Annotated in this window: 85 protein-coding genes, 1 tRNA gene and 3 pseudogenes; 54 read left to right on the top strand and 35 right to left on the bottom strand. The window is 37.6% G+C overall.

Annotated features, from left to right (window positions below; genetic code table 11):
- The first annotated feature begins 116 nt into the window (after positions 1-116).
- The 3 genes from ureG (at position 117) to BGM26_RS17210 (ending at position 2,385) form a co-directional block, all read left to right on the top strand.
- Positions 117-728, top strand: a complete 612-nt coding sequence (gene ureG / locus BGM26_RS17220; protein WP_217041384.1) for an urease accessory protein UreG — start codon at positions 117-119, stop codon at positions 726-728.
- Position 729: 1 nt separating this feature from the next.
- Positions 730-1,554 (top strand): urease accessory protein UreD, encoded by an 825-nt coding sequence (locus tag BGM26_RS17215; RefSeq protein WP_217041382.1) that lies wholly within the window; start codon positions 730-732, stop codon positions 1,552-1,554.
- A 156-nt stretch (positions 1,555-1,710) separates the two neighbouring features.
- Positions 1,711-2,385, top strand: a complete 675-nt coding sequence (locus BGM26_RS17210) for an urease accessory protein UreH domain-containing protein (RefSeq protein ID WP_217041381.1) — start codon at positions 1,711-1,713, stop codon at positions 2,383-2,385.
- Positions 2,386-2,774: 389 nt separating this feature from the next.
- Here the strand turns inward: BGM26_RS17210 and BGM26_RS17205 are convergent, their stop codons facing one another.
- The 3 genes and pseudogenes from BGM26_RS17205 to uvsE (BGM26_RS17195) form a co-directional block, all read right to left on the bottom strand.
- Positions 2,775-2,945, bottom strand: coding sequence for a hypothetical protein (locus BGM26_RS17205; RefSeq protein WP_217041379.1), 171 nt, complete (start codon positions 2,943-2,945; stop codon positions 2,775-2,777).
- 174 nt (positions 2,946-3,119) lie between these two features.
- Positions 3,120-4,085 carry a UV DNA damage repair endonuclease UvsE gene (uvsE, locus tag BGM26_RS17200; RefSeq protein ID WP_217041378.1) on the bottom strand — a complete coding sequence of 322 codons (966 nt, stop codon included), beginning with the start codon at positions 4,083-4,085 and terminating at the stop codon, positions 3,120-3,122.
- A 36-nt stretch (positions 4,086-4,121) separates the two neighbouring features.
- Positions 4,122-5,077, bottom strand: a pseudogene (uvsE, locus tag BGM26_RS17195) (UV DNA damage repair endonuclease UvsE).
- A gap of 550 nt (positions 5,078-5,627) precedes the next feature.
- Between uvsE (BGM26_RS17195) and BGM26_RS17190 the strand changes: the two are divergent.
- The 10 genes and pseudogenes from BGM26_RS17190 (at position 5,628) to BGM26_RS17150 (ending at position 14,800) form a co-directional block, all read left to right on the top strand.
- The gene (locus tag BGM26_RS17190) at positions 5,628-6,596 is read left to right on the top strand and encodes an ABC transporter permease (RefSeq protein WP_217041375.1); all 969 of its coding nucleotides are present in this window, start codon (positions 5,628-5,630) and stop codon (positions 6,594-6,596) included.
- Positions 6,593-7,426, top strand: coding sequence for an ABC transporter permease (locus BGM26_RS17185; RefSeq protein ID WP_217041373.1), 834 nt, complete (start codon positions 6,593-6,595; stop codon positions 7,424-7,426). Before BGM26_RS17190 ends, BGM26_RS17185 begins: the two co-directional genes overlap by 4 nt.
- Positions 7,420-8,136 (top strand): annotated as a pseudogene (locus BGM26_RS21995) (ATP-binding cassette domain-containing protein); the annotation flags it as partial. The gene BGM26_RS17185 and the pseudogene BGM26_RS21995, both read left to right, overlap by 7 nt.
- A 3-nt stretch (positions 8,137-8,139) precedes the next feature.
- Positions 8,140-9,048: an ABC transporter ATP-binding protein gene (locus BGM26_RS21990; protein WP_483297820.1), complete on the top strand. Its 909-nt coding sequence runs from the start codon at positions 8,140-8,142 to the stop codon at positions 9,046-9,048.
- Entirely contained in the window at positions 9,029-10,621 is a 1,593-nt protein-coding gene (locus BGM26_RS17175; RefSeq protein WP_254119677.1) for an ABC transporter substrate-binding protein, read from the top strand. The genes BGM26_RS21990 and BGM26_RS17175 overlap by 20 nt, the downstream gene beginning before the upstream one ends.
- Before the next feature lie 14 nt (positions 10,622-10,635).
- Positions 10,636-11,055 carry a nickel-responsive transcriptional regulator NikR gene (gene nikR / locus BGM26_RS17170; protein ID WP_217041370.1) on the top strand — a complete coding sequence of 140 codons (420 nt, stop codon included), beginning with the start codon at positions 10,636-10,638 and terminating at the stop codon, positions 11,053-11,055.
- A gap of 316 nt (positions 11,056-11,371) precedes the next feature.
- A complete protein-coding gene (locus BGM26_RS17165) occupies positions 11,372-11,788 on the top strand; it encodes a PepSY domain-containing protein (protein WP_217041369.1) in 417 nt (138 codons plus the stop codon).
- Positions 11,789-11,963: 175 nt separating this feature from the next.
- The gene (locus BGM26_RS17160; protein ID WP_217041367.1) at positions 11,964-12,635 is read left to right on the top strand and encodes a response regulator transcription factor; all 672 of its coding nucleotides are present in this window, start codon (positions 11,964-11,966) and stop codon (positions 12,633-12,635) included.
- Positions 12,636-12,648: 13 nt separating this feature from the next.
- Positions 12,649-14,034, top strand: a complete 1,386-nt coding sequence (locus tag BGM26_RS17155) for a HAMP domain-containing histidine kinase (protein ID WP_217041364.1) — start codon at positions 12,649-12,651, stop codon at positions 14,032-14,034.
- A gap of 97 nt (positions 14,035-14,131) precedes the next feature.
- Entirely contained in the window at positions 14,132-14,800 is a 669-nt protein-coding gene (locus tag BGM26_RS17150) for a phosphatase PAP2 family protein (RefSeq protein WP_217041363.1), read from the top strand.
- 189 nt (positions 14,801-14,989) lie between these two features.
- Here BGM26_RS17150 and BGM26_RS21985 read toward each other — a convergent pair whose 3' ends face one another.
- Positions 14,990-15,937: a methyl-accepting chemotaxis protein gene (locus BGM26_RS21985; RefSeq protein ID WP_483297819.1), complete on the bottom strand. Its 948-nt coding sequence runs from the start codon at positions 15,935-15,937 to the stop codon at positions 14,990-14,992.
- A pseudogene (locus BGM26_RS21980) lies at positions 15,932-16,081 on the bottom strand (HAMP domain-containing protein); the annotation flags it as partial. The pseudogene BGM26_RS21980 and the gene BGM26_RS21985, both read right to left, overlap by 6 nt.
- Positions 16,082-16,999: 918 nt before the next feature.
- On the opposite strand from BGM26_RS21980, the gene BGM26_RS17140 reads away from it, so the two are divergent.
- The 3 genes from BGM26_RS17140 (at position 17,000) to BGM26_RS17130 (ending at position 21,206) form a co-directional block, all read left to right on the top strand.
- Entirely contained in the window at positions 17,000-18,205 is a 1,206-nt protein-coding gene (locus BGM26_RS17140; RefSeq protein ID WP_217041361.1) for a quaternary amine ABC transporter ATP-binding protein, read from the top strand.
- A 4-nt stretch (positions 18,206-18,209) separates the two neighbouring features.
- Entirely contained in the window at positions 18,210-19,937 is a 1,728-nt protein-coding gene (locus tag BGM26_RS17135) for a glycine betaine ABC transporter substrate-binding protein (protein WP_217041360.1), read from the top strand.
- Between the two features lie 162 nt (positions 19,938-20,099).
- Positions 20,100-21,206 carry a M24 family metallopeptidase gene (locus BGM26_RS17130; RefSeq protein ID WP_217041356.1) on the top strand — a complete coding sequence of 369 codons (1,107 nt, stop codon included), beginning with the start codon at positions 20,100-20,102 and terminating at the stop codon, positions 21,204-21,206.
- A gap of 141 nt (positions 21,207-21,347) precedes the next feature.
- On the opposite strand, the gene BGM26_RS17125 is transcribed toward BGM26_RS17130, so the two are convergent.
- The 9 genes from BGM26_RS17125 to BGM26_RS17085 all read right to left on the bottom strand — a co-directional run bounded on the left by BGM26_RS17125 (position 21,348) and on the right by BGM26_RS17085 (position 30,356).
- On the bottom strand, positions 21,348-22,064 hold the full coding sequence (locus BGM26_RS17125) for an ABC transporter ATP-binding protein (RefSeq protein WP_217041355.1): 717 nt from the start codon (positions 22,062-22,064) through the stop codon (positions 21,348-21,350).
- A complete protein-coding gene (locus BGM26_RS17120; protein WP_217041354.1) occupies positions 22,061-22,831 on the bottom strand; it encodes an ABC transporter ATP-binding protein in 771 nt (256 codons plus the stop codon). The genes BGM26_RS17125 and BGM26_RS17120 overlap by 4 nt, the downstream gene beginning before the upstream one ends.
- A gap of 88 nt (positions 22,832-22,919) precedes the next feature.
- On the bottom strand, positions 22,920-23,897 hold the full coding sequence (locus BGM26_RS17115) for a branched-chain amino acid ABC transporter permease (RefSeq protein ID WP_217041353.1): 978 nt from the start codon (positions 23,895-23,897) through the stop codon (positions 22,920-22,922).
- Positions 23,898-23,899: 2 nt separating this feature from the next.
- Positions 23,900-24,805 (bottom strand): branched-chain amino acid ABC transporter permease, encoded by a 906-nt coding sequence (locus BGM26_RS17110; RefSeq protein ID WP_217041351.1) that lies wholly within the window; start codon positions 24,803-24,805, stop codon positions 23,900-23,902.
- A gap of 122 nt (positions 24,806-24,927) precedes the next feature.
- Entirely contained in the window at positions 24,928-26,100 is a 1,173-nt protein-coding gene (locus BGM26_RS17105; RefSeq protein WP_217041350.1) for a branched-chain amino acid ABC transporter substrate-binding protein, read from the bottom strand.
- Positions 26,101-26,498: 398 nt separating this feature from the next.
- On the bottom strand, positions 26,499-27,743 hold the full coding sequence (locus BGM26_RS17100) for an NAD(P)/FAD-dependent oxidoreductase (protein WP_217041348.1): 1,245 nt from the start codon (positions 27,741-27,743) through the stop codon (positions 26,499-26,501).
- Positions 27,740-28,072, bottom strand: coding sequence for a (2Fe-2S)-binding protein (locus BGM26_RS17095; protein WP_217041346.1), 333 nt, complete (start codon positions 28,070-28,072; stop codon positions 27,740-27,742). Before BGM26_RS17095 ends, BGM26_RS17100 begins: the two co-directional genes overlap by 4 nt.
- A complete protein-coding gene (locus tag BGM26_RS17090; RefSeq protein ID WP_217041345.1) occupies positions 28,065-28,340 on the bottom strand; it encodes a (2Fe-2S)-binding protein in 276 nt (91 codons plus the stop codon). The genes BGM26_RS17095 and BGM26_RS17090 overlap by 8 nt, the downstream gene beginning before the upstream one ends.
- A gap of 354 nt (positions 28,341-28,694) precedes the next feature.
- Positions 28,695-30,356 (bottom strand): sigma-54 interaction domain-containing protein, encoded by a 1,662-nt coding sequence (locus tag BGM26_RS17085; RefSeq protein ID WP_217041343.1) that lies wholly within the window; start codon positions 30,354-30,356, stop codon positions 28,695-28,697.
- A 335-nt stretch (positions 30,357-30,691) separates the two neighbouring features.
- Here BGM26_RS17085 and BGM26_RS17080 point away from each other — a divergent pair, with 335 nt between their 5' ends.
- From BGM26_RS17080 to BGM26_RS17025, 12 genes are all read left to right on the top strand, one after another.
- Positions 30,692-31,864, top strand: coding sequence for an NAD(P)/FAD-dependent oxidoreductase (locus BGM26_RS17080; RefSeq protein WP_217041337.1), 1,173 nt, complete (start codon positions 30,692-30,694; stop codon positions 31,862-31,864).
- The gene (locus BGM26_RS17075; protein WP_217041336.1) at positions 31,864-32,904 is read left to right on the top strand and encodes a proline racemase family protein; all 1,041 of its coding nucleotides are present in this window, start codon (positions 31,864-31,866) and stop codon (positions 32,902-32,904) included. The genes BGM26_RS17080 and BGM26_RS17075 overlap by 1 nt, the downstream gene beginning before the upstream one ends.
- Entirely contained in the window at positions 32,901-33,854 is a 954-nt protein-coding gene (locus tag BGM26_RS17070) for a proline racemase family protein (RefSeq protein ID WP_217041334.1), read from the top strand. The genes BGM26_RS17075 and BGM26_RS17070 overlap by 4 nt, the downstream gene beginning before the upstream one ends.
- Positions 33,855-34,167: 313 nt before the next feature.
- Positions 34,168-35,061 carry a 4-hydroxy-tetrahydrodipicolinate synthase gene (dapA, locus tag BGM26_RS17065; protein WP_217041330.1) on the top strand — a complete coding sequence of 298 codons (894 nt, stop codon included), beginning with the start codon at positions 34,168-34,170 and terminating at the stop codon, positions 35,059-35,061.
- A gap of 145 nt (positions 35,062-35,206) precedes the next feature.
- Entirely contained in the window at positions 35,207-36,709 is a 1,503-nt protein-coding gene (locus BGM26_RS17060) for an aldehyde dehydrogenase family protein (RefSeq protein ID WP_217041327.1), read from the top strand.
- A 368-nt stretch (positions 36,710-37,077) separates the two neighbouring features.
- Positions 37,078-38,553: an alanine/glycine:cation symporter family protein gene (locus BGM26_RS17055; RefSeq protein ID WP_217041324.1), complete on the top strand. Its 1,476-nt coding sequence runs from the start codon at positions 37,078-37,080 to the stop codon at positions 38,551-38,553.
- A 574-nt stretch (positions 38,554-39,127) separates the two neighbouring features.
- A complete protein-coding gene (locus BGM26_RS17050; RefSeq protein ID WP_217041322.1) occupies positions 39,128-40,141 on the top strand; it encodes an ABC transporter ATP-binding protein in 1,014 nt (337 codons plus the stop codon).
- Complete coding sequence (locus tag BGM26_RS17045; RefSeq protein WP_217041320.1) at positions 40,122-41,090, top strand: ABC transporter ATP-binding protein; 969 nt, start codon at positions 40,122-40,124, stop codon at positions 41,088-41,090. The genes BGM26_RS17050 and BGM26_RS17045 overlap by 20 nt, the downstream gene beginning before the upstream one ends.
- Positions 41,091-41,137: 47 nt before the next feature.
- A complete protein-coding gene (locus BGM26_RS17040) occupies positions 41,138-42,757 on the top strand; it encodes an ABC transporter substrate-binding protein (RefSeq protein ID WP_217041317.1) in 1,620 nt (539 codons plus the stop codon).
- A 111-nt stretch (positions 42,758-42,868) separates the two neighbouring features.
- On the top strand, positions 42,869-43,876 hold the full coding sequence (locus BGM26_RS17035) for an ABC transporter permease (protein ID WP_217041315.1): 1,008 nt from the start codon (positions 42,869-42,871) through the stop codon (positions 43,874-43,876).
- A gap of 15 nt (positions 43,877-43,891) precedes the next feature.
- Positions 43,892-44,791: an ABC transporter permease gene (locus BGM26_RS17030; protein ID WP_217041313.1), complete on the top strand. Its 900-nt coding sequence runs from the start codon at positions 43,892-43,894 to the stop codon at positions 44,789-44,791.
- A 344-nt stretch (positions 44,792-45,135) separates the two neighbouring features.
- Positions 45,136-46,239, top strand: a complete 1,104-nt coding sequence (locus tag BGM26_RS17025; RefSeq protein ID WP_217041311.1) for a mandelate racemase/muconate lactonizing enzyme family protein — start codon at positions 45,136-45,138, stop codon at positions 46,237-46,239.
- Positions 46,240-46,360: 121 nt separating this feature from the next.
- On the opposite strand, the gene BGM26_RS17020 is transcribed toward BGM26_RS17025, so the two are convergent.
- From BGM26_RS17020 to BGM26_RS17005, 4 genes are read right to left on the bottom strand one after another with little or no spacing between them, the layout of a single operon-like run.
- A complete protein-coding gene (locus BGM26_RS17020; RefSeq protein ID WP_217041310.1) occupies positions 46,361-47,155 on the bottom strand; it encodes an ABC transporter permease in 795 nt (264 codons plus the stop codon).
- A gap of 14 nt (positions 47,156-47,169) precedes the next feature.
- The gene (locus BGM26_RS17015) at positions 47,170-48,063 is read right to left on the bottom strand and encodes an ABC transporter permease (RefSeq protein WP_217041308.1); all 894 of its coding nucleotides are present in this window, start codon (positions 48,061-48,063) and stop codon (positions 47,170-47,172) included.
- A 56-nt stretch (positions 48,064-48,119) separates the two neighbouring features.
- Complete coding sequence (locus BGM26_RS17010; protein WP_217041306.1) at positions 48,120-49,178, bottom strand: ABC transporter substrate-binding protein; 1,059 nt, start codon at positions 49,176-49,178, stop codon at positions 48,120-48,122.
- Positions 49,175-50,263 carry an ABC transporter ATP-binding protein gene (locus tag BGM26_RS17005; RefSeq protein ID WP_254119675.1) on the bottom strand — a complete coding sequence of 363 codons (1,089 nt, stop codon included), beginning with the start codon at positions 50,261-50,263 and terminating at the stop codon, positions 49,175-49,177. Before BGM26_RS17005 ends, BGM26_RS17010 begins: the two co-directional genes overlap by 4 nt.
- Before the next feature lie 283 nt (positions 50,264-50,546).
- On the opposite strand from BGM26_RS17005, the gene BGM26_RS17000 reads away from it, so the two are divergent.
- From BGM26_RS17000 to BGM26_RS16940, 13 genes are all read left to right on the top strand, one after another.
- On the top strand, positions 50,547-51,929 hold the full coding sequence (locus BGM26_RS17000; protein WP_217041305.1) for a sigma-54 interaction domain-containing protein: 1,383 nt from the start codon (positions 50,547-50,549) through the stop codon (positions 51,927-51,929).
- Positions 51,930-52,261: 332 nt separating this feature from the next.
- On the top strand, positions 52,262-53,263 hold the full coding sequence (locus BGM26_RS16995; protein ID WP_217041302.1) for a proline racemase family protein: 1,002 nt from the start codon (positions 52,262-52,264) through the stop codon (positions 53,261-53,263).
- 215 nt (positions 53,264-53,478) lie between these two features.
- The gene (locus tag BGM26_RS16990) at positions 53,479-55,527 is read left to right on the top strand and encodes a BglG family transcription antiterminator (RefSeq protein ID WP_217041301.1); all 2,049 of its coding nucleotides are present in this window, start codon (positions 53,479-53,481) and stop codon (positions 55,525-55,527) included.
- Positions 55,528-55,575: 48 nt separating this feature from the next.
- Complete coding sequence (locus BGM26_RS16985) at positions 55,576-56,622, top strand: galactitol-1-phosphate 5-dehydrogenase (protein WP_217041300.1); 1,047 nt, start codon at positions 55,576-55,578, stop codon at positions 56,620-56,622.
- Between the two features lie 4 nt (positions 56,623-56,626).
- Positions 56,627-57,658 carry a zinc-binding dehydrogenase gene (locus BGM26_RS16980; protein WP_217041298.1) on the top strand — a complete coding sequence of 344 codons (1,032 nt, stop codon included), beginning with the start codon at positions 56,627-56,629 and terminating at the stop codon, positions 57,656-57,658.
- Positions 57,659-57,910: 252 nt separating this feature from the next.
- Positions 57,911-58,093, top strand: a complete 183-nt coding sequence (locus tag BGM26_RS16975; RefSeq protein WP_217041295.1) for a hypothetical protein — start codon at positions 57,911-57,913, stop codon at positions 58,091-58,093.
- A 44-nt stretch (positions 58,094-58,137) separates the two neighbouring features.
- On the top strand, positions 58,138-58,611 hold the full coding sequence (locus tag BGM26_RS16970) for a PTS sugar transporter subunit IIA (protein WP_254119673.1): 474 nt from the start codon (positions 58,138-58,140) through the stop codon (positions 58,609-58,611).
- Position 58,612: 1 nt separating this feature from the next.
- Positions 58,613-58,894, top strand: a complete 282-nt coding sequence (locus BGM26_RS16965) for a PTS sugar transporter subunit IIB (RefSeq protein ID WP_217041292.1) — start codon at positions 58,613-58,615, stop codon at positions 58,892-58,894.
- 85 nt (positions 58,895-58,979) lie between these two features.
- Positions 58,980-60,239, top strand: a complete 1,260-nt coding sequence (locus BGM26_RS16960; RefSeq protein ID WP_217041290.1) for a PTS galactitol transporter subunit IIC — start codon at positions 58,980-58,982, stop codon at positions 60,237-60,239.
- Positions 60,240-60,418: 179 nt separating this feature from the next.
- Positions 60,419-60,598 carry a hypothetical protein gene (locus BGM26_RS16955; protein WP_217041289.1) on the top strand — a complete coding sequence of 60 codons (180 nt, stop codon included), beginning with the start codon at positions 60,419-60,421 and terminating at the stop codon, positions 60,596-60,598.
- Positions 60,599-60,709: 111 nt separating this feature from the next.
- Entirely contained in the window at positions 60,710-62,731 is a 2,022-nt protein-coding gene (gene tkt / locus BGM26_RS16950) for a transketolase (protein WP_217041288.1), read from the top strand.
- Position 62,732: 1 nt separating this feature from the next.
- Positions 62,733-62,999, top strand: a complete 267-nt coding sequence (locus BGM26_RS16945; RefSeq protein WP_217041287.1) for a phosphocarrier protein HPr — start codon at positions 62,733-62,735, stop codon at positions 62,997-62,999.
- Positions 63,000-63,793: 794 nt separating this feature from the next.
- Positions 63,794-65,479: a methyl-accepting chemotaxis protein gene (locus BGM26_RS16940; protein WP_217041286.1), complete on the top strand. Its 1,686-nt coding sequence runs from the start codon at positions 63,794-63,796 to the stop codon at positions 65,477-65,479.
- A gap of 203 nt (positions 65,480-65,682) precedes the next feature.
- Here the strand turns inward: BGM26_RS16940 and BGM26_RS16935 are convergent, their stop codons facing one another.
- From BGM26_RS16935 to BGM26_RS16925, 3 genes are all read right to left on the bottom strand, one after another.
- Positions 65,683-66,411, bottom strand: a complete 729-nt coding sequence (locus BGM26_RS16935) for an amino acid ABC transporter ATP-binding protein (protein WP_254119671.1) — start codon at positions 66,409-66,411, stop codon at positions 65,683-65,685.
- Positions 66,408-67,052 (bottom strand): amino acid ABC transporter permease, encoded by a 645-nt coding sequence (locus BGM26_RS16930; RefSeq protein ID WP_217041283.1) that lies wholly within the window; start codon positions 67,050-67,052, stop codon positions 66,408-66,410. The genes BGM26_RS16935 and BGM26_RS16930 overlap by 4 nt, the downstream gene beginning before the upstream one ends.
- A 116-nt stretch (positions 67,053-67,168) precedes the next feature.
- Positions 67,169-67,960, bottom strand: coding sequence for a transporter substrate-binding domain-containing protein (locus BGM26_RS16925; RefSeq protein ID WP_217041281.1), 792 nt, complete (start codon positions 67,958-67,960; stop codon positions 67,169-67,171).
- Between the two features lie 502 nt (positions 67,961-68,462).
- Between BGM26_RS16925 and BGM26_RS16920 the strand changes: the two genes are divergently transcribed.
- The 8 genes from BGM26_RS16920 to BGM26_RS16885 all read left to right on the top strand — a co-directional run bounded on the left by BGM26_RS16920 (position 68,463) and on the right by BGM26_RS16885 (position 76,385).
- Positions 68,463-69,668: a branched-chain amino acid ABC transporter substrate-binding protein gene (locus BGM26_RS16920; protein WP_217041279.1), complete on the top strand. Its 1,206-nt coding sequence runs from the start codon at positions 68,463-68,465 to the stop codon at positions 69,666-69,668.
- A 121-nt stretch (positions 69,669-69,789) separates the two neighbouring features.
- Positions 69,790-70,776 carry a branched-chain amino acid ABC transporter permease gene (locus tag BGM26_RS16915; protein WP_217041277.1) on the top strand — a complete coding sequence of 329 codons (987 nt, stop codon included), beginning with the start codon at positions 69,790-69,792 and terminating at the stop codon, positions 70,774-70,776.
- Positions 70,777-70,785: 9 nt separating this feature from the next.
- Positions 70,786-72,087 (top strand): branched-chain amino acid ABC transporter permease, encoded by a 1,302-nt coding sequence (locus BGM26_RS16910; RefSeq protein ID WP_217041275.1) that lies wholly within the window; start codon positions 70,786-70,788, stop codon positions 72,085-72,087.
- A 4-nt stretch (positions 72,088-72,091) separates the two neighbouring features.
- Positions 72,092-72,868: an ABC transporter ATP-binding protein gene (locus BGM26_RS16905; protein WP_217041273.1), complete on the top strand. Its 777-nt coding sequence runs from the start codon at positions 72,092-72,094 to the stop codon at positions 72,866-72,868.
- 11 nt (positions 72,869-72,879) lie between these two features.
- On the top strand, positions 72,880-73,581 hold the full coding sequence (locus BGM26_RS16900) for an ABC transporter ATP-binding protein (protein ID WP_217041271.1): 702 nt from the start codon (positions 72,880-72,882) through the stop codon (positions 73,579-73,581).
- A gap of 413 nt (positions 73,582-73,994) precedes the next feature.
- Positions 73,995-74,804: an amino acid ABC transporter substrate-binding protein gene (locus BGM26_RS16895; protein ID WP_217041269.1), complete on the top strand. Its 810-nt coding sequence runs from the start codon at positions 73,995-73,997 to the stop codon at positions 74,802-74,804.
- 159 nt (positions 74,805-74,963) lie between these two features.
- Positions 74,964-75,623, top strand: coding sequence for an amino acid ABC transporter permease (locus BGM26_RS16890; RefSeq protein ID WP_217041267.1), 660 nt, complete (start codon positions 74,964-74,966; stop codon positions 75,621-75,623).
- A gap of 15 nt (positions 75,624-75,638) precedes the next feature.
- Positions 75,639-76,385 carry an amino acid ABC transporter ATP-binding protein gene (locus BGM26_RS16885; protein ID WP_217041265.1) on the top strand — a complete coding sequence of 249 codons (747 nt, stop codon included), beginning with the start codon at positions 75,639-75,641 and terminating at the stop codon, positions 76,383-76,385.
- Between the two features lie 668 nt (positions 76,386-77,053).
- Here the strand turns inward: BGM26_RS16885 and BGM26_RS16880 are convergent.
- The 4 genes from BGM26_RS16880 to BGM26_RS16870 form a co-directional block, all read right to left on the bottom strand.
- On the bottom strand, positions 77,054-77,728 hold the full coding sequence (locus BGM26_RS16880; RefSeq protein ID WP_217041263.1) for an SOS response-associated peptidase: 675 nt from the start codon (positions 77,726-77,728) through the stop codon (positions 77,054-77,056).
- Positions 77,729-77,802: 74 nt separating this feature from the next.
- Entirely contained in the window at positions 77,803-78,282 is a 480-nt protein-coding gene (locus BGM26_RS21590; RefSeq protein WP_254119667.1) for a CBO0543 family protein, read from the bottom strand.
- Positions 78,283-79,567: 1,285 nt separating this feature from the next.
- Positions 79,568-81,238 (bottom strand): sensor domain-containing protein, encoded by a 1,671-nt coding sequence (locus tag BGM26_RS16875; protein ID WP_217041261.1) that lies wholly within the window; start codon positions 81,236-81,238, stop codon positions 79,568-79,570.
- 318 nt (positions 81,239-81,556) lie between these two features.
- Positions 81,557-82,507 carry an urea transporter gene (locus tag BGM26_RS16870; protein ID WP_217041257.1) on the bottom strand — a complete coding sequence of 317 codons (951 nt, stop codon included), beginning with the start codon at positions 82,505-82,507 and terminating at the stop codon, positions 81,557-81,559.
- 536 nt (positions 82,508-83,043) lie between these two features.
- Between BGM26_RS16870 and BGM26_RS16865 the strand changes: the two genes are divergently transcribed.
- A complete protein-coding gene (locus BGM26_RS16865) occupies positions 83,044-83,316 on the top strand; it encodes a tyrosine-type recombinase/integrase (RefSeq protein WP_367949354.1) in 273 nt (90 codons plus the stop codon).
- Between the two features lie 340 nt (positions 83,317-83,656).
- The gene (locus tag BGM26_RS16860; protein WP_217041253.1) at positions 83,657-83,974 is read left to right on the top strand and encodes a hypothetical protein; all 318 of its coding nucleotides are present in this window, start codon (positions 83,657-83,659) and stop codon (positions 83,972-83,974) included.
- Between the two features lie 189 nt (positions 83,975-84,163).
- Here the strand turns inward: BGM26_RS16860 and BGM26_RS16855 are convergent, their stop codons facing one another.
- The 6 genes from BGM26_RS16855 to BGM26_RS16830 form a co-directional block, all read right to left on the bottom strand.
- The gene (locus tag BGM26_RS16855; RefSeq protein ID WP_217041251.1) at positions 84,164-86,206 is read right to left on the bottom strand and encodes a serine/threonine protein kinase; all 2,043 of its coding nucleotides are present in this window, start codon (positions 86,204-86,206) and stop codon (positions 84,164-84,166) included.
- A gap of 250 nt (positions 86,207-86,456) precedes the next feature.
- Positions 86,457-87,242 (bottom strand): HNH endonuclease family protein, encoded by a 786-nt coding sequence (locus BGM26_RS16850; protein ID WP_217041250.1) that lies wholly within the window; start codon positions 87,240-87,242, stop codon positions 86,457-86,459.
- Positions 87,235-88,392 (bottom strand): AAA family ATPase, encoded by a 1,158-nt coding sequence (locus BGM26_RS16845; RefSeq protein ID WP_217041249.1) that lies wholly within the window; start codon positions 88,390-88,392, stop codon positions 87,235-87,237. The genes BGM26_RS16850 and BGM26_RS16845 overlap by 8 nt, the downstream gene beginning before the upstream one ends.
- 365 nt (positions 88,393-88,757) lie before the next feature.
- Entirely contained in the window at positions 88,758-91,964 is a 3,207-nt protein-coding gene (locus tag BGM26_RS16840) for a DEAD/DEAH box helicase (RefSeq protein WP_217041246.1), read from the bottom strand.
- Positions 91,931-92,209 (bottom strand): hypothetical protein, encoded by a 279-nt coding sequence (locus BGM26_RS16835; RefSeq protein WP_217041245.1) that lies wholly within the window; start codon positions 92,207-92,209, stop codon positions 91,931-91,933. Before BGM26_RS16835 ends, BGM26_RS16840 begins: the two co-directional genes overlap by 34 nt.
- Positions 92,187-93,101, bottom strand: coding sequence for a hypothetical protein (locus BGM26_RS16830; RefSeq protein WP_217041244.1), 915 nt, complete (start codon positions 93,099-93,101; stop codon positions 92,187-92,189). Before BGM26_RS16830 ends, BGM26_RS16835 begins: the two co-directional genes overlap by 23 nt.
- Before the next feature lie 573 nt (positions 93,102-93,674).
- On the opposite strand from BGM26_RS16830, the gene BGM26_RS16825 reads away from it, so the two are divergent.
- Complete coding sequence (locus BGM26_RS16825; RefSeq protein WP_217041243.1) at positions 93,675-94,046, top strand: helix-turn-helix domain-containing protein; 372 nt, start codon at positions 93,675-93,677, stop codon at positions 94,044-94,046.
- A 1,167-nt stretch (positions 94,047-95,213) separates the two neighbouring features.
- On the opposite strand, the gene BGM26_RS16820 is transcribed toward BGM26_RS16825, so the two are convergent.
- Complete coding sequence (locus tag BGM26_RS16820) at positions 95,214-95,480, bottom strand: hypothetical protein (protein ID WP_217041241.1); 267 nt, start codon at positions 95,478-95,480, stop codon at positions 95,214-95,216.
- Positions 95,481-95,609: 129 nt separating this feature from the next.
- Positions 95,610-96,269 carry a helix-turn-helix domain-containing protein gene (locus BGM26_RS16815; RefSeq protein WP_217041239.1) on the bottom strand — a complete coding sequence of 220 codons (660 nt, stop codon included), beginning with the start codon at positions 96,267-96,269 and terminating at the stop codon, positions 95,610-95,612.
- Positions 96,270-96,878: 609 nt separating this feature from the next.
- On the opposite strand from BGM26_RS16815, the gene BGM26_RS16810 reads away from it, so the two are divergent.
- A complete protein-coding gene (locus tag BGM26_RS16810; protein ID WP_217041238.1) occupies positions 96,879-97,994 on the top strand; it encodes a site-specific integrase in 1,116 nt (371 codons plus the stop codon).
- A 107-nt stretch (positions 97,995-98,101) separates the two neighbouring features.
- Here BGM26_RS16810 and BGM26_RS16805 read toward each other — a convergent pair.
- Together BGM26_RS16805 and BGM26_RS16800 are read right to left on the bottom strand one after the other, a co-directional pair.
- Positions 98,102-98,174 (bottom strand) — tRNA-Ala (locus tag BGM26_RS16805).
- 93 nt (positions 98,175-98,267) lie between these two features.
- Positions 98,268-98,960 (bottom strand): MgtC/SapB family protein, encoded by a 693-nt coding sequence (locus BGM26_RS16800; protein ID WP_217041236.1) that lies wholly within the window; start codon positions 98,958-98,960, stop codon positions 98,268-98,270.
- A gap of 317 nt (positions 98,961-99,277) precedes the next feature.
- Here BGM26_RS16800 and BGM26_RS16795 point away from each other — a divergent pair, with 317 nt between their 5' ends.
- Positions 99,278-100,189 (top strand): DMT family transporter, encoded by a 912-nt coding sequence (locus tag BGM26_RS16795; protein WP_217041233.1) that lies wholly within the window; start codon positions 99,278-99,280, stop codon positions 100,187-100,189.
- The last annotated feature ends 1,115 nt before the right edge of the window (positions 100,190-101,304 follow it).

Below are 101,304 nucleotides of genomic sequence, written 5' to 3'. Positions count from 1 at the left end.
TCCCGTCCCTCCCCGCGGAAAGCAAGTGCCCGCAGCGGAAATCAACGGGCAAACTTTGTAGGATAAAAACAACAATATATGCGAAAACAGCCAATGAATAAAAGGGAGTGTTTATTATGGGACCAATTAAAATTGGTGTTGGAGGACCTGTTGGAGCAGGGAAAACTTTGTTAATTGAGAAATTGACTCGTCAATTAAATGACGAACTTAGTATGGCGGTCGTTACTAATGATATTTATACGAAAGAAGATGCAAAATTCTTAATGCAAAACGGAATTTTGCCTGAAGATCGGATCATTGGCGTAGAAACGGGTGGTTGTCCACATACAGCAATCCGTGAAGATGCTTCCATGAACTTTGCAGCAATAGATGAACTTGTTGAAAAGCATCCGGAAGTTGAGCTGATTTTTGTCGAAAGCGGCGGAGATAATCTGGCAGCAACTTTCAGCCCTGAACTTGTTGATTTTTCAATTTATATTATTGACGTAGCCCAAGGAGAAAAAATTCCACGTAAAGGTGGACAAGGAATGATCAAATCTGATTTATTTATTATCAATAAAACAGATTTAGCCCCTTATGTTGGTGCCAGTCTTGAAGTAATGGAATCTGATACAAAAATCTTCCGTGGGGATAAGCCGTTTATTTTTACAAACTTAAAAGATAATACGGGTCTTGACAAAGTGATTGACTGGATTAAAAAGAATGCACTTCTAAAAGGTCTAGAATAACATGGAAAATTGGACTGGAACTCTTCAGCTAGAGGCAGAAGAGCGATTTGGAAAAACAGTTGCAAAGAATATCTATTTTCAGGGCGCGCTGAAAATTATGCGCCCAGTTTATCACGATGATTCGGGACAAGTATGCTATTACATATTAAATCCAGGTGGCGGCTATTTAGATGGCGATCGGTATAAAATGAAAATCGCTCTAAAAGAAAATGCAAGAATGACTTTAACGACTCAATCTGCAACAAAAGTTTATAAAACACCGAAAAGTTATGCCTATCAGGAAACAGAGATGATCCTGAATGCAGGCAGTTACCTCGAGTATATTCCTGATCCGCTTATTGGCTATCGAGATGCAAGATATAAACAAAAAAATGTCATTCATATGGATAAAAGCGCAACATTACTTTATTCCGATATCATCACTCCAGGGTGGTCTCCAGAAGGCGATCAATTCAGTTATGATATGCTCCAGTTAATCAATGAAATTTATGTGGATAATCAATTAGCTGTCTTTGATCATATTAAATTGACTCCAGGGTCACAAGGGATGACTGGTATGGGGCTTATGGAAGGCTATTCTCATTTAGGTTCAATGATTGTAATTGGGGATAAGACAAATGAAGACTTGATTGACCAAATATATCAGGTGCTTGATAAGAAAACGGATCAATTTACAGCAGGTATTTCAATGTTACCGGTACCGGGTTTTACTATTCGCGTACTTGCTAACTTAACGCAAACAATTGAAAGAATATTTACAGAATGTCACCATATAATTAGTGAGGAATGGTTTGGCACCAAACCACATTTCTTGAGAAAATATTAAGTGTTTTAAACCTAGCAATCCACAAGATTGCTGGGTTTTTAGCTGAAAATGTCGACTTTTTTTGCAACAACAAATCCTGTGTGTCCTGTACAATTAAATAAAATCATTTAAATGAAGTTTTTTGGAGAAAGAGAAAAAAGTTTGGGGAGGGATTTTTTGGAGTTTACATTATTTTCAGTATTAGCACTAGGTTTTATTTTAGGGATCAAGCATGCGATCGAACCTGACCATGTGATTGCGGTATCAACGATTGCAAGCGAGAGCAAAAAATTGTGGCAAGCCTCTCTTGCCGGAGTGTTTTGGGGAATTGGGCATACAGCAACGTTATTTATCATTGGGCTGATCTTAATTATCTTTAAAAACGATATTTCGGATAAATGGTCATTGTCGTTGGAATTTTTAGTAGGAATTATGCTTGTCTATCTAGGATTAGCAAGTATACTTTCTATTAAAAAGAGAAAGAAACATATTCATCAGCATTCAGATAACCAGGAATCTACTAGTTTTAGCAAAAAAAGATCTTATTTCAGATCATTAATTATAGGTCTCATCCACGGCCTTGCTGGAAGTGGAGCAATGGTTTTGTTGACAATGAGCACTGTTCATACCGTTTGGCAAGGTGCATTATTTATTATTGTATTTGGGGTAGGTACCATCGCGGGAATGTTAATGTTCACGACGGTTATCGGCATTCCATTTGTAATAAGTAAAAAGCGTGTGGAAACAAGGTACACACTTATATTAACAACGGGTGCAATCAGCGCCGTTTTTGGTATTTATTATATGTATGATTTAGGTGTAAATGAGGGTCTATTTCATCTTTGGATGTAAAACTGAATAATTCACCCCCGACATTTGATATAATATCTAATCGATATTTTTTTCTTTTGGGGATGGGTGCTACAAAATTATGAAAAAGTAACACTTTAAAATTGATTCGGATAAAAAACTTATTTTTCTTTCAATAGATGAAATGACAGAACAAATTGTTGTTTTTTTATGGAATGGACTAGCAAAGTAATTTATTAAATAATTGCATTAGGAAACATAAGAGCCATGCAAATGCTTGGCTCTTATGCATTATTGAAGTTGATTTAGTTTTGGATTTGATACATCTGTTTCCTTCCGGATTATGGGCGGTATACTTATTGTTTACTTCCATTGCATCCTTTAAATGTCCTTATTTATAACGGGTAAAACGCCGTAAAGGGCTTGAAAGATTATAATGAAGACTTATCAACTATTTTTGTAAGCCTCTTCGCGTTCGGATCAGGTTGTCCATAACCGGTAACCTTTCCTGCATGTTCCTCATGGTATTTTGATCCTGAACCCGGTTGGTTGCCGGATTGTCCTCTTTGTATCTCACCATTAGTACGTTGCTGGTTTGACAATATAAGCACCTCCTTTGTTCAATAGGATTTGTTACATTGTTGAAGTTATTCGAAGCATGATTAAAAGAGGGAAATTCGACGCATTGTTATGGCGTGATGGCGGAGAGTCTATTTATGTAAGAGTCCCCTCAATTAATTTTTTTCAGTTTATTTACCATGCTTTAGCTCTTCCTATCATTTTAAATGAAACGAAGAGCCATCAATGATTTTCACATCCTCCCTCGCTTTAATCTCTTCCATTAAATGAAACAGGGCTTCGTCTTTCCTTTTCGCTTCAATCATGCAGTCAATTTGCAAAACGCTGTCCTTAATTTCTTTTAGAAACTGAAAAAACATATTTATATCAACAAAATCCGCATGATGTCGAAATGCTTTTTGGCTTTTTGGACTGGAAATATGCATTTTTACGGGAAGTGGAGAATGACTCCACGTTTGGATGACTCGGTTCCAATGAACTTCCCAATCAGCATTTTGATGGTGAGCAAGATGATGATGATAATCAAAAACAAGAGGAATATCCAGTTTTTCACATAAATATAGAGTATCCTCTAGCGTAAATGAAGTATCGTCATTTTCAAGCATAATCATTTTTTGAATCGATCTCGGGACGACCATCCAATTATCTATAAAACGTTCAAGCGATATATCCGTCTCCTTATAATTACCACCCACATGCATGACACAGCGATGAGTAGGTTCAATTCCCATCCCTTTTAATAATAAATAATGCATCTTCAACGTTTGGATAGAATTTATTAAAATCTCTTTCTTCATGGAATTAATGAGAACAAAGTGATCCGGATGAAAATCAATTCTTATTTCGTGTTCATTGGCAAAATCACCAATCTCATGCAGCAGATTATGCAGTGGCTTCAGATAATTCCAATCAAGAAGCTCTTCATGGTTGGCCAGAGGGATTAGACGAGAAGATAATCGATAAAAATGGATATCAGATACTGCATTATGTTTAAGAATTCTAAGTGTGTTTTGTAAATTTGAAAGTGAGATCCGTTCCAATTTGCGAATAGCTGCTTCACGATTATCAATTTTTTGAAATTGCGCATATGTCATCGTTTGGGAAGGAGAAGCGTTTTTTAACTCCATGCTCATTGCCACATAACCAAGACGTACAATCGTCATCTTTTCCACCTCTTTCCCAATTAGTTATTCTCTTATTCACCATACCACCTCACCGCCTGATGTACGTTTGACTGCTCCCCTAATAGAAGCAATTTCTTCTATAAGTTTCAACATAGCGAGGTTTTTCTGCTTGGCTTCGATCATAATGTCAAAGTCCCGATCAAGCACCTTTGCCATTTTTAAGAAGGGGAGGATAAAATCTAAAGAGACAAAATCAGCATGTGAACGATAAGATTGATCTGATTTTGGTGAGGAAATGTGGACTTTCGGTACTGTATCAAAGCTATTCCATGTATTAAATATCCGTGGTAAATAATGTGAGAGGTCATCCTTTCCTTTATTCGCCAAATAGTGATGGTAATCAAGAACCATCGGAACCTTTTCTTTTTCACAAGTAATCAGTGTTTCCTCTACATCAAAGGCTTTATCATCATTTTCAAGTGTCATATGTTTTTTTATAGTATTGGGCAATTTTTTTAAATTCTGATGGAAACGCTTTAAGGAGGTATCTTTATCCCCATACGCTCCGCCAATATGAATATTAATCATACCCCTTTCTAGTGCATTCATCGCTTCGAGCATTTTAAAATGATATTCCATATCCTTCACTGCATTCATGGTCACTTCTGCCCTTGGACTCGTAAAAAGGGTAAATTGGTTAGGATGAAAGCTCGGACGAAGCTCAAATTGTTGTATTAGCTGCCCAAGTTCTTCCCACTGGGTTCTGAATGGAGTAACGAAATCCCACATCACTTCCTGGTGGGTGCCAAAGGGACAAGAGAGCTTGAAAAGCGATATAAGCCGATTTCGTGGGCGATATTAGAATGTAAAATTCTTTTCGTATGCTGTAAATTTTGTGCTGTTATAATTTTGAGTTTGTCCATTCGTTCGCTTTTAGAAAGAGCTGAATAGCGAGCAAAAGTTAAAGTTTTGGAAGGGCTTGCGTCCCATAAACCTAAAGCATTGGCTACATACCCAAAACGGATTTTCATCTATTTTTCTCCTTTTTTAATACCGTAAAGTCGATTTACCTTCCAAGAAACAGTTTTTTCTCCTTGTTTTTTACTTATTTCAGATAATATTAGTAATAATCACTTTAGATTGCAGATTCTTTTTCATTCTGCCCATAGAGAATTCTAAGATACTTAATACGCATTATTTTTATTTCATTACTTTCCAACGGTATTTTGTAAACGGTAGCTGTTCTACTAACAGACCTATGGGAATAAACTGTAATGGGTTAAATAAAACTATTTTTTTGGAGGGGGGTGTTACGATTTTATAACTAAGTAACACGTAGAACGGTAATGATTAGATATTTCCCATTTTGAGCGGTTAAGCAGCAGCTGTTTGTCAGTGAGGTTCATCTTTTTAACTTTTCTCATAAAACTTTTTTATTGATTATTAAATTAGATAATGATAATCTGCTAATAAAAATAGGTATTATGGTGTTACGTATTTAAAAAGTCGTGTTACTAATGAATCTCGTAATACGAATATAAAGCAGTTGTATTATTGTGTGCAGAGAAATAAGGAGGGTATATGGCTAGATTTATTGTTTCAAGGCTGTGTGAGACAACCGTGGTGCTTCTGATTGGAAGTATGCTTTGCTTTGCGTTTATTCGAATGCTGCCGGGCGATCCAGCAGCTGCCATGTATGGAGATCAAATTCAAAAAATGAGCAAAGCTGACCAGATCAGAATTGCTGAAAATCTTGGTTTGAATGAGCCATTTTATACTCAATATTCCAAGTGGTTCATGGGTGTGCTGCATGGAGAATGGGGGCGGTCATACATTACAGGTGAAGAAGTGAAAACGATTATAGCTCATGCGATTGGACCAACAATGACCCTCATGTTAGCGGCTGCGGTTCTTACATTAATCTTATCTCTATTTTTGGGCGTTATCACAGGTCTCCGGCGCTACTCATTATTTGATCATGCTGTTACCGTCACTTCTTTTATCTTCATGTCACTTCCGTCTTTTTGGTTTGCTTTAATGCTCATGCTATTCTTCTCTGTTTATTTAGGAATACTGCCCACATCAGGCATGGGTCAAGGAGGAGTTGGCGCTTGGTTGAAGCATCTTATTATGCCGGCTTTTGTTCTTGGCTTGTCACATATTGGCTATTATATTCGTATCTTGCGCAATCACATCGCCGTTACACAAGAAAACGAATTTGTATGGGCTCTAAGGGCGCGTGGAATTTCAGAAAGGGCGATTCTTTGGAAGCATATATTTCCAAATGCCTCACTCCCCTACCTCTCCTTTATGGGGATGTCCCTTTCACTCACTTTCGCTGGCTCAGTTGTCGTAGAGACGTTGTTTTCATGGCCAGGTCTAGGAAGACTTTCATTAAAATCAGCACTTGCCCATGACTATCCCGTTTTGCTGGCAACGATTTTGTTAAGTATGAGTATTGTTATCATTGGCAGCTTAATCATCGATCTCATTTGCGCTTCGATTGACCCGAGGATGCGGCAGCATCTATTGAAGGAGGAAGGCAGATGAGGAAAAAAAATAAGTGGTTTATAAATGGACTTCTTTTGTTTCTTTTATTCTTGCTCTTTGTAACCGTGCTGGCGCCGGTACTAACGCCTTATGACCCTCAGTCTGTAGGGTTAATGAAAATTTTACAGCCCCCAAGCGCTACTCATTTATTTGGAACGGATGAACTTGGCCGTGATGTATTGACGCGGTTGTTGTATGGGGGGCGTGTATCACTTTCTGTCGGTGCGGCAGCCATGTTGATAGCCGTTGCGCTTGGTGCTGGCTATGGTGTTGTCAGCGGATTTTTGGGCGGAATGGCTGATCGCATCATGATGAGGGTATTAGATGCCTTACTAAGCATTCCAAGCATCTTGCTTATGATTGGCATTCAAGTATTCATCCCATCAAGCTTTCTGACAGTAGTTGTTATTATCGGCATGACAAGTTGGATGCCGATTGCCCGTTTGATCCGTACAGAAATTCTGTCTTTAAAAGGGGAGATTTTCATCCAAGCCTCTGTCGTTGTTGGCGCTTCATCGCACCAGCTGTTAACCCGGCATTTACTGCCGCAATGCTTGCCTACGATTATTGTGATGTCCATTAGTGGAATGAGTCACGCCATTCTATCAGAGGCAACTTTGAGCTTTTTTGGGATTGGTATTCCTCCTCATGAACCATCGTGGGGAAATATGTTAATGGGGGCGCAAAGTTATTTATTATCAGGGGCATGGTGGATTGCGCTGTTTCCGGGCCTGCTGATCACGTGTACCGTTTTGGCCGTTACCTTTCTCGGTGATGTGCTTCAGGACCGTTTTGCATTGCCGCAATTAAAGAGAGGTGGAAGATGGTGAAGGAACACGTCTTAACAGTGGAAAATCTCTCCGTAAGGATTCAGACAAATAAAGAGGAACAACAGCTTTTGGATAATATGTCATTTGTTGTACCCGCTGGAGAAATTGTTGCCATTATTGGTGAAAGCGGCTCTGGAAAAAGCATGACAGCAAAAGCCATGCTTGATTTATTGCCTAACGGAATCACCATTACTTCCGGAAAGGTACAATTTTTAAATGAAAACGTACTTACAATGAGTAAAAATCAAAAGCAGATTTATCGCGGAACGCAAGTAGGATTTGTTTATCAGGATACATATGCGACCTTTGATGCTTTGCGTACGGTTGGGCAGCATTTTAGTGAGTTGTTTTCTACCCATACGAAAGTTTCAAAGCAAGATGCAAAAAAGCGGGCGATTCGCTTATTGTACAATATGCAGTTGTCAAATCCGGAGCGTGTATATGAATCATATCCTTATGAACTTTCCGGCGGGATGAGACAACGTGTGCAGCTTGCATTAGCATTGGCACTTGATCCAGCATTATTAATTGCCGATGAACCAACAACAGCCTTAGATACGCGTATTCAGGCGGATGTCCTGTATTTAATCAAGGAATGGAGCATTCGCACAGGGGGAAGCGTTCTATTTATTACGCATGACCTCGGAGTAGTGGCAGAGCTGGCGGATTCCGTTGTGGTTATGAAAAATGGAACAATTGTTGAATCTGCATCTGTGCTGAAATTATTTGATCAGCCTGTTCATGAGCATACAAAGCAATTGCTTCATCATTATCGGGAGCTGACAAATATACGCGAACAACAAAGTGCAGATGTAAGTGAGCTGCTCGTTACGGTAGAAAATGTGAGTAAAGCTTTCTCCAAAAAGAAATGGTTTCGCAAACAATTAATAAATGCAGTGAGTGATGTAAGCTTTCAGATTCAAAAAGGTGAAATTGTTGGGTTAATTGGCGAAAGTGGCAGCGGAAAAAGTACGCTCTCCCGCTTATTGCTCCAACTAGAAACTAGCGAAAAAGGGAAAATCCTTTGGCACGGGGCTCCGCCATTTCGAAAAGGTGTCCAATGGGTGCACCAGGATCCGCTCGCATCATTTGATCCCCGATGGAATGTGGAGAAGATTGTTGGAGAAGGGCTTGATTATTGGAAAGAGAAAAGCAAAAACAAACAGGAGCAAGTCAAAGAGGTATTACGAAAAGTCGGACTGCATGAGGATATCAGGTCCCTTTACCCTTATGAGCTTTCAGGTGGCATGAAGCAACGAGTTGCGATTGCAAGGGCACTTCTGCTAAAGCCTGAGCTTCTCATCTTAGATGAGCCGTTTGCCAGTCTGGATATGAGTTCGCAGGCAAGGATGCTGTCTCTTTTGCAAGAAATTAACCAAAGAGAAAAGACAGCGATTCTGTTTATCTCTCATGATATTCGGGCCGCAATGGCACTGTGCCATCGGATTCTTGTGATGGAAAAAGGAGAAATAGTCGAAGAGGCAAATGCAAATGAGCTAAGCTACTCAACAAACTTCTATACGAATCGTTTATTATCGTCGATGCTAGCCTTGCATCCGAACGATCGATTACAAGAAAAAAACAAAATGGAGGAGAAGGAATATGCAATTCAAAAAAGCTAAAGCGGTATTTTTATCAACAATGGTATCAAGTATACTGCTACTAAGTGGATGTGCTGGGGATAATTCTGTAGAAAAAACGGAAAATAGTTCAACCCCAACAACGAAGCAGCTCATCTATGGAATGGAATCAGAAATTGAACAAGTGAATCCTGTATTAGATGAAGCAGGTCATAGTGAGATTGATAGCTTACTTTTCCGAGGGCTTACTAAGCCGACAGTGAATAATGAAATGGTTGGTGACTTAGCTGCAGATTGGGAAATCTCGCCCGATCAGCTGACGTACACATTTACTCTTCGTGATGATGCAAAATGGGAAGATGGAAAACCTGTTACAGCAGAAGATGTTAAATTTACGTTAGACAAAATATTAGATCCAAAGGCGAATACACCGAATGCAGGCGATTTTATTGAGATAAAAGAAGTGAGTGTCTTAAATGATAATCAAGTGCAGATTACATTGAATAACCCGTTCCCGCCTTTACTTGAGAAGCTGAAAATCGGCATTGTTCCGAAACATATTTTGCAAGATGAAGATATTAACAATACTGATTTTAACCAGAAACCAGTTGGGAACGGACCTTTTAAGCTGAAAGAGTGGGGGAATGATCATACGATTATTATCGAGCGCAGCGACACTTATTATGGACCGAGGCCCAAGCTTGATGAAATCGTTTTTAAACCAGTTCCAGATGTTAATACTCGTGCGCTGCAATTAAAGACAGGAGAGATTGACCTTGCTCTCATGGAACCTAATCAACTTGCAAGTGTGAAAGAAGCAGATAACTTTACCGTAAATACGATGTCGACAGCAGATTACCGGGCAGTCATGTATAATTTCCGAAACCCTTTATTCAAAGATGCAAAAGTCCGCCAAGCGATGAATCTTGCGATTGATCGCGAAGCAATCGTAAAAGGCATGCTGGCTGGTAAAGGAGAGGCTGCATACGGCCCACTGCAAAAATCATGGGCAAATGCACCACAAAAAGACATGTATTCCTATCAGCCTGAAAAAGCAAATAAATTACTAGAAGACGCTGGCTGGAAAAAAGGTAGCGACGGTGTACTTGTTAAGGATGGCAAACGATTGGAGTTTGATCTTGTTTCTCCGATAAGTGATCCTGTCCGAGTAGCGCTAGCTAATGTTGTAGCAGAACAACTGAAGCCACTCGGGATTTCAGTTATCTTAAAGCCGTTGGATTGGTCAGCAATAAACATTGAAGAGGCAGATGCTTTTGTCATTGGATGGGGCAGTGAGTTTGATCCTGATGATCACACGTACCGCATTTTCCACAGCAGTCAAATTGGTGATGGACTTTATAATTTAAATGCTTATCAAAATACAAAAGTCGATCAGCTATTAACAGAAGCGCGGATAAATACAGATCAAGATCAGCGGAAAAAGTTTTATGAGCAGTTTCAGCAAGAGTTGGCAATGGATCCCGCCTTTAATTTTCTTGTTTATTTAGATGCTTTATATGGTGTTAATAAAAAAGTGAGCGGCATTAGTACACGCACGCTAGGTCATCATGGATTTGGCGTGTTATGGAATATTGAAGAATGGGATAAACAATAAAGGGGGAGGATGTAGTGGAGGATTCTACGTTAAAAAGATTTGGCGTATCAATGGAAGGCCATTTGCTTCGAAAGTTTGACCATTTAGTTAAACAAAGAGGATATGAAAACCGCTCTGAAGCTGTTCGGGATCTTGTGCGTGATGCCCTTATCCAACAGTCATGGGAAGAGGATGAACAAATCGTGGCGGGAAGCATCCTTTTATTTTACAATCATCATCAGAGAAATCTGCTAGATGAGCTTACGAAAATCCAGCATGATATGCATGACAATATCCTCGCCACTACACATTTTCATCTGGATCATGCCAGCTGCCTTGAGCTTATCATCGTAAAGGGAAAAGCAAGAGCCATCCAGCAGCTAAGCAATAAAATGACAAGTTTAAAAGGTGTCGAATATGGGAAGTTTACAGTGGCACCAGTAGAGCAAGTATAAGTTTGAATGAAAAACAGCGTTTTAACTTTATTCAAGCAGAAGTCACTAACTGATATAAGTGTGAATGCAAATAGGTATCCAGTTTTGGGGGCAGCAAGCTCGATAAAAATCTGGGCGCAAATACGCCAAGGTGAATTTGATTACAGTTTATTTCAGTATTATTAGCAGTATGAAAAAATTCATTTCTCATCTAAAATACAAGATTAGAAAATTCTAATGAAACATTAATCAAATTTTTATTGTCCCTTCATCCGATTTTTATTTCTATTGAGTAAAATCATTTTTGTAGCAAATAATATTTTGGAGGGAAAATAAAATGAATAACAAATTTAAAAAATTTATCATTCCTGCATTAGCAGCGACAATTATTACTGGTGGAGCAACAAGTGCTGCTATGGCATCAGCCGCTTCTAAGGAAAAGCCTATAGAGCAAAGGGAACAAAATGAACAAAATGAACCAAATGAACCAAGGGAACAAAATGAACAGCTGGAACAAGCTGATTTAGTGAAAAAAGTAAAAATTAAAGAAGCAGAAAGCATTAAAATCGCCCTAGAAAAAGTGCCTGGAACCTTAAAAGATGTTGAATTAGAGGATGAAGATGGAACGATTGTATACGGCGTCGAAATTAAAGCGAAAGACGGAAGTCAACAAGACGTAAAAGTAGATGCACAAACAGGTAAAGTAATAAATGTTGAAAAAGATGATGAAGGAGAAAGTGGCGAGGAAGAATAATACCATGAAAAAGGTGTCCGACAAATTTCTATTTTGTTAGTGACACCTTTTTCAATCTAGGTTATGTATAAATAATACCGTTGCTGCATAAACCTCCTGTGTGTTGTGGCTCCTTGTTAGCACATAACACACAGGTATTTTCATTAATGAATTTTAATAAAAGTAGGGAGTATTAATGAAGAAAATACTGATCATTGAAGATGAAGCCGATCTGTCAGAATTTATCCGATTAGAGCTAGAATACGAGGGATACGAGGTTATCGTTGCCTTTGACGGGAGAGTGGGTTTAGCGATTGCGCTGAATGAGGAGATTGATCTTGTTTTATTAGACTTAATGCTTCCTAGCCTAAATGGAATTGAAGTGTGCAGAAGAATTCGTTCTAGTAAAAATACCCCGATTATAATGATTACCGCTCGCGATAGTGTGTTAGATCGCATTTCAGGATTAGATAGCGGTGCAGATGATTATATATCAAAGCCTTTCCAAATTGAAGAGCTTTTGGCGAGAATGAGATCCGTCTTTCGAAGAGTAGAAAGTGTTCAGAGAAATCGTAAATTAACCTATCGAGATTTGGAAATGGATACAGAAGCAAGGGTTGTAAAACGAGGAAATGAAACGATCGAACTAACGAAAACTGAATTTGATTTACTTTTACTGTTAATGAAAAACATAAATAGAGTATTAACAAGAGAGATCCTTTTAGAGGAAGTATGGGGATACGATACCTCTGTCGAAACGAATATTGTCGATGTTTATATTAGCTATCTTAGAACGAAATTGGATGATAATGGAGATGAATCCTATATCCGAACCGTTAGGGGGTCAGGGTATGTATTGAGAAAGTAAAGGAGAACGTAGAATGTTGAATAATTTATCCGTAAAATGGAAAATGACCATTTTTTCAGCTGTTTTTATTTTTTTCATTTTTATCATCTGTAATATTATTCAACTCATTCTTATCCATACCTTTACTCTTAAACAAGAAGAGGAATTATTGTATAAACGAGCAAAGGAAGTTCAAACCTATATTTCTGAGCAATTGAAATTAAAAGAGCAGAATTTATCAGGTACTGAAATTTTTTTTGACAAAATTATCGAAAAACATGAAATGATCAGGATTGTAGATGAAGCAGGAAACGAACTGTATGATATCTCAGAGGATTTTCCAGATATTCAAAAAGAAATGCTCCAACAACCAAATAGGATTGTTCGTACGAAAGTTGAGGGCGAGGATTTACTATTATTAAAAGAGCCATTGAAATTGGAATCATTTAGCGGAACGCTTGAAATTGGCAAAAACGTTGAAACGTTCGATACCTTTATCGAAAAGGTTTTCTGGGTTTTGATGTTAGGTACGTTACTATCACTAGTATTAAGTCTAGTTAGTGGTCTTATCTTAGCAAGGAAATTATTATCGCCCATCAGGATCTTGGCTAATACAATGAGAAAAATTGATGATCAGCAATTTCAAGAACGTGTACCGGTTTTGGAAACAAAAGATGAATTTTCTCAATTAAGCTCGATCTTTAATTCGATGATGGATAAAGTTGAGGGTTCGATTTTAAAACAAAGAAGGTTTATAGAAGATGCATCCCATGAACTTCGAACGCCATTAGCGGTTATTCATGGCCATCTATCTCTGTTAATAAGATGGGGAAAGGATAATAAAGAAATTCTTGAACGATCATTAAACATTAGTATTAAAGAAACAAATCGAATGATCGAATTAACGAATGAATTGTTGCAGCTCAGCCAGTTAGAGCAGAAGGAAAATGAAATTAGCCATCCAAACCCTTGTTATGCTTTAGAAACAATAGAGGATGTTCTTTGCAATTATAAACTAATTCATAGGGATTTAATAATAGTGTGCCAAAATCAAAGTGGTACAGACATCTTGCTTTCTATTCCTCCGGTGCAATTGAAACAAATTCTTATCAATATTATTGATAATGCGATAAAGTATAGTGGCGATCAAAAGGAGATTACTCTAAATATGAGTGATGAAAACGGGAAGTGTAAAATTGAAATTAGTGATAATGGATATGGCATCAGTGAAGAGGACTTGCCATATATATTTGACCGGTTTTATCGCGTCGATAAAGCGCGAAGCAGAAGTAAGGGTGGAAATGGACTAGGATTATCGATTGTAAAAAATATGGTGGAGGAAAATAATGGTGAAATTAAGGTAAAAAGTATACTTGGCGAAGGGACCGCCGTTATTCTTCTTCTACCTTATGCTTTATAACTCGAGTCATTAACAGTAACTAGGAATTTGATGATCATAATATTCATCTCTTTCTGATATCAAAATCTATTTGTGGAACAAAGGCGGTTATTTAAGAATGAACTTAAAGTTTCAACTCTCATTTGCATTTCTTTTAAGCATTGTATCGCTGATTGGTTTTAGTTTTATAGCTATCCTTGTCAGCGGACAGAACATTGTTCAATTTGATAGTACGGTTATTTCCTTTATTCAAGGAAGGGAAACACCGTTCTTGACGAATATTATGAAGTTTTTTACTTTTGTAGGGTCTACTAAATGCGCGGTAATTATCATTCTTCTTGCTTCATTATTCATGTACAAGGTTTTAAAACATCGATCAGAAACCATATTGTTTTTTTCAGTTATTGCCGGGTCAGCAGTCCTTAATCAAATTTTAAAGTGGTTCTTCCATCGTGCCCGTCCTGACTTACATCGACTTATTGAGGTTGGTGGCTACAGCTTTCCGAGCGGCCATTCGATGAACGCATTCGCTCTATATGCTACTCTCGCATTTTTATTATGGCGCCATATACCAACGCGCATAGGACGCACGATTCTGATCATCTTCAGTACGGTCATGATTCTTGCAATTGGAATAAGTCGTATTTATCTCGGAGTGCATTATCCTAGTGACGTTATCGGCGGCTATTTAGCTAGCGGATGTTGGCTTGCACTTGCCATTTATTTCTTTCAGAGATATCAAGAAAAGCGGAGGCGCCTAGAAGGGAACAAATTGGTGCGAGAATAGTACCGGTGTTGAAAAAGTTTGAAGAAGATAATGTGCATTAAATATAATGAGAACGAAGAGATATCCAGAGTAGATATCTCTTATTCTTTGTGAATAATTACATACAGGGTTTGGAGCATACGCCCATGAATGTTTTTTAGTGTTTTTATAAAAGAACCAAGGTATAGCTAACCTGGGTTCTATGGTCTTTTAATATTTAAATCTTCCAACTTGTGTTTGTAATTCTTCCGCTAATTTCGATAATGAAAATGCTGAGGAAGTTATTTCCTCCATAGAGGCTAGTTGTTCTTCTGATGCTGCCGAAACGGTTTGGGTACCTGCTGCCGCTTCGTTTGCAACTGTTTTTACAAGTTCTACGGATTGTATCATTTGTTCGGTTCCGGCCGATACTTGCTCAACAGACATTGTTACTTTCTCAATTTGCTCTGTTACTTCACTTATCGCATCTTGGATGGTTTTGAATGATTCTCCCGCAGAATTGACCAGGAAAATTCCTTGATCAACTTCTTTTGAAGTTGATTCCATTGAATGTACTGCTTGACCTGTTTTGGATTGGATGACAGAAACTAGATTGGAAATTTGTTTAGCCGATTTGCCAGACTGCTCAGCCAATTTACGAACTTCATCAGCTACAACTGCGAAACCTTTTCCGTGCTCTCCTGCTCTAGCCGCTTCAATTGCAGCATTTAAAGCTAATAGATTTGTTTGTTCGGCAATACTAGTAATCACTTCTACAATTTGTCCGATTTCCTTCGAGTGTTCCCCGAGTCCAATAATTACTTCAGATAATTCAGTAACGGAATGATTAATCGAATTCATTTGTTGGATTGTTATTTGAACTGATTTATTTCCCTCAAGTGCTTTATTTGCGGCTGTGTTTGATGATTTTAATACAGAATCTGTAGTGGCTTCAATTTGTTGTGTGCTAACAGCAAGTTGATGAATAATAGCTGATGTTTCTTCAATGCTATTGGCTTGCCGATCCGCGCCAACCGATAGTTCTTGAATGGTTTTCGTAACATCCTCACTTGCGATACTGCTTTGTTCAGCGCTGGCAGATAATTCATCAGAAGATGAGGCGACTTGCTCTGATGTCAGTTGAACTTGCTGAATAAGCGATTGCAGGTTTTGCACCATGGCATTAATGGACGTGTTCAATTGGGCAACTTCGTCCTTCTTTGATTTATATTGAAGCGGTTTCGTCGTTAGGTCGCCTTCAGCCACTTTATTAGCCACTCGTGTTAATTGCTGGAGTGGTCGAATTCTTCTTTGCAAAAGCATCAACGAACCGACTATGCTTATGACCATAATAATAATGGCAGCAATCGTTACATTTAAATTGAGGTGCATTTTGGTTAAGGATTTATCAGCCTCAGCTTGCGTAAACATTTCTAATTTATTATTAAATTCCTCTAATGTGTCCGCGATTTTTAAGCGATTTTGTTCGTATGTACCTCCAAATACAAAGTTTCGCGCTTTTCCAAAATCACCATTGTCAACTGCAGTTATTGCAGAATCTTCGAGTTGGATTAATGCATCCGAGTATGTTTTTGCCTTATTAATTAATGCAAGTAAGTCCTTTGGCGCATCGAGATCATTTAATCTTGAGACTGCCTTGTCTCTTGTTTTTAATTCATCTACCTCATAAAAATAGTCGTCATAATATTTCTTTTCTCCAAATTGCACGTAAATTCTTATTGTATTTGTTAAAAACTCATTAGCCGCAATTAATTCATCAGCTAATTCCTTATATTCCATTTGTTTCACAATCGCTTTTTCGCGGTCTTTAATCCCCTCGAAAAGTAAAATTAAACTAGTAAAACCGACAAGGGATAAAGCGATCATCACAAAAGTAATACGTTTAATCATTGATGATATTTTCATAAGGATCCCACCTTTCTACTTAATTATATAAATTGAAAATAGATATTTATCACTAACTTTGTGAACTGTTTTAACTGATTATACAATGAATAATACCTAGCTTTTATCGAAAGGTGTCGAATTTATATCAAGTAGACGGAATATTTTAAATTTAATGTTAGAGTCATAAACTTGGTCGCTCCAACAAATACTAAATTTGCTTATATGATTTTTTGAAAAATAGGTAGAAGTATAATCACGCAAAGAGTTTATTCGTGCCCGAATTCTCTTCAAGTAATTTAGAAATAAGCCTAATTAAAAGAATGAGGTGAATGAATGGAGCCAAATGTAGAAGTCAGGAATGTCTCAAAGGTTTTTGGGAAATCTCCTGAAGCTGCAATTCATTTATTGAAAAAAGGTAAAAAAAAGAACGAAATTTTGAAAGAAACGGGGCAAACAGTTGGCGTTAATAATGTAAGTTTTGAGATTTTCCCTGGCGAAATTTTTGTAATTATGGGTTTATCGGGGAGTGGGAAATCAACCTTAATCCGCATGTTTAATCGGCTGATTGATCCTACAATTGGAGAGATTCTAATAGAAAATGAAGATATTGTGAAGATGAATGCCGCAAGACTTAGGGAGGTTAGACAGAAGAAAATTAGCATGGTCTTTCAGAATTTTGCTTTATTTCCTCATAAAACAATTTTGGAGAACACCGAGTTTGGTCTTGAAATCCAGAAAGTTCCTGCTGATGAACGTCGGGAAAAAGCGATGAATGCACTTGAAATCGTTGGTTTAAAAGGCTATGAACACCAACTGCCGTCCCAGTTAAGCGGCGGCATGCAGCAGAGGGTAGGCCTCGCACGGGCCCTAGCGAGTGATACCAATATTTTATTGATGGATGAGGCCTTTAGTGCCCTTGATCCGTTAATCCGAAAAGATATGCAGGATGAATTACTTGAAATCCAAGATCAATATAAAAAAACAATTATTTTTATTACCCACGATTTAGATGAAGCATTGCGGATTGGAGACAGAATTGCACTGATGAAAGATGGCAGTGTGATTCAACTGGGAAGTCCTGAACAAATTATGATGAATCCAGCCAATGAATTTGTCGAAAAGTTCGTTGAAGATGTTGATTTATCAAAAGTATTGACAGCTTCACACGTAATGAAGCGTCCAGAGAAAATCGGTGTAGACCGAGGCCCAAGGGTCGCATTGGAAATTATGCGGAAACAAGGATATTCCAGCATTTTTGTCGTGGATCGTAAACAGAAGTTATTGGGCGTTCTAACCGCTGAACAAGCGCGACAGGCAATCGATCAGAACCAATCTATGTCTGAAACGATGACGACCGATATCCCAAACGTTACAGAGGATGCATTACTTAGTGATGTTATGGAAGTGATGGCAACCTCAAGTCTGCCATTACCAGTTATAGATGCAGAGAACAGAATAAAAGGAATTGTTATTCGCGGTGCAGTCATTGGTGCTTTAGCAGGTAATAAAGATGCTTTGAACGAGATGGGAAGTGATTGATTAAATGAATATGCCAAAAATCCCACTGGGAAAATGGATAGATTCGCTAGTGGAATGGGTAACCATTGCGTTTGCTGGATTATTTTCATTTTTAACCACGATGATCGAGGGGCTATTAAATTTCCTAATTGACGTATTAAGTGTAGGCCCCCCTATCGTATTAATCATTATCTTAACACTATTGGTTACATATACGAGCCGATGGCCATTAGGAATATTTACATTAATTAGCTTACTATTGATTGATAATCTTGGTTATTGGGAATCAAGTATTCAAACACTTGCAATCGTAATCTTATCGGGATTGCTCACAATAATAATAGGTATACCAATCGGAATATGGTGTGCACAAAGAAACTCTGTAAGAAAAATCGTTACGCCCATTTTGGATTTTATGCAAACAATGCCTGCATTTGTTTATTTAATTCCGTCCATTTTATTTTTTGGAATCGGAGTCGTACCAGGGATAATTGCTTCATTTATTTTTGCAATCGCACCGACAATCCGCATGACGAATCTTGGCATTCAGGAAGTGTCTAAAGAATTAATTGAAGCGGCAGATGCTTTTGGCTCAACGAATAGCCAAAAATTGTTCAAAGTCCAATTACCTTTGGCAACTCCAACGATTTTGGCTGGGATTAACCAAAGCATCATGCTGGCTTTGTCGATGGTTGTAACTGCTTCATTAGTTGGCGCACCTGGGCTTGGAGCAGATGTTTACCGAGCTGTCAGTCAAATTAATGTAGGGCAAGGCTTTGAAGCAGGATTATCAATTGTCTTTATCGCGATTATTCTTGACCGTATTTCGCAAAACCTGCGTAAACCAGCGTATGAGCATATCGTTAGCAGAAAAATTTTTATGTTAATTTTTGCTGTGCTTGTAGTGATTATGGCGATATTTGGTACAGTGACGAAAGAAAATGCTGTGAAAGGGGATCCAAACAGTATCGGTGCCCAAATCGATTATAAAATCATTGGGATTGAACCAGGAGCAGGAATTATGAAGTTGACTAATAAGGCAATAGAAGATTACAAATTGCCTAATTGGCATCTTGTTGAAGGATCTTCGGCAGCCATGGTTGCTGAATTGAAGAAAGCTTATGATAAACAAAAGCCAATTATTATCACTGGATGGTCACCGCATTGGATGTTCGCCACTTATGATTTGAAATATCTCGAAGATCCAAATAAATCCTTTGGCGGGGCTGAAGATATTCACACAATCGTTCGGAAAGGATTGGAACAGGATGCACCTGGTGCTTATACAATTCTCGATCAATTCTTCTGGGAAACAAAGGATATGGAAGATGTGATGGTTAATGTGACAAAGGGGATGGACCCATCTGAAGCTGCCGAAAAATGGATAGATGCAAATCCGGACAAAGTCGCGAAGTGGACAAATGGTGCCAAAGCATCGAATGGTGAACGTATCAGTCTTGTCTATGTTGCATGGGATACAGAAATAGCCAGCACAAATGTAATTGGCAAGGTTCTTGAGCAGCAAGGCTACAATGTGACATTGAGTCAGGTTGAAGTTGGCCCGATGTTTGCCGGGATTGCCAACGGTAGTGCAGATGCAATGGTTAGTGCATGGCTTCCGGGTACACATCTCGAATATTATAAAACCTATAAGGACAAATTCATTGATCTTGGACCTAATCTTCATGGAACGAAGAATGGATTAGTTGTGCCGAAGTATGTTGATATTAATTCAATCGAAGACTTGAAATAGAAAAACGGGGCTGTCTCTAAAAGAACAGCCTCGTTTTTATTTTGTTTTTTGTTGGCTATTTCCTTAATTCGGCAAAAAATAATAGAAAGAGTGCCATAAGAATATACGGGGGAGAAAAACTAATTTACAATATAGGAAAAAACAATCGAAGGGCGTGTATTTATGCAATCTCAATATAAAAATAGAATAGATTCTTTAATCCGGCATTTAGAAAATCAGCAAATTGACCTAGCAATCATCACTTCACCGAAAAATGTCTTCTATTATACTGGTTTTAATTCTGAACCTTATGAACGGTTTATGGCTGTGGTGATCGATCTGAAAAAGCAAAATCAATATTTATTTGTTCCCGCGCTTGATCAAGAGGTGGCAGAGGAACATTCATATATCAAACGGATTGTCACTGTTTCAGATGAATTAAATCCGTATCAAATTCTAAAAAAGACAGTAGGGGAAAGCGTCAAGGTTATTGGGTTAGAAACAAAAAATGTTTCGTTGTTTCAACAAGAACAATTGAATCATTATTTTTCGGACTTCAGCTACAAAAATATTGGTGATTTTATTTCCGGTCAACGAATGAGAAAGACTCCGGAAGAGTGCAGCAAGGTTCAGCATGCAATTCAGGTGATAGAAAAAGTATTAGGTGAAGGAATCAAAACCGTTAGAGATGGGATGACTGAACTGGATTTAGTGGCTGAATTTGAATACTTAATGAGAAAATTTGGTGCTGAGGGACCATCGTTTTCTACAACAGTTCTTTCAGGGGCAAAAGCGTCTTTGCCGCATGGAAGTCCTAATAGAAAGAAAATGATTAAAGGTGACTTTTTATTAATTGATATGGGAGTCATCGTTGATGGATACTGTTCAGATATCACACGTACCTTCGTGATCGGCGAGGAAACAGAAAAACAGAGGGAGATTTATGAAATCGTCCGTAAAGCAACGCAAGAAGGAGTGAACGCATCAAAAGCGGGTGTCCCAATTGGTACATTTGATATCGCAGCCCGCAATGTGATCAAGGAAGCCGGATATGGACAATATTTTAATAACCGTGTTGGGCATGGCTTAGGGATCGATGTGCATGAAGAGCCTTCAATCCATGAAAACAATCAATTAATAGCAGAAAGCGGATTATTGTTTACGATTGAACCGGGGATTTATATTCCTGGATTTGGCGGCGTCCGTATCGAGGAAAATGTCTATATTGGAGAAGATGGAAAAGCAAATTTGCTTACAACATTCCCGACGGAGTTAATTCGGATAGGTTAAAAAAAGGAAACAAAACAGCACAATAAATCTGTGCTGTTTTTCTTTATCAATCTAAAGTTGTGCGTTTTTTTTAATTCATACTAAAGAGGGCTGTCAAAAACAATCGTTTTTAAATTATTTTCCTTTCGAAGTTATCGTGGTTTAAGCGCCCAAATAAGCCTTAATAATCTTATCATCCTCACGCAATACGTCGGCCGTATCATGCATGACGATATTTCCGATTTCAATTAAATATCCTCTATCAGCTAAACGAAGTGCAGCTTTGGCATTCTGCTCAATTAACAAGATTGTTGTCCCTTGTTTGTTAATTTCTTGGATGATTTTCATAATTTCTTGGACGATGATTGGGGCGAGTCCCATGGATGGTTCATCCAGCATGAGGAGCTTTGGATTACCCATAAGCCCTCGGCTGATCGCAAGCATTTGCTGTTCTCCTCCGCTTAGCGTACCGGCTAATTGTTTTGCCCGCTCCTTTAATCGTGGAAACAAATCGAATGAACGTTCAATTCCTTCTTTTATCCACTTTTTGTCTTTCCTAAATGTAAATGCTCCTAACTCCAGGTTCTCAGTAATTGTTAACCCGCCAAAGATTCGTCTTCCTTCCGGAACATGAATAATCCCTGATTCAACAATTTTATGCGGAGGGACCCCGACGATACTTTGGCCATTCCATTCAATTTCTCCGGATTTAGGTGTAATAATCCCTGAGATTGTTTTTAAAGTAGTGCTTTTACCCGCCCCGTTACTGCCAAGCAAGGCAACGATTTCCCCTTCGTTTATTTCCACACTCACATCATTGAGTGCACGAATTTTTCCATAGTAAGAATTAACATTCGTAAGTTTTAATAGAGGTTTCAACTGACATCCTCCTTGCCTAAATATGCTTCGATTACCTTTTCGTTATTCAGCACTTCCTCTGGCGTTCCTTCCGCAATCTTATAACCATAATCAATCACGGTAATATGTTCAGAAATTTGTTTGATTAACGCCATATCATGTTCAATCATTAATACAGTAATATTGAAATCATCGCGAATCCGCCGAATAAGCTCAATCAAGTATTGTTTTTCTTCAAAGTTCAGCCCTGCAGCTGGCTCATCAAGCAGAATTATTTTTGGTTTTGTAGCTAATGCACGGGCAATTTCCAAATACCTTTGTGCACCATAGGGTAAATTTTTCGCTGATCTTTTCATATACTTTCGTATCCCGACAAAATCAATGCACTCTTGTGCAACTTCTTCTATTAATCTTTCTTCTTCTTTCTGGCTCTTTGTACGAAATAAAGCGCCCCATACTGCCTGTTTCGTTCGGCAATGCATCCCTGATTTTACATTATCCAATACGGATAAATTGGGAAATAAGCGGAGATTCTGAAATGTGCGGGCCATTCCTAATGTTGTGATGTGACTAGGCTTTTTATTAATTAGACTAATCCCGTCTAATTGAATTTCTCCGCTCGTTGGCCGATAAAATCCTGTAATCATGTTGAATACGGAGGTTTTTCCCGCTCCATTTGGACCGATAATACTGGAGATTGAGTTTTTTTCAACAGTAAAGGATAAATCATTGACAGCAAGTAATCCTCCGAATTGAAGCTTAAGATTATTTACAGTTAAAATAGACATACGTTACCCTCTTTTCCGGAGTAGTTTAAAAAAATCAAATTCGCCTTGGCGTATTTGCGCCCAGATATTTACCTTGGATTGCTTAAAGTTAAACGGGTATGGAATGATTCTTATCATTATCTTCATCCATCTCTTCAAGATCGGAAACATCCTCTGTTTCATTTTTCGTTGGCCAAATCCCTTGAGGACGGAAAATCATCATCGCAACTAAGGAAATACCGAATATTAAATAGCGCCAATCGTCGGCTCCACGTAACATTTCAGGAAGCACAATGACTAATGCAGCACCAATAACAACCCCGGGAATACTGCCCAGTCCCCCTAATACAACAGCAAGTAGAATCATAACTGATTGCAAGAAGCTAAAGCTTAATGGGGCGATGGCACTCATTTTGACTGCAAATATCGATCCTGCAAAGCTGCCAATAACGGCACCCGAAGCATATGACAGTAATTTAAGCCGAATTCGATTAATTCCCATTGCTTCAGCGGCATCCTCATCTTCACGAATATAAATCCATGCACGGCCAATTCTCGAGTGACCTAACCGATAAACAGCGATAATAGAAATGAGGGCGACAATCAGAATTAAATAATAAAAATCCTTTTGTGATGACATGATATAACTGCCAATCGACGGTCTAGGAATTCCATAAATCCCTGATGCTGAGCCAGTAATCTCTAAATTTGTTGCCAATATTTTAACGATTTCACCGAAACCAAGAGTAACAATGGCCAAATAATCGCTTCTTAGTCGAAGGGTTGGTGTACCAACAATGATTCCTGAGATTGCAGCAAATACAAAGGCGACAGGAAGGGTCAACCAGAAGGACCAATGGAAGGTTGTCATTAATATTGCTGTCGTATAGGCGCCAACGGCAAAAAATGCTGCATACCCCAAATCTAGTAATCCTGTATAACCTACGACGATATTTAATCCTTGTGTGAGCACAACATAAAATAGAACAAGTGTTAAAACATCTAACCAATATATATTTAGAAAAAGCGGAAGAAGGAACATAACGATGACTAGCAGCAAAAGGGAAGGTTTCTTATACTTTTTCATCTTTACATCCTCTCCATTTCTTTTGCTCCTAGAATGCCAGTGGGCTTAAATACTAAAAACAAAATGAGAATACCGAAAGCAAGTACATCCTTCCATGAGCCACCTAAGTAAAAGGTTCCATATGCTTCTACAATCCCTAGAACAAACCCGCCAAGCATGGCACCGGTAATATTTCCTATTCCCCCTAAAACAGCTGCTGTAAATGCTTTTAATCCAATAATAAAACCCATCATGAAGTTAATTGTTCCGTAATAAACGCCCGACATGATTCCCGCTCCCGCAGCCAAGAATGCACCGATAAAAAATGTAAGCGCAATGATTCTGTACACATTAATCCCCATTAAGCTACAAGCTGTTTGGTCTAATGCAATGGCACGCATTGCCTTTCCATAAATCGTTTTATCGATAAATATACGAAGTCCAAGCATTAACATTGCAGATAGTGCAATCATGCCAATTTGCGCAAAAGAGATTTGTGTTCCTAATAGTTGTAAACCATCATTTGGTAATTTAATCGGGTAGACTTTATAGGAAGCACCCCATCCGATCATGGATGTATATTCTAGTGATAAAGAAACGCCAATAGCGGTAATTAGGATCGAAAGCCTCGGTGCTAGAAGTAGGGGACGATAAGCAATTCTCTCTATTCCCATGCCGAGGAATCCAACAATAACCATCGTGATGATAAAAACCATGCCAATTCCTAATATGCCTGTATTCATGCCGCCATCACCTGTAAAAATAGAGAGCAGCGTATACCCTATAAAAGCCCCAATCATATATAAATCACCATGGGCAAAGTTTAATAGCTTAATAATTCCGTAAACCATCGTATATCCTAAAGCAATCAAACTGTAAAAAGCACCGATCACAAGTCCATCGATTAAAATTTGAAAAAAAACATCCATTTGCTTATCACTCTTTTCTGAGGTATTTTATCGCAGATTAAAGGGTAGTAATCCCCACTGAGTGAAGTCTCATTGGAGCTGTTTACTGAAAATAATTAAACAGCTCCAACAACTGAATCACACTATTTTTCTAAAGTAAATTCGCCACCGGCTACTTTCATAACATGGAAGTTTGATTGATTTAAAGAGTTTTGCTCATTAAATTCAATGACTTGTCCAATACCTTGGAATTCCTTTGTCTCCTTTAAAGCCTTTTTCAGTTCATCACGATCTGTAGAGTTTGCTCTTTTCAGCGCATCCGCCAATAAATTCATACCATTGTAAGAAAGGGCAGAGAATGGTCCAGGGGACAAGTTATTATATTTGCTTTTGTATTCGCTTACAAATTCGTCTGCACCAGGGATGAAATTGGCTGTTGGTGTCGCTGTTACTAATAGATCGTTTGCATTGTCCGGGCCTGCAATATCGATAATATCCGGTGAATAACTGCCATCACCGACCATAAATGAGCCTGAGACGCCCTTTTCTTTAAATTGTTTAAGCATAAGGCCGCCAGCTGCGTAATACCCTGTAAAATATGTGCCGTCGGGATTTAGTGATTTTAGCTTAGTCATTAAGGATCCGAAATCCTTCTCTTCTGGATTAATTGCTTCAAAGGCGATCACTTTCCCGCCATTCCCTTCAACAGACTTTTTAGCAAAATCGGCTAAATCTTTTGCATAGGCAGAGTTATCGTGGATGATTGCAATATTTTTTGCACCAGTGTCATTGAAATAATCAGCACCTGTTTGCGCTTGGTCAGGTACAAGTCCATTAATTAAAAATAAACTGTCATATCCTTGTGAAGGTAATTCAGATGAGTTAGCTGCAGCAACAACCATTGGAATGTTTGCATTTTGGAAAACGCCGGATGCAGGCAATGTCGATCCCGAGCAATAGCCTCCTACAACCGCAGTTACTTCCATTGAAACGAGCTTGTTTGCAGCGGTCGTAGCCATTTGCGGGTCACACGCATCATCTGCAACTTCAAGTTTTAGTTTCTTTCCTAGAACTCCGCCGTCATCATTAATTTTTTCAACGGACATTTTCATCGCATTTAACATGTCTTTCCCGTCTGTTGCATTATTTCCTGTGACAGGAAGAAGGACCCCGACTAAAATCTCATCGCTGTTTTTACCACCACCGCTACTACTGCCGCCACCGGAGCCACCGGAGCTACTTTCCTTAGAACAAGCACTTAGAAAAATTGAAAAGATTAGCACAAAACCAATTGTGAAAATAGAATACTTTTTCAAATTAATCCCCCTCGTAAATGTTTACTTTTTCTTAAAATCCAAATCAAATCTTGTAACAATAGCTTGATCATCGTTTTTTTAACCCCTATTTATTCACCTCCTTTCATTTATGTTAAAGGAAATGTTTTTGAAAGTATACAATATTCCGATAATATTGACTATTTATTTTATATCTGGATATGATTTTATTACCAGGAAAATTTTAGTAATTTGGGAATTGAGTACTTGATCCTAATATGTATGAAGTGATACTAAGAAGTGAAATGTGTATAGGAAGAAATCAGAACAAAAGATAAAAAATCCGCAACCACGGCAGCCGCGGATTTTTTAATTCTAGGTGAAGTTATCAATTTACGTGCAGATCCAGCCTTTGACTTCGATGCTGGATTGTTTTCTATTTACCCAATTTTTTTCTGGGAACCTTTACTAGAATTATTGGCATAAAGGCTTTCCCAAAGCTCATTCATTTTACTTCTGCCGCTGTCGATGTCAGGATTGAATTGAATAGCGGCTTGCTGGCGGACGGTGCGGACGTTTTGTATGGCTTGCTGTAATTGATCGCCGATAGTGCCCTCTCCTTTTCCAGCATGTTTAGCGATTGATAGTCCTGCGGTTGTCCCCTGTGCCATCGCAATTTTTCCGCTCTCAATTCCGGTAATATTGCCAGCGACAAAAAGTCCAGAAAGGGGTGTTTCCATCGTTTCAGAATGATGAGGGACATGACCGCCAAGCTCAGGAATGTATTGGAATGGGCAACCGGCAACAGCAGCAAGCTCAGCTAATGGATACAAACCGCCTGCAATGCAAACGAAGTCTGCCTCATAGATCGTTTCAGATCCAGAAACAATGTTTCCACTAGAATCGATATCGGCTACCCGAACTCCTTCTACTTGTTCTTTGCCAAGGATTTCGATGGCTGCTTTGCGCAGTTGAAGGGGCGTACCATTCACTTTCATGCCGCTTTTCGGATAAAAGTTTAATGCCATTTTTCTCATCCAGTCATTTTTCATGAAGCGGCTTCCAAACCGCAATAACGGGGATGGAGCGAGGTGAGCCGCATTTAAGAGCGATTTCATGACTTCTTCTGGTTCACCCGCTTTTTGACTAATGGCATTTTTTTCAGGAAGGACAACCCGATCAACGTTTATCCCCGCTAACTGTAATTCGTTTAAAATCGCAAATGCTAAAATATTTGCTCCGATAATGATCCCTTTTTTTCCGACCTGAACGCGGTGGACATTTGTCATTACTTGTGCTGCTCCGATAGACATAACGCCAGGAAGTGTCCAGCCGGGAAGAGGGATTGGATATTCAGCAGCCCCGGTCGCAACAAGCACATAGGGCGCTTCTAGCGTACCTGAACTCGTATGCACGTTCCATAAATGATCTTCTTTTTCTAGGTTATAAACCGATACACCGCAGCGGATATCGACCGATAACTTTTTTGCTTCGTGATGAAGGCGTTCTGATTCTTTAATGCCATTCCACCATTCACCAGATGGTTCCTCATGAAGTTGTCCCAGCAATCTGCCGCCCGGTTTGATAAATTCATCAATGACTGTCACCTTAAGGCCTAAACCTGCACAGGCTATGGCCCCTGCAAGTCCTGCTGGCCCGCTTCCGATTACGATTACATCAATCATCGCTGTTCCACCATCCTTTTTACAGGGTTCGGGAGCTGCTTACCGCTTTCAACGACCATATCTTTTTTTACAACCGTTAGACAGGCTCTTATGTTTGCTTGATCATTGACCATAACTCGGCACTCCATGCAGTGACCGATGTTGCAATAAATGCCTCGAGGTGTTCCGCTTTCCTCGTGAACACGCAGTTTTCTAATCCCGTTCGCTAAAAGAGCAGCGGCAATCGTTTCATTTTCATACGCTTCATATATCTTTCCATCATACTGAAAGGAAATCTTTTCTCTATCATTTAATTTCCCTAGAATCGGGTGATCTATAATTCTAGTCATTCATTTCACCTACTGTTCCAAACGTCACTGGCCGAATGGGAGGCTGGTATTTTAACGGAATATCACCAGCGGATATGTTAGGGATGACATTTTCAATAATTCGATCTAATGTTGGTCTGCATGTACGTCCACCACAGAAGCCCATACCGGCCCTTGTTCTTAATTTTAACTCTCTTGCTGTGCATTTATGTTCATCTGCCGTTGTCTGAAGTTGTCCATAAGTCACTTCTTCACAACGGCAAATAACAATGCTCTCATTGTTAGCCATTTGGTTTCCTCCTCGAGTTTCTTCTAGTAAGATACTATGCAAAAAACGTACCAACTTAATAGGAGGAGGATTAATTTATCGCAGATTAACGGGCAGTAAGACCCTCACTTTAAGGCCCGATAGAAATCGAGGCAGGATAAGTGGAGGGTCTTACTGCCCGTAAGGACCGAAATGGAATCATAGACTAAGAGCGCCACGTCCTCGAAAAAGAAAAGCACTTTTTCTTCGTGCGATGATTATGCTAACGAAGCTTTCCTTATCCTGTGGCAACGTCTGTGTGACCCACTTCCTGTGGGCCGCAACTAGCCATCAGTGGGAACCCCGAGAACCATGGCGTCCCCACTGATGGAAGTTTCACTTTAAGCCGAGGCGCTTCAGACGGTTGTATAAAGTAGCCCTTGTAATGCCGAGATGTTTCGCACATTCCAATTTGTTTCCATCTAAAATCTTTAATGCTCTTGAAATCACCATTTTCTCGTGTTGGTCCATTTCTTCCTGTAGCGATAGGATGGTGTCGTCCTTTTCTTTAAGAAGATTAGGTACAATCATCAAGTTGTTATCCTGGTTAAGATTGCTTGCATCGAAGGGCAAATAATCCTTTTTAATCACACCATCAGTTGCAAACACGACGAGACGTTCAGCGACATTACGAAGTTCACGAATATTGCCAGGCCAATCATAACGAAGCAATTCCTGCATCACTTCAGGTGAAAATTCATGAATGGGACGCTGATAACTTAATGAAAAATCATTTAAAAAATAATGGGTTAACTCGATAATATCTTCTCGACGCTCCCTTAAAGGCGGAATATGTAGACTAACAACGTTTAAGCGGTAATATAAATCTTCACGAAACTGCCCATCTTTCATTAATTCTTGCAAATCACGATTCGTAGCAGCAATGATCCGGAAGTCGGTATCGAGTTCTTTCACACCGCCAACACGGTAATATTTCCGCTCCTGCAGCACTCGCAATAGCTTAACTTGCATTTCGAGTGGCATTTCCCCGATTTCATCAAGAAACAGTGTACCGCCTTTAGCTAGTTCGATCTTTCCCTTTTTCCCTTTCAGATCTGCGCCGGAAAAAGCACCCCGTTCATACCCAAATAATTCACTTTCAAATAAAGACGCTGGGATCGCACCGCAATTAATCGAAATAAACGGTGCGTTTGGCTCTTCGCTTGCTTCATGAATCGCTTTGGCAAACACTTCTTTTCCGACGCCGCTTTCGCCTAAAATCAGTACTGTTGATTTTACAGAACAAACCTTTCTTGCTAATTGCACGGTTCTCTGTAGAGCGACACTTTTCCCTTTAATCGTCGTAAACGGATCGACAGAATCTTTGTATTTCGCGACTTCTTGTTCTAAACGATGAACCTCTGTGGACATGTTAAATAATTTTTCATTAAGGACAACTTGACTCGTAACATCTGTCTCAGAAACGACAGCGCCGATAATCCGGTTGTTAAAGTAAACGGGATTGGAGTTAATTAGGACAAATAAATCAGACCGCGGCTGATGGTGCTGGCCTAAAATGCTTTTTCCATTATGAAGTGATTGTAAGATTTCTAAGTTTTTGCGGTCGAAAAATTCAGTAATTGGCCGGCCGATTATATCTTGGCGCTTGACTGAAAATATTTTTTCTGCGCCTTCAGTCCATGAACAAACAAGCTCGCTCTCATCAATGACCGTAACTGAGGCATCGGTCGTTTGAATGACGGTTTCATAAAATGCTTTTAATTGTGTGTATGAATTATTAAGAAAATGGATCAGTTGTTCAGCTGTTATACAGCCGACAGGGTGTTTGTTTGTATCGATAATAACAGCCGTAGAATGATATTTAAACGACTGAATTAAAGTATCGAAGGTATCATCCTCAAATAATATTCGGCATGTTTTTCCTGACGAACGATCATAGTATTCTCCATTAATTTGTTCAATCATATATTCTTCGAGCGATGTATTCGTAAGATGAAGTTTCAGCATTTCTTTCATTGACGGTAATGAAAAGACCATAACATCCTCCTAGTGTGTAAAAAAATATTAACACTGTAAAAATAATTATACACTACTAGTAAAAATATTTAAAATATTTTTACTAGTGAATCATAGGGAGGGATTTGAGACATGGACTGTCGCTGATATATTTGAAAAGTCGCCGATATATTCGAAAATTCGCTGATAAAATATCAAAACCCGCTGATATATTTAAAAATTGAAAGAATTAGCAACTTAAGTAATTAGAAATCTGCTATCTCACCGAATTCCTCCAATCTACCTCTATTTTTTGAATTGGCACAATAATTGCAATGATAAGTTAACGATCGTTTCAGCGAAGGGTGGAATGTTATGTGAAGCATTGTGACGTTTTAGTCATTGGCGGAGGAATTATTGGCTGCTCGATAGCCTATTATGCTTCTAAATATGGCAGAGATGTAACGATTATTGAAAAAGGGGAATTTGTCAGTGGCACATCATCAAGATGTGACGGCAATATTTTGGCAATTGATAAAGACCCAGGTTTTGATAGCCAAATGTCATTGGTTAGTCAGAATTTAGTGGATGAATTAAGCAGAGAGTTGGAACACTCTTTTGAATATCGCGCCCCCGGAAGCATTCTCGTTTGTGAGTCAGAAGAGGAAATGGAAGCGGCGAAGCAATGGGTTGACCGTCAAAAAGCAGTGGGATTGCCTTTTCGAATGCTCGACAGGCAGGATATTCGCCAGGATTCCAAGTTTTTTGCGGATGACTTATTAGGCGGCTTGGAATGTGCTACGGATTCCACGGTCAATCCATATATGCTTGCCTTTTCACTTTTAGAGGATGCAAAAAAGCTCGGCGCTAAAGCCTTGAAGCATACTGAAGTAAAAACAATGAAAAAAGAAACAAACGGAACATTTACGGTGGAGACATCAAATGGTATTTTTACCGCCGATCATGTTGTCAATGCCGCTGGGGTATGGGCGCCCCGCATCGGTGAAATGCTCGATCTCTCAATACCAATCGAACCGAGAAAAGGTCATATAATCGTTGCCTCCAGACAGGAACATGTAGGGCACAGAAAAGTGATGGAGTTTGGTTATTTAATTTCCAAGTTCGGTGGACAGCGTCGTGTCGATCCACTAACTGAAAAATATGGAGTGGCACTCGTTTTTGAACCAACGGAAAGTCAAAACTTTCTGATCGGAAGCAGCAGGGAGTTCGTTGGCTTCAATACGAAAGTAAACAATGAAATCATCAAATGCATTGCGAACCGGGCTATCCGTTTTTATCCGAAAATGGCAGATATGATGGTGATTCGTTCATATGCAGGTTTGCGTCCTTGGACAGAAGACCATTTACCAATTGTTTCACGGGTGGAAGGCATTCCAAATTACTATATTGCGGCTGGTCATGAGGGGGACGGAATTAGTCTCGCAGCAGTGACTGGGAAAGTCGTCGAAGAACTCATAAACGAAAAAGAAACTTCGATCCCCGTTGAACCGTTGCGCTATAGCCGTTTTACAGAAAGGGTGTTGAGCTGATGAGGGCACACAGAGTATTTACAACGATAGATACACATACAGGCGGGAATCCAACGAGAACATTGATTAGCGGTCTTCCAGAACTCAGAGGAGAAACGATGTCTGAAAAAATGCTTCATATGAAAAAGGAATATGACTGGATTCGTAAACTATTAATGAATGAACCGCGGGGCCATGATGTGATGTCAGGTGCTTTGCTCACAGATCCGTGCCATCCTGATGCGGATATCGGAGTGATATACATAGAAACAGGCGGTTATTTACCGATGTGCGGCCATGACACAATTGGTGTGTGTACCGCTTTAATAGAATCCGGGCTGATCCCCGTTCAGGAGCCAGTCACTTCATTAATATTAGATACACCGGCTGGGCTTGTAGAGGTAGATATTACTGTAGAAGGCGGCAAAGCGAAGGAAGTGTCATTTTGTAATATCCCTGCTTTTCTATTAAAAAGAGTTTCGGTGTATGTCGATGGGGTTGGGCAAGTAGATGCTGACATCGCGTATGGCGGGAATTTTTACGCAATCATTGATGCGAAAACAGTAGGGTTGGAATTAATCCCTGAAAATGCTTCCCTCATTATCGATAAAGCGATTGACATTAGAAATGCCATCAATGAAAAAACAGACATTGTTCACCCGCAATATCCATTTATTCAAGGGTTGACCCATGTTGAATTTTTTACTGAACCAAGCCATGAAAAAGCAGATGTGAAAAATACAGTCATTGTTCCTCCGGGAGGAATTGACCGTTCCCCATGTGGAACAGGTACATCTGCTAAGTTGGCTGTACTCTATGCCAATAAAGAAATTGCGATTGGTGAAGAATTCGTTCATGAAAGTATTGTTGGTTCGCTATTTCGCGGATGCGTGTTAGAAACAACAGATGTGAAAGGCGTAGAGGCTGTAGTGACGAAAATCGCAGGATCGGCATGGCTAATGGGAATGCATAAGTTCTTTTACAACGAAGAAGATCCGCTTAAAGAAGGGTTTCTGCTCATTCCCCCGATGGAGGAACATGAAACGGAGGACGTGAAATGATCATTCAAAAGGTTTACCAGGCAACAGATGTACACGTAGCCGGCGAGGCGTTCCGTATTATAAAGGATGTTCCGTTCATTCATTATCAGAGCTTGGAACAGCTAAATGAGCAATTTCCCCATGTATTTGCCGACGAGATTAATCTTTTATTGAATGAGCCCCGGGGATTCGCTGGTTTAAATGGCTGCCTTGTTGTTCCGCCGTTTAGCCGAGAAGCGGACGCCGCCGTCGTATTTTTCAACCATGATGGAACGGTGCCTCTTCATTATGGCGGCATTGTTGCTGTGATGACAGCGTTACTGGAATGCGGTCATTTGCCAGCAAGGGCTTCAGGTGAATATAAGATTGAAACAGTTAGTGGATTAATTTCTGTCACAGCCATCATGGAGAAGGAAGAAGTCGTTTTGGTAAAGCTTGAAAGCGAACCTTGTCAGGTAATTGAAAAAGAAGTTCAACTTTCCCATCCGAGATTAAATACAAAACTCTCCCTCGTACAAGCGGATCAATTATATGCAGTGTTTGAAAAGCATGATATACCTGCAGAGATTCGAGTTGAAGATCTTTCCGAATTGAAGAGATGGGGGCAGACGGTGCTTCAAGCTCTCGATTCAAAGACGTCCGTAAACGGTGCCATTTTATTGGATGCTACTACTCTTGAAGAGGGGAGAATTAAAACGCTCACTTTCCGTGAAGACGAGTTTATTGTACGTTCACCTGGCTTTGGAACGACACTTGCTTGTTATACAAGTCTATTTTCTAAAGGAGGAATGTGTATCGATAAGCCATACGTAAATGAAAGTATTTTCGGTAGCCGATTGGAAGTAGAAGCTGCAAGACAAACAGAGAGTGGTTATCAGTTTACGTTGAAAAGCCGGGGATTCATTACCGGATTGCAGACATTCGTACTAGATCCAACAGATCCTTTAGCAGCTGGATTTCTATTAAAATAGCAAAGCATATTTCGAAAAATAGCAGAAGTGTAATCGAAAGGCATTTTTATAAATGATCATTGTTTTAAATAGGTATTGTATGTAGTTGATTGGAGCGGAAGGTGCGAGACTCCTGCGGGAGTAGCGGGACAGGTGAGACCCCACAGGCGGTAACGCCGAGGAGGCTCACCGCCCGCCCCGCGGAAAGCGAGCTCCTGAAGCGGAAATCAACTAGACCTCAACTCAGTTAAATTGCAACAAGGTTTACGAAAAGAGCCAATTGAAAAAAATAATCGGACTTTTAGACCAAAATTAACTTTTAGGAGGAAATATAATGACAACAATTAGAGGAGCTTACCCTGTATTAATTACACCAATGACTGAGGCACAAGAGATTGATTGGGGCGGCGTAAAAAATAATGTGAATTACTTTGTGGACCAGAATGTAGCAGGGATTGTGATCAATGGAAGTACTGGTGAATTTGTCAGTTTATCAAAAGAAGAGAAGTTCCAAATGGTTGAAACCGTAATAAAAGAAGTAAACGGCCGTCTTCCAGTTATTGTTGGAACAGCTGCCGAAACAACGAAAGAAACGATTGAGTACACAAAGCAGGCTGAAGCACACGGGGCAGACTGTGCATTAATCATTAATCCATACTACATGAAGCCAAAGGAAAATGAGATTTATTACCATTTTAAAGAAATCTCCGACAATGTAGATATTCCAATCATGCTTTATAACAATCCATTCACTTCTGGTGTGAATATGAGCACAGAGCTAATGCTGCAAATCGGAAAAGATTGTAAAAATGTAACACACATTAAAGAATCTAGCGGTGAAATTGGCAAAGTAAGAGACCTTGCAAGAAAAGCAAAAGGCAATTTCGAAGTATTCTGCGGTGCGGAAGAGCTTGTTATGGAATCATATTTCGTTGGAGCTACTGGGTGGATTTCTGTTGCCGGAAATATCGTGCCAAAGCTTGTAACAGACATGTTCAACCATTACCAAAATGGAGAAATCGAAGAAGCATGGGCAATCAATGACCATATCCTTCCACTTTGTGCATTTTTGGAGGGATCAGGAAAATATGTACAAATCGTGAAGAGAGCAATGGATTTGAAAGGATTAGCGGGTGGGCCATGCCGATCACCGAGACTTTCATTAAATGAAAAAGAAGAAGCAAAACTAAAAGAACTTCTTGCAAGTATGGAAACAGTAAATAACTAGGCTGTTTTAAAGCTCAATGTTGATATTTGTACTTTGTTGATTGTAGCGGAAGGTGCGAGACTCCCGCGGAAAGCGAGCGGCTGGAGCGGAAATCAACAGGCAAGATTAACAAAGCCAATAACTAAGATATTGAAGGAGAGAGAACATGCAAGCGACAAATTACAATTTGAAACCCAAAGTGCAAGAATTCTTAGAAGGCGTTAAAGGACTATATATCAACGGTGCTTATGTTCCGGCGATCAGTGGTAAAACATTTGCCGTCGTTAATCCAGCAAATGAAGAAGTCATTGCTGAAGTAAGTGAAGCGCAAGAAGATGACATCGATGTTGCAGTAGCTGCAGCAAGAAAGGCATTTGATGAAGGGGAATGGACAAAAATAGATGCGGCTGAACGTTCCCATCTAATCTATAAGTTTGCTGATCTCTTAGAAGAGAACCGTGAAGAGCTTGCACAGCTTGAGTCATTGGATAACGGGAAACCATACAAAGTCGCGCTTTCGGATGATATTGATGGAACAATTCAGCATTTCAGATACTATGCGGGTTGGGCGACAAAATTATTTGGTAAGACAACTCCAATTTCAAAGGATTATGTAACTTATACCGTTCATGAGCCAGTTGGGGTTGTAGGCCAAATTATTCCATGGAATTTCCCGCTTGCAATGGCAGCTTGGAAGCTCGGATCCGCACTTGCTGTCGGATGTACGGTTGTCATTAAGCCGGCAAGCGAAACACCTTTATCCCTTCTTTATGTAGGAAAGTTGTTTAAAGAAGCTGGTTTTCCAGACGGTGTTGTGAATATTGTGCCAGGATCAGGCCGAATTGCAGGAGAAGCGATCATCACGCATAAAGATGTAGATAAAGTTGCATTCACTGGTTCAACGGCAGTCGGAAAAGAAGTAATGAAAAAAGCTGCTGAACAAATCAAGGGGGTTACACTAGAACTTGGGGGTAAATCACCTGCCATTATTTTAGAGGATGCTAATCTTCAAGAAGCCATTGAAGGGGCATTTAACGGAACAATGTACAACCATGGGCAAAACTGCAGTGCTTGTACACGTGTATTTGTACAGCGGAGTCAATATGAACGTGTCGTAGAGGCTTTAGCAGAGCGTGCGAACGCTATGAAGGTTGGTCCTGGAATGGATCCTGAAACGGATATGGGTCCACTTGTTTCAGCTAAACAGCAACAAACCGTACTTGGTTACATCGAGCAAGGGAAAAAAGAAGGAGCACGACTTGTCGCGGGTGGAGAAAAAGTATATGAAACAGGATATTTTGTACAGCCAACTATTTTTGCCGATGTGGAAGATCATATGGTCATTGCTCGTGAAGAAATCTTTGGTCCAGTCATGTCGATTTTCGTTTTTGACACGATTGAAGAAGTAATTAAACGTGCAAATGATAGTGATTACGGCTTAGCTGCAAGTATTTGGACTGAAAATATGAAAAAGGGTCACTACATTGCTAGCAAGTTGCAAACAGGTACAGTCTGGATTAATGATTTTGGTCTCGAATGGGAAACAATGCCTTTCGGCGGATACAAACAATCAGGAATTGGCCGTGAAATGGGTGGAGAATACGGTTTACAAAACTATACAGAAGTGAAAAGTGTTTTTGTTAATATCAAGCAGAATGATCAATACTAATAGTTTATCGCAGATTAACTGGCAGTAAAACCCTCGCTTCAAGACTTAGAGAAATCGAAGAAGGATAAGCGGGGGATAAACTGCCAGTAAAAGCCCGATTGGTTCAACTAACCATCAGCGGGGGATGAAGAAAACCCCCGCTGATGGAAGTTTCACTTTATATCATTGTGGAGGGAAGCAAAGAGACGCTTCTAAATTGAAATAATACATCTGTCAGAGCTTCCTTACTTAAAAGATAATGTTAAAGAAGGAACGGGCAGCTTCATTGAAAAAGCTGCCCGTTTTCTTATTAGTTGATTTAACTGAAAATTATCTACATTACTATAAGTGTGAATTATTGAATTACTCACAACATCTGGGGGGATACGATGCAGAATTTAGTAGATTGGTTAGTTGGACAAGTATGGAGTATCGGATTGGTCGTCTTTGCACTAGGAGCAGGGTTGTTTTTCTCGTTTGTCACTCGGTTTGTTCAAATCAGGTATTTTAAAGAAATGATTAAATTGCTGTTCGAAGGAAAGAGTTCAGAATCAGGCGTATCATCCTTTCAGGCTTTTTGTATGGCTTTGGCCGGACGTGTGGGGATCGGAAATATTGCTGGTGTAGCTACGGCCATTGCGTTTGGAGGCCCTGGAGCTGTATTTTGGATGTGGATAATGGCATTATTAGGCGGAGCCAGTGCCTTTGTAGAATCGACTCTTGCCCAAGTATATAAAAGTAAAGTAGGAAATGAATACCGGGGAGGTACACCTTACTTTATCGAAAAAGGTTTAAAGATCAAGTGGTTCGCTGTATTGGTAGCCATCGTTGTTACCATTTCCTATGGAATTTTATTGCCTGGTATTCAATCAAGCACGATTGCGGTTGGATTTGAAAATACATCTGGCATAAATAAGAGCATCACCGGAGTTTTACTAGTTACCTTGCTTGCAGTGATCATTTTTGGCGGTGTGAAGCGAATAGCAAATGTCGCTGAAAAAGTTGTTCCTTTTATGGCATTAGGATATGTAATCGTTACATTCATCGTTTTATTTGCAAATTTTACGGAAGTACCTGCAATGTTCGCGCTTATCTTCTCAAGTGCATTTGGTGTAAATGAGGCCTTCGGAGGGATTGTCGGTGCAGCAATTGCCTGGGGGGTTAAGAGAGCAGTGTTTTCAAACGTTGCTGGTGTCGGTGAGGGAACATATAGTTCGGCAGCAGCTGAAGTTTCTCATCCTGCTAAGCAAGGATTAGTCCAAGCTTTTTCGGTCTACATCGATACAATTGTTGTATGTACGGCGACAGCACTTATGATTCTCGTAACTGGGATGTATAGCGTTACTCCAGTAGGAAAAGATCCAATCGTTGAAACGATGGGAAATATTGAAGCTGGACCAATCTATACTCAGGAAGCAGTAGAAACTGTTTTACCTGGCTTTGGTTCAATGTTTGTTTCCATCGCCATCTTCTTCTTTGCGTTTACCACCCTATTTGCTTATTACTATATTGCCGAAACGACCCTCGTCTATCTTGATAAAAAGCTAAAGTTGTATTGGCTGAAAACAGTCCTGAAAATTGCATTTTTAGTCATGGTGTATATTGGCAGTGTCGAATCAGCATCTTTATTGTGGGCACTAGGAGATTTAGGGATAGGAAGCATGGCTTGGCTCAATCTTGTTGCGATCTTACTTCTAACAAAACCGGCTTTAAAAGTATATAATGATTATGAAAACCAGAAAAAAGCAGGAAAAGACCCTGTTTTCAATCCGATTAAAGTAGGAATCAGCGGTGCCGATTTCTGGGAAGAAAAGTGCAAAGAAATGGAAAGAAAGTCTTCCAAAGAGAAAAGGTCTGCCGGATAAGTGCTAATAATTTCAAACGAAATGTTTTATCAATTTTGGTCATTTGTTTAACTTTATTCAGCAGAAATCTCCCACTTCTTAAGAGGTGAGATGAATGCAAACATGTATCCAATTCAGTGAAGGGTCAAATCCCGGCTGAATAAAGTTAAGCCTCTTTCAGCGGATGCCTCAAATTTTATAAAGGAATTTATCGAGCAAGCTTTGAGAATCTGGGCGCAAATACGCCAAGGCGAATTTGATTAATCTATAAAAAAGTATACTAACATACTTTCCGTTGAAGGGAATTCACTGAACCGAAGAGCAAATGGACAGCTATTAAATATGAAGCTGTCTCGCTTTTCGGTTGTTTTTGTGTTTGGGCGAAACATCTACTGAAAGCGCTTACTTGGTTTAACGTGTTTATGCTTTGCGGTACTAAACTAAAAGCAAATAACTCGAAAAAGTTTGTTAATTTGTCAAATTTTAATAGTAAAATACATTTGTATGTGTCATAATAATGTCTGAATTCGCTATTTTAAAAAAGTTATAAAATCATTGTATTTTCAGTTTAAATGTTTAGTAGGCAGGTGACAAAGTGGGTAAGCAATCGATTCTTGAAATAAACGATTTGAAAGTTTCCTTTTACTCCGGTAAAAAACTTGTACCAGCAGTTCATGGAATTAGTTTTTCATTAAAAGATGGAGAAATTCTTGGAATTGTCGGAGAATCCGGGAGTGGGAAGAGTGTGACCTCACTGGCAACGATGGGGCTGATCCCTTGTCCGCCGGGAAAAATAGAGAATGGCGAAATCTTTTTTGAAGGAAAAGATTTGACCACATTATCGGAAAAGGAGTGGAGAAAAGTCCGAGGAAATCAGATCTCGATGATCTTCCAAGAACCGATGACTTCACTAAATCCCCTTTTTACGATTGGGAACCAATTGATGGAAGGGATCCGGCTGCACACAGACCTTTCAAAGACAGAGGCGAAAGCGCGATGTGTAGAATTGCTTCGTCTTGTCGGTATTCCAAGGGCGGAAGAAATTCTTAAGGAGTATCCACATCAGCTTTCAGGCGGGATGAGACAGAGGGTCATGATCGCAATGGCGATGGCATGCAAACCGAAGATACTCATTGCAGACGAGCCTACGACTGCGCTAGACGTGACGATCCAGGCACAGATCCTTGCGTTGATGAAAGACTTAAATGAAAAGACGAACACATCGATCATTCTGATCACGCATGATTTAGGGGTGGTCGCAGAAATTTGTGAACGCGTAATCGTTATGTATTCGGGTCAAATCGTCGAACAGGGTGATGTCCGTACAATCCTGAAAAATCCACAGCATCCGTATACAAAAGGGCTCCTTAAGTCGGTACCTGATTTAAGAGGGAAGAAAGACAGACTTTACAGTATTCCGGGTAATGTCCCAATCCCAGGTAGCATTCTTCAAGGCTGTAGGTTTGCCGCGAGATGCTCCGAAGTGTTTGGAAAATGCCTTGAAGAAGCACCTGAATTATATAAATCAGAAAATGATGGACATGAAGTTCGATGCTTCCTGAATATAGATAAAGAGAGGAGTGACGAACATGTCAGAGTTACTTCTTGAGGTTTCAGGCCTAAAAAAATACTTCCCGATTACAGGTGGGCTTCTTGGACGTGTTAAAGGTGAAGTAAAAGCAGTCGACGATGTCTCCTTCTATGTTAAAAGAGGGGAAACATTGGGAATCGTCGGTGAAAGCGGTTGTGGAAAATCAACGACCGGCCGCCTGCTAATGCGCCTAATTGAGGCAAGCGACGGAAAAATCGTCTTTGAAGACAAAGAGATTACTAGTATGTCCACAAGTGGGCTTAGAAAAATCCGCCGGGATATCCAAATGGTATTCCAGGATCCTTATGCTTCCTTAAACCCAAGGCATACGGTGGAAAAGATTCTTGAAGAACCACTGATTGTCCATGGAATCGGCACAAAAGAGGAAAGAAAAAAGCGTGTTCTTGAAATGCTCGAGGTTGTAGGATTAAGCAGTTACCATGCCCGAAGATACCCACACCAGTTCAGTGGCGGTCAGCGCCAGCGGATCGGAATCGCAAAAGCATTGATGACAAAGCCGAAGCTGATTATCGCTGATGAGCCTGTGTCGGCACTCGACGTTTCCATTCAGGCTCAAGTCTTGAATTTAATGAAGGACATCCAAAAGGAATTTGGGCTTACATACATATTCATTGCGCACGATCTCGGTGTAGTCCGTCACATTAGTGATCGGGTTGGCGTCATGTATTTAGGCAGGCTAATTGAACTGGCTGATAGTGAAGAGCTATACGAAAATCCTAAACACCCGTATACAAAAGTGCTTCTTTCTGCTGTGCCAATACCTGATCCGGACATAAAGCGTGAAACGATTTTAATTCAAGGAGAACTGCCAAGCCCGGCAAACCCGCCGAAAGGATGCGCATTTCATACAAGATGTTCAGAGTGCATGGATATTTGCAAAACCACGAGACCAGAGGGTCAAAATATGAATGGTCATTATGTGGCATGCCACTTGTATAACGAGTGAAAGCCTCATTTATGATAAAAATATAAAAATAGGGGGATACAATTCAGATGAAAAAGACACTCAAACTATTGCTTGTTTCATTATTGGCTGTAAGCTTGTTCCTTGTTGGATGCAGCGGCAAGTCTAACCAGACAACTGGTGAAAATGGCTCAACTGGCACATCTTCAAATAGCGACAAGAAAAATGATACATTGGTTTTTGGCCGCGGGGGAGATTCTACTTCGCTTGATCCAATTACTACAACAGAAGGGGAAACCTTTAAAGTAACAGAAAATATCTTTGAGAAATTGCTAGTATATGGTGAGAGTGATACGTCTGTACATCCTGCTCTTGCAGAGGATTGGGAAGTATCTGATGATAATCTGACATATACATTTAAGCTGCGTAAAGGTGTTAAATTCCATGATGGCACTGATTTTAACGCAGATGCAGTCGTTTTTAATTTCGAGCGCTGGATGAATGGCGATGCCGATAAGTACCCTTACTACACTATGTTTGGCGGCTTTAAGGGAGAAGAAGGTCATGTAATCGATGAAGTAAAGGCTTTAGACGAACACACCGTACAATTTGTCTTGAACAGACCTCAGGCTCCGTTCCTGAAGAACATAGCGATGTCTCCTTTCGGTATTGCAAGCCCAACAGCTATTGAAAAAGATGGCGACAAATTTAGGCAAAATCCAGTTGGAACAGGTCCGTTCAAATTTGTTGAATGGAAACAGAATGACCGAATCGTACTTGAAAAAAATCCAGAATATTGGCAGGAAGGTTATCCAAAGCTGAATAAAGTTATTTTCCGCGTAATTCCTGAAAATACATCACGATTGAATGCACTTGCGAATGGCGAGATTGATTTGATGGATGGTCTAAACAATTCAGATGAAGAAAGTGTATTGAGCAATGCCAACCTGCAAATCATCGAACGTCCATCTATGAACGTAGGGTATATTGCTTTTACAGTGAATCGCCCTCCATTTGATAATAAGCTTGTCCGCCAGGCATTGAGCCATGCGATTGATAAAAAGTCGATTATTGATTCTTTCTACGGAGGGAAAGCGCAGGCTGCAGTAAACCCAATGCCTCCATCTATCGAGGGTTACAATGATGCAATTCAAGATTATCCGTATGATTTAGATAAAGCAAAAGAATTATTGGCTGAAGCAGGCTTTTCAAATGGATTTGAAATGGATTTATGGGCAATGCCTGTAGCACGTCCGTACATGCCTGAAGCAATGAAAGTTGCAGAAGTAATCCAGGAAAGCTTCAGCAAAATCGGCGTAAAAGCCAACATCCAGACTGTTGACTGGGCTACCTATTTAGACAAAGCAGCAAAAGGCGAGTTTGATACCTTCATGTTAGGATGGACGGGTGATAATGGAGACCCTGATAACTTCATTTACACATTACTAGATAAAGATAGTATTGGAAGTAACAATTACTCATACTACAGTAACGACGAATTACATGACATCTTAATTGAAGCACAAACTGAAACAGATCAAGAAAAGCGTAACGAGCTATACAAGAAAGCTCAAGAAATCATCAAAGAAGATGCGCCTTGGGTACCGCTCGTTCACTCTACTCCACTGTTAGCAGCATCAAAAAATTTGCAAAACTACTTACCGCATCCAACTAATTCTGAGACACTAACGAAAGTAGAATTTAAATAATCATTGCCAAAAGGGAGGCTCTGTCTCCCTTTTGTTACCTTAAAAAGGCTTAATATAAGAGCTTAATCGTGGTTTAAAAGGGGATTTTTTCAAAAAAAAGAGGTGAGAAGCTTGTTTAATTATACAATTCGCCGTATTCTTTCAATGATTCCAGTTTTGGCTGGCATGACGCTTGTTGTATTTGCTATCATTCATGCGATTCCGGGTGATCCGGCCCAAGTAATACTTGGTCAAAAAGCAACAAAAGAAGCAATCGCAACTTTAACACGGGAACTCGGATTGGACAGGCCATTATACATACAATATTTTGATTATATTAAATCACTGTTTTCTGGCGATTTAGGAAACTCCTTAAGGACAAGAGGCCCAATCAACGAAGAGATTTGGCCGTACCTTGCTGCAACGATGGAATTAACAATCGTCGCGATGTTAATTGCTGTTTTTATTGGGGTGAATGCTGGAATTATCAGCGCTTGGTTTTCAAATTCTTGGTTTGACTATACGGCGATGATTCTTGCGCTAATCGGCGTTTCGATGCCAATCTTCTGGCTAGGTCTAATGGAGCAATGGGCTTTTTCCATCCAGCTCGGCTGGCTGCCAACAACAGGAAGGGAAGATGTCAGAGATCCAGTTACGGCGATTACGAATCTTTATCTAATTGATACTTTGATACAGGGCAGATCGGATCAATTTATCCAAGTTGTAAAGCATCTAATTTTACCAAGTCTTGCCCTTGCTACGATCCCAATGGCGATCATTGCGCGGATGACGCGGTCATCGATGCTTGAGGTGATGAAATCCGATTATATCCGTACCGCACGGGCAAAAGGTTTGAGAATGTTCTGGGTTGTTTACAAGCACTCTTTAAAAAATGCCATTATCCCAGTCTTGACGATCATCGGATTACAAACAGGGCTATTATTAGGTGGAGCGATTTTGACTGAGACGATTTTTGGCTGGCCCGGAATTGGCCGCTATTTATACGAAGCAATCGGGTATCGCGATTATCCAGTTATTCAGTCAGGTATTTTGATCATCGCAGCCATCTTTGTGTTTATTAACCTGATTGTGGACCTCTTATATGCCCTAGTCGACCCGCGGATTAAATACAATAATTAATGAGGAGGGCTCAAAGTGGCTGAACTAGCGAAAAACACATCAGACATACCAAAGGTCAACCCAGATGAAGAACTGACACCAGTATGGAAGGAAACATGGCAATCTTTTTGCAGAAACAGGCTGGCACTTGTCGGTTTAGGGATCGTCATCTTTTTTATCATTGTGGCCATCTTTGCTCCAGTCATTGCCCCGTATAGCTTTAAGGATCAGGAGCTGTCCAAAAGGCTGCTCGCCCCTTCAAGTGAACACTGGTTCGGTACTGACGACTTTGGCCGTGATATATTCTCCCGTATCGTCTATGGCTCCCGCATTTCCTTGTGGGTTGGATTTTTTGCCGTTTTAGGATCAGCAGGGCTCGGGACTCTATTGGGAATTGTTGCTGGCTATTATGGGCGATGGGTGGATACGATTATCTCCAGAACTTTTGATATTATGCTCGCTTTTCCAAGTATTTTACTGGCAATCGCGGTTGTCGCGATCCTCGGGCCTTCTTTGCAAAACGCCCTGATTGCGATTGCGATTATTAATATTCCGAATTTTGGCAGATTGGTCAGATCAAAAGTTCTTAGCGTAAAGCAGGAAGAATATATAATGGCGGCACGGGCGGTAGGGATGAAGGACGCGAGAATTCTATTGCGCCATATCCTGCCGAATAGCATGACACCAATCATCGTCCAATCAACGCTGGCGATTGCGACGGCGATCATTGAAGCAGCAGCTCTTGGATTCCTTGGACTCGGTGCCCAGGCCCCAACACCTGAATGGGGAAAAATGCTTGCGGACAGCAAGCAATATCTCGTTCAAGCACCATGGACTTTATTCTTCCCGGGACTTGCTATTATGTTGACTGTCCTCGGCTTCAACCTAATGGGTGACGGACTTCGTGATGTTCTTGATCCAAAAATGAAACAGTAAAAAATAATTTCGGAGAGTCCGAATTGAAAAAGTGATAGAATGGACAGCTTATCAATGATAAGGCTGTCTGTTTTTTTTTGAGCAAAATGACATTCGATGCAATTACCTGAGATTTATCTACATTAATTAATAATATGTAAACATCAATGTGAAGAAATTAAACATAATAGACAAATGTGTATATAAAAAGATCAGAATGTTATAAGGGAATGCGAGAAAAAAAACCGAATATCAATAAAATTAGGAAGCTATTAAATTGGTACAACACTTGCATAAATAAAGGTGAAACACTCATTAATGAACTATTTATAGTATGAGTGAATAACTAATTATTGGAGGTCAAAATGGAAATTACCAAAGTTGAAGTTATCCCATTTAGTGTACCAATTAATAGTTTTGCAGATGCCTACACAGGCTTTTCGACTTCCAACGCAGTTTTGGTCAAACTACATGCGGAAGACGGAACAATTGGATTCGGGGAAGCTTGTGCTTGGGAACCGGAGTTCTATGGTGAAACAATGGAATCGATTAGTTCAACAATAGAGAAATATGTAGCTCCGCATATTATTGGTCAAAATCCGTATAATATCAATCGCATTATGTCTATTATCGATGCTAATCTTGCAAGAATAACTTGTGTAAAAGAAGGTATTGATCTTGCGTTGCACGATTTGGTTGGGAAACTTCTAGGAATTCCGGTGTATGTATTGTTAGGCGGGTGTTTTCGGGATAAGATTCCTGTCGCCTCTGAGATTGGTATAGATACGCCAGAAATCATGGCAAAAAGTGCATTGCGAGTTGCTGATATGGGGATAAAAGTTATCAAAATTAAGGGTTCTCATGACATGAATCTAGATATTAAAAGGATTCATGCTGTTCGTGAAGCTGTTGGTAACCAAATTGATTTACGTTTAGACCCGAATGCTGCTTGGACAACGATCGGTACGATCAAAACCATGAAGGAGCTAGAAGATTGTAAACTTCAATTACTAGAACAGCCCATACCAGGTTGGGATTTAAAGGGAATGGCACATATTCGTAACTCAATAGGTATTCCTCTCATGGCTGATGAAAGTATATGGACACCTCAAGATGTCATTAAAATTGCTGAATATGGGGCGGCTGATATTATCAACATAAAAATTGCAAAATCATGCGGATTAGCTTTGGGGAAAAAGATTGAAGCAGTGGCAGAATCCTTTGGAATTCCCTGCATTGCAGGTACAGAGATTGAGCCTGGCTTCTCATTAATAGCAAAGCTGCATTTTGCGGCATCAATAAAAGTACATCCGCTAGCTAGTGAATTTACTGAACTCACTCTTCTAAAGGCAAATATATTAAAACATTCAATCGAGATTGAAGATGGATGTGTAAAAGTACCTAATGGTCCAGGGTTTGGAGTTGAGTTGAATGAGGAGATTTTTGAAAAGTATATTGTTACATGCTGATTAAATAACTATGTGGTTGCTTTTATATTGTAAAAATTGATTGTATGGAAAATCCCCGCTCTTAATATAAGCGGGGATTATGATTATTTTAACTCCAGCTGGTAGACAGAGTGAATGAACTTTATGAAATTCCCTTTTTACGACTTAAATACTGTAATAGCTGCATGCATACAAATAGGGTAATAGAAATGAGAATTAATATCGATGAAATGGCAGTAATAGTTGGATCAATTTCAAGTCGAACACCTTCCCACATTCTCACTGGTAATGTTTTTGACTCGGCACTTGATACAAATATAGAAACGATTAATTCATCAAAGGAAGCAATAAACGCAAATAATGCACCCGATATTAAGGCTGGAGAAATAATTGGAACGGTTACTTTCAAAAAAGCAGTGAAAGGACGAGCACCAAGACTTTGTGCCGCTTGTTCTAACTGAATATCAAAACTTTTTAGTGATCCTAGTACTGTTGTAACGACATATGGAAGGGCAATCACTGTATGAGCGATGACTAATCCAATAAATGAGCCCTGTAGTTTACTTTGTACAAAAAAGCTGTAAATTGCTACAGCAATGATAATTAAAGGTACGATCATTGGTGTCATAATGATATAGTAAATGAAATTCGTCCACCTTGACTTTACTCTTGATAAAACTAATGAAGCAAGTGTCCCGAGAACTGTAGACAAAATCATCGTAGCGAATCCAACTTTGAGGCTGAAAATAAAAGATTCCGTCCACGTTGGGCTATTAAAAAAGTTTTCATACCACTTTGTTGAATAGCCAGGTGGTGGAAACTGCAAATACTGAGAAGAGCTAAAAGACATAGGAATGACGATAAACGTTGGTATCATCAAAAATAGTAAAACAAGCATGGAAAAGGAATAGATCAGATTTTTCCGCCAGTTAACCATGGTAATCCCTCCCCTTAAGAACCGTTTGTCATTTTATTTAGACTAAAAAAGCGATTAAATACATATAACAAAAGTAATATTAGTAATAATAAAATCAAGGCAATTGCTGACCCGAATCCCCAATTTAATTGACCGCTAATCTGTTGTGCAATTAACTGGGATATCATTGTATCTTTTTCCCCACCTAATAGAGCGGGTGTAACATAATATCCAATTGAGATAATGAATACAAGAATGGAACCAGCAGCAATACCGGGAATTGATAAAGGCAAAAAAATCCTAGTAAATGATTTGAACGGTGAAGCCCCCAAGCTTTGGGCTGATTTAACTAAATCCATATCAATACTTTTCATGATACTGTACAGGGGTAAAATCATGAAAGGCAGCAGAACATGCGTTAGGCCAATAATTACTCCAGGGGTATTATGAACCATTTTTAATGGTTCACTAATAATTCCTATGCTTAAAAGGATCTTATTCAATATTCCCTCCTTTTGTAAAATAACAATCCATGCATATGTTCTAACTAGAAAGCTAGTCCAGAAAGGGAGCAATACGAAAATAAATAAAATATTGCGGACTCGATCTGTTACTGAAGCCAACATATACGCTACAGGATACCCTAATAAGATACAGGTCACGGTCACTAAAAGTCCTGTTTTTAAGGTTGACCATAGAACATTTAAGTAAGCAGGTTCATTAAAAAATCGCTTATAATGCTCAAAAGTAAAGGATGGATCAAACAGGCTATAAATAAAAATTTTTAATAATGGATAGACGAGGAAGATTAGTAAAAACAAAAATGCTGGGAGCATTAGTAACCAGATTTTATCGAATTTTTTTTTGTTATTTTTAACATCTAACTGTTTTGGGATTGATAATCTATTAGGTACTTGCTCAAAATCCATAACAAATTCCCCTTTCCTGATATATAAATAGAGTGGGGACAATCATCCCCACCTATCTATTCAAGTAACCATTGTTGAAAACGATCATTCACTTTATCAAAGTTTTCAAACCACCACTGTGCATCTACCATTACTTGTTTATCAACATTGTCAGGATGAGTAGGTAATTTAATTGCGTAGTCCTCTGACATTAACTCAAATGTGTTTTTATTTGCTGGTCCATATGGAATTACTTTTAATAAGTTAGCTTGTTGTTCTGCTTTGGAAGCGAAGGCAATAAACTTCATCGCTTCTTCCTTATTTTTACTTCCTTTAGGTACTACCCACGCTTCATGATCCAAAATCCCTTGATTAAAAGTAAAAGCCAACGGTTGTCCTTTTTCTGCAGCCGCCGCAATTCTTCCATTAGGAGCTGCAGCTAGTATGACTTCTTTGTCTGCAAGTAGTTGAATGACCTGAGCTCTTTGGTCCCACCAAATAATCTCTTTTTTTATTGTATCTAATTTATTGAATGCACGATCAACATCGAGCGGGTATAAACCCTTAGGATCAACCCCATCAGCCATTAATGCAAATTCTAATGTTTGAACCGGTGTTTTTTCCATCGCTCGTCTCCCTGGAAATTTCGATTCATCAAAAAAGTCTTTCCAATCTTCCGGAGCTTTTCCATTTGGTAAATTTTCTTCGTTATAAGATAAAACATTTGCGTACAAATCGACTGACACTGCAAATTCTTGGACAGTTCCATCTAACATTTCACTTTTATTTACAATTGAATAATCGATGGGTTCTAATAATCCTTCTGAAGCTAAGATAGGTATATCTGTACCTAGTACATCAACAACATCCCATTCGACATTATTATTTTTAACCATTGCCTTTAATTTTCCAATATCTACTGGACTATCTTCAATTAGCTTTACTCCTGTTTCTTTAACATATGGATCAAATATGGCATCTTTTTGAGCTTGCTGGTAATCGCCACCCCAGCTTACAACGATAAGTTTTTTCGATTCCGAGTCTGAAGAACTTGTACTTGATCCACCGCAGCCAGATATAAATAACAAAGATGAAGCTGCCAACCCATACATTGCCTTTTTAAAATTCTTTTTCATATTGCTTCCTCCCTCGTTAACAGCGTACCGTTATTTTTTCCCCATCCGATCAGTAATTTTTGTCCTGTTTGAATAGACGAATTTTCCATAGAGTTTACTTTTATATTTAGCGAATCCCCTTTCTCTGTTAAAACTTTACATCTAACAGAGTCCCCCATGTAAACAACCTCTTTTACAACTCCATGAAATTGATTCTCCACAGGGATATTAGAAGAATCTATATTAATCACTTCCGGACGAATTGCTAAAGTCGCTTTATGGTTATGTTTTAAATTTTGATTCGGCTGAATGATACGGATTAATTCTCCTCGATTACTTTTAACAAGTACTTCATCCTTCGTCACTTCCATAACTTGTCCGTCTATTAAGTTTGTTTCCCCTATAAAGTTAGCTATGAACCTATTAACAGGATTCTCATAAATTTCAATCGGAGTTCCTACCTGTTCAATTTGGCCTTTGTTTATGATGCAAATTCGTGTTGACATCGTTAATGCTTCTTCTTGATCATGTGTAACCGAAATGGTTGTAATCTTTAACTTTTCCTGTAATTTTTTTATCTCTAATTGCATTTGTGTTCGGAGCTGTTTATCTAATGCACCTAAAGGTTCATCCAGCAGCAGGACAGGAGGGTCGAATACGATCGCACGTGCTAATGCTACTCTTTGTTTTTGTCCACCGCTTAATTGACCTGGATAGTAATTTTTAAAATCTGATAATTGAATAAGCTCTAATGCATGTAGAACCTTTTCATGAACCTCTTTTTTCGGTATCTTCCGCATGCTTAATGGGAACTGTATATTTTCATATACAGTCATATGAGGAAACAAAGCATAATTTTGAAATACCATTCCTATTCCTCTTAAGTGTGGTGGAGTATTTGTCACTTCTTTATTTCCTATCCATACACTCCCGGATGAGGGAAATTCAAAACCTGAAATAATTTTAAGAAGCGTTGTTTTACCAGAGCCGCTCGGGCCTAAAATGGTTAAAAACTCCCCATTATTGACATGGAGTGAAACGGAGTTAAGAGCTTTATAATTACCATAATTTTTTTCAACATTTTTAACTTCAACTTCAAGTGACATGAAAATCCCCCCATGGATGTTTTTCAGGTTCGTTTTTTATCCTCAATCGGATTAAATATGTTATCAATTAATAATTCCCCCAATTCTAAAAAGCATCTATCAATATATTTGCAAATATTGTGCCAAGTTTAATAATGTTGAATATTAGTATTATTCTGTAAAATATATTTACAGTATGTCTTAAAAAGTGTATCCTTTTAAATACATAATTGTTTAGTTAGTGTCTAAAATTTTTATATTAAATTCTCAGTCTTCGGATTTATCATTTATTTGAGGTGACTTCATGAATCGATTCAGTGATTTTGCTACCCATACATTAAATACTTTATTATCATCCCTTGATGAAGCTATATCAATTGTAAATACAGAAGGTGAAATGGTTTATTGGAACGAGGCAGCGGAGAAAACCTTTCATATTAAAAAAGAAGAGATTCTTGGAAAGAATGTTCGGGCGTTTTTTCGAGAAGAAGATATTATGAATTTGAAAGTCCTCAAAAGCCTTACACCAGTTCGGGATGTGTATCACCTGCCAAGGCCGGATAAGCATGTATTAGTAAGTACAACCCCAATTTTTGATGAACAAAATAGGTTGATTGGTTCGATGTCAGTTGAAAAAGATATTACTGCTACTATCATATTGAATGAAAAATTGTCGACGACAACGAACGAGCTTCAACGATTAAAGCAAAAAATGAAGCAAAAAGAGTTTGATGATCCATTTTACAAGGTGAAAGGAAACAGTAAAAGCCTTGAGCGCATTATTTTGCTTACGAAAAAAGTAGCGAAATCGGATGCAACTGTCCTTATTGTCGGGGAAAGTGGCGTTGGCAAAGAACTTTTTGCTCAAGCTGTCCATGAAGAGAGTTTACGCCGTGAAAAACCATTTATCCCGGTAAACTGCGGCGCTATTCCCCAAGCATTGTTTGAAAGCGAATTATTTGGCTATGAAGCGGGCGCATATACAGGAGCATCAAAGGCGGGCAAACCTGGAAAAATGGAATTAGCGGATGGAGGTACCTTATTCTTGGATGAAGTAGGTGAACTTCCCCTCGAAATGCAAGTGAAACTATTAAGGGCATTACAAGAAAAAGAAATATATCGAATTGGCGGACAAAAACCGAAAAAAGTTAATATTAGAATTGTAGCCGCCACGAACCGAATACTTGAGGATATGGTAGCAAATGGAACCTTCCGTTCGGACTTATTTTATCGTTTGAATGTATTTTCGATTCAAATTCCGCCACTAAAGGAGCGGGTACGAGATATTCCAGAATTAGTTGATGATCATTTTAAGGAGCTATCCCTAAGATATAACAGACCTGCTCCTGCCATTAGCCAAGATGCTTTGAATTTACTATGCAGTTACCACTGGCCTGGTAATATCAGGGAGCTTCATAATCTGTTAGAAAGACTTTTTGTGATAAACGATCGAAGTGATATTTCAACCGCAGATGTTGCCGATGCTTTACCTCAAATAAGCTCACTTAATAAGCCAATCGATTCAACACCTCTTTCACTCATTGATGAGAGAGAACAGTTAGAAAAGGAGAGAATTATCCAAGTTCTCCGCAATACATATGGAAATAAAAGTATTACAGCAAAAGAATTAGGAATTTCACGAGCAACCTTGTACAAGAAAATAAAAAGGTTTGGAATTCAATTATAAAATCAAAAAAAAATCTGAGTGTATCAGGACATTTTGAATCTGCTACAAGGTTAGTGACAAAAAAAGATATTAAATTGAAAACCAAGGGCGAAGCAGCACTTGGTTTTTTTTGAGCTGAAATTTCCCTCGAACAGCAATGTTGTGAAAGAAATATACAAAGTAGACAATTATGTAAACAAAAGTAGACAGCTTTTTAAGGTGTTGAACAAATATAAATTGAAAATTAATAGATTAAAGGTATTAAGAAAGTGGCACAGTATTTGCATTACTAAAAATAGATCTTTCAAAGTAAAATATTGTTATCGAAAAACAGTAAATGGGGGGGTAAAAAAATGAACTTTAGTAAAATGTATACAACAATTGATATGCATGTATCGGGAGAACCTTTACGTATTATTACAGGAGGATTACCAGAAATAAAAGGGAGCACTCAATTAGAAAGAAGAGCATACTGTATGGAGCATTTGGACCATCTACGAGAGGTGCTTATGTATGAGCCTCGTGGGCACCATGGCATGTACGGATGTATTATTACTCCACCGGCAAGCCCTGAAGCTGATCTAGGTGTATTGTTTATGCATAATGAAGGTTGGAGTACGATGTGCGGCCATGGTGTAATAGCGGTAGTTACTATGGCAATTGAAACAGGCATGATCGAGGTTAAAGATAACAACCAGAAATTAACGATTGATTGTCCGTGCGGACCAGTAATTGCATATGCGAAATGTAACGGGAATGCAGTAGAATCAGTTTCCTTTGAAAATGTAGCTTCTTTTGTTTATAAAAAAGATGTTTCGATTAAAATTGATGACTACGAGTTTAATGCAGATATTTCTTATGGCGGCGCTTTTTATGCAATTGTTAATAGTAAAGAAGTTGGATTAAAAGTAAATTACGATGATTTATGGAACCTGCAAATATGGGGTGACAAAATTAAACATTACATTGAAAGCAAAATGGAAGTGAAGCATCCGAATGAGGATATATCAGGGATCTACGGGGTGATTTTTTCAGACGAACCTAATAGCAGCAATGCCGACTTACGAAATGTAACCATTTTTGCTGATAAACAGGTCGATCGCTCACCGTGTGGTTCAGGTACAGCCGCAAGGGTTGCCGCTCTCTATGAACGTGGCGTTCTAAAAGAAGGTGGAAGCTTTGTTCATGAGAGTATAACTGACGGGCAATTTATTGGAGAACTGCTATCATTGACTAAGGTTGGCAAATATGAAGCTGTTATCCCAAAAGTCACAGGGGATGCATTCATTACAGGATTCCATCAATTTGTTATTGATCCGAGAGATCCGCTAAAACAAGGGTTTTTATTGGCTTAATTTTATTTGGTAGGCGCATTTGATAGTATAATATTTTCATATTCATATAGGAAATACTCGTAAAAATAATCCTTATCATCTGAATAAGGATTATTTTTTTGTTACGCCAATTAACTAATCATCAAGTTGAACAATCGGTAAACTCTAATTGGGTATGAAAACGCAGCCATATATATAAGGATTGCTGATAAAATGAACGCAAGAGGTGAACAATCGTGTATTTAGATGAAAGGAGCAGCTTAATCTTTAATGCGATATTAAGTAATCCGGAAATTTCCAATACAGAACTAGAAGCCAAATTTAATTTATCCCGCAGACAGATTAGCTATAGTTTTACAAAAATAAACGACTGGCTAGCAGATAATAATTATCCAGCAATTAAAAGGACTAATGGCGGTAAGATTATTATTAGCCCGTTTTTAATTGATTTATTTGCTGAAAAAGAAGAGTACTCTTCTTCTGCTAAATACATCCCCTCTGAAAAAGAAAGGGTGCAGCTAATCCTTTTCATGTTATTAAGCAGTGAAGAAGAACTTTCATTAATTCATTTTACGAGTGCATTAGATGTGAGTAAAAATACGGTGCTTAGGGATATGAAATTAGCTCACAATGTTGTAAACGACTGTAAGTTGGAAATCGTTTATTCGCGAATGCACGGATATGACATTGTTGGGAATGAGTGGGATAAAAGAAGGCTATTAATCGATGTATTACGTAATATTTTTGATATTTATAAAGGTGAGTCATACATTCATCAGCTTGCGCAAATATCAATTGAAGAAATTGAAAAGCTCAAATTGCAGATGGAAGAAGTTGAAAAGCGACTGGATCTGAAGTTTATCGACGAGAGGATTCGGCTGTTACCATATATTATTGCTGTTCTTTTAAAAAGAATTAAGAAGGGTCGAATGATTTCAGAATCTTATCATATCGATTATGAAGCATTATCCGATACGAAGGAGTTTGAAGCGGCTGAAATCTTAATTCAAGATGTGGGCATTATTCCTAAACGCGAGCGTTTGTTTATTACATTACAGCTTCTCGCATCAAACGTATTATCATCCCAGTTCTTAACAGATAAAGAGCTGCCGCAATTAAAAAAGTCATTGCGAGAAAGCCTGGACCTTTTTGAGTTAAAAGCTGTTGTAACGTTTAAAGAGAAAGAGGTATTACTAGAAAAGTTAGTATTACATATGAAACCTGCTTATTATCGAATCAAGTACCATTTAACAACGAATTATACAATGCTAGAGAAAGTAAGCGAGGAATTCGAAGCGATTCATTATATGGTGAAAAAATCAATCAAGCCATTTGAAGAATACATGGGATGTGAGATTCCAGAGAGTGAAGTTATGTTTATCACAATCTTTATTGGCGGCCATTTAATAAACAGCGGTGAAGCACTTCCGGTGAAGAAAAGGGCAATTGTCGTTTGTCCAAATGGTGTATCGATCTCTAGGTTAATGGAAAATACATTGCGTGACCTTTTTCCGGAATTTTACTTTTACAAAGCGTTTTCAATTAGGGAATTTGAACAGTTGGATGTAGACTTCGACATTGTCTTTTCACCAGTTCCATTACAAACAGATAAACATTTATTCATCGTTGATCAATTTATTACTGATTTTGAAAAAATACAATTGCGTCAGCGAGTTATGCAAGGATTGTTTGGGCTAAATTCTACCATCGTCAATATCGATCAAATCATTAATCTAATAGAAAAACATGCAAAGATAGAAGACAAGCAATCACTGGAAAAAGCATTGCAAGATTATTTCTCTTTCCAAGTGTCAAATGAGAGGAAACAGAAGCAAGATAAAAATTTGTCTGACTTTATTACCCCGGAAACGATTGTTTTGAGAGATCAAGTCGAAAGCTGGCAAGAAGCGATTAAAATAGCATCCCAGCCATTGCTTAGCAAAGGGATCATTACGGAGAGTTATATTGAAACGATGCAAAATCAGTATCCAGATATGTCCCCACATATTGTTTTAAGAATGAATATTGCTATTCCACATGCTAGTCCAGAAGATGGGGTTCATTCGACAGGCATGAGTTTATTAAGAATAAGAGATGGTCTTTCATTTGATGATGAATGTAAGGTGCATTTTGTAGTAGTCATCGCAGCAGTAGATAAAAATCAACATTTGAATGCACTATTGCAGTTGATGAAGATCGCTGAGATGAATAAAGTGATTAATTTGATGGCTCATATGGATAATCAAAATGATATTTTTGATGTGATTCAAACCTATTCTGAATAAAACGACGCAAATCTCCATTAATTGGTGAATTGCAATAGGAGGAAAATGATGAAAGCAGCAGTGCTATATTCAGAAAATAACTTTGTATATGAAGATATTAAAATAGATAAATGCCAAGAAGATGAGGTCAAAATTAAAGTCATGGCAGCGGGTATCTGCGGATCGGATACACATAAGATGACAAGTAATTGGAAATACCTATTGCCAGCAGTCATGGGCCATGAATTCTCAGGCTATATTGTTGAAAAAGGAAGCGCTGTGACAAATGTAGAGATCGGTGAACGTGTTGTAGCGATCCCTTTCCTGCCTTGTCACGAATGTGAATATTGCTTACGCGGTCAATTTTCGTTATGTGAAGATCATGGAATGATTGGTTCGAAATCATTTGGCGGATTTGCAGAATACGTCAATATTAAAGCGACGAATGTGCTGCCAGTTGGTGATATGGACTACGAAGAAGCCGCAATGATCGAACCCCTAGCAGTTGCCTTACACGGTGTATTGAATATTGAACCGCGAATCGGGGATACAGTGGCTGTTTTTGGTGCGGGCACAATCGGGCTTTTAGCCATTCAATGGTTAAAAATTGCGGGGGCAAAAGAAATTATTGCGATTGATATTTCTGATGGAAAACTAGAAGAGGCAAAAGCGCTGGGCTGTGAAAGAACCATCAACCCACTCAATGAAGATCTATTCGAAAAAATAAATGAGTATACAAATAATATGGGTGTTGATATCGCGTTTGAGTGTGCGGGTTCGAAAATAACACAAGAACAATGCTTATTAGTGACACGCAAAAAAGGAAAAGTTGGCTATTTAGGCATTGCCTATTCAGATGTTACTCTTTCTGAAAAAGCCTTTGAAAGTATTTTTAGAAGAGAATTGACATTGAAAGGTTTCTGGAACTCTTATTCTGCACCATTCCCAGGTGAAGAATGGACAAAGAGTATCGCCTTTATTAATAACGGAAGAATCAAATTAAAAGAAATGATCTCCCATCGCTACCAATTAGAAGATACGCAAAAAGCCTTCAACATGATTATTAATCGGGAAGAAACGTACGGCAAAGTTCTAATTCTACCAAATGAGGAGTGAAAAAATGAAAGCAGTAATGAAATTACAACCAGGCCATGACAATATGTCATTAGAAAATATCCCTGTACCCGAAGTAACAGGTGATTTAGTGAAAATTAAAGTTGCCTATACCGGAATATGCGGAACGGACATCCATACTTTTACAGGAGAGTACAGGAACGCTAAAACGCCAGTCGTATTAGGGCATGAGTTTTCTGGTGTCGTTGTTGAAGTTGGAAGTGGTGTTAAAAAGGTTAAAGTAGGAGACCGAGTAACAAGTGAAACAACATTTACAACTTGCGGGGAATGTGAATATTGTTTAGAGAAAGATTATAATTTATGTTCGAACCGGAAAGGTATTGGAACGCAAGTGAATGGGAGCATGGCTGAATATGTGGTTTCCCGTGAAGAAAGTGTCCATGTATTATCAGACTCTATTAGTCTCAAGGCTGCAGCATTAACAGAGCCGCTCGCTTGTTGTGTCCATGCAGCATTAGAAAAAACATCAATCAGCAAAGAGGATAAAGTACTTATCTTCGGACCGGGCCCCATTGGATTACTTCAAGCCCAGGTCGTAAAAGCACAAGGGGCTTTTGTCATTCTTGCTGGGATCACAAAAGATAAACCTCGTTTAGAACTAGCTAAATCTTTAGGTGTTGATGTAATCGTCGATGTTCTTGAAGAAAATTTAGAAGAGGTTGTTTTAAAACATACAAATGGGTATGGCGTCGATAAGGTATTCGAATGCTCAGGGGCAGTGCCAGCACTTAATCAAGGTTTGCCTTTAGTGAAGAAAAAAGGAACATTCGTGCAAGTAGGTATTTTTGCTAGTAAAATGAATCCTCTCGACCAAGAATCGATCGTCCAACGAGAACTGACGTATGTTGGGACACGTTCGCAAAAACCAAGTTCTTGGCACTTGGCATTAAAACTATTAGAAGATCAAAAAATCGATGCAGATAAGATGATCACGAAGATTGTCCCATTAGATGAGTGGCGTCGAGGATTTGAAGCAGTCATGGGTGGAAACGAAATTAAAGTGATCATCGAATCCTAGTATCCGGTTAATTATTGATTTATCATTATTTCACCTGAAAAACCATTTTGCTAATCACGGCAAAGTGGTTTTTTTATAATAAAATACTATGCTTTCTGGATTTGTTCCGTCTAATGTAGTTATTAAATAGGTTTTGTATGAAGTTGATTGGAGCGGGAGGTGCGAGACTCCTCGAAAATGCTATCACATTTCCTTCGTGCGTGGGCAGATTCAAGGATGTAAATTCAGTGTCCTACGGGAGAAGCGGGACAGGTGAGACCAAAGATCATCACAATGTTGTACAACCCGCAATCAATGAATGGGGATGAAACCGCATACAATAAGGCTTTAACAGATGTTATGATTGGTTCAGGAAAAGAAATTGATCACGTTGGAAGCAATCGTGAGGTCCATAATAATAGAATCTTTCAATTTAGTAAAATACGGTATGTTTAAATAGTAAAATTCACCACATGGAAAAACAACGGAGGAAGATGAATATGTATTTTGATGAAACACTCATCTTAAGAGACATTGAAGGCGAGAGCAATGAAGATATATTAAAAATAATGGCAAGTAACCTATTCGAACAGGGAATCGTAAAGGAAAGTTATATAGATGCAATTATTGAAAGAGAGAAAAACTATGCAACTGGACTACCGACAATGGGAATGTCTGTTGCCATCCCGCATACGGATATCGAACATGTAAATAAAAAGGCAATCAGTGTAGGAATATTAAAAAATACGGTTGATTTTGGAATTATGGGAGATGACAGTGAAACAACGCCTGTTAAATTAGTATTTATGCTGGCAATGGACCAGAGCCATTCACAATTGGAACTACTTCAACGCTTAATGCAGATTTTCCAAAACGTTGAGACATTGGAAACAATCGCTAATGAGGGTTCGAAGACAAAAATTAAAGATTTATTATTAAATCAATTAAACCCTTCCCTGAAAGGGGGTGAATAGGATGAAAAAGCAAATTTTGATCGCTTGTGGAGCTGGTATTGCAACTTCTACAGTTGTTAATAATGCCGTTGAAGAAATCTGTAAAGAGAATGGTATTAGTGCAAACCTAGTTCAAATTAAAATTACTGAGGTTGGTGGATATGTTGACACTGCTAGCCTTTTAATTAGCACAACTATTGTGAAACAAGAATATCCATTCCCAGTCATTAATGCGCGTGCATTTTTAACAGGAATCGGACTTGATGAAGTGAAAGCTCAAATTTTAGAGGAATTAATAAAATAACACGTTTTTCTAAACAAACATTCTCGATTCCAACAAGGGATCGAGAAAAATCTTATATAGAAAATAGGTTGAAAGGGGATCCATTATGAATGGCTTCGTTGAGGCTTTGCAATCATTCTTAGCGCTAGGGCCTACTGTTATTTTACCAGTGGCGATTTTCTTAATTGGTATTGCTTTCGGGCAAAAAATTGGAAGGGCTTTCCGTTCTGGTTTAACAATTGGTGTTGCCTTTGTTGGTATTTTCCTAGTAGTTGATTTACTAGTAAGCAACTTAGGACCTGCAGCAAACGGAATGGTTGATAGATTTGGAATTGAATTAAACGTTATTGATGTTGGGTGGCCGGGAGCTGCTTCCATGGCATGGGCTTCACCTATCGCCGCATTTGTTATACCATTAGGATTATTAGTTAACGTACTTATGCTTGCTACAAAAACGACAAAAACGATGAATGTGGACATTTGGAATTTTTGGCATTATACATTTATGGGAGCGCTTGTTTATACGATTTCAGGAAGTATGATTCAAGGCTTAATCGGTGCAGTACTCTTCCAAATTGTTGCTTTGAAAATTGCAGACTGGACCGCACCGATGTTAGAAAATTATTTTGAATTACCAGGTATTTCTGTTGCAACAGGAAGTACAGTTTCCTATGCAGTATTTATCCCGCTTGTTAAGCTACTTCAAAAAACACCTGTCATTAAGAATTGGAATGCGGACCCAGAATCCATTCAAAAAAGATTTGGTGTGTTTGGAGAATCGATTTTCATGGGATTAATCCTTGGAATTGGTTTAGGTTTACTAGCAGGTTATTCCATTGGTGATGTTATTAAAATTGGTATGGCCATGGCGGGGGTTATGGTTCTAATGCCAAGGATGGTTAAAATCCTTATGGAAGGTCTTACACCTGTATCCGAATCAGCGCGTGCGTTTTTAAATAAACGATTCGGAGATAGAGATATTTACATTGGTTTAGATGCAGCTGTAGCAATTGGACATCCGTCTGTCATCTCAACTGCATTAATATTAGTTCCGATTACAGTTGCCTTAGCGGTAATATTACCAGGAAACAATGTCCTGCCGTTTGGTGACCTAGCGACAATTCCGTTTATTGTTGCGTTTATTGTCGGTGCTTCAAGAGGAAACATTGTTCATTCTGTTATTGTTGGAACAATCGCTATTGCTTTAACTTTATATATGGCTACAGATTTGGCAGTCATACATACACAAATTGCGGTTGACGGACATTTTAAAATGCCAGAAGGGACAAGCTTAGTATCAAGTCTTGACCAAGGTGGAAACATTATTAACTATGCAATTTATAAATTATTTGCCTTGTTTAATTAATAAGTGTAACGAATCAAGATCTCTTCTGATTTTGAGCTGGAAGGAGCTCTAGTCGTTCGGCTGGAGCTGATTTCATTAACAACAGAGAATTATCTATTCAATTGGCTGCCAAGGAAAGAAGCTGTTATGCCTGCCATAACAGCTAAATCAACCAATCTTAAAAGAAATAAGGTGATCAAATGGTAGAAACATTTGTAGATTATGCACTCGGCCCCCATGGAAGATTTCTAAGGGATATTTATTTAAATAATCAACTTCCAATTAATACGATCATCGTCGGATTTGCCATGTATAAGCTCTTCTTTAAGAAGGGGAAAAAGGAAGCTCAACTAACTTCTTCACCAGAAACAAAAGAATAATAGGTTCCTAAGAAGCTTTACTTCTCTGTTATTTTTTCTGAAAAATAACATTAAATACCGAAAGCTCCCCTTGAAAAAGGGATCAAATATACATCACGAGGAGTGTTTTACTTGAGTACTGAAGTAAAAGAAGAGATTTCTCAATTAGCTATCAATGCCATTCGAACATTATCAATTGACGCAATCGAAAAAGCGAACTCTGGACATCCTGGGATGCCGATGGGTGCAGCACCGATGGCGTACACATTGTGGGCAAAAGAAATGAACCATAATCCAAATAACCCGAATTGGTTTAATCGTGACCGCTTTGTATTATCAGCGGGCCATGGTTCTATGCTTTTATACAGTATGTTACATTTATTCGGCTATGACGTAACAATTGAAGACTTGAAAAACTTCCGCCAATGGGGAAGCAGAACGCCTGGTCATCCTGAAGTTGGGCATACGGCTGGTGTAGAAGCAACAACTGGACCACTTGGGCAAGGAGTGGCGATGGCTGTCGGTATGGCAATGGCAGAGCGTCATTTAGCAGAAACATATAACAAAGAAAATCATGCAATCGTCGACCACTTTACATTTAGCATTTGTGGTGATGGCGATTTAATGGAAGGAGTTTCTGCTGAAGCAGCGTCCCTTGCCGGGCATCTTAAACTTGGACGCCTCGTTGTCATGTATGACTCGAATGATATTTCACTAGACGGAGATCTAAATCTTTCATTTTCAGAGAGTGTAGAAAACCGCTTTAAAGCCTATGGATGGCAAGTAATTCGTGTCGAAGACGGCAACGATATCGAAGAGATTCAAAAGGCTATTCAAGAGGCTAAATCAGACTTAGATCATCCAACATTAATCGAAGTGAAAACAACCATTGGTTATGGTTCACCGAATAAATCTGGAAAATCAGCTTCCCATGGTGCACCGCTTGGCAGTGAAGAAATTAAACTGACAAAATCCTCATACAACTGGGACTATGAAGAGCCATTCTTTGTACCTGAAGAAGTGGTAGATTACTATAAACAGTTTTCTGATTTAGGGCAACAAAAAGAGGCTGCATGGAATGAACTTTATGATTCCTATAAGAAAGAATACCCTGAGTTGGCTAGTCAATTTGATGCAGCTTTAAAAGGTGAACTCCCTGAAAACTGGAAAGATAGTTTACCGGATTATCAAACTGGAGAAGCACTAGCGACACGAACTTCTTCAGGAAAAACGCTGAATGCAGCTGCAAATGCGATTCCCCAGTTAATTGGCGGTTCTGCCGACTTGGCTAGCTCGAATAAAACACTTTTATCATCTGAGAAAAATTATGGTCAAGATGGTTATGCTGCACGAAATATTTGGTTTGGCGTCCGTGAATTTGCAATGGGAGCAGCGCTTAATGGAATGGCACTTCATGGGGGAGTAAAGGTTTTTGGAGCAACCTTCTTCGTATTCTCTGATTACTTAAGACCTGCTATGCGTCTTGCTGCTCTAATGAAGCTTCCAGTAACTTATGTATTTACCCATGATAGTATCGCAGTTGGTGAAGATGGTCCGACACATGAACCAATTGAACAATTAGCTTCTTTACGTGCAATGCCAGGAATGTCCGTTATTCGCACGGCAGATGCGAAAGAAACGGATGCTGCATGGCAATTGGCACTCGAAAGCACGGACACACCGACTGCTTTAGTCCTTACTCGCCAAGATTTACCGACATTGGCTAACGAAAAACAAGAGGTATATGAAGGCGTTAGTAAGGGAGCCTATATAGTATCACATGCTAAAGATGAGGCAGAAGGATTGCTGCTTGCTTCTGGCTCTGAAGTGTCACTTGCAATTAATGCGCAAAAGGAACTTGAAAAAGAGGGTATTTTTGTTGCTGTTGTGAGTATGCCTAGCTGGGATCGTTTTGAAAAACAATCAGCTGAATATAAAGAAAGTGTCCTCCCTACCCATTTAAAAGCCCGCCTTGCGATTGAGCTAGGTTCTTCACTTGGCTGGAGAGAATATATCGGCGATGCTGGGGAAAAAATAACGATCGATCACTTTGGTGCTTCTGCTCCAGCGGCTAGACTATTTAAAGAATATGGGTTTACAATAGAGAATGTAGTTAATAAATACAAAGCCTTAATGAAAAAGGAGATTGATTAACATGGCAGAAAAAACATTTACAATTATTGATGAGACTGGCATTCATGCCCGTCCGGCAACTGTTTTAGTTCAAGCAGCATCGAAATTTGAAGCAGAGGTAAACCTTGAGTATAAGGGGAGAAGCGTAAACTTAAAATCTATTATGGGCGTTATGTCTCTTGGAATTCCAAAGGGTGCAGAAATTAAAATCGTATCTACTGGAACAGATGAAAATGAAGCAATCGCTGCTCTTTCTGAAGTAATCACAAAACAGAACTTAGGCGAATAAAAAATATTTTGTCCTAACGAAAATCTAGGATTAGTCCTCACTACATAAAGGTAGCGAGGACTAATCCTTTTTGTATGGAAAAGAAAACCTAGCAAAATATATTTTTGGAATTCATCATCCGATGGCTTCTATTTATATGTCCTATATGTCGGAGCATGTGAAAAAAATGAATTTTCTTAATAGGCTCGAAACATGTCGCAATATCGCATAATTTTATTGACAATTCAACCTTTTAAAATTATTATGTAAATGGTTAAAAGATAATAGGTAATTTAGTGTAAAACATCAATATAAAGGAAATCTAATTGAAAGATGAGGGTACAAAGCTATGAATCTGCTTCTCCAATTACCTACTCAACTATGATTGTCATACTGCCTAGTAGTTTTTTTATAATAAAGTGGTGGTTGTTCTATTTTATCGGAAACAGCCATTTTTTTATTTGGCTGTATTCTAATAGATTGTTGCTTTTATCAACATTGAAAACGGTGAGTGGATTGAAGCGGAAGGCACTTGACTCCTGCGGGAGATAGAGGAAAGGTCGAGACCCCGCAGACGGAACGTCGAGGAGGCTCGACTTCCTCCCCGCGGAAAGCAAGTGCCTGTAGCGGAAAGGAACGGTCATTGTTTATTCCCGATAACAACATACTTTTCGAACACAGCGTTTTTTGTTTATAGCAAAAGGCAAAGATTTAGGGTGGTAGTACAAAATGAAAAATGAATTCACAAAATCCCTTTTCAAATCAGTTGGGAAAATTAATGAAGCGAACAAATTATTAAGAATGGGGTACTATGAATGAAAATTACAATTGGAAAAAAATTAATGGCAGGATTCTTAAGCGTCGCCATTCTTCTTGGAGCGATTAGTTCTATATCGTATTACAATTTACAGAAGGTAGACAAGTCATTTTCCAATTTAGTTGATCGTCAGGCAGCTGTTTTATTAAATGCAAAGAGTATGCAAACTAGTGCTTCATTAGAAGTCAGTGGTTTAAGAGGTGTCTTATTACAGGAAGTAGGTTCTGCATTTGTTGTTGAAAGCTCTATTACCGAACTTGATAATAATATCCAAAATACGTTCAACCTGGTTCAAAGTCAAAAGCATAAAGATTTGCTAACAAAACTTGAAACATTGAACAAAGAATTTAAAATACAATCAGATGAAGTCGTTAAGTTGATGGATTCCAATAAATTAGAAGCCCAGCGAATCGCCTTCCAGGAAGTCATTCCATTAGCAAGAGAAATAAGAGATCTAGCAGACAAAATTGCACTAGACCAAGCAAAATATATGCAGGAAGGAAGTAAAGATAGCTCTATATTGGTCAAAAATGTTATTAAAACGATCCTTATCCTAAGCGTAATTTCTTTTGTTTTGGCCATTTTTATCGGAATAGCAATTACTAGAATGATTACAATACCCATTTTTTCTTTGGAAAAAGTGGCAGGGGCAATTGCATCCGGAGATCTCACTCAAGAGGATATTAAGGTGAAAAATCGTGATGAATTGAGGAATCTGGCGGAAGCCTTTAACAAAATGAAGATGAACCTTCGCGATTTGATTCGTGAAGTTAGCTTAGATGTAGAACGAGTAGCAGTTACTTCTAAAGAGCTTTCGTCAGGTGCTGAACAGACTAGTAGAGCGACAGAACAAATTACAATCGCTATACAAGAGGTGGCATTAGGGTCAGAAAAGCAAGTTACTAATGCTACAGAGGCTAATCAAGCGGTAGCTGAAATTTCAAATGGTATGAATCAGGCAGCGGCCTCTATTCAATCCGTTGCAGATTTAACGATGATTGCAAACGATAAGGCAACCGTTGGAAATACAGTGGTCAACAAGACTGTTGAACAAATCAATCTTGTACAAAATTCCGTCAGTGAAACCGGTGAAGTTGTTAACGCCCTTGGTGAAAAGTCGGGGGAAATTGGGCGAATTGTTGAATTGATTACCAAGATTGCTAATCAAACGAATCTATTAGCTTTAAATGCTGCGATAGAAGCTGCACGGGCAGGAGAACATGGTCGAGGGTTTGCTGTAGTCGCAGATGAAGTACGAATGTTAGCTGAACAATCTGGTGATGCAGCCAGGCAAATTCGTGATATCATCCAAGAGGTCCAAGCAGAAGCGGAGAAAGCTGTTCTATCTATGAATCATGGTGCATCCATCGTCGAAGAGGGAATTAATATGGTTCATCAGACGGGTGAAGCCTTTAGAGATATTGTACAGTCAATTGAACAGGTAACTGCTGAAGCCCAGGAGGTTTCCGCTATCGTAGAACAAGTTAATTCAAGCTCACAAAATATGGTAGCAACGATGGAAGGTGTAGCCAACATTGCTGAAAAATCGGCAGGGAATACACAGAACGTGGCAACTTCGACAGAGGAACAAAATGCCTTAATGGAGGAAATAGCTTCTTCCGCTGAAGCTTTAAGTAAAATGGCTCAAAACCTACAAGAAGCTATAAGTAATTTCAAAGTATAGTTAATTGAATTCCTAGAAAATAGATAGAGTTAGCATTTTCTAGTATCAAAATTTACTGCAATCCCATGTATTTTCTATATGAAAAATCCCCAACAAATTTAAGATTTATAGAAATACTAAGGCACTAACAATAAAATTGTTAGTGCCTCATCCTGTTACTGTAGACTAGCGGGCATTGGAGAATACAGCCCGTTCTATACTTATTATAAAACTTTACTTAAAAATGCGATTGTTCGTTCATGCTGCGGGTTACCGAATAATTCATTCGGTTCATTTTCTTCCACGATGTAACCACCATCCATGAAAATCACCCGATCACCAACTTCACGAGCAAATCCCATTTCATGTGTGACAACTACCATGGTCATTCCCTCTTTAGCAAGTTGCTTCATTACCTCTAACACATCCCCGACCATCTCAGGATCGAGTGCTGATGTCGGCTCATCAAAAAGCATGATTTTTGGCTTCATTGCCAAGGCCCTAGCAATCGCAACACGCTGTTTCTGCCCACCAGATAATTCCCCTGGATAGCTGGTGGCCTTTTCTTTAAGTCCTACTTTATCAAGTAGCTCTAATGCCATTTTTTGAGCCGCATCTTTTTCCATCGCATGAATCTTTATTGGTCCGAGGGTTATGTTTTCCAATACTGTTTTATGAGGAAAAAGGTTGAACTGTTGAAAAACCATCCCAACATCTTGTCTCACTTTATTAATATTAATTTTTGCGTCAGTAATATCGTGACCGTTAATGATTACTTGGCCACCAGTAATATCTTCAAGACGATTCATGCAGCGTAAAAATGTACTTTTCCCAGATCCGGAAGGGCCTATTACACAAACTACTTCTTTCTCTTTGATTTCTGCATTAATATCTTTTAATACTTCTACATGCCCAAATGATTTTTTTAGATTTTTCACTTGTATAATACTCATCGCAGTTTAAATCTCCTTTCGAGGAAACTAGCAAGCAAGGAAATTAAATAAATAACAACAAAATAAATGACACCAACAGCAAGCCAAATATTAAAATGCTCGAAAGTAGCCGCGGATTGAATCTGACCTTGCTGTGTTAAATCGGCAATTCCAATAATAGATAGAAGCGAAGTATCCTTTAAACTAATAATTGATTGGTTTGTGATCGTAGGAAGCATTCTTCTAAATGCTTGGGGCAGTACAATAAAACGCATGGCTTGAGAGCCAGTTAAACCAATTGATCTTGCTGCTTCGGTTTGTCCCTTATCAATAGATTGTATTCCTGCTCTTATGATTTCAGAAAAATAGGCACCCGCATTAATAGCAACGGTAATGATACCAGCAGTAGTCCTATCAAATGAGATAAATTCAAAGGAATTTAATCCGAAATAAATAAAAAATAACTGAACAATGAATGGCGTTCCACGAATGGCATCAACAAAAATCTTTGCAATCCAATTTAGGATTTTTAGTGGTGATAGTCTTAATAACGCTACAACTAAACCAATTAAAAAACCTAGTATTATTGCTATTACAAAGATATAAATGGTTACTTGTAGCCCCTTCAATAAATAAGGCAAGACTGAAATAATTGTATCCACTGACGTCATCTCCTTTCATACAGAAGGCGCGCTAGTAGCGCGCCTTAAAGGTCTGCATTTTGAAATAAATTTAGTTTTTAACTACTACTCTTGCATTCTGTAATTGCAAAGCTCGATTATTCACCAAGATATGTTTTTAGTATTTCATCATATTTTCCATTTGCCTTAAGTTCCGCAAGTCCTTTATCGATTTTTTCTAACAAATCCTGATTTTTTCCTTTTAATACAGCTATGCCGTATTGATCGCCATTCAGACGGTCACCAACTATTTTTAATCCAAGGTCCTTTTGCGCAATAGCGTATGCGATAACAGGATAATCTTCGATTAGAACATCCGCATTCCCATTCGCTACTTCTTGGAACATGGCTGGGCTATCATTAAATTGAACTACTTCAAATCCTTTGCTATCAGCATTATCCTGGGCAAATGTAGCACCTGAAGTCCCTTTTTTAACAGCCACGGTTTTCCCTTTTAAATCATCCAATGTATTTATCTCACTATTATCCTTTTTAGCAACCAATGTTATACCTGCATCAAAATACGGCTCTGAGAAATCTACGATTTTTTTTCTTTCATCGGTTATGCTCATTCCGGCAATTCCTATATCCAGCTGGTTAGCTTGCATTGCTGGGATAATACCACCGAAGTCCATCGGATTTAAATCGATCTTAAAGCCTTGATTTTCAGCAATTGCATTAATTAATTCAATATCGATTCCTTTATATTGTCCGCCCTCTTCGAATTCAAAAGGAGGATAAGTTGTATCAACGCCAACTTTATATACCTTTCCGTCATCACTTGCTCCACCTGTACTTTTGCTAGTGTCACTTGTACTCTTGTCTGTGCCACATGCTGCTAAAAGTAGGCCGATAATCAAAAACAAACTAAGTAAGCCAAATTTCTTCATTCAAATCACTCCATTTTCAGATTATTAATAATTAGCGTGCAATTAACAATATAACACAAATCTATTTAAATAAAAATATTATTCTTCAAAAGAAATAGGAATATTATACCGTTATATTGCCCTATAAGTTATACGGGGGAATGGAAATTTGATAAAAAAATTAGGTATTATGACATGTTTATGACTGAATATTCTAAATGGTTGTCTAAAAAAAGATTGTTTTATAGATGAATATATCATATAATTCTAAATAGATAAAATTTTCAGAATAAATTCCTTGTAAGGGGGGTGATTTTTGATAATATTTTATAGAGTACACTACCTATTTACATATGATTAGGTAGGGGAAATTACGATTAGCAGCTAGATCTTATGACTTACATTTCAAACCGAAATTCAAAAAATAAAGCAAATAATATGTCCTACTTTTTGTTGCAAGTAAATATATATATATAGGGCTTGTATATTAAATTAAATTAAATAGAAAATAGGGAGGGTCAACATGAAGTTTAAAAAATCTTTAGCATTATTGTTAACGGGTGGTTTAATGGCAGGTATTTTAGCTGGCTGTGGTAGTGAAAAGTCGGAAACAACAGAAAGCACGGGTGAGCAAAAGGGTTCGACCGTTATTAAAATCGCTACACAGTCACCGCTTTCAGGTGGAGCTGCAACGATTGGGGAAGCAATCAAACTTGGAGCTCAACTTAATTTAGATGAGCAAAAAGACAAGTTTAAAGAAATGGGCTTTGAGCTTCAGCTCGTCCCTTTTGATGACCAAGCCGACCCGAAAAAAGGAGTAGCGAATGCGCAATTAATCGGCTCCGATAAAGACATACTTGCCATTGTCGGTCATTTCAACTCAGGTGTTGCCATCCCTTCTTCAGAAGTATATGAAAAATATGCCATTCCAATGGTGTCACCGGCTGTCTCAGCGACAGATGTAACAGATCGCGGATTGAAAACAGTGAACCGAATCTGTGCACGTGATGACTTCCAAGGTCCGGCAGGCGCTGAATTTGCGGTGAATACATTAAATGCGAAAAAGATATTCATCATTCAAGATAAAACGGCATACGGATCTGGCCTAGCTGAAGCGTTCAAAAAAGCAGCAGAAGAAAAAGGAGCGGATATTCTAGGCTTTGAGGGAATTACGGTAGGTGAAAAAGATTTCAACGGCGTTCTAAACCAAGTTCTTTCCAAGAAGCCAGATTTAGTCTATTTCGGCGGTTTATATTCGGAAGCAGGATTGTTGATTAAACAAGCCCGTGAAAAAGGGATCGATATTCCGTTCGTAGGTGGGGATGGAATGGATTCTTCCACACTTGTTGAAATTGCTGGAGATGCGATTAAAAACACGTACATTACTTCTCTAGCAGGTGACTCTACAAAAACAGAAGAAGGTCAAAAGTTTATCGATAAATATAAAGCTACCTTTAATAAAAACACGGAATCTTATTCTGTGTATGGCTATGATACGATGGGCCTTATTTTAAAAGGAATTGAAGATGCGATTAAGGCAAATGACAATAAATTGCCAAGTCGTGAGCAAGTGAGAGATACGATCCGTGGCGTGAAAAACTACGAAGGAGTATTAACGAAAGCGAGCTTTAATGATATAGGGGATAATGAATTTGCTAAAGTGTTTATTTATAGCTTCAAAGAAGCGGCCTATCCTGCTGAATCCGTAGGTGAGGTCGGGCTAGAATAAGTGATGACCTAAAGAAGGGTATCCCCCTCTTAATGGGGGATATACCCTCTTTTTTAGATAGTTAAAGTTTAATAGAGTAATCCCAATGTTCAATTATCCAATTAGGACAAGGAGGTAACGTATGCTGAACGAAGTAATACAAACAATCCCGCAAGTCTTGATTGATGGTCTTACGTTAGGAACGGTGTATGCCGTCATTGCTTTAGGGTACACAATGGTTTATGGAATATTGGAATTAATCAACTTTGCACATGGTGAGATCTTTATGACAGGTGCTTTTATTGGTACAGCAATATTAATCGTTTTGACGGGAATCGGATGGGTTTCAGCGGTGCCGGCAATTATAATGCTAATAACTGTGCTTTTATTAACTGCTATCCTGACTGGTTTAATTGGGATGGGGATTGAACGAGTAGCCTATCGACCTTTGCGAAATGCACCTAGACTAATCCCTCTAATCACAGCGATCGGTATTTCTTTTTTATTACAAGATATTGTGAGATTTATAGCTGAATTAAAAAAAGGGAACTTTATCGTCACAGGGCCTAGTCTTTTTACAGATCAACTATTGATTAAAGCTTCCTCTATAAGCTCCACTTTTAACGATGCTTCGATTAAAACATCATTTGTGATTGTGCTAGTCACAGCGGTTATCATGATGGTTGGCCTTGATTTATTCGTCAATCGCACAAAATGGGGAATGGCGATGCGTGCTGTCGCACAAGATCGGGAGACTGCTTCCTTAATGTCAGTCAATGTAAATAAGGTTATTTCTATTACTTTTTTTATTGGATCCGCTCTTGGCGGAGCAACAGGGGTCCTATTTGCCGTACAATACGGAACGATTGACCCTTATATTGGGTTTATTCTTGGGTTAAAGGCATTTACAGCAGCGGTATTAGGCGGCATTGGAAATATCCGGGGTGCCATGCTGGGTGGTTTACTGCTTGGCGTAATGGAAATGTTTGCATCAGCCAATTTAACATTATTAACTGGTGGCGTATTTGGTGCTGAATACAAAGATGTATTTGCATTTGCAATCCTAATCATTGTGTTACTTTTCAAACCAGAGGGCCTGCTCGGCAAACCGGTCGCAGAGAAAGTGTAGGTGAGAAGAATGAAAACTCTATGGAATAAATATAAACAAAACAAATTCGCGCATGGAATCTTTCTTCTAATTTACATCGGTGTTACATCACTAAGTTTATTTATGGCACAACGATCAGTTACCGCGTTTCTACTATTATTATCTTCTCTGTTACTACTATATTTTACAAATTTCAAAAATCTCACGAAATGGTTGATTGCGGGAATTGTACTTGTATTTTTACTGCCGTTCACTGCTAGCAATGGAGATGCTTATCAATCTTATATGGAAGTGGCTACACTTGTTGGAATCTATATTTCGATGGCACTTGGATTAAATATTGTCGTTGGGATGGCCGGTCTTCTTGATTTGGGATTTGTCGCATTCTTTGCTGTTGGCGCATACACATATGGTATTTTTGCAACAGCCCAAGCATCGAAATTCATGCCATTTGGGACTTTCCCGCTTTCAGGAGAGAGCTTTTGGATCTTTATCTTAATTGGCTGCTTAGTCGCTGCATTGTTTGGCGTTCTCCTTGGCATACCAGTCCTTCGGGTGAAAGGCGATTATTTAGCCATTGTTACGTTAGGATTTGGCGAGATTATTAGGATTATTTTTAATAACCTTGACCGCCCGATTAATATTACAAACGGTGCAATGGGAATTCCCTCTGTTACACCACCCCGCCTGTTCGGAATCGATTTTCTTTTTCCAAGCCAATTTTATTACATTGTACTTGCCATATTATTATTCACGATTTTTACCGTTCGTCGTTTTGAGTATTCAAAAATCGGCCGTTCATGGAAAGCGGTTAGGGAAAATGAAATCGCGGCTCAAGCGATGGGTGTCCCGTTAGTTCGAACAAAATTAATGGCATTTGCGATCGGTGCTTCCTTCTCGGGGATGATGGGTGTCGTCTTCGCTGCCAAACAAGCATTTGTCGATCCTACAAGCTTCACACTACTTGAGTCAATTACGATTTTAGTCATGGTCCTCTTAGGGGGAATGGGCAGTGTCCCGGGTGTTGTTCTCGGTGCAGCCGTTATGACCATTCTAAATCTACAGGTCCTAACTGAAGTTTCAAATTGGTTGAATCAACTAAGTTTGTCTGGGGTAATTTCAATTCCAGATGCGCTCTCTCCGGCTAAAATGCAAAGATTAATATTCGGCTTGCTGTTAATTTCATTTGCTTTATATAGACCCAAAGGACTCTTGCCAGCAAAAAATCGCGTCTATGATGAGAAAGCCTTACAAGAAGGAAGCGGTCAAGCTAGTTTAGGTATTGCACCTGAACTCCAGCAAAATGAGAATCTTAAAGCGAAGGAGGTGTAGTTAAATGTCTATTTTAGAGGTGCAAAATCTCACGAAAACATTTGGCGGTCTTACCGCGAATCAGGATATTTCGATGACAGTTGAAAAAAACTCAATTACAGCAGTTATCGGACCGAATGGAGCCGGAAAAACTACCTTCTTTAATATGATTACAGGTGTGTATCAGCCAACTTCTGGGGTAATTTTGCTTGAAAATGAAAAAGTAAACGGGTTAAAGCCCGATGAGGTTTCCAAAAAAGGGATATCGCGAACCTTTCAAAATATTCGCTTGTTTAATGAAATGTCCGTGCTTGAAAACGTTCTTGTTGGTATGCACACACATTTGAAAGCGGGACTTATGGGGATTTTATTTAATCTTCCTGCCATTCGGAAGGAAGAGAAAGATTCGGAAATTAAAGCGTATCAATTATTGGAATATGTTGGACTAGCCTCTTTGTTAAATGAAAAAGCATGCAATCTAAGCTACGGTGCCCAAAGAAGACTGGAAATTGCGAGGGCCCTTGCAGCAAGTCCAAAGGTCCTCTTATTAGACGAGCCTGCAGCTGGGATGAATCCAAAAGAGACAACGGATCTAACTCAGCTTATTCAAAGAATGAGACATGAATTCAATCTAACCGTTATCTTAATTGAACATGATATGAAGCTTGTGATGGAGATATCTGAACATATCTTTGTATTGGACCATGGTGAAAAAATTGCAGAAGGAAAGCCAGAAGACATTAGAAATAACCCGAAGGTCATCGAAGCATACCTAGGATCAGGAGCTGTTCAGGCGGGATAGGGGGACAAAATATGCTGCAAATAAAAAATGTTGAAACCTACTATGGCGGGATACAGGCCTTAAAGGGGATTGACGTTTCAGTGGATAAAGGAGAAATCGTCACGCTTATCGGCAGTAATGGTGCTGGTAAATCAACTACTCTAAAATCGATAAGCGGATTGGCGAAAGTAAAGACTGGGAATATCATCTATAATGGAACGGAAATTTCAAACAAGCCTGCCCATGAAACGACCTTGTTGGGAATTGCTCATGTTCCCGAGGGCAGGAGAATTTTTCCGAGACTTACGGTTAAGGAAAATTTAATCATGGGTGCATTCTCTGTGAAAAATAAAAATGTGATTAATGAAAGAATGGAAAGGGCATTTCGATATTTCCCTAAACTCAAAGATCGCCTCGAGCAAAAGGGCGGTACGATGAGCGGTGGGGAACAGCAGATGCTTGCGATTGGGCGAGCTTTGATGATGGAACCGGATTTATTAATGTTAGACGAGCCTTCAATGGGACTTGCTCCCATCATTGTGGAACAAATTTTTGAAATCATCAAAGAACTGAATCAAGAAGGGATAACCATCTTACTTGTCGAACAAAATGCCTATCAAGCACTGCAAATTGCACATAGGGGCTATGTTATTCAAACAGGAGAAATTAAACTTCAAGGAAACGGCAATGACTTGATTAAGAATGAAGAAGTTCGTGAAGCCTATTTGGCGTAAAAGTAAATTAATAAGATATGTCCTATGTGGGCACTTTAAAGTATCGAGACAAAAGGGAAATAAATGGGCCTTCATATTATTTTAGTTAATCTATTAATAAACGCTTAGATATCATAACTATCTAAGCGTTTATTTTTTTGTGGGGGAAAATAGCCATCTACAGAACTAATTTGTTTTTGTGGAATCTAGGCTTTTTCCGCCTAATGTATCAATTATGATTTCCTTTGGAAAAATTAGCGTACTATAGACTGCTATAAATCCATCTTGTAGAAAAATAGAATAGCTGATTAGCAGATGTTTAATAGAATAAAAATACTTTATTGTGGTTCTCAACCTTCGAAAGTTATGTTATCATAATAACATGGTAACGTACTAAAGCGAAATTACACTTAGATAAAGGGGTTTTTTTCAATATGAAACGTCTAGCAATTACTATTCTAGTACTCGCAGCATTAACTATGCTTTTTACAGGATGCTCCAAATCAGGAGAGAAAGAAAATACGTCGGGATCCAAATCAGAGGAAATAGAAAAGAAGGATACGTTGGTCATAGGTGTGGATGATAAATTTGCACCAATGGGATTCCGGGATGAGAATAATGAACTTGTTGGTTTTGATATTGAATATGCTAAAGCAGCTGTCGAAAAAATGGGGAAAACAGCAAAGTTCCAACCGATTGATTGGAAAACAAAAGAAACAGAACTAAAAAGTGGCCGAATTGATCTCATTTGGAATGGATATACGATAACTGATAAGCGTAAAGAGATGGTTCTTTTCACTAAGCCTTATTTAAAAAATGCACAAGTCATAGCCACCCTGGCTAAATCAGATATTTCGAAACTTGATGATTTAGAGGGCAAAGTTGTTGGCCTTCAGTCTCTTTCTTCAGCTGCAGATGCCTTGAATGAAAATCCTGTCAATTCCAAGATCAAGTCAGTTACAGAGTTTGCTGACAATGTTCTTGCCTTAACTGACCTAAAGACAGGCCGTTTGGATGCAGTTGTCATTGATGAGGTTGTCATTAATTATTATATGTCTAAAGAGAAGGGTGTCTTTAAAGTACTCGATGAATCACTCGAACCGGAAGAATATGGGGTAGGTGTGAAAAAAGGAAACGAGAAACTGCTTGAGCAGCTTCAAAAAGCACTTGATGAGATAAATGAAGATGGTACAGCCGCTAAAATCTCGCAAAAATGGTTTGGTGAAGATAAGGTATTAAAGTAAATGGTTATTGTTGATTTATAAATATGTTGATTGGAGCGAAGCACCTGGAGCGCAAATCAACAGACTCGTTTAACACAGTCAAAATAAATAAAGTGAACAAATATAAGGCAAACAGGATTTCCTTTGGAAACCCTGTTTTGTTTTTGGAGGAATCCTTTCATGTCTTTAGATTATATTAATTCAATACTTAAGCCTATGCTTGAAGGGGCACAAATGACTGTCATATTATTTTTGATTGCCATTGTGGTGTCGATTCCGCTGGGCTTCGTACTCACACTTGCTGTGAAAAGCAGCATCAAACCTATATCCTGGCTCGCTCAAGCTTACATCTATTTGATGCGCGGAACACCGCTGTTGTTGCAGCTTCTGTTTATCGTATTCGGTCTACCGCTACTTCCTGTAATTGGAGAATATTTGGTTCTGGATCGATTTGTTGCTGCATGTTTAGGCTTTATTTTGAATTATGCGGCCTATTTTGCTGAGATCTTCCGTGGTGGTATTCTGGCGATTGATAAAGGCCAATATGAGGCCTCGCAAGTGCTGGGCTTGAATAAATGGCAAACCACGACGAGGGTTATCCTGCCTCAAATGTTCCGCATCGCACTTCCTTCCGTTGCTAACGAATCGGTGACACTGGTTAAGGATACCGCATTGCTCTATGCTGTTGCCGTACCAGAATTGTTACACTTTGCACAGACAGCTGTGAACCGTGACTTTACGATTGTGCCGTTTTTTGTAGCAGGTATCATTTATCTAATTATGACGCTTTTATTAACCATTTTCTTTAAATGGCTCGAAAAACGTTTCAAATTTAACTAAGAAGGAGTGGTTAATATGGCTCTCATTGAAGTATCCAATCTTAAAAAATCATATGGTGAGTTGGATGTACTAAAACAAATTACTTTTGATGTGAATAAAAACGATGTGGTTGCCGTGATCGGACCTTCCGGCTCTGGAAAAAGCACGATGCTTCGCAGTCTTGTCCATCTCGAGGAAATTGATGGAGGCAGCATAAGTGTTTCCGGCGATAATCTGGTTAAGGATGGAATCTACTCGAAACCGCAGGAGATCAAGCGGATTACCTCTAAAATGGGAATGGTTTTCCAACATTTTAATCTTTTCCCGCACCTCACGGTTAAAGAGAATCTGGAGCTCGCTCCTAGAATGGCCAAGAAGGAGCCAGCCGAAGAAATTGGGCGACACAGCACTGAACTTCTTGAAAAAATTGGGCTCTCTGACCGGGCAACAGCTTACCCTGCAATGCTCTCGGGCGGCCAAAAACAACGAGTAGCTATTGCTAGGGCACTTATGATGAACCCTGAAATCTTGCTGTTTGATGAGCCTACTTCTGCTTTGGATCCGGAATTGACTGGGGAAGTATTGCAAGTAATGAAGCACCTAGCTGAAGAACAAATGACGATGATTGTGGTGACGCATGAGATGGAATTTGCCAAGGAAGTGGCAAATCGGGCTATTTTTATGGATAACGGAGAGATCATCGAATCCGGTCATCCGGCCGAGTTGTTTACGAATCCTCAGCACGAACGTACGAAAGCCTTCTTGAAGCGCAGTTTGAAATAATTAATTGTTATAGGCTGAAATCATATTTATCGCAGATTAAGGGGCAGTAAACCCCTCACTTCCAATTAAAATTGCTGTATTAAGCTGAATGCCTCAACGTTAAATCTTCAATAATATCATTAAATTCAGCAAATAATGTAAACCGACCGAACATAAACGTAACCTTAGTGAATGGATGGATCTATTGAAGCAATTAAGTACGTAGCAATCAAAAGAAGTGAATAACTGAGGGAATGTTACATTGAATGAATCCTTTTCTTTAGAAATAGGAGTACGCAAAAAGACGTCTAAAAGACGTCTTTTTGCGTGTTGTTAATGCGATTGTTTGTTTAAGCCCCTTTTCTTGCTTCTATTTCTGAGCCTTGTTGTTTAGAAAATATTTGATCGATAATTGGGTTAGTTTTGTGCTTTGTATTCTTAACAAATAAAGGATTTATAATAACAAGTGCAAAGATGTTTGCAAGTAATCCCAGAAACCTTCATAAATACCGAATGAATTTCCAGTTGCGTACACCGTAAAGGTTACAATAAGACCAACAATTAATCCGATGATTGTTGCCTCTTCAGCCTTCTAAATTGTCAATATTGATTTAGTAGATAATCAAGAACCTTCATTTCATAAAAAAGTATAGAAAATACTTTTAAGGGTATGTAGTCTCTACTCCCTATTAAATTTGTTGAATTAAACTAGGAGCATTATTCTTTGTTGAATTAACTAATGAAGAAACTTCATAAGCTTCTATTAAATCTTCCGAAAGAGGTTTTAATAAATTACTCAATAAATTGGTATCATGAATGGATGGATCTAACCAAACCTTTTCATCTTCGGGTCTAAGAATCGCAGGCATTCGATCATGTATATCTTTAACAATCTCATTAGGGGTAGTGGTAATAACAGTACAGGTATAAATGGATTTACCTTCAGGTGATTTCCAATGTTCCCACAGGCCAGCCATAGCAAACATTTCATCAGATTTGAGTTTAATTCGCATTGGCGTTTTCGTTTTATCATCATGACGCTTCCATTCGTAGAAACTATCCGCTAATACTAAGCAGCGCTTTTTCTGATAAGCGCTACGATAACTTGGCTTTTCAGTTAAAGTCTCAGCTCGAGCGTTAATCATTTTATAACCGATTTTCGCATCTTTGGCCCAAGGCGGGATTAAGCCCCATCTTAAATAGCCTAATCTGTTTCTGCTCCCATCGTTGATAACAGATAAAACAGAGTGAGAAGGGGCCACATTATAGTTCGGGTTATACAATTCTTCTTGAATGGCTGCCTCAATGTCAAATCGCTCAATAATATCGTTAAATTCAGCATGTAACGTAAACCTTCCGCACATTATCGTCACCTCAGTAATTTGATAAGCTTAGTTTAACAATTATGTAAATAGTACTCCATCATATTGTCTGATCTTTATATAAAGGTCCCTGAGGATTGATTATCTCTCTTGTTGATCAAATACATTAAGGTCCTGACAAAAATCATTATAAAAAAAGTGCTTAAAAAAGTGTGAATCCATGTCCATGTAAGATATTCAATTAAATTGGTATATTTCTCTAATATAACCTCCGTAATCGTTAAAGCGGCGGAGTACAATACACATTGTAGAATAATGTTTACAAATCTAGAATGATAAGTTGTTTGATAAAAATAAATACAGACAACTGGAAGGAGAATATATTCATAAAGAATACTGGATTTGAAGTATTCACTTAAAAATCTTACCGGATATTTCAGCATTTCGTTTTCTACAACAAGATTACCAATAAACGTTGAAAAATAAGCCTTTATTAAAAAGACTAAAATCCAGTCCTTGATGAAAGGTTTTCTCAAACCAAAAATTATTAGAACAATTCCAATAATAAACAATGCCCATAAAATGATTCTATCCATAAGAGAAATCCGCCTTCTCTGTACTCTATGTTTGTTTATTTGACAGTCATGTTTTCGTTATCCCTAGTGCTTTTCGGCCCCAAAGGATTCGTTTGACAAGCTCTATTGGGTGTTTTTTGATTTTGGCTATTTTCGCATATATTGTTGTTTTAGCCTTCAAAGTTTGCCCGTTGATTCCGCTATGGATACTTGCTTTCCGCGGGGAGGGACGGGAGCCTCCTCGGCGTTACCGCCTGTGGGGTCTTCCGCTTCCCTCTATTCCCGCAGGATACTGAATTTACATCCTTGAATCTGCCCACGCACGAAGGAAATGCGATAGCATTTTCGAGGAGTCAAGACCCTCCGCTCCAATCAACTAGGATTATTAAATAAAAATCACATTATAAAAGCAACAAACTTTACGAAAACAGCCTTGATTTTAGATAGGAATAAACTCCCAAGTAATTAGAATGGATCCAGAAATATTTACATAAAATCAAATATTAGTACTAGTCTCCACGTATTTCGTTCCTAAATGTAATTCAATATATTTGGTAAATATGCCCTTCAGACGGTGGATATCATTGGAGAAAATGATCCCATAATTTAACACTCCTCACTAAATTACAATCAAAAGATCCAGCAGGAGTATCACTGTTTTTTAATGGTATTATGAGCAAAATTACTTGTAATTACTCATAATTGGTCAAGTTTGGTCCAAACCAGGATATGCAGCTAGGATTTACAGAAGTAAGTAAGGAAATGAAATTAAGATTAGGTAAGTATTTAATTGATATTATTGAATCTAAAAATAACATCCATATATTAACATGGGCTAGGAAAGATTTAAAAAACTTAAATGTGAATATTTTACCCCAAAGGATTTAACTTGAAATTTACTTTCAATATCAAATAAAAGATAAAAGCCATTTCCGATAAATTCGGAAATGGCTTTATAGCTATGCTTATCTAAGTATGGAGAATAGGGGGATCGAACCTTTGACCTTGTCGCTGCTGGCGTAGCGCTCTACCGCTGTATCCAGTTTCACTACCTCATTTATCTACAAAAGTGTTGAATTCAATTTACATATTGAGTTCCACATTACCCATGTTTATTTTAATAACGTCAATAATTGTGCCTAACATCGTTTTATTTTTTCAATTGGTTAAACATTCAAATTTTTTTCGCCCAATGGAGAGATATAATACCATCTTCTTTTTCCTATATTATTCCACTTAGCATAGTCCCTGTCTAAAAGAACTTTCGCCTTTTCGAGATTCTTTTCAAATCGTACATATTGACAATTTAATTAAAGTGGAATAATTGGAAGGAGTTCCTTCCTGACTTTTTAGCCTCATACATCGCTAAATCGGCACTTTTCAGTATAGAGGATACAGTTGCCTCAATGGATGAAACTAGAGAAATCCCTATACTAGCGGTAACGTCTAACGTAGTGTGCTTGATTGACCATGGCATTTCCATGGCACGCAGGATCTTAATCGCAGTTTCCTTTACATTTTCTTCTGTCTCTACTTCTGGTAATAGGAGGACGAATTCGTCACCACCAAGACGTGCAGTAATAGCATCTTTACGTGTGTTTTCACATAATCTTCTACCAAATTCCTCGATTACGCAGTCACCTATTTCATGGCCGAATTGATCATTTATACTTTTGAAATGATCGATATCAAGAAGAAAAACCGCAAAACTCTTCCCCTTCCTCCGAAAATGATCCAATTCCGTTAGTAGCCGGTCTGTGAAAAAGCGACGATTGGGCAAGTTCGTCAGAGAATCATGGTACGCAAAATATTCAAGTTGCTCCTCATGCTTTTTTTGTAGCGTGATATCACGAACAATCATTACCATATGTTTAAATTTATTCCGCTCGTCATAAACGGGGGTGGCTTTCAATTCAGACCAAAGCCATCCATTCAACTTATGTTTTATCCTCAAACGTAAACTGCATGTTTTTGCTTCTCGAAGTGCTTGCATGAAGTTCTGTTCCAAGCGGGACAAATCCTCGGGATGAACGTTCCATAACGCTGGTTTTCCAATATATTCAGTCGAATCGTACCCGTAGACTTGGTTACTTGAAGGGGAGATGTAGAGATACTCCTGCTTGTCATCTATTAGCACAATGACATCCTGGGCATTTTCTGCAATGATCCGAAAATGTTTTTCACTTTCAACGAGTTTATTGCTCATATCTTCCAGTTCTCTCAAATCCTTCACAATTGCATAAATACCTACGATTTCATCCCGTACTTCAATCGGTGTGAAGTTAACTAGACAGCTGATACTTACGCCTGATTTTCCAAGAAAGATTGTTCGATAGTCATTAGAGCCTTGCTCCAATGCTTGTTGAAATGATTTAATGGCAGAAGTGGAGTCACTTGGATCGAGGAATTGAAAAAGCGCTCTACCTTTCATTTCATCTAGCGAATAGCCGCTTATTTTTTCAACACCCGTATTTCCGCTCAGAATAATTCCACTTAGATCGGTCGTAAAGACGGCATCCGTATTATTTTCGAACAAAGAGCGGTAACGTGATTTGCTTTCAACAAGCTTATTCCACGAATCTTCACTTTCCAATTGTGCGATTCTTTCATTTGTCACGTCTTTCACAACACCAATAATATATGTGTATGCACCTTTCTCGTCGAATAAGGGTGTCAACCTAGCCTTTGAAAATCTGATTCCTGATGGAGATTTATAGGAGTCTTCATAAGTTGTCGATTTGTTGGTTTTCAACACTTTTCCATATTCATCGTTCAATAAAGCGCTAAGCTCTGCATCATGCACTGCACTAAATCTTTTGCCGATTGCATTCTGATCCAAGTTGGTTTTCTCAATAACCACGTGATTAAAATACGCATAGGTAAAGGTAGAATCTTCTTCAACTTTCACGATAAACACCATATCCACGAGTACTTCTACCAAAGCAGTATCAAAAGGCAATATAGTTTCTACGACCATTTATAATTTCCCTTCTCTTAAAACAATTATAAGTTTTCAGAAAAAATATTCATAAATTAAAATATATCATCTTTAAAGTATTTTTAAAACATTGTAGTAAAGGAATATTAAGTTTTAAGTACTGCTCATTAATTAAGGCCTCATAACGTTCCGGATTTTACTCTGAATAATTCAAGCTAAACATAGCCAAATAATTTTCTAATCATAAATATCAAAATCTCGTATATTTTTCAAATGGGAAAGCGAGTGTGGAATTACTTTTGCAGTTGTGTTTGAATTTTGGATCTAATGACTTCTCTTTTGAAAATCTTTTTTTTGTTACAGTCTAGGTAGAGCTTTCCTTGCACCCAGGAGAATCCATGTGCTGAGAACAAAAGGCATGGTCAAAGCTGGAAGTCCATATGGTAAAAGCAAAGTAGACATACCTGCCATAAGTAGTACTGTCAAACAAGCAGCAATGATACCTGGTAATATCGCAACCTGATGATGGTCTGTATTAAATACTTTAGATACTGCTAAAGTGGCTAATATCCCGTTATATCCATAAAGACCCATAAAAATCAATGTGTTTTCTCCCCCTAACCAGTAGGCAGTTAACAAAGCAACCAAATTCCCTACTATAGCCAAGTAGCCAATTTTCCATCCGGCCCAAAAAACTGCAATAAAAATCAGAACTCCCGATAAAGTATTATCCAGAAAAAAGATTTGCCCAATTCCATCAACACTTCCATCCAGCCAATCTACTTTTTCCTCTAAGCTTAGTTTTTCAAGGGATTTAGTTATACTTTGAGGCTCTAGTTTAGGATTTAATATAAAAATTTTTAATCGGTAAGAAGCAAGTAGCATTAACCATGTCAGTATGATAAAAGGGAGTGTAAGAAATGGAATATTCGTCATTTTCTTAACGTACATCATAGTAGCTGTAAAGATCCCTGCTATGGCAGAAGCAACGAGTGCAATTACCCACTGATAAGGTCCGCTTAAATACAAACTAAGCGCAATTCCTGTTAGCACTGAATTACATCCGAAGACACCTTGATTCAGACTCTTTTCATCTACACCTCCTAATTTTCCGGTTAGAGTACCTATTAACGCTGATAACAGGGTCATGGTTCCCACAAAATAAGAGTCAATCGTAATAGCTATTAATATAATGAATCCAGTGACAGCATTTTCAATCAATATAACTTGAGAGATTGATTTAAATAAAGCTGACATGAAGGGAAAAATCATCCCCACCATTAATGACTTACTTTTGTTATTTTTCATTACAATTTTACCCTTCTATAGTGTTTATTAGAATTCGATACAACCGATTCTTTTCAGAGTTATGAATCCCCCATTAATCTATGACCCATAGCTTCTTAACATAAGAAAATATTGTATATAGATTAGCGATGGATGTTTGAGAGTTTCGCTACTTGTAAGCCCATGTATCCTTCCTAAACAAGACAAATGGCTGCCACACGCTTGGGAATATTTTCATTTTCTCCTATCGGTCATGATAAGAGCAGTATGGACAATAAAGGCGTATATTTAAACAAAAGCAAAAGGATTATTAAAAGAGAAGTTATTACCTCACATTTCCCCATTTGATTGGTGACATATCAACTTACTTGGGGAATATACATTTGAATTGGAAAAGGTCTTACCTTAAATGAATTACTTACGTTAAAAAAATATATAGATATGTCTTATTTCCCTGTAGTGTTGGGGAAAACAGTTTTTATTCTCCATTTATTGTCTGAAAAATGGTTACCAAGAAATGTATTGAGAATTTTTATAATCAAATGAGGCAAGCCAAAGTGCCACGTATAAGTTTTCATGATCTAAGACATACTCATACGACTTTGCTTTTACTAAACGGAGGCAACCCTAAAAATGTGCTGGAATGTTTGGGGCATGAAGATATTTCGACTACACAAACGATTTACTCTCATGTTTTACCGGGAATGCAACAGGCGGCGGATCAACTAAAGGAGTTCATGAAATTAAAACAGGATGGTTGGACAAAGGACGGATTTTTGAGAACGGTTTGTGAACGTTTCGGGGAAGTTTTTAAGAAAGTGGTAGTATAAAGGAATACAACAATAAGAAAAACCCTTGCGACGCAAGGGTTTTCGTGTATGGAGAATAGGGGGCTCGAACCCCTGACCTCTACGCTGCCATAGTTCGAAGGGGGATTTTCTTAATTTCAAATATGATAGGTAAGACCATCATTTATTAAAAACGTTGATATATTAAGGTTTTATTAGATTTCAAATATGATAGGTTATACCTGATATATCGAATGGCACTTTTTCGGCACTAAATGAGGCACTGCCTTGGCACTAATTATGGCACCAAAAAAGTCCTTTAAAAGGTTGATATGGCAAGCTTCTAGACATTATCAATTTATAAAAGAGGAGTGGAACAAAATTGGATTACTATAATTTTGGAAGGTATCTAAATTACCTAATAAAGCAAATACGTGATGAAAAACACTTTATTATTAAGGATTCTGAGAATGTATCAATTTTAGTAGATGAATTAATTGAAGAATTACAAAATATGAAAAAAAGCAGTGAAAATACCACAAGTGAAATAATTACTCACCATAGCAACACACGGATTCAAGAGAAGCTACACAAGCTATTTTTTCAACAACAGGAGATTAATTTTAGAAAGCAAAATATCAGGAATTATAAGAATGAGATTTTTAGCATTAATGGATTTTTTAAAGAGGAATGGGAGTAATAAGGAAGAAGCCGACATTAAATTGTCGGCTTCTCTGTTTTTTTAGTATAGGCTAAATCATTAGGGTTTAAAAAGATAGTAATGCAAATTAATTATTTCCTCGAAGGGAAGGACACTGAGATGAAAAAAATGCCTCCTTGGTCTAATTCCTTTTTTCTAACATTCATAACTACGTTGTTTTTATTATTTTTATTTAAATGGAGCAACTGATTTTAATGTTGCAGTAAATGCTTGTTGTTTTTCTTGTGCTAATTGATTTATTACTTCTTGCCATACATTAAAATGTTCATATGATATATACTTACTTTTAGTTGCCTTTTTTAATAATTTAGCTAACTCTTTTGCACTCTCCGCCTTGTTAAGAAACCATCTAATTCTTTCCTCCTGTTGCATCTCATTAAGAATACCAACCTGTTTTTGTTTATGCCATAAATAATGCCCTTTTGTCACCCTTGATGTAAACAAATAATTTACGTCCGTACTTCCTTGACAATAAGGGCAGTCACATCGTAATTCTTTCCCTATAGCAGGTTCGAATACATCTTTTAAAGCGGATTGATTATATGAAGTTAACAGTTGTGGAATATAGTATCTAGGTTTGACGTTAAATCCTTGAGCATCCTCAATTAAAATAGACTCTTTGAAATCCTCTATAAAACCAATTCCAGATGATATAGAAGTTGCCCCCAACCCCATTAATCCTAATCCAAAGTCATTAACTCTAGATAATACTATCGGTTTTGAAAGCTCAGCTAACATACTTATTATACGTCCGAAGGCATAGTAGTGAGCTCTGTTGAATGAATCAAGTTTAATATCGAACATTAGTATATAACCATCAGCTTGAGTTCTTGTAAATTTATTTACTAAACGTAATGCACTTAAATCATCAGTTAAACTCTCTATTTGGATGGAAATACCTGCATATACAGGACGGTTATCTTTAATTTCATTTAAATATTTTCTACATTCATGAAACACCTTAGTATCAATATCTACCCATGGATCATTTTCATTTGCATAAAAGTGGAACGGAGCAACTAATACACTTGGGTTTTGAGAAATTTGCCAATCTAATACTTCTTTGGCTCTCTTTTGAAAAGTGGCTAAATTACCAAAATCCTCCGGTTTTTCTTTATGGAATGTGGAAAGTACATATGGTAAATTAACTAGCGATTGTGTATTACTGAACTTTGAATAAGCAAGTCGGTAAACAATCGGATCAATAAGCGTAAATCGTCCACTTTCTCTAATTGAGTTATATACAGCACTGTATTTTGGAAAGAAGTTAGCTGGGAAAACAATTCCGTCTATTCCAAACATATTATTGTATTCTTCTACTAAGGATCTCTCATTGTGTAGTAATCTAGGAAGGAATCGTAAGGTTAAATCAGAGGATGTAACTTGAAGAGTCCGATCTTCAAGATTTCGAAATTCATTATAAAGTGAGTCAACAGTGAAGCTTCTTCGGTGGATTTGTTTTTCTAATAATGTGGATATTATGTTATCGAGTTTGTTGGACACAGCAGGGTTTATGCTACTAGCAAAAGGTGGGACTTCATTAAGTATTTTATACGGTGCTTCTACCAAACTATGGATTTCTAAAGCGATTTGCCCTGTAATCATATGAAAAAGGATTGCACCAAAACTATATAAATCAGATCTAAAATCAATATTTTTACTATCTAATAACTGTTCTGGAGCCATATATGCGTAAGTACCCATAGGTACACCCATTGCGGTTAGAGTACTTGCGTCTAATAGCTTGACCAATCCAAAATCAAGTATCCTAACATCACCTAATCTAGTAATAAATATATTATCTGGTTTTAAATCTCTGTGAAATAAATCATTATCATGAATTGCTTTAAGTCCTTCTAAAATTTGAATACCGATTCTTTGGGTTTGTGCAATGGTTAACCTTTTGTTTTTTTCTATAAAATTGCTTAATGGTTCGCCAGCCGTGTACTCCATCACCAGAAATCTGAACTTATTAAAACCTTCTGTATGAAAACCATCATCAACGTATTTTACAACATTTGGATGATTAACCTTTTTTATTGCATCTATTTCTCTTTCAATTCTTTTAATATCATTTTTTGAACGTATCATTTCATTTTTAAATAGTTTTAATGCAAAATCTTTTTCATCTTTTCTAACCAAAAAAGTATTACCAAATGTACCCTGTCCTAGTGGTTCAATGATTTCATATTTACCTATTGACATAGTCATTGGCCTTTGTACCCCCTAAAAGATAATTAATAATGCCATTATAACATATTATCCCATGGTAAAATTAAACATACACTTGTAATGAAAATAGCCAATCTAATTTTTCTTTCCATTATAAATATAGGGTAAAAATTAAACCGCCCATAATTGATGTTATGAGCGGCTTTATAGGAATAAGCTATTTATAGAAATATAACTTTTTACATTTTAGTAAAATATATTTAATCTCAAATCTGTTAAACATTTAATATTAGGTTACACTCTCCATGAATTGCTTAGCTGAATTATTATCAAAATCCAGTGCATTTCCTTCCAATTGTTGTAATAGGTTCTCTAAATCAGCATTCCAAAGACCCTCTATTTTTATTATATGAATTATTCTAAAGAATTTCACATTCTTTATTAGTTCTGTTGCAACTGTTCCAGAGTATTCAGAGTCTGGCAATCCCTCGCACATTAAATTTTCTAAAGTACCTAATATTTTATTTTTATTCTGAATTGTCTTTCGTGTTCCATCGTTATATTCTACTGCTTTTTCAAATAACTCATCAATTTGCGTTAATAAAGCATCTGTAATTTCAAATCTAGGTAATACTAATCTTTTTGGATCGTTTAACATTAATTGATCAATTGTATTCTTACCAGCCAATGTCTTTGGATAAAATCTATATGTAGAAATGCTAAGATGTTCTTTGGGATTCATCTTTGCAGGATTAATAAAAGGATTGATAACAGTATTATATGTAGACTTATGGCCATTACACCTTTTGCAACTTGGTAAAAGATTCTCCCATTCAACTACCAAATGTGGGTTACTATTCTTATCGTGGAAATGTTCAACTTCCATGTATTTTGACTCTCTATCTATTTTACATTCACAGTAGCAACACTTATTATATGAACTTTCTAAAAGAGCTTTTTCAATAAATTGCTTTTTCCAAACTGATTTTCCTGTTTTAATAAACTCTTCTGTTAATATTCTTTTTAAATCAGCTGTTAGTTCTACAGGACATTCTTTTTTATTAATTTTAATCATTATTAATTCTCTCCAAAGATGCCATCTGTATTTTCAATACTTTTCTTAAGTGATTTTCTGGATGAAGCATTTTATCAATTTGATTATATAAAATCTTAGCATTCCTACTATCAAAACTTGACAAGGATTTATCGAATGCATTTAATGTCTCATGGTAAACTTCAGTATGGGTGTCTCTTAATCCCATTACATCTATCAAAATTTCTTCAACAGACCATCCTTGGAACCCATACTCATTAGATGCTACATTCCTAATTGATACTTGCCCTTTATTTGTATATCCAAGAGGGATAATTTCATTCGGATTAGCAACTTGAATTATATGAGGACTATGTGTAGTTGCTATTATTTGTGCGTTAGGAACTAACCATCTTAATATGTCAATTAGTTTTGCCTGCCATTCTGGATGTAAATGTAAATCTAATTCGTCTATTAGTATCACTCCTTCATAAGAGTGAATATCATTAATTGAGCTCGTAACTTCTGTCTGTTTAATTACTCCTAGCAATATAGTTAGACACGATCTATATCCTGAAGACAAATATTCTAACGGAATCTCTCCATGAGTGGATTCCACATATATGTCGGCAAATGTAGGCACAGATCTAAATCTGTTGTTTTTAGTTGAATCATTTTCTTTTCTCACTACTACTTTGCTAAAATATATATTTGGATCTAACATTGTAAAACATTTTTGAGCAATTTTAAGATTATAATATTGTTTTTCTGTTAATCTACTCTCAGCATAATAATTTTTATAAAACCAGCTCTGTATATAGTCAAACTGATTACCGTAATATATTTTATTGTGACTGGTCCTATTGATAGAAAAGTTTATAATTTCTTTAGATCTTATAGTATTATCAAATCTTTTTTTGTTTGTATTTTCCACAAATTTATCAACAATAAATTCTTCAAAATGGGAGTAATTGCCTTTTTCTACTGTAATATTCCAAAATCCATAATTATGCTTTACATTTGTTCTCACATTTTTTGAATGTCTGTTAAAGGAACTTGCAATGCAATCTAGTATCGTTGTTTTCCCTACACCATTAGCACCACTAATAAAATTAAAGCCTGAATTAAAACTAAGATACAACTCATCAACACCATTTATTCCCCGAATATATAGTTGTTTTATTTTTAACATTGATGGTATTTTCCCCTCTTTCTTAAAATAAGTAATTCATTTTCAACCTATCAATTTGAATTAGCTAATTATTATCTATTTGGTGCCAACATTACCAAAATACCCCAAAGGGAATAATAACAAATATTCCGTTTTTTGTTTGTTATTTTTAAATTTTTTTGCTTCGGAAAATCTACAGCTCATAATAGATATTCTACAAGGTTAATATTTGACCGTAAAAAACGCTCATAATCAGTGTTATAAGCGGTTTTAAGATAGGGAAAGCTTAAGTTATTTATTATTCAATATTTCTTAACAACTACTCTCGGTTGATTTAATTCTTACATGATAAGGTAATAATTCTTATTATTAGTCCGTATAAAAAACTATTTCACTTTCTTCATAATAACTTTAATTCGATTCCATGCTGTTGATTTCTTTCCAAAAGGGATAACATTTAATACTTTAATGTTGTAAACAGTATCATTCAATTCAATATCCGTTGCAATTATTTTCGCAACATCTCTAGGTACATACCCAACCTGTTTATCATTATTGTAAATAGCAATAGCAAACGGATCATATTCATTAGTTATTTCTCTTTTATATTTTAAATTCTGGTATTTAATAATGTCTTTTGATGTTAATTTTCTAGACTCATCAAAGCGAATTCCCCTTACTTCAAAGACAAATGTACTATTATTACCTCTGTTGTAATATTTTTTCAAATTAAATTTTAAACCTATTTGAATAATCTCCCCAATTTCCTGAGAATTGAATTCTTTTCTCTCTAAGCTTTCTTTTGTTGAATTAATTAGTGCTAAAATAAACCCTCTCATTGTCTGTGATGAGAATGATTCAGATAACTTTGTTGCTAGCCCTCTATCCCTGATTCCAAGCGCCATCGCCATACAAGCATTTTGAGAACTTACCCCGTATCTTAAAAACATAGATAGGCTTTTAATATTTTTAGGAATATTGTCCCAGTCCATTTCTAACCTATAAGATATTAATGTGATAAAAGCACTTATACCCCATGGGTATCTAAAATATAAACATTCTTGTATAAATAATTCCATTCTATTAGAACCTGGACGATATTTACTATCTGCGTCAACCCAATGCTGTTTTAAGTCACTTATTTTACATCCATTGATCCATGCTTCTATAAACTTAAAGCTTTTTTCAAATGATAAATTTTTAAACTTCATAGTATGGTTTGAATTCATTTCTCTTAAATAATGGTCATCTAAAAAGGAAAAGATTAATTTAATAAGCTGTAAATAATCATCTTTTTCTACAATCACTTTTAAATTATCAATATTCTCCTGTATGTACTCCAAGATGATTTCATTACTTGCTAAAGATAACCCAGTTTTTGAAAATGCCACTATTTCATTCTTTGTTTTTCTACTATTTATGTTACTTGCTATATTCTTGAATTCTGTTGCAAGGGCTTTTACATCTTCTGAATTTCTCTGGAACTTAAATAAACTATTGTCACTCACTAAATTAATTATTTCATCCAAACCTTTTTCTTCAAATAACTCCTCAGCTAGTATATTAATTAAATGCGACTCGGATCCAATTTCTAAAAGACCCGAATATTCCTGAGTTATTCTATTTGAAACAAGTTTCTCAATTAGAACAGTAAAATAACTTTTTATATCCTCTAAGTTTTCCTTCTTAATATATTTTTCAAATATTTCGTTATCCTTATCACCATTTGAAAGAAAGATAACCTGTCCTTCGGTTTCTAACCCTGCTCTGCCTGTTCTACCAATAATGTTCCAAAAATCTCTGACAGAAATAGCTTTAAAATCTTTTTTTGTATGATTCATCACTAAAGAATGTATTATTAAGTTTTTTATTGGGAAATTTATTCCTTGACCAATTGTATTTGTAGATACTAGTACTCTTAAAACACCACTACGATAGTCCTCTTCAACAGCTCTTTTTACTGGTTCAAACATAATCCCATTGTGGATTCCTATGCCTCTCTTTAGGCATTTAGTTATGATAGAATCATCCCCATACCATCTGAGCGCCAATTTATATGAACTACTTTTTTCATTTAATGTGAAATAAGATATTATTGATTGATTTTTACTATCCAAATACTCTATATATTCAAATAAGCTAGAAGCAACTGAGTAAGACCAATCTGGTCTTGAACAAAATATTAGTGTACTACCGCTATTTGATAAATTATAAGAGATTATAGCTGCAGTCTGAGATTTGTTATAACCCCCATTAGTCATCTTAGGAAATTTTCTACTTCCAATCTTATGAACATAAAGGATATTTTTGGTATTTTTTCCATTAACATTAAAAGGTAGATTAATATACTCCAACTTTCCTATTTCGTTTTCCCAGTAAAACTTACTTATAAATCTTCGAGTAGGCTCCCAAGAGACACCATCAATAATAGGAGAACTAATAACATTATCACTTTTGCCACTAAGCCACCTAGATAGCTCTGATATACTATGTTCGGACAGTACTGCTGAAATGAACAGCGTATTTAAATAAGGAAATTTCATCTTTAATTTAATCAATATAAACTCTAGCAGTGCAGAACGTTCAGAAAAGTCACCAATCATATGGCCCTCGTCTATAACGACTAAGGATAGTTCGTCAAAAAACTCTGGCCTTACCCTAAATAGAATATCTAATTTCTCAGGAGTAGCTAATAATACGTCTGCTTCGTCCATAATAACTACTTGTAAGTCATCCAGTTCATAACTACCATTTAAAGATGTGACAGAATAACCTAGCAACGAAAATGTTTTTGATAATTCCTGTTCTTTTTCATTTGCAAGTGCCCTGTAAGGAGCAACATATATACACTTTTTATTAGGATATTTTACAAGTGCATTTAATATGGCTAACTCTGCTATCAATGTTTTCCCTGCACTAGTCGGCATTTGAATTACATAATTTTGATTATTTGATAGATACCCAGAATCTATTGCTTCAATTTGAGACATCCAAAATTCAAATAATGAGATTCTATTTTTAGAACTTTGTACTTCGTTATCTTTAAAAGGGTTAGTAGTTAATAGTTTAAGATAACTTCTCCATTGTGGCTTACTGACATCGATCTCTTGTTCAAGCTTTTTCCATATAGATCTTTTATTAAATGCTGTTAATCTATGCATTAAAAGGAAAAGCAAATGGGAAATATGAGTATTACCTTGTTGTAAAAAATAATTATAAGTCTCATTCATGATAGGTAGGAATTCATTATCTATACCGTATAGAGCTGCATTATAAAATGTATGCATTGCATTATTATATAACCTTTTACCATCAGTCTCATTTTGTGTATCAAATTTTACTTCTTCGTAAGCATAGAATAATTTTTTATTTAAAAGTTTTGTAATGTTTCCCAAAATATAATTGTCTGTAAGGATAACATCACTATGCATATTATTTGTATCTAATAATTTATAGTCTGGAATCTCTCTTATTAAACATAAAGCATTTGCCTGGTATCCTGCTATATCATAACAAAGAGCCGCTAGAATCCCACAATATTCTTTATCAAGCTCTTTTGTTAATCTATAAAAATTTTCATAGATTCTGCACACTCCCTTATTGCCCTATTTGCAAGAGTGTTTTTAGAATCATAATTTAGCAACATTATTGCGTTAGTTGACAAGAATAAAGACTTTCTCCATAACCTAGTCTCATCAAATTCCATAATAATATTTGTTCCTAATCGATTGTTAATTAACTTCTCTTTATCTTTTAAGAATGAGCTCCCTGACTCACTCTCACTTAATAAATCTTTAATATCTTCCTCGATCTTTTTATAGAATTCTATTTTCTTCAACTTCGAACACCTTCTTTACAGCTATTTCAATAGCACGTTCGTAACTTTTTTCAAAAAGATCTTTAAGATTGTCTATTAGTATTATCTTCACTTCAAGAGGATTTAATTGAATTGGCAAATCATGTAACTCCTTTAATATATCCTCGTTGTACAAAGATTTTTCTACAATAATAATTATTTCAAAGGATCTATTATATTTCTCAGGATGCTTCACAATATCACAATATTTTGCAGCGGCTGCATAGTACTCTTGAGCCACTATATCAACTCCATGTTTTTCAAATTCCACAGCCAAGTTATAAGAATATCTAAACAGGAAGTCTGCTATTGATTCTGTATTAGGAGAGAGTTCATCTTTAAGTAGACTCTGATGAGCAACAACTCCAACATAATGACTTTTATCTTCGTCTTTTATTTTTACTTTTTCCTTTTTCATAGTTACACGTGACTTTATTTCATAGTATCTTAAATCAGTTATTGTATTACCAATGTTATGGGAGATCATATCTGTACAAAAAACAGATCTATTATTATTAAATTTCCATCTTACTTTGTAAATAGGAATATCAAAGTTATCAAATTTTCTTACCACTTCCATAGCTATTGTTTCTCCAAAATCACCTTGCCTTACATTTTTCCTTATGTTTTGTTCCCTAGTTGGTTCCTCTATATTTGAAAATGCATAGTTTTTAAGATATCTAATTAAACTTTCTTTGGGCTCATCCTTATAGGAATCTTTAAGTAGATTTATATCTCTAAAAGCCTCCAATAAACTACTTCCAATGTAATCCATTAATTCATCGCTAATCTTTGTAGCTTCTATAAATTCAACCTTTGAAAAACTATAAGTTTTAAAATCTTCACTATTTTTCTTTAGCCATTTTTTTAACATGAAAGCAGTCCCCTAATATTTTTAAAAATATATAAGCCTTTTTACATACACCTACTTCATCTTACCATTTATGGAATATTATTATATACTCAAGTTTCTTTTAGTTGAGCTTATTTTATACCTCACCCTAAAAAATAAACACCACTTTAATGCTGTTGAAAGATTTCCTTAGGAGGATTAATTTGCAAGTTCGTATCATCCGTCGTAATGGATTTGAACAAAAAAGCACTCACGGCTAATAATAAACATTATTCGAATGTACTATAATTGCTTAATTAGGCCTAGATAAATAAGAAAGATAAATAGCCCATAATAGATATTATGAGCAATTAATTCACATATAAATTCAAGATAACCAATTATTGACAGTTGCTTTCTGATGATATAAACTAAAAATGCTGGGGGGCAGGGAGGTTACTTTTTTAGTAACCACCTAAGAATGGCTTATCCTTTTTGGGTAAGCCATTCTTTTATTTCCACAATTCCTATAGTTTAATTGTGCACCAGGGAGCCAATTGATGCTGTTTGTCGCATTATAGGGTTACTCTGCACCACACATCACCCTAAAACAGTTTGAGTGAATGGGAAGCTAAGGATTTTTATGTTCAAAGAAATGCTTTTTCCATTCAAATCAGGAAGCTATTCCGATGCATCACATCTAAAATGGGAAGCAAGGGCAAGCAACATAATGCTTCCTTACATAACACATACATCGGTCAATTGGAGCGTGGGGAAAAAAATGCAACAATTGAGAGCCTGTTAAAAATTACTAATGCACTAGGAATTACATTAGAAGAATTATTCAGCAATACTCAAACTGGTCCAAAAACAAATAGTTTGGAAATCACTCAAATTATCACTTTACTCGAAGATAGATCAAGTATAGATCAACGTACGATTCTAGGGTTACTCGAACTACTTATCGATTGGAAGGGCAATGATTGATTAATCATGATTTATCTATACTATAAAGGCTGTGTCGACTCACATTTGGGGTAAACACAGCTTCTATCCCTCTGTATTTTAATAATAAATTTGGTAAAAATAGGCGGCTGAAGAATTCGCTCCTTTCGTAAAGAACGTGGTTTAAGCCAAGAAGAATTAGCTTATTGTGCTTAATTGCACAACACCTATATTTGAAATGTATGCTAGAATTGAAATCCTTGCTAAAGTTTGTGCAGCAGTAGATGTTACACGAGCTGAACACTTTGGCGGTTATTGAATCTTTAATCGCATGGATGGATATCGAATAATTGTTACCAGGAGGGGCCGCTCTTGTTGCGTGTTGGTGCGTTACCAAAGACTAGAACGCACCACACCTCTAAGATTACATGCGGCAGGGAGAACGACGCTAGGGTATTTACAATAAAAATCTATAGTATTTGACGCATAGCATACGATAGTTATGTATGGACAGTAAGTACATTTATTGTATAAAACGAACTACAGCTTTTTCATATCAACTCACAATATTAAAATCTCTCGCATTTTCCCAAAACTTCTATGAAAATATCTAATACCTTCTAAATTACCCGAGTGTCAATCACATAGCACCGAGTAGATTTCCCACCCACATTTCTCGGTTCAGACGCATGTAAAAAAAAACCGCCTTGTAGATGATTTTCTAACTGCTTATCCGAGATACGTTCGTCTGCGTAATCATGTAATTTGCGATTCCCAGGAAACTACACGTCCTTCACCAATGAAAGATTCTTTTGTGATACATTATTAGGCACTAACACACCAGAGGAATACTTGTTGCCATTTGTTGCATTGGTATGCTATATCCGTTTCACGTATCACTATAGGAGTAGCGGTAAGGAAGTGAACCTAAGACAAACAACAAATCTAAACAATCTAAACACATTATGTTCTATGAGAAAGTATTTCTTTAGGTTTTCTCCTCTCCATGCCCTCCATTTTGTAAAAATGGAGAGAGACTTATAGAAAAGAACTTATAATATCCTTTTATTATTATACTTATATTATTTGTAGCTATCACGTTATACATAGCTAGTCAGAATATTAGCTACCGCATAGTTAATTTAAGAACCCCCCTTAGACAGAATAGTATCCAAGGGGGGCTACAAAAAAAACCTGCAATATGAACTTTTAAATATTACTTAATTCATACTGCTTCAATTCTAGGTAATAACCACGGATAAAGGTTTTCAGCCAATGAGAAGGAAATTTCTCCTTTATCATATCAATACGACTGTCTAGGTCTGTCGTCTCCATAAATGCATTGAATTCTTTACCTAAATGCGCGGATGGACAAGACATTATAATCTCTTCAATTAAGATTTTATACATTTCCCTTTCATCCAATGTGTCCAGATGATCACTGACCTCGGCATAATAGTTGCGAAGCACCTCCATTTTAGCATCACTTATTCCGGTAGCTCTAACTTCAAAAGGCTGTTCAAAATACGGGCTTTTCAAGTCTTCATGAATAGGATGATCATTTTTATAATTGATAGCAATATCAGGGTGATGTTTTTCAAAATATTAATCAACCAAATGAAAGGTATCGATTTGAATTGATATATTTGAGCGCAATGAAATATTATACATCAAGATATCCCCAAATAACCAATACATATCTAATCTGTCTCTGAGGTTAATATCTTTGAATAACCAATCAATGCATATACCATAAGGATCATCTGCATCTCCTATACTTTTGGTCTTTTCAACTATTTGTAGAACAGTTGAATAGATATCCTCATACGAGATTTCACCTCGATGAGCATCTAATATTTCTTCTACAAAAAAATGAGTAAATTCACTCATAATAATGTATGGATTTGAATATAGGTCACTAAGTCTATAATGATTAGTTCCTAGATCGCCCCCTCCTTTAGACCAATGAATAAAACCTTTTTCTTTAAGAGATTTTAATCCATTCTTTATTGATGCGGTACTTTTTTTACCCAGCTTAAAAGCTAGACGTTTATGGCTTGGAAAAGCATAATTGTTTACTCCCATATAAGATATCACTTCAAGTAATAATATTTTTTCAATATCATTTAATCTGTAGCATCTTAATATCTTTTGTGGGGCAATAACATATCCTCTATTTGCCACCATTCTTATACTTCCATTACCTGTAGCAAAAGTTGCAAGTTGGTATGGAATACCTGAGCTTTCATTTTTTTCTTTAGACATTATTTATCTCCCCATCAATGTAAGTTTGTGTTACTCCTCTATATACGTAACAATCAATTGTTAGTTAAACAAAAATCCGCACCACTTTTCACGGAAAATTTCCCGTAGGTATCATCTAGCACCCGCACAATGCCGCTTCAATAGTTGAATTCGTAGGCACCGGGGGGGGAATAAAAAAAATTTAGGAAACCATGGATTTTTATTTCTTGCTTATTGACTATTATGAAAACCCATAACATCCAATGTAGATAAATATTTTCAAATATTATCTGACATAAAATGCGTGTTCTAAAGTTTAGAGCAGCTTTGCTTATAGCAATAAAACATTATTTGAAAAAGATATTAATGTATGATACCGATTTTCTCAGTTAATGCTAGTTTCATATATTGTTATATTTTGAGCCGTTTTTTTACCATTCTCGGCTCACAAGATTTTACAAAAAGCCTTACTTAACTCCCTATCTTTAAATGCGTATATAGCGGATATACCAACTAAAAATGAAAAGGGGATTAAGTAAATGATTGTTATTTTGAGCTATTTTTGCTACATTTTTGATATAGAAGCTTGTTATACCTTTAGAGGACATCTTTCTAAGGAGGATGTTACCTATGGGTTATGTAAAAAAAGGTAATGCATCATGGTATTATGTTGCAGAAGTAGGAATAAATCCTGTGACAGGGAACCGTAAGAGGAAGAAAAAGAGCGGTTTTAAAACAAAGCGGGAAGCTGAATTAGCACTTGCACAAATTGAAACGGAAGTATCCCATGGAAGTTATGTTGAACCATCGAATATGTTGTATAAAGACTATCTATTAGAATGGTTTAAAGGTAAACGGAATAGTATAGGGGAGCAAACTGTAGTAGTGTATGAGAATATCCTGAACAGCAGAATCATCCCTTCACTTGGGCATTTTTCGCTTTCAAAAATCAACGCTATGTATATACAAAAGTATATTAATAGCCTTAAAGAGGAAGGATTAGCAAGTGCAACAGTGAAAAAGATATTCGAGGTTATTCGTAACTCACTTGCACATGCTAAAGACTTGGATATTATCCCTAAGAATGTAGCTGAAAAGATAAAACTTCCAAAAGACCCGAAAAAAGAAATGGAAGTTTGGGGTGAAGAGGAAATAAAGAAGTTTTTTGAAGTGGCTAAGAATAATCGTTACTTCATGGCTTTTTATTTAGCTATTTCAACAGGGATGAGGCAAGGAGAAATTTTAGGAGTATGTTGGAAAGATATTGATTTTATTGATCAGTCCTTATGTATCAAGCAGACTCTTAAACATGATGGAAAAGGGTTTTTAGTGGGCGGAAAAACGAAGTCTAGTAACCGAACTGTAGCACTAACTTCTGAAACAATTGTCTTACTTAAAAGGCATAGAGCTATGATAGCGAAGGAGAAGTTATCAAAGGGTGGGGGCTATGAGGATCATGATTTGGTAGTATGCACGGAGCATGGGACACCATTAAACCCAGCTAACCTAAGAAGAACCTTTCGCCGCTTAATATCACAAGCAAATATTCCTGAAATAAAATTCCATGCCTTAAGACATACGCATGCAACACTGCTTTTGTCTAAGGGGGTGAACGTAAAGGTTATTTCCGAGCGGCTTGGTCATAGCAATATAAAGGTTACTCTCGATGTATATTCCCATGTATTGCCTACCATGCAGGAGGAGGCAGTAAAGCAGATTGATAACTTACTGTCATCCGCAAAATAACTTTTCGGCACTAAAATGGCACCAATGAGGATTAATAGCTTCATTTCCATGTGAAGATAAAAATAAAAAAACCCCTAGAACCTATGTGGCTCTAAGGGTTCCAAGTATGGAGAATAGGGGGCTCGAACCCCTGACCTCTACGCTGCCAGCGTAGCGCTCTCCCAGCTGAGCTAATTCCCCAGTTAATGGGTACAAGAAATATTATATACACAACCGGGAGTTTATTCAAGAGTAAATTAGAAAAAAGCTAAAAAATTAAAAATTGTGGGTGAGCTATTGGCTTTCAATTTCAACGCTTTTAATGCCTTTCAATTTGGAAACGCTGTAATAGACGTCAGTGATACTTTTTTTATTATCGACAGATACGATTAATTGAATGAGATGTTGTCCGTCTTCTAAGTCCTTAATACGGACACGCCGGATTGAAATATTTAATTCTTTGATGGCTGAGATGATGTCAGCTATATTTTCTTTATTATTTACTTTAAGCTGCAAGTTAACTTCTTTCTCTCTCAGCTGTTTTGGTCCAATTACCCCCATTAAAAATGGAACGACTTCGACACTAATAATTAACAATGCTACGCCCGCCATTGCTTCGATATAGAAGCCGGCCCCAACTGCAATTCCGATTCCCGCAGCTCCCCAAATTAAAGCGGCAGTAGTAAGACCTGAAATACTGTCATTACCCCTTCTTAAAATAACACCTGCACCTAAAAATCCTATCCCTGAAACGATCTGTGCTGCTAAACGCAGGGGATCCATCGTTATATTAATATCTTCTTTCCCTGGAAACGTGTATGCAGACTCGATCGATACGATCGTTAATAGACAGCTGACAATTGAGATAACAAGGCTAGTCTTTAATCCTACAGGCTTTCTTTTCAGCTCACGTTCGATGCCGATAACGAGGCCGAGTACGGCGGAAATTCCAAGTTTCATTATTATTTCCATTTCTAAATTATTCATTTCATCTCCCACTTATCATGTTATTGTTTTGGAGAAAAGAAGTTGGTTCAATCCGAAGGTAAGATTGGAAAAATAGATTTGAAAAAAGAACTGTTCTTAGTCTCTTTATCTGCATAAAAATAGTTTCTGTTATTTTAACATAACAATGCTTTATGTTACTTATTGACGTTGAGACTTATTTATATATTTGTTTACCTGAAATATTCGGCAAGATCTAATTTTAAGAAAACTATTTAAGAATAGAAAAAAGAGCTACTTTCGTAGTAAAATGGTGTGTACACTTAAATATCGTATTACGAAACAAGGAGAATGCATACATGTCAGACACAAAAATAAATCCTTATGCAGCACTTGCCATTGGCGTCATTTCGGTGTCAACGTCAGCTATACTTGTAAAGGTATCAACTGCTCCATCTGGAGTTATTGCTTTTTATCGGTTGTTTTTTTCCGTCTTATTCATGTTGCCTGTATTTCTAATAAAGTATGTTCCAGAGCTCCGTTCTATTACAAAGCGGGACTGGATCTTCTCTATTGTTGCTGGGGTTTTCCTCGCATTTCACTTTATTCTCTGGTTTGAATCTTTAAATTACACATCTGTAGCAAGTTCTACTGTTCTGGTAACTCTTCAGCCGTTGTTTGCCTTTCTAGGAACCTATTTTTTCTTCAAAGAAAAATTCTCATGGAAAGCAATTCTAAGCGGGTTGATAGCCATTTTCGGAAGTGTGATTATCAGCTGGGGAGATTTTCAGATTAGCGGCTCTGCTTTATTTGGAGATATTTTGGCCTTAATTGCTTGTGCGTTAATTACAGCGTATCTAATGTTTGGGCAAACAGTCAGAAAAAGATTATCACTAGTTACCTACACATTTGTTGTATATAGCATCAGCACAATCACACTATTTATATATGTACTTATTATGCAGGAACCGTTAATTCCTTATGGAACGAGTGATTGGGTTTATTTTATCCTTCTTGCCCTTGTTCCAACATTACTGGGCCACACTTTATTTAATTGGTCGATAAAATGGCTTAGCACCTCCACCATTTCAATGGCGATTCTATTTGAGCCGATCGGTGCAGCTCTTTTAGCGTATTTTCTTTTACAAGAGTATGTAGTCTGGACTCAGTTGCTTGGGGGAGTTGTTGTAATTGGTGGTGTGTCTCTATTCTTACTTGATGAACGAAGAGTTCGAATGAAGGAATTGAAGAACAAAACAATTTCACAATAGATGGAGGCAATGTGAAGAATTTGCTGTGAAAAATGAAAGAGATTCGTGAGATATTATTGAAATTAAGTAAGCTTAAAAAAGAAATCCTCCTGCGAACTTAAAATGTACCCTTTGTAAAGGACATTTTAAACTATACAGGGGGATTTCTTTTTTAAATAAAAACATAAGTAAAACCCGAGAAAAGAAATGCGGCAGTAACTGAAAGGATAAATGTACCTCCATGTACCTTTCCTTCTGAATTCGCTATTCTTAGTCCTTCAACATACGAATAAGCGAATAATAATATTGCCGTGATTAATGATATATATAACGCAAAATTCTCTAGCATATAAACACCTTCCATTTAAGTTCGAGTTAATAGATTTTTATGAAGTAAAAATAAATACTATGCTAAATAAACTGCGTAATTCAGAAACAGAATGTTATTAACTAACCTAAAAGTTTTTATTGTGGATAAAACGAATGAAAATATCAACAACCCTGTGTAAAACTCTGACGAATTATGTCGTTTAAATGAAATTACTGTGGATAAACATGTGGATATGTGGAGTATTTTTGAAGGGATTCGATGTTTCATATAATGGGCTTATATTATAGAAGGTTCTAGTCTTCGAATGGTATTCCGTTCTTCGAGCAGGCTGGTGAATTTATTCACCGCAATACTCAAGAAAAGTTGATGATGGTAGATTCTATTCGAGAAATGAAGGTCGCCCCGCCTATAAGCAACAAGTTTAAAACGAGCCAGAGGAAGGTTTGTCCTAACAGGTTGGTTATGTCCCAAACTTCTAGCTCATGGATGACTAAGACACGACTTAACGAATGTCTGAGTTAAAGGTTCGCTTATTTAATCAAAGGATCTTTTTATATTTAAAATAAAATAAACTTATTTTGCAAAATTATATTGCAAACACTTTTAGAACATGATATATTAAATCTCGTCCTCACCGAATAACTTAAATCATGAAAAAAGTTTTTCGAAAAAGTTATTGACTAAGATTGAGGATATGTGGTAAATTAATAAAGTCGCTTCGGGGCGACACGGATTAATTGGATGTCTTGCTCTTTGAAAACTGAACGAACAAAAACGTCAACGTTTAAATTTTTATTTTCGAGCT

It is taken from the genome of Bacillus sp. FJAT-29790 (assembly GCF_019039215.1).
In the GTDB taxonomy this organism is placed as follows: Bacteria; Bacillota; Bacilli; order Bacillales; family Cytobacillaceae; genus Cytobacillus.
This window is presented reverse-complemented; position numbering and strand designations above follow the sequence as displayed.

Coding starts and splice junctions, on each gene's coding strand:
- ureG (WP_217041384.1), top strand. CDS start 117: ATGGGACCAATTAAAATTGGTGTTGGAGGACCTGTTGGAGCAGGGAAA.
- BGM26_RS17215 (WP_217041382.1), top strand. CDS start 730: ATGGAAAATTGGACTGGAACTCTTCAGCTAGAGGCAGAAGAGCGATTT.
- uvsE (WP_217041378.1), bottom strand. CDS start 4,085: ATGACGATTGTACGTCTTGGTTATGTGGCAATGAGCATGGAGTTAAAA.
- BGM26_RS17190 (WP_217041375.1), top strand. CDS start 5,628: ATGGCTAGATTTATTGTTTCAAGGCTGTGTGAGACAACCGTGGTGCTT.
- BGM26_RS17185 (WP_217041373.1), top strand. CDS start 6,593: ATGAGGAAAAAAAATAAGTGGTTTATAAATGGACTTCTTTTGTTTCTT.
- BGM26_RS17175 (WP_254119677.1), top strand. CDS start 9,029: ATGCAATTCAAAAAAGCTAAAGCGGTATTTTTATCAACAATGGTATCA.
- BGM26_RS17165 (WP_217041369.1), top strand. CDS start 11,372: ATGAATAACAAATTTAAAAAATTTATCATTCCTGCATTAGCAGCGACA.
- BGM26_RS17160 (WP_217041367.1), top strand. CDS start 11,964: ATGAAGAAAATACTGATCATTGAAGATGAAGCCGATCTGTCAGAATTT.
- BGM26_RS17155 (WP_217041364.1), top strand. CDS start 12,649: ATGTTGAATAATTTATCCGTAAAATGGAAAATGACCATTTTTTCAGCT.
- BGM26_RS17150 (WP_217041363.1), top strand. CDS start 14,132: ATGAACTTAAAGTTTCAACTCTCATTTGCATTTCTTTTAAGCATTGTA.
- BGM26_RS21985 (WP_483297819.1), bottom strand. CDS start 15,937: ATGGTGCAAAACCTGCAATCGCTTATTCAGCAAGTTCAACTGACATCA.
- BGM26_RS17140 (WP_217041361.1), top strand. CDS start 17,000: ATGGAGCCAAATGTAGAAGTCAGGAATGTCTCAAAGGTTTTTGGGAAA.
- BGM26_RS17135 (WP_217041360.1), top strand. CDS start 18,210: ATGAATATGCCAAAAATCCCACTGGGAAAATGGATAGATTCGCTAGTG.
- BGM26_RS17130 (WP_217041356.1), top strand. CDS start 20,100: ATGCAATCTCAATATAAAAATAGAATAGATTCTTTAATCCGGCATTTA.
- BGM26_RS17120 (WP_217041354.1), bottom strand. CDS start 22,831: ATGTCTATTTTAACTGTAAATAATCTTAAGCTTCAATTCGGAGGATTA.
- BGM26_RS17115 (WP_217041353.1), bottom strand. CDS start 23,897: ATGAAAAAGTATAAGAAACCTTCCCTTTTGCTGCTAGTCATCGTTATG.
- BGM26_RS17110 (WP_217041351.1), bottom strand. CDS start 24,805: ATGGATGTTTTTTTTCAAATTTTAATCGATGGACTTGTGATCGGTGCT.
- BGM26_RS17100 (WP_217041348.1), bottom strand. CDS start 27,743: ATGATTGATGTAATCGTAATCGGAAGCGGGCCAGCAGGACTTGCAGGG.
- BGM26_RS17095 (WP_217041346.1), bottom strand. CDS start 28,072: ATGACTAGAATTATAGATCACCCGATTCTAGGGAAATTAAATGATAGA.
- BGM26_RS17090 (WP_217041345.1), bottom strand. CDS start 28,340: ATGGCTAACAATGAGAGCATTGTTATTTGCCGTTGTGAAGAAGTGACT.
- BGM26_RS17085 (WP_217041343.1), bottom strand. CDS start 30,356: ATGGTCTTTTCATTACCGTCAATGAAAGAAATGCTGAAACTTCATCTT.
- BGM26_RS17075 (WP_217041336.1), top strand. CDS start 31,864: ATGAGGGCACACAGAGTATTTACAACGATAGATACACATACAGGCGGG.
- BGM26_RS17070 (WP_217041334.1), top strand. CDS start 32,901: ATGATCATTCAAAAGGTTTACCAGGCAACAGATGTACACGTAGCCGGC.
- dapA (WP_217041330.1), top strand. CDS start 34,168: ATGACAACAATTAGAGGAGCTTACCCTGTATTAATTACACCAATGACT.
- BGM26_RS17060 (WP_217041327.1), top strand. CDS start 35,207: ATGCAAGCGACAAATTACAATTTGAAACCCAAAGTGCAAGAATTCTTA.
- BGM26_RS17055 (WP_217041324.1), top strand. CDS start 37,078: ATGCAGAATTTAGTAGATTGGTTAGTTGGACAAGTATGGAGTATCGGA.
- BGM26_RS17045 (WP_217041320.1), top strand. CDS start 40,122: ATGTCAGAGTTACTTCTTGAGGTTTCAGGCCTAAAAAAATACTTCCCG.
- BGM26_RS17040 (WP_217041317.1), top strand. CDS start 41,138: ATGAAAAAGACACTCAAACTATTGCTTGTTTCATTATTGGCTGTAAGC.
- BGM26_RS17025 (WP_217041311.1), top strand. CDS start 45,136: ATGGAAATTACCAAAGTTGAAGTTATCCCATTTAGTGTACCAATTAAT.
- BGM26_RS17020 (WP_217041310.1), bottom strand. CDS start 47,155: ATGGTTAACTGGCGGAAAAATCTGATCTATTCCTTTTCCATGCTTGTT.
- BGM26_RS17015 (WP_217041308.1), bottom strand. CDS start 48,063: ATGGATTTTGAGCAAGTACCTAATAGATTATCAATCCCAAAACAGTTA.
- BGM26_RS17010 (WP_217041306.1), bottom strand. CDS start 49,178: ATGAAAAAGAATTTTAAAAAGGCAATGTATGGGTTGGCAGCTTCATCT.
- BGM26_RS17005 (WP_254119675.1), bottom strand. CDS start 50,263: ATGTCACTTGAAGTTGAAGTTAAAAATGTTGAAAAAAATTATGGTAAT.
- BGM26_RS17000 (WP_217041305.1), top strand. CDS start 50,547: ATGAATCGATTCAGTGATTTTGCTACCCATACATTAAATACTTTATTA.
- BGM26_RS16995 (WP_217041302.1), top strand. CDS start 52,262: ATGAACTTTAGTAAAATGTATACAACAATTGATATGCATGTATCGGGA.
- BGM26_RS16985 (WP_217041300.1), top strand. CDS start 55,576: ATGAAAGCAGCAGTGCTATATTCAGAAAATAACTTTGTATATGAAGAT.
- BGM26_RS16980 (WP_217041298.1), top strand. CDS start 56,627: ATGAAAGCAGTAATGAAATTACAACCAGGCCATGACAATATGTCATTA.
- BGM26_RS16970 (WP_254119673.1), top strand. CDS start 58,138: ATGTATTTTGATGAAACACTCATCTTAAGAGACATTGAAGGCGAGAGC.
- BGM26_RS16965 (WP_217041292.1), top strand. CDS start 58,613: ATGAAAAAGCAAATTTTGATCGCTTGTGGAGCTGGTATTGCAACTTCT.
- BGM26_RS16960 (WP_217041290.1), top strand. CDS start 58,980: ATGAATGGCTTCGTTGAGGCTTTGCAATCATTCTTAGCGCTAGGGCCT.
- BGM26_RS16955 (WP_217041289.1), top strand. CDS start 60,419: ATGGTAGAAACATTTGTAGATTATGCACTCGGCCCCCATGGAAGATTT.
- BGM26_RS16945 (WP_217041287.1), top strand. CDS start 62,733: ATGGCAGAAAAAACATTTACAATTATTGATGAGACTGGCATTCATGCC.
- BGM26_RS16940 (WP_217041286.1), top strand. CDS start 63,794: ATGAAAATTACAATTGGAAAAAAATTAATGGCAGGATTCTTAAGCGTC.
- BGM26_RS16935 (WP_254119671.1), bottom strand. CDS start 66,411: ATGAGTATTATACAAGTGAAAAATCTAAAAAAATCATTTGGGCATGTA.
- BGM26_RS16925 (WP_217041281.1), bottom strand. CDS start 67,960: ATGAAGAAATTTGGCTTACTTAGTTTGTTTTTGATTATCGGCCTACTT.
- BGM26_RS16920 (WP_217041279.1), top strand. CDS start 68,463: ATGAAGTTTAAAAAATCTTTAGCATTATTGTTAACGGGTGGTTTAATG.
- BGM26_RS16915 (WP_217041277.1), top strand. CDS start 69,790: ATGCTGAACGAAGTAATACAAACAATCCCGCAAGTCTTGATTGATGGT.
- BGM26_RS16910 (WP_217041275.1), top strand. CDS start 70,786: ATGAAAACTCTATGGAATAAATATAAACAAAACAAATTCGCGCATGGA.
- BGM26_RS16905 (WP_217041273.1), top strand. CDS start 72,092: ATGTCTATTTTAGAGGTGCAAAATCTCACGAAAACATTTGGCGGTCTT.
- BGM26_RS16900 (WP_217041271.1), top strand. CDS start 72,880: ATGCTGCAAATAAAAAATGTTGAAACCTACTATGGCGGGATACAGGCC.
- BGM26_RS16895 (WP_217041269.1), top strand. CDS start 73,995: ATGAAACGTCTAGCAATTACTATTCTAGTACTCGCAGCATTAACTATG.
- BGM26_RS16890 (WP_217041267.1), top strand. CDS start 74,964: ATGTCTTTAGATTATATTAATTCAATACTTAAGCCTATGCTTGAAGGG.
- BGM26_RS16885 (WP_217041265.1), top strand. CDS start 75,639: ATGGCTCTCATTGAAGTATCCAATCTTAAAAAATCATATGGTGAGTTG.
- BGM26_RS16880 (WP_217041263.1), bottom strand. CDS start 77,728: ATGTGCGGAAGGTTTACGTTACATGCTGAATTTAACGATATTATTGAG.
- BGM26_RS21590 (WP_254119667.1), bottom strand. CDS start 78,282: ATGGATAGAATCATTTTATGGGCATTGTTTATTATTGGAATTGTTCTA.
- BGM26_RS16875 (WP_217041261.1), bottom strand. CDS start 81,238: ATGGTCGTAGAAACTATATTGCCTTTTGATACTGCTTTGGTAGAAGTA.
- BGM26_RS16870 (WP_217041257.1), bottom strand. CDS start 82,507: ATGAAAAATAACAAAAGTAAGTCATTAATGGTGGGGATGATTTTTCCC.
- BGM26_RS16855 (WP_217041251.1), bottom strand. CDS start 86,206: ATGACTATGTCAATAGGTAAATATGAAATCATTGAACCACTAGGACAG.
- BGM26_RS16850 (WP_217041250.1), bottom strand. CDS start 87,242: ATGATTAAAATTAATAAAAAAGAATGTCCTGTAGAACTAACAGCTGAT.
- BGM26_RS16845 (WP_217041249.1), bottom strand. CDS start 88,392: ATGTTAAAAATAAAACAACTATATATTCGGGGAATAAATGGTGTTGAT.
- BGM26_RS16830 (WP_217041244.1), bottom strand. CDS start 93,101: ATGTTAAAAAAATGGCTAAAGAAAAATAGTGAAGATTTTAAAACTTAT.
- BGM26_RS16820 (WP_217041241.1), bottom strand. CDS start 95,480: ATGGAGGTGCTTCGCAACTATTATGCCGAGGTCAGTGATCATCTGGAC.
- BGM26_RS16815 (WP_217041239.1), bottom strand. CDS start 96,269: ATGTCTAAAGAAAAAAATGAAAGCTCAGGTATTCCATACCAACTTGCA.
- BGM26_RS16810 (WP_217041238.1), top strand. CDS start 96,879: ATGGGTTATGTAAAAAAAGGTAATGCATCATGGTATTATGTTGCAGAA.
- BGM26_RS16800 (WP_217041236.1), bottom strand. CDS start 98,960: ATGAATAATTTAGAAATGGAAATAATAATGAAACTTGGAATTTCCGCC.
- BGM26_RS16795 (WP_217041233.1), top strand. CDS start 99,278: ATGTCAGACACAAAAATAAATCCTTATGCAGCACTTGCCATTGGCGTC.